This is a genomic window from Pedobacter sp. GR22-6 (assembly GCF_037402555.1).
In the GTDB taxonomy this organism is placed as follows: Bacteria; Bacteroidota; Bacteroidia; order Sphingobacteriales; family Sphingobacteriaceae; genus Pedobacter.
This window is the reverse complement of record NZ_JBBEUC010000001.1, coordinates 1,268,774-1,380,337: the sequence shown is the minus strand read 5'-3', so window position 1 is coordinate 1,380,337 and position 111,564 is coordinate 1,268,774. Positions and strand designations below refer to the sequence as shown.

Genomic DNA, 111,564 nt, shown 5'->3' with positions numbered 1-111,564 from the left:
TCACTCATCACAGTTTGCCGCGTACCGGCCAAATGGACCGTCGCGCCTTGCAATGGAATCCCCCGGGCATCCGTCACCTTACCTATAAGCATGTTATGGTTCTGCGCTACCGCGTTTTTTGATAAAAACAGGATAACGAGCAAAAGCAGTAGTTGTCTCATGTGTAAATATGTAGTTTTCTAAGGGTTTGAATTAACAATTCAAGACTCAGTGGCTTCGACATATAATCGTTCATACCGGCACGCATGCATTGCTGTCTATCCTCTGTCAGGGCATTAGCGGTCATTGCAAGGATGATAGGCTTGAGGCCATATATTTCACGAATTCTCCGTGCTGCCTGAAGGCCGTCCATATTGGGCATTTGGATATCCATTAAAATCAGGTCGTATATTTTATTTTCCATCATCTCCAACGCAATCAAGCCGTCTTCGGCCAGGTCAGCTTCATATCCCAGCTTTTGCAATACCTTTAGTATGAGTTTCTGATTCATCAGATTATCCTCTGCCACCAAAATCCTATACGGATATTCGACCGCAAAACTCAAGGCAAGTTCGGTCTTGGTATCAAGCTGCTGAGCGGCGAATTTACTGGACTGGATAGCCAGTTCCGACTCAGCAGGGTCCTGACACATGATCTCAAAAGAAAAGGTGCTGCCCCTTCCCTCCTCACTTTCAACCGCGATCGATCCGCCTAATAAGCCGACCAGCCGCTGTGATATGACCAGTCCCAGCCCTGATCCACCGTAGCGCCTTGCAATGGAAGAATCAATTTGATTAAACGGCCTGAAAAGTCCTGCGATTTTGTCGGCAGGCATGCCAATCCCGGTGTCCCTTACCTCAAAGTAGACTGACCAGCATTGATCATTATGTTTTGTACAACGCACCTCAACTGAAACTTCTCCCTTGCTTGTAAACTTAACCGCATTCCCTACCAGGTTAAGCAGCACTTGCTTCAGCCGATGGCTATCGGACCATATCCTGGGAGGAACGGCATTATCCATAATGAGATTAAGTTGAATACCGGAGTTGTTTTTCTTAGCATCCAATATTTCAAAGACTTTCTCTATACATTTACGCAGGTCAAAATAGTGGGGATCAAGTTCCATGTTCCCGGACTCGATCTTCGTAAAATCCAGGATATCGTTAATCACATTCAACAAGGAATCCCCGCTGTTTAAAATGGCTTCCGTATACTCACTCTGTTCCTCGGTCAACTCCGTTTGGTGGAGCAGCGATGCCATGCCCAGTACGCCGTTCATTGGTGTTCGGATTTCATGGCTCATGGTCGCCAAAAAAGTGCTTTTAGCCAGGTTTGCAAGATCTGCCTCCCTTCGGGCCTTCTGCTCTTCGGCTTTTTGCTGCTGAAGTGCGGCATTCAAACGTTCCAGATCCTCTGCTTTCGATGCCAGATCCTCCGACTGAGACTGCAGCTCCTCTGACTGAACTTGTAATTCTTCCGACTGCGTCTGCAGATCGTGGTTGAGGCGGAGCAGTTCTGAAGCTTTTTCACTCAGTTCAGTTGTCCTGCTTTGCACCATGGCCCGCAGATATGATCTCTGTCTCTTCATTAAACGGATACTGTAGGCATATGCGAGCCAAAGCAACCCGACAATTAATATCAGGATTAGGCCCTTAAACCAACAGGTCATCCAGTAAGGGGCAACGATTGTAATTTCCAGCATCGCTGGCGAGCTAGACCACAGCCCGTCGTTATTGGAACCGATTACCTTAAAGATATAATGGCCTGGGGGCAACCTGGTGTAAGTGGCCTCCCGCTGCTCGGTAGTGTATCGCCATTGTTCGTCGAAACCCTCCAATTTGTATGCGTACCTGTTCATATCAGGCATGGTGTAACTAAGTGCCGCGAATTTAATAGTGAAAACAGATTGCTGATAGGCCAGGGTCAGCTTTTTCGAGGTGGAGATGCTTTGCGTCAAAACCGATCCCGGAGACCCCGCCTGAACTTCTTTATTGAATAACTCCAGGCTGGTAAGCAGTATCTTCGGCCTGTTTCGATTAAACCTGACCTTCTCGGGTTGGATCAGGTTGAATCCATTGATCCCTCCGAAAGCAATCTCGCCTGACTTAAGCCGTAGTCCGGCGTTTACATTGAATTCTAAAGCCTTAAGGCCGTTGCGCAGGTTGAAGTTTTTAAATACACGTTTTACAGGATCCAGCCTTACGATGCCCTGATTGGTGCTCAACCAGACAAAACCACGCTGGTCTTTCACGATGCTGTTGATGGTATTGTTGATCAACCCGTTTTGTTCATGATATAGGGTCATCTTACGGGTTTGGCCATCAAAAAACGCGAGGCCAGCTTCCATTGTGCCGATCCACATATCTCCGTCCTCGCCAGCAAGCAAGGCGCTGATCACATTATTCTTTAGACTACTGTTATTGGTGTTCAGGTGTGAGAAAGACCTGGTTTTTGGGTTTAGGATCGATATTCCATTGTTATAGCCTCCTAACCAAATATTTCCCTCGCTGTCCTCCGCTAAGGCCTGTATCGCATTGTCTCCTATTGAGTTCCCATCTCCTGGCTTATGAAACAGCTTGCTAAACCTTCCGGTCATCGGGTCCAGTATGTTTAAACCATCTTCAGTGGCAATCCATAGTTGTTGCTTACTGTCTTCTAACAGCGCATATATGGCATCACTGGAAAGTCCTGATTGTCCCTGGCTTTTCCGATAGTGACTAAATCGACCACTGACCGGATCATAGCAATCCAATCCACTGTTAAAAGTTCCAATCCATACTTTTCCCGAACGCTTACTTACTGTTACCGCGGTAGTATAGTTACTTCCCAAACTAGCCCTCCGGTTTTTGGTATGCTCAAAAAGCCGGTAAGAATGATTTGCACGCTTGAATTTAGCCAAACCGGCATCTGTTGCCAGGTATAGGTTGCCGGAAGAGTCTTCTGCAATCCCACGTATGATGTGTTCAGCGGAGGGATTGGTTTTCAAGGAAGATTTGAACGATGGAAAATGCGACAGATTACTGTCATGCTTCATCACACCCTGGCTAGTTGTTCCAATCCATAAGATACCGGTTTTGTCGGCCAATAAGGAGTATATGCCATCGTTCGGCATTAGATTGTCTTCCGGTGAAGCATCCACAACCGGGATTAAATGCTCTTCAATGGCATCAAATGCCTGCAATGTCGTATTCGTGCCGAGCCAAAACCTATCGGCTGAGGCTTTAGCGATACTAAGCACCGGGTTATCTATAACTGCAGACAAAAGATCAGGAGCGACCTTAAAATGGCGAAAGCTTTGCTTCCTCTATCCAGTAATTTCAGTCCGGTGTTGGTACCCAGCCAGATCCGGGCCCTGCTATCTTCAGTAATCGCGTTGACGGCGTCATCGAAATCGACGCTGACAGATTTTTCCTGGTAAGATGTAAAGTGCCCACTCCCCCTGTTAAACAAAAATAAACCCTCTGCCGTACCGATCCAGAGGTTTCGATTCTTATCCTCATAAATCGCCGAGACAGAATTTGCGGTATATCCCCCTGCTTCTCCTGCGGGATAGTACCGTAAAAACTGACCAGTTTTGCTCGCGAATAAATTGAGCCCATTACCGGTGCCTATCCAAAGATTGTCTGCTCGGTCGCGGTAAACAACTTGCACCTTGTCGCTGCTAATTGAGGAAGGATTGGCAGGAAAATGCCGGAAGGTAGTGAAATTGTCTGCAGACCGGTTAAATCTACTCAGGCCATTTAGACGCGTGCCTACCCACAAATCGCCGGCCTTATCTTCCGCAAGCGAAGTGATAAAATTTGATGGCAGTGCACGTCGATCACCGATACGGTATTTATATACGCTTACTTTATATCCATCATATTTATTGAGTCCGTCCTGTGTGGCAAACCACATCAAGCCTTTATGATCCTTTATTACGCTGTAAATGGAATTTTGAGATAAACCCTCCGTGTTACCGAATGCGGTGAGGTGAAGTTGTTCCTGAGCCGAAATGCGGCTTTCAAAGACTAAAAAAAGGGCAAGACTTGCTACTAATGCTCTTCTGAAACATGTTACGATCATACAGTTGTTGCCTATGATAGTTACCCTAAATCCTATCGGGGTTAAACATACGTAAACGAGATGAATGTTTTCGTAGGAATTGCTATCTGAAATAAATCTAAATATTTACCTGGCGTATGTTCAGAAGGACCTGCTTAAGGACGTTTCAGATCAATAAATACGCAAACATGAGGCCGAAGTGATGCTAAGAAATAGCATACGCTATCACATAATTTGTCAAGTACAATTGAAAACCTCTCTTAGCTAATAGAGGTTTCGATAATACTGTCCACCTGATTTCGGAATCCGCTGTCAGCTGTTTCGCTGCAAAATATCCACTAAGCAATACATCGTCCAGGTCGCTTTTATCTACTTCCCCGGCAGCGCGACACCTAATACATGATCAGGCAGGTTTTCAATTTTATGGAGCGTAGCTATTGTTTTAATCAGACTACAAAATCATTTTTGAATGGTTTTCAGGATGGAAAGCTCTCCGCCACAGATGAAAAATTAATATCCATATTAGCGTGCCTAAGCTTATCTTCGCCGCATGAGTCTGCCGCTTCGCATCACTTTTGAACAAAAAGATTATACTTACACGGTTCTGACCAGGTCGATTACCAGGGATACCACGCTGATCCGTATCGAGATGGAGGGCGAGGAATATGAACTGACCAGGGGCAATGATGGTTACTGGCGCTCTGATGCGACCATTTCTGAGCGGGTAGATCTGCTGGCCGCAATTGCGCGCAACCTATCGCTCCGCTACCGCATTTACTGAGGCGGCTTGCTGTAGATTCAATCTATATCGTCAGGGCCTGCCTGGGATTCCAAGATCCGGTAGATCGACGATTTGATCCTCACTTGTCTGGGACGCAGGTTTACTTTCGTCGGTATGTTCTTTTGCTTCATCGTAACTGAACCCCGAACCGATGACGGTTTGCCCTTCATGCTGCGAGTTGCCGGTTTTGGTTTCCAGGACATAGGCATCCAGCTCGTGCAGTTTCCCGTCCTTTAGTTTCCATACGTCACAGTAGTTGTAATCTATTAGCTTGCCCTCTGCATTTGTGAGGCTGATCACTCCCATCGCCACCACGTGGTCGGTACCTGCAATCAGCTGCTTGACTTTAAACTTTGGCGGCTCCTGATAGGTCTTTAGCATATACTCCCTGACCTGCTCCTTGCCTTTCAGGACCTGTTCGCCGACAAAATTCCATAAAGTATCTTCTGTGCAGTAGCTTAAAAAGCCTTCATAGTCGCCTACTGTGATCGCGGCGTTGGCTGTTTCCAGGATTGATTTTGGATCGTCGTTCATGGGATGTTTTTAAGGGATTAATAACAAATGATTTGAAAACGAATTGTGCGGGAATTGTTTCAATTGAAACGATACATACGCCATTGGTATAATGTCAATATCAGCCAAATTTCTTTTCCATTTTGTACGGCCTTTGCCCTGCAAATACCTCAGGCAAAGAAAAATGGCTTCGGAACGCCAGTGCCCAGCCCCGCCCAACCCTACCTATTAGGACATGGTGCTTTCTTCCTCGTCGGCATTTTCATCCGCGCCGCCGAGCGCCTGTAGGTCATCAGCGGTGACATCGTTTTCCCCGGCATCAAGGTCTAATTCGTTTACCGGATCGAATCCCCCAGCTGTAGCTTGTACCTGCGCTGCGATACTGGTACCGGCTTGCTTGACATTACCCTGTTCTTCCGCTCCAGGCTCCGGACCAATACCCTTTTCAGGTTCCAGCGTAAATGAAGGTGTGCTGGCAGCACTGGCCTGATCCAACTCTTCTTTTTGGTGCGGTTCCTGGCTGCCTAGCAGCGAATTGTCCTTTTGATTTTCCTGAGTATTCATGATGATAGGTTTTGATGTGTTTATTTAACAGTTTATAAACCGAATCGTTCTTAAAATTTGAATTACGCCAATGGAATGTCCATGCCTTCCTTTGCCACCGGCAAATCTATAGCATCAAGGCGGTCCAGCATTTCTCCGCTGAGGTGGGTCAACAGGATTTGTTTCATGCTCAGCCGCGGCAGATTGGACCGCAGCTCCAGGTAATTCATGTGGCTTGGAGTTTTAGTATCATAGAAATTGCATTCGCAAATGAAAAGGTCAGCACCCTCGCTCAAAGAAATCAGCGCGTCCGTCCAGCAAGTATCTCCTGAATAGCTCAGCACCAGTTCGCCAACCTGTATCCGCAGTCCATGTGATAAGGCAGCTTCTGAATGTATGACAGGAAAAGCTTCCAGCCTCAACACTCCAAGATTTAATGGGACATTGGCCTGGTATTCCAGGAACTCAAGTGGCAGTTTTTCTGTTTTGTCAGATCCTGGATAAAGGAGCTGCAATAGCGCTTTAATTCTGGCCTCGCCTGTATCAGGGGTAACAATACGTAACTTTTTCTTCCGGTCCTTTACTGCCGCATCCATCAGCAGGAATGGGATGCCTCCATAATGGTCACCGTGAAGGTGGCTGATGACAATCAAATCGATATCTTCCGGATCAATCCCGTAGCGCTTTAAGCCATGCAAAGTTGTGGCGCCGCAATCGATCAGCACACCCTTTTCGCCAATTTTCAGGTAAAAGCAGGTGTGCAATTGTCCTCCACTGGCAAATGCATCGCCGCAACCTATGACTTGTAAACTGATTTTGCCCATAAACTTACAACGTTTACTGGAGGATATGGTTTCCGCAAGATGGCCGGGATTCCATTTTACTTAAAAATCGACGATCCTGAATCCGGGATCAAAACGGGGCTGGAGCTTGGACTGGAAAATTCTGATAGATCCCCAGCACCGCTTTGCCGAAGCCAGTTCAACCTACAGAGGAACAAACCTTCAGCAGCTATATGCAGCCGCCGTGCAATCGGATAAGCGCGAAGGCAAGGACCTTTAAAAACAAACGGGGCTGAATCTGGCGACCCAACCCCGTTTTAAATTAACGCTCTCGGGACAAAGATACCAATGGAAAAGTACCCGTCAAAATATTTGTTAAAGAATTATGCCTGCATAGTAAAATTGCCAATTTCGTTGTCACCAAAGATTTGGTCAAATATGGATTTCAAAGAAAATGCGCATCTTCAATAAAACGATCAATATGAAAAGACTATCCATCCTGCTGTTACTTTCAGCAATTACCCTGGCCTCCTGTTCTGAACAATTCGATAGCCGCAGAAAAATCTTTGTGACCGGATATGCGGAAGAGGAAGTCACCCCTGATATCATTTACTTCGGAATCGCCCTCAAAGAATATACCGGCAGCAACGGGAGAAAAGTGGCGATTAAAGATTTGGAGGAACAATTGTTCGAAGCGGTCAATATAGCGGGAATACCTAAAAAGGACCTTCGGATCAATGACGTTTCCAGCTACAGCAACCCTAGCCCAAAGCAGAAAAATCCAGATTTTATCATCCGTAAACAATACCGTATCCGGATGAACGAACTAGACAACATCAATACGATCCTTAGCGCCTTAGACCCAAAGTCAATCGAGTATACTCAGGTAGAAAGCTATGACTATTCCAGGTTGGCCGAGCGCAAAAAGGAAATTAAAATAAAAGCTTTGAAAGACGCCAAAGCTAAAGCTGGATACCTGGCTGAGGCAGGGGAAAGCACACTAGGTAAACTGCTGGAAGTGCGGGAGTCTTCGGCTGAAAACAGTCCGCAGGCCATGCTCATGATGGATGAGGTAGCTCTCCAGCAATCATCAGCCCAGGGTACAAACATTGGGTTTAAGAAGATCAAACTCAGTTATGTAGTCAGCGCAGTGTATGAGCTGAAATAACTAATCTTCAACAAAAAGTTAATACTTGGGCGGGTCAATTTCTTTTCTGGCGGGTTGTTTTGTCAGCTACAGTATAAGAGATCTAAGAATGAACTTATCCCACTAAGAAGTATTAGGCTCGAAACCCTATTCACCTTTGATTCAGATGAAATTTATTAAGAATATTTGGGATAGATCAGGCAGCCAATTTTTGAGGGATGGTCCTGCACCAGGCTGTCCTGATCCTGCTTTCGCAGCATCAGAATGATCATTAAATCCCCACCCGCGGCCATGGTGAAGAAAAGTCCGAAGGCCAGTAATAAAATGCTACCTGTAAATAGAGCGATCGCAGCAGGTATTATCCCCAGGATCAGACCCGGTGCGGCCGCACCGATCTGGTAATGGCTTACTTTCAGCGGCTCTTTGCAATGACAATAAGGCGTCATCGATTTCCATAGGATGCCAAACCGAATGGAACGAAACCCCGATGCTGCAAACCTTGACCAGGTGATCCCATGGATCAGCTCATGAACGATCACCCCGCCGATCATGACCCCAACAAGCAAGGCAATTCCGGCTGCGCCCGAGGGAAAGGCGGCTTTATAATTCGCTGAAGAAAGTCTGTCCGGCCATAAGGCGTAAAAGGCCAAACCGAAGATCAGGGCAAAAGGCAAAAAATAGGCTATTGACCTCAACTGCGCCTCTCCGGCACTGATGGTGAGTTCCTGCGCGTTATTGAATTTAGGATCGGGATTGTTCATACCCAAAAATAAGCATTCATCCGTGAAATGAAACCTCAACGCTAAATTCCTGGCTGAGGGATTTCCAGATCAGGTATAAAGACGGAGAAGGTTATGGCTGGATCTAATCCAGGTGCTTACCCGCTTATACCAGCTAAATGATTTTATTGAGAACCTATCCCGGGCAAAGGTGTTATCCCGGTATAAAACCGACCAGATATGGCTGCAACAAAAAAGAATTCCAAAAAATCTGCGAGAGCGATTTCCGCGGGAGCTGAGATTGCCGCAAAAAGTTCCAGTGTTTCTTTCCCGGTGATCAGGCTGGATGAACTCATGGCTTCATCGGTATTCCCGGCCGGAAAATAAGCTCAAACTGAAATAGAAATTTAATCATTTTACCAGATAGTTTATATATGATGAAAGAGAAAACAGATCAAAACCCACACACGAAATATCCCGTCCCCCCTTTCCCAAAACAAGAGCAAAGCCTTCCGGGTGAAGAAGCAAAAATGAAGCCCCAGGCTGACCATGGGGAAGATAGTTACCAGGGCACAGGTTTACTCGAGGGCAAAACTGCGGTTATTACCGGCGGAGATTCGGGAATTGGTAAAGCCGTAGCCATTGCCTATTCCCGCGAAGGGGCTGATGTGCTGATTTCTTATCTCGGGGATGAGGAAGACAAGGATGCCAGGGATACTGCCGCATGGGTGGAAAAAGCGGGGAGGAAAGCCATACTGGTCAAAGGCGACATCAGTGAGCTTGCCATTTGTAAGCAGATCATCGATCGCGCGGTTGCCGAATTCGGCAAGATCGACATCCTGGTGAACAATGCGGCTTTCCAAATGGCCAGAGAAAGTATGGATGAAATCTCTGCTGAAGAATGGCAGCATACGTTCAATACGAACATCCATCCCATGTTCTACTTATCGAAAGCAGCAGTACCTCACATGAAGCCGGGCAGCAGCATCATCAACACGACTTCCGTACAGGCCTTTGACCCTACCTCACATCTACTGCCCTATGCGGCAACAAAGAGTGCAATACTGAACTTCACGGCGAACCTTGCGCAGCATCTTTTGGAAGCTAAAAAAGGTATACGTGTCAATTCAGTAGCACCCGGTCCGATCTGGACGCCCCTGATTCCGGCAACCATGCCAGAGCCCGAAAACTTCGGAAAGGATGTACCCATGGGCAGGCCCGGGCAACCTGTGGAAGTTGCTGCAGCTTATGTATTCCTGGCTTCCGATGCCGCAAGTTACATTGCAGGAGCAACGATCCCGGTTACGGGCGGAAGGGTCACCATTTAAAAGGAGGTTTTAGGAAAGGATCCACTGGTTTAGTTGAATTAAAATGCTGACCGTATTGATGCTGACCGTCATCCTCGGCTCGGTTATGTATTTAATGATATGGAGGAGAACAGGTGCAAATTGAGCTTAAGCAGAAGCTTTCAAAATGCCATGCTTTTTCCTTCCTGCAAGCAGGCGAAGATTACGTTTCGCAAATTCCTTCTTGGATTTCAGTTCCTGGGAAAGCAGTTCTTTGGTGATGGATTGGTAAAGCGCTTTGGTGCCGCTGTCGGCCTCGGCAAATCCGGGTACCGAATTGATGACTATAGCGAGCGCATAATCCAGTACTTCGGGTAGTTTTTCTGTTAATAATTTAGTTTTCATGGGCAAAGCCTAAAAAACAATATCTGTGCCTGAATCTTAAGTGAAGAGTTTATTTACAATTACTTAACAGAGATACTGCGAAAAATTCAGCAGCAGCCAAAGCGTATCCTGGTTTCTGTGAAAACCTTAGCCCTCGCGTATTGTTATCAGATCATGGAATCATTTGAAATACAATTGCTGGAAGACCGCTTTTTGATCGAGCCTCAGGACAACGGCCTGTACCGGATCATGGACGGGGAAAATAAAATCGGGACCATCTTTGCTGAGGCGGATGGCGACCAGGTGAAATGGAACACCCAGGACGAGCTGGAGGACGGATTTGTCCAGCAGATCGGCGAACTGATCACAGAACACAATATGTAGCCCATGAAAACGCATTTTTACGAAATCGAACCTTACCGAATCACAGCCGCCGGAATGCCCTTAGAGGTGATCCCTATGGAAGACGGTAGCTACAGGGTATGCGACCGTAAAAAGATTTTAGCGGAGCTGTATCCGGAGATCACAGCCGCAGGAATCTGCTGGAACGGTTTTGGGCAGCTCCCGCTTTGGTTCGCCGAAGAAATAGGCGCTGAGATTTACGGACATGAAATTTAAAAACCGCGATGGAAAGCAAAACAGAGATACTGAATCTGGGCGATGATGGGATCATACCCAACAGCAAGTATCCCGTGGTGATCTATCACGGGGTGTTTGATGAAAACGGGAAGATTACTGCTGATTTTTTAGAAGAGCGGTTTGCACAAAACGGCTGGAGCAATGCCTTTCGCTGGCGGGTGTACGATTACCATCACTACCACACCAATACCCACGAAGTATTGGGCGTTTACAAAGGGACAGCCGAACTACAGCTTGGCGGTCCTCAGGGAGAAAAAATAAATGTAGAGCCCGGCGATGTCATCATCCTGCCAGCAGGGACTGGGCACATTTCACTTGGAGATAGCAAGGACTTTGCAGTAGTAGGGGCCTACCCCAATGGTCAAGAGCCCGATTTAATCCGCCTGGAGGATCCAAGGCCAGAGCATGTGCAACAAACCGTGGATAGCATCCCCGTTCCTGAAAGCGATCCGGTTTACGGAAAAGCAGCGGAATCGCTACTGGCTTCCTGGAAAGAAAGCGCGGAACGGTAATTAGTTTTTCAACTGTTCAGCCAAGCCCACCAGGATACCTTCAGATCCCCGGACGTAACACAGTTTTTAAACATTTTCATAATTGACGATCTCGCCTACCAATTCCGCACCATTTCTCGATTGCAGCCTGTCTACCAGTTCTTCCGGGTTTTCAACCGCGAACATCACCCGCAGATAACCAAGGGAATTTACCGGGGCAGAACGGTGAAAAAGAGATGGCGTTATCCAGTGACTCGACAACGATCCCTACGTTATACATCCTCAGTAGTTTATTATGTCCCCATATTTGCTTTGTTACCGATTCAAAGCTCGTTTATGTTGTGAGTGCATTGTATGAGTGAAATAACCTTGTCAGGCAAACGTGATCTACCTAAAGGTATGAGTAAACGTTTAATGTGTCTATGTGGGAGTTTCCTACTGCCCGCAAATGATAGTTGAACCCGGTTCGAGCGCAATACCCGCACGGTGCAAATGCACCTTTTCCCCGGGCTTATCCGTACTCAGCTCCAGCCAGGCCGTATACAGCTTACCCTCCTGCAACAACTGCAAAGGCAGGAAACGGTGCTCCTCACTCAAAAATGCTCCCTGCCAGGTAATTGCCTCAGCAGAGGAAACCTTCTCCATTATAATGACAGGATTGGCCGGAAACCATTCATAACCTGAAAAAGAACCAAAAAAAACCTGGTCACCCTTGCGCAAAGCGGGCGAACTCTCATCCGTCACATTCACCGCCACCCTGCTTACCCCCGTAGCATACACCTGGAAAGTTAGCTTCGTTTTGGTATTCAGATCAAAAGCAATCGGCAGTACCTTCATCAGCAGATCTGCCCGGCCATCTGCGTTTAGGTCCAGAATCAAATCCCTGTCCCGCTCCAAAAACTGCCCCGACAAATCCACATGTTTCGCTCCTACAACAGGCTCTTGCTCAGGCGCCGGGACTTTCTTCTTACAGGAAAGCACCAGCACAGCTAAAATACACAGGCAAAACGCAGCGCTAAACCTGGGCAAACTAAAAGGTAACATCATTTTCATCCTGCTTTAGATAACCATCAGCTCCCGAAGTTACAAAATACTACATAAACTATCGCCAGCCCACATTTGGCAAAACCAACCAAAGCAATTTTACTATTATTATTAGTACATAAATCTTATTAGGAAAGTATTTTAGCTAAATATATTAGTATTTAATTTGCATTTCCGGCATGAAATGCCCTAGCTTTGCAGTACACCTAATTTTGTCCAATATGAAAGAGTTAAAGCTGTTCAAGAGGGGAACCGCAGAAACCCTCATCCCGCTGTATGCGGAATCCATACACGCCGGATTCGAAAGCCCTGCCGCCGACTACGAAGAAGAAAAAATCGACCTGAACGCCTATGTATCCAAATATCCCGCCGCCACCTTTTTCGCAAGGGTAACCGGCGACTGCATGGTCGGATCCGGCATCTTCCCCGACGACCTGCTTGTCGTAGACCGATCCCTCACACCAAGTTCCGGCGACATCGTCGTCGGCATTATGGACAGCGAATTCATCCTCCGCTCCTATTTCACCAAGAACGGCAAAGAATACCTCATGCCCGACAACACCTATTTCAAACCCATCCAGCGCAACGAAAGCACCCAGTTTGAAATCTGGGGCGTCGTCCCCCATAGTGTACTCGACCAGCGCCGGAGAAACAGCGCCAGGCTGAACCGCTTCGAACAACTCATCAGAAGCTAAACCCAACGACCATGATCGCGCTAATCGACTCCAACAACTTCTACGTCAGTGCCGAACGGGTATTCCAGCCCGCCCTGCGCAACCGCGCCGGCTGCGTACTCAGCAACAACGACGGCTGCGCCATCTCGCGCAGCAACGAAGCCAAGGAACAGCTCGGCATCCGTATGGGAACACCCTTTTTTATGATGCGGGAGCAGCACGAAAGCGGAAAACTCTGGTGGCGCTCCTCCAACTACACCCTTTACCAGGACATGATGCGCAGGATTACCCAAATCGTCAGGGACAGTTTTCCCGATCAGGAAATCTACTCCATCGACGAATGCTTCTGCGACCTGACCGGCCACAAATACGCCGATCTGGAACAGGAAGCCATCGCCCTGCGCGCCCGGATCCTGCAATACACCGGCGTACCCGTCTGCATCGGCATCGGCAGTACCCGTACCCTGGCCAAGATTGCCAACAAACTCGCCAAGAAAAACAACAAGCAAACGGGTGTCTTCCTGATGGATACCCCCGAGAAAATAGAATCCGGATTGAAGGCTACCGAAGTCGATGACGTCTGGGGCATCGGCCCCCGCTACGGCATCAAGCTCATCAAAGCCGGAGTCTATACCGCCTACGAGTTTACACAACTGCCTGAAGGCTACGTGCTGAAGCTGATGACCATCCAGGGCAGGCGTACCTACCGCGAACTCAAAGGAGAACGCTGCATCCCCATGGAATACGTCCGGCCATTGAAAGAAGGCATCTCCACCGCACGCTCCTTCAACACCATGGTCACCGAACTCTCCCCTCTGGAAGAAGCCCTATCCAATTACGTGGCCAATGCAGCCAGTAAAATGAGGGAGCAGCGTTCGGTCTGCGCGAAGCTGATGGTCTACGCCCAGACCAGCCAGTTCGTCGCCGAAAGGGACAGGTACACTAAGGATATCGTGATCAGGCTGACCCAGCCGACCAGCAATACCGGCGTCCTGATCAAGGAAGCTCTGAAAGCCCTGCGCAGGATCTACATCAAAGGCTACCGTTACCAGAAAGTCGGCATCGAACTGCGCGACCTGCGCCCCGATGACCAGGTCCAGCAGGACGCCTTCTCTACCCTTAGCGATGACAAGGCCGGCAAACTGAAAAAGGCCATGGCCGCCGTCGACCAGATCAATAAAAACCAGGGACGGGGTACCGTGATCCACGCCACCATGGGCTTTGAGAAGAAATGGGCCATGCGACAGCAATTCCTCTCCCGCAAATTCACCACCCGCATAGAAGACATCATCATCGTAAAAGCCATGTAATATGAAACCCGTCAGCCCACTATTCAGGAGTCATTTCAATAAAGCCATGCAGGCCTGGCTCATGAGCAAACCCAAACTGCATCAGCACCTTCACGCGCAGGATGCCTTCATCGACATGAACCGCGATGAATTCATCAACGTGCGGATCAGTCAATTGTCCAAAGCCTATTTTGAAAAGCATGTCGCCCCAGACCCTGAGGCCTATCTGCAAAGTTTCATCGAGCAGATTAGACCCGCCTTACTCGCGCTGCTGGAAAGCCTGAACATGTCCAATTACATCTATGTCATCCTTTTTTCCGGCAAGGGACTTCGGGTCACCAGCTTCGTCCATGTCGGCACCAATTAAACAATCAGCATATGGGAACAACTACCGCATACCAACAGCAAAGCAGCCAGCAGGCTACATTCCGGAACTTATTACCCCTGATCGTAGAGGCCAAATTGCATAAAGTCTGGCTGTATCATAAATCCAGCGGCCAGTGGTACACGCCGGAAGAATTCGAACAGCAATTCGGCAACAAAGTACTTAGCCAGCAGGAAGCGACGACCTTAAAACAAAACCTGGTGCTGCGTGACCCACGGACCGGCAATATTGCCCTGCAAAAAGCCATCCGTCAGAAAACCGAGCAGTACCAAAGGGAAATCGCGGAGCTCACGGAAAAAGGGGAACGTTTTTTAAATAAAGTAATCGACTATTACCGCAATCCAAATGGGCATTAAGATCAAAAGAAAAGTACCGGTATTGGATGCCATTGTGAAAAGGGCTGTCTTGGCGCGCTTCCCGGAGGTCTGGGCATTTTCCGCCGATGGAAGGGATTTTTACCTGAGCATAAAAAAGGAACTCGACGCTGTGGCTTTTGCGCAAAACCTGGCCGCTTACCTGTTTTACCTGCTTGATGAATTCGGTGAGCCCGGGCAAAGCTATACTTTCCATTTGCTGCAAGCCGGGATCCCTGCCTACCGCCTGATCTATGAAGAAGGAAACAACCAGGCCCTCAATGCTGTTTAACAAAATATATAGCTCAACATGGAAGATAAACAAACCTCAGCCCAGCAGATGGAAGCGCTTGGCGGCCAGCTCAAATCCACATTCCCGCTTGAAAAAGTAGTGGTCAGCTCGCAGGCAAGCCATTTCGAACTTTACTTCAACGAGTCCGTAGTTGACAAAGCTGCCCAGGTCAAGGCCATTCACGACTTTATTCAACCCTATCTGGTTGAGCATGGTGATCCGACAGCAGCTTATCAATTTAACTTTTACCGTGATCGTGAACTCATCGACATCCTGCATTTCAACGACCCGGATGCCGCGCATCACATCAGCATGGAGCTATCCGGAAAAACCCAAAACCTCAGAATTCAGGATGTACTGGGCGCAACGGGAGACTACACGATCTTCAATGAGGATTTCCAGCAGATCGGCTGGCTTTCTGCGGTGGCTGAACCACCGGTAGAGCTGGATATCACCCTGCTTGATCCCGACAGCACAGATTTTTACAGCGACCAGGTCTACCCCAATTTTAACAACCCGGCCATCTGGCAAATTGAGCCGGAAGCACTCAAACCTTACTTAGACGAGATCCTGAGCAAAGTGCTGGAAGAGTTCAACAGCAAGGCAGAAACTTTCGAGGTTGATGTGGATGAACCGGACGACGTAGCCTTCTGGGCCGAACAGTTTGAGATCAGCGAGGAAGAGCTTAGAAAAGCCATACTTGCAGCTGGCAAATCAATTGACGATATTACCGCCTACTTACAACATTAGACCATGCCTGAATTACCTGACCTTGAAGTCTTCGCCGCCAACCTCGAAAAACAGTTCAAGAACAAAACGCTGGAAACCCTCCATATCGAATACGGCAAAAAGCTGAACGTTACCCAAAAGGAACTGAAAGAAAAGCTGGAAGGGCACCAGTTAAAGGAGGTCAGCCGCGAAGGCAAGACCCTGCAACTGCATTTTGGTGGCGGCAATGTCCTGGGACTGCATTTGATGCTGCATGGCCAGCTGAAGAAGCTGGATCCGGAAGCACCGGTCAAATACCGCATTCTCACTTTTCATTTCAAGGGAGGCGATGGTTTTGCCTTTACCGATTTTCAGAAACAGGCCACTCCTACCCTGAATCCCGAGCCCTCTAAAGTGCCTGATGCCTTTGGAAAGGATTTTACCCTGACCTATTTCAAAGAGTTGCTGGCTAAAAAAGGCATACAGATCAAGCAGCTCCTCATGGATCAGAAACTGATTCGGGGAATCGGCAATACCTACGCGGATGAAATCCTCTGGCATGCCCGCATCTCCCCTTTTTCGATCGCCAAGGCCATCCCTGAGCAAAAAGTAAAAGCACTCTATGAAGCCATCGATGAGGTATTGCGCAAGGAGATTATGAACCTCACTAAGGCGATACCGGATGACTTCGACGCTGAGGTCAGGGATTTTCTGAAGGTTCACGATTACAAGCTGGAGAAAAGTCCGACCGGCTATGAGATCAAAACCGACACCACCGGCGGGCGCAAAACTTATTATACGGAAGAACAGGAACTATTTAAATAACGATTATGTGCGCACGCTACACCTTGACCGCTGAAGAGAAAGAGTTCCTTAAGGAGAACCCTTACCAGATGACCGAACCTTATGAAACCGACGCCAATGTGGCCATCACGGATTTTGGTTATGTGGTCACTGCTGATGAGCCGACGCTGGTGCAGAAGATGCATTTCGGGATTGTGCCGCATACCGCAGAAAGCAAGACACTAAGTTTTGATACCTGGAATATCCGCAGCGAGGAGGTGATGGATAAAAAGACCTTTGCCCCCCTGTTGAAGTTCCGCAAAACCTGTTTGGTGATCATGGACAGTTTCTACGAATGGAAAAAGGAAGATGCGGAACGCCTGCCTTACCGATTTACCGTCCCGGGCCGGGCGACCTTTGCTTGCGCGGGACTTTGGAGCCGCTGGGTAGATCAGTTGACGGGAGAACAATACGATACTTTCGGGATCATGACCTGCCAGGCCAATGAGCTGGTGGCTGAGATTCACGACAAGAAACGGATGCCGGTGATCCTGCATAAATCGGACGAGTACATATGGCTGGATAAAAAGCGGTCGGTAGATGAGCTGCTGGCACTTTGTGTACCCTTTCCCAAGGAAAAGATGCACCGGTACAGGGTGAGTAAAAAGGTGAATAAGGTATCGACCAAAAAGAACCCCAATAAGGGAATTGATTTGACCCTGCCACTCAATACCGATGAAGAACCCAACAAGATCTTGCCGCCATCGAAGCCCGATCAGCTAGGTTTGTTTTAAAGAAAGATGAAACGTTTTGATGTCCCAAATGTTGAGGGAAGTATGGAAGCATTTGAGGTTAAAGCAGACGATGACGTTTACCGGATTTTACCATCCGCTGAGGACAACACCTATGAAGTATTTCAAGGTGCAGATTCTTTGGGTAGCATATGGCCGGATTGCATAGAACAGGGAATTTGCTGGTATTCGAGTGATCAGATCCCGGAGGATACCTTAGTGAAAATAGGGGAAGCGATTGAAGCGGCGCAAAGATAACTGCGTGTTGATTAACAGGTATCATCCGGTTTGTGCCTAAGCCATTGATTGGATCCCGCAGTTACAAGCACCTGACTGGAAAAGCCCGGTACCGAAAACTACAGGCCAATAAAAAATTCCCGACCATCAGCACAGCTACCTGAAAGGGCATGAGCAATCAGGTCAATCCTCTTTTATCTTATTCCTGTGGTTTTTACCCCAGTCAATCATTTCAGCAATCATGTTGTGCAAGGTATCACAATAGGTGGTAGTTGTATATTCAACGCTGGGGGGAGAAGCATCGTACACCTTGCGCAGCACCAGCTTATTTTGTTCCAGTTCTTTAAGCTCCTTTGATAATACTTTGGTAGTAATGCCACCAACGCTCCGCTGGATGTCACGAAAGCGGGTATTCCCCTGGTGCACAGCCACCAGTATAGGCAGCTTCCACTTCCCGTTGATTACATACAGCGTATCCTGCAAGTGTCGTATCTGCTGATCAATGATTGCTTTATCGTCTTGTATATCTGGCATCCTTTAGGTAACTGGTATATTTTATAAACCAGTAGCACCGTAAATTTACAAAAAAATTAATCGAACAGATATGAGCAATAAACCATTAATATTGGTAGCCGGTGCCACCGGTACACAAGGCGGTGCAGTTATAGCAGCATTATTAGCTAAACAAATTGCGGTAAGGGCAATCGTCAGAGATAAAAACAGCGAAGCGGCAAAGGCATTGGCCGCAAAAAATGTAGCGCTCGTTGAAGCTACATTCGACAATCTGGATAGTTTAACTAAGGCGGCTGAGGGCGCTACAGGGGTATTTTCTGTACAAATGGGAAGCCACCCGGGAAATAAGGGCGAGGAAACACGCCACGCAAATAATTTGATTACAGCAGCGAAAGCCGCAGGAGTACAGCAGATCGTGCATACTTCTGTTGCGCGTGCCGGAGACCATAAAAACTTTGCCGGTTGGGAAGAAGGCAGATGGGAACCGCTATACTGGGAAGAAAAAGCCGCAGCTATTGATGCTGTTAAGGCAGCAGGCTTTGCGAGCTGGACTATCATCAAACCGCCGTTCATCATGGTCAATTTACTACCGCCTATGACTGAAGTGATGTTCCCTACCATTGCGCAAGGTAAAATCATTACGCCTATAGCGCCGGAAACAAAAATAGATTGGATATCCCCGAATGATATTGGTCGTTTCGCAGCGGAAGCATTCGCGGAGCCGGATAAATTTAATCGAAAAGAATTTGCAATCACAGGGGATAAACTGACTATGGCAGAGGTTGCTGATGTGCTGTCCTCGGTAACAGGCAAACGATTTGAGGCGATCAGCCAAACTGAGCAAGATGCTATCGCCAGCGGCTTGTTTAAATATGGCATCGATTCCTATCTTTGGCAAAATGCTGAAGGATATCAGGTAGACCCGCAAGAAGCAGCGGATTTTGGAATCGAGCCAGAATCATTGACGGCTTATTTGGAGAGAAATAAATCGCTACTTCAAAAAGTATATCATGAGTTGAAATAAACGATGTTCAACACCCCTTCATACTTATGGAATGTTGCGCTAGTGGCGCGGCAATCCATATTGCGCTGTACTGTTAATTCTGTTCCCGTGCCCTTACCATGCGACCAGCAAACCAGAATTTGTGCGATCATCATCTATACATAGCCTTGCGACAAGAACGGAAAACTGCGGTTGGAAACATAGTGAAAATCACTTCAGAAAAGCCCCGTCATAAGGCTTAATTTGTTCATCGGAATAATCAATTTACTATCAGATTCGGATCAGGACCTCGCCAAAAAACAGAAATTAAACGCTGCTGGCAAAGGCCCGGCCGATGCAAGGACACTGGTCTGCTGTGAGCCGATTAACGTTAGTGCAGAAAAGCCATATTGGCAAATTCTGTTACCAGTACAATATCACCCTTGTACCGCAGGCTTCAAATAGCTGCCAATTTTGTTCAAAATCAGGTCAATATCAAACGGTTTAGAAATGTATTCGTTTGCCTTACACTGACCCTGGTTGTGGAGATGCCAGTCGGCTGACATCATCAGCACCGGAAGTGAAAACGCCGAATCAGCTTTAAGCTCCTCACAAAGTTCCATGCCATTTCCATCAGGCAACCGGACATCCATCAGCAGCAAATCGGGCGTTCCTAATCGAAGGGCGTATTTAAAAGCGGAAATAGACTCATAAACGCTGACCTGGTAGCCTTCATCAAACAGGATATGATTTAAAATAAACCCGATATCCCGATCATCTTCCAAAACGAAAATTTCCTTTACCATATCTTTACCCCTGCGCCTTTAAGAGAATACCCATCCCGCCTGAATTCAAAGCCTGCCCATCAGCTAACCAACACCCTGAGCCCGTAATAGTTTCAGGAATCAAACGAATAGGTAGTTAGCCCAGCTACCCCCACCCTAAACCCGGGAATCCAATGGCTCCAGCTTAAGGGAAATCCGGAATACCGAACCCTGTCCAAGGGTGCTCTCTACGGAAATCTTTCCTCCCGAATGGCTAACAATTTCATTCACCAGGTACAAGCCCACTCCCGATCCTTCCACCACATCGCTTAGGCGGTGGTATTTTTTAAAGATATCAGGCAGATCCGCCTGGGCGATACCCGAACCATTGTCTTTAATAGTGATGATCATGAAGTCATCCTCCCTTTCCGTTCGCACCAGGATCTCAGGCCTGCGCTGGGGAGATCTGTATTTAATGGCATTGTTAATCAGGTTATATATCATACTACGCAGCTTGCGCCGGACGAAAATGATTTCCGAGACCGCAATTTCAGATCTAATCACTGCCTTTGATTCTTCAATCTGGGGGGCCAGCGTAAGCCTTACATCTTCCATGATGTGATCAAAGTCCAGCAACTCTTCAACGGTTTGGTACTTATGTCCTGCAACGCGTGCACTGGTCAGATCACGGATGACCTGCTGCATGTTGAACAAACTGTTTTCCACCTTTTCCAGCAGTAAGGGAAACCTGGCCATGCCCTTTTCCGGTATTTTTTTGAGCATCTCTATGGTCAGTCCCAAACTGGTCAGTGGCGTTTTGATATCATGGGAAATGGTATCCAGCAACATTTCATGTTCTGCGATCATCTTCTCCTGCTCTTTTAAATCCTTGATCCTTCGGGTCACTTCTACAAAAGTGATGATCACCCCATTGGTCTTGTTTTCCTTTTGTACCAGGTAAGGCAGTATATTCATCTGGTACCAGCGCATGTCGGTCGTCTGAATTTCTTTCTCCAGGATCTCACCGGAATCTATGACGTGCTGGATGTTCTCAACGATGGCCGGAAAGCGGAAGTTTTCCCTGATGTCCGCAATTGGCCGGCCGACATCAGTAAGCGCCAGACTGAACTGCCGCATGGCAGGTGGGGTGAATTTTCTTAAGATGAGGTGGGCGTCCACAAAAAGTTGCGGAATGATGGTATTTCTGAAATAATTTTCAAGCTCATCATTGAGTTCAATCAACGAGCTGATCTGCGCATTTTTGCTTTCCATAAATGTTGTGGTAAATGCCCTGGAACAGGCCGTAGGTTAACAATGTAAGGAAAATCTTTCATTATAACCAGTTTGACATCTCCCTATCCACTTATAATTGCTTTATATGACATACACAAAATGCTGAAGACCCTGCACATCATTGTTTTCCCAAGGGAAAATATGCGAGAATCATTTGCCTGCAAAAGCTTTGCCCCCAGACAAGCTTTATTTTAAAACCCTCAATTCAGCGGTAATTCAAAACTGAATACCGAGCCGGCTCCATGCTCACTTTCCGCCCAGATTCTTCCCCCATGTCGCTGGATGATTTCGGCACTTAGGTACAAACCAATGCCAAAGCCGGAAATGTTGCTGTTCTCAGCGACCCGGTAATAACGCTCAAAGATCTTTTCCAGGTCCCCGGGCATAAGCCCTTGTCCGCTATCGGTAACGCTTACCCGCGCGCTGTCACCAAATAAGCCACATTGAACAGTTATCGGAGTGCCGCTGCCGGAGTATTTGATTGCATTGGTCAAAAAATTCGATAGTACACTCTCTATCTTGGTCCGGTCCGCAAACACTACAAGCGCCGCGCAGCCCTCATAGAAAATCTGGGAGCCGGTCTCCAGGTAAAGTACATCTGCAACCGTCTCCGCGATCAGTTCATTAAGATCGAAGTGGGATTTATCCAATACGATTTTACCTGACTCCAGCCTGGAAACGTTCAAAAACCCATTGATCATGCCCGACATTTTTTTGACCTGTTTTAAGGCATTGGCCGAGGTGCTGGCTGTGATTTGATCATCAACCTTTCTTGCCTTGCGCTCCATCAGCTGAAGGTAGCCGTTGAGCGAAGTCAAAGGAGTCTTCAGTTCATGGCTTACCATCCCGATAAAATCATTCTTACGGATTTCGTCCATTTTGTATTCAGTAATCTCATGGAACACCCCGGTAAAATAATCGTCTTTCCTGCCGGCTTGGTGCTGGATGGCCGCAATGGCACGAAGCCAGCGGACCTTACCGTCCTTTAAGCCGGTTACAGGAAACTCCATCTCAAAGCGCTCCCCGGTCTTTATCGATCGAGCGATGCGAAGATCCACCTCCTGGCGATATTCTTCAGGGATTTGCTTTAAAGCATCCCGGTAGCTCAGTTGCTCTTCAGGCATATATCCAAACAATGCTTTTAATTTGTCAGAAGCTACAAGTTCCCTGTCTTTAAGATTGATATAAAATGAGCCCAGGCCAGCCGCGTCTGTCGCCATACGCAAATTCTGCTCCGCCCGTTCGATTTTTTCCGTTGCCAGGTGAGCTGCTGTGATGTCCATTACCACCCCTGTAAAAGCTGAGAACGCTCCCGATGGATCTTTTTTCAAATCTCCAATCGCCCGCAGCCAGCGCAAAGTCCGATCGTGTAAGCCGATAACCGGGTAGCTCACATCATAGTGCCCCCCACCATATATCGCAGCTTCCAACTTATCAGACACATATTGCTGGTATTCCGGCAAGATCTGCCCTATCGCATCCTCGATGGTTATGCGATCCGTAGGATTAAATCCAAACAGGTGTTTCGTCCTATCGGAGGTAACAAATTCCCGGGTCCCGGAATGTATCCACCAGGTTCCAAAGTCAGCTGCCTCAATCGCCAGTCTCAGCGACGCCTCTGCCTCGGCAAACTGGTGTCTGGAGCGAACCAGCTCCGTGACATCTGTAGCAGTGATCAGGATATTCTCAACCGCTCCGTCATTCCCAAATATCGGCTGGTAGACAAAACTCAGGAACCATTCCCGGCCTTCCAGTACCGCATATTCTTCTTTGGCCACATAGGCTACCCCAGTGACGAACACCTCATCTAAGATTTCCAGGAAACCCTGCCCGATCAGCTCCGGCAAGGCCTCTACCAATGGTTTTCCAATTACACTTTCATTCTTTCCCCAAATTTCCAGAATCCGCTGGTTTGCCGTTTCCACCACCATTCCCCTACCCTTGAGCAGGCCGATTGCAACTGGTGCATTGGCAATCAGATCACGCAGTTTGTTTTCACTGCGCAGTAGCTTATCTAACGCTCCGCCAAGCAAACCTTTGGTTACTACAAGATCTTCATTACTGGCAGAGAGTTCTTCATTGGTAGCCGCCATCTCTTCATTGATCGCAGCCAGATCATCAGAAAGCTTTTGTTTTGCCAGTTCTTCATTTTTCCGCTCAGTCACATCACGCGCGATACCGGAAACAGATACCACCTTGCCGTTGACATCCAACACAGGGGAATACAAATAATCATAGATTCTTTTTCCCAGCACTGCATGATCAAAACTAACTTCGCCCCGAAACTGCTGGCCGGTGGCGGCCACCAAATCAATTTCCCTTTCATGCATCTCGGCGTGCCAGGGTTCGTAACCATTCTCCAGGAAAGTCTTCCCTATGGCCTGCTCCCAGCTTTTACCCCAGGTCCGAAGCAACGCGGGATTCGCATAGGAAATCCGGTAATCCAGTTCCAGCACATAAACCAGATCGGGCGTATTGGCAGTGACCGTTTCATAAACCTGTTGAAGCCTGATGGCTTCATCCCGGGCCGCCTGTAAAGCTTCCTCAGCAAACTTACGTGCGGAAATGTCAGTCGCGGCACCGAACCATTCCTTAATCTCTCCCTGTTCATCCAGTATAGGTACCGCCCTGGAAACCGTCCAGCCGATGGAACCGTCTGCCCTGTTCACCCGGTGTTCCAGCTCAAACATGGACTTGGCTTCAATCGCCCTGGCAATTGCAGCGTTGACCATTTCCATATCTGCTGCATAAACATTGACCTGCTTCCAACCGGTAATTGGTGCAGAAGTACTTTTAAGAAAACCGCGTCCGTCCAGCTCATACATCAGCTCCCAGTCTGCACTTAAGCGGTAAACCACATCTGATGTTGCGCTTACCAGGGCCTGAAAACGCTCGTTGTTGGCTATTTGTCCGGTCATGTATCGGGTGGAATGATTGGTAAAAACTTTGCTAAAAATAGACATCCACTCGATCAAATCAAAAGAATTTCGGACTTATCCGAAGGCCTTACAATGCTATTGGCCTTGTGCATCGGAGTCTCCTTCCTGCTGATCATCGGATCACTTAAGTTTATATCTTCCTCCATTTTGATATTTCATTGCTTTTTCTATTTTTGTATCAAGGGAGACTACTGCCGGTTCCCGTTATTACCTTTAATGACAGATTTTGTAAATTCGTTGGGGAACACTGCCCTTCTTGACATCCTGCTGCTCTCCAGTGATGCAACAGCCATCTATACCGGAGAAGACCTGAGGGTCGAAGCCATCAACCAGGGTATGCTCGCCATCTTTGGGAAAGACAAATCCGTGAGAGGCATGACTTTCCAGCAGGCATTTAAAGAACTACAGGGACAGCCCTTCACCCAAACGTTAATAGAAGCCCAGCGGAGCGGTCAAACTTACACTGCTAAAAATGTCCCGGCGGAGCTGAACCTGAATGGCCACAGGCAAATCTGCTACTTTGACTTTATTTACCGTCCGATCAAGGACCAAAATGACAAAGTCATCTGCATACTGCATACCGCAACCGAAGTATCTGAGCGTGTAAACGCCATACAGCTTGCCCGGGAAAAGGCGCTCGCTGAACAGCGCGCCTATGAGCAGCTGGAGGTAATCAATGAAGAATACCGCGCCACTACTGAAGAACTCAACGCCGCCAATGAAGAACTTCAGGCCCTCGGCGAGGAATACCAGGTGACCAACGAAGAGCTTAACGCAGCGAACGAGGAACTCAGTGCGGTCAATGAAGAACAGCACAGGCTCAACCAGAAGCTGCAAACCCTGGAAAACGAACGTTCCCAACTCATTAGCAGTTCGCCCGTCGGCATGACCATCCTGCAGGGCAATGAATTTATTATTGAAATGGCCAACGCCCCAATCTTAGCGCTATGGAGCCGCAGTCCGGAACAAACCCTCGGAAGAAAGTTCCTGGAAGTCTTCCCCGAACTCCTAGACCAGCCCTTCCCGGAGATGTTACGCGACGTGATGGCCACTGGGAATCCATTGGCCATCAAAGAAGCCGCCATAGACATTACCGGGATGGATGGCAGCTCAGAAAAGCATTACATTGACTTTGCTTACCAGCCACTTTTGGGAACAGACGGCTTGGTGACCAAGATCATGGTCACCATCAGCGACATTACTCAAATCGTTACGGTTAGACAAGAATTGGAACGCATCCAGCTACAGCTTAACCAAACCAATGAAGAGCTGGCCGCTGTGAACGAAGAGTACATCGCCACCAATGAAGAGCTCAGCCAGCTCAACGAAGAATATAATGCCGCTAATGAAGAACTGAACGCCGCAAACAAAATCCTTGTGGCTGCAGGAATAACTAGTGATAAAGAAAATATTGAGCTGACCTCGCTTAACCTGGAGCTTAAAAAACGCAATCTCGCGCTGGCTTATAGCGAAAAGCGGGCGCTGGAACTTTTCTTTGACGCGCCTGTAGCAATAGGCCTGCTCTCAGGGCCAGAGCTTTCGATCATATCGGCCAACCCCGAGCTGCTGCGCCTTTGGGGAAAAACAGGAGCAATCCTGGAAAAACCCCTGGAAGAAGCGCTTCCTGAACTCAAGGGACAACCTTTCTCCGAAATCTTACACCAGGTATATACTACCGGGAAGTCCGCTTACGGCACCGGCGAAAAGGTGACACTCAACCGGGACGGTAAACTGGAAGACTGCTATTTTAATTTCATCTACAAGCCCATCAAAGACAAAAAAGGTCGCAGCCACTCCATCATGATTGTTGCAGGCGAAGTGACCCAGCAGGTACATGCCATACATTCAGCACAGGACATTTCCGATCGGTTGTCAGTTGCCCTGGGCGCAGCCAGCCTGGGTTCCTACGACCTGGAACTGGCGACCGGAAAGATGGAATGCAGTGACCGCTGCAAATTGAACTTCGGCAGGAACATCGCTGAAGAATTTAACTTCCCTGACCTCATCCAGGCGATCCTTCCCCAATACAGAGATACGGTACAAAAGGCAGTTCAAGATGCGATAAAAACGGGCGGGATATATGAAGCAGAATACCAAATCCAGTTACCTGAGGGCGGGCAGCGCTGGATACATGCCTCTGGCAGTCCCCGCTATGATGCCCAGAACAATCCTTTAAGAATGATCGGGGTTACCCTGGACATTACCCAGCGGAAAGCCTACGAGCAAAAAAGGGAGGATTTTCTTTCTATCGCCGCCCATGAGCTCAAGACTCCCATTACGGTACTCAAAGCGAACCTTCAGTTGCTCGAACGGATCAAGTCTGAGCTCGAAAGTCCGAAGGCCAAGCGGCTGATTGAAGGCGCCAGTGCATCAATGGCCAAAGTGAATATCCTGGTTGAGGATTTGCTAAACATCAGCAAACATTCCGGCGGCAGGCTCGAACTGGAGAAAACCTGGTTTGACATTCCTCAAATTTTAGATACCTGCTGCAGCCACGTGCGCATTCAGGGTAATTATGAGCTGATCGTTACCGGGGAGAAGCGCTTAAAGGTATTTGCGGACGAGCACCGCATCGAACAAGTGCTGGTGAATCTGGTCAACAATGCCGTTAAATATGCTCCCGATTCAAAGCAGATTTACCTGATCTTGGAAAAAACAGCTGAACATGCGAAAATTTCAGTGAAAGATTTTGGTCCCGGGATATCCCCGGAGCAGGTTCCAAGATTATTCGACCGTTACTGGCAGGCTGAAAAATCATCCAATGGCTACAGCGGACTCGGGCTTGGACTAGCCATCTGCGCAGAGATCATTGAGCAGCATGGTGGGACGATCGGCGTAGACAGCACTTTGGGAGCCGGCGCAACCTTTTGGTTCACGCTTCCGTTGTAGAATAATTTGCAGCGTGCCGGACCGGCTAGACACAAAGCTTGGGGGCATGGGATCAGGCATGCCCGACTTCAGCAGGATTGAAACACATGGTTTGGCTTGAATAGAGGGAGCATTGGCGTCAATGTGCTGAAAGAAGAGATCATAAAGACTTGGGACGGTTCATAAGGGCTTGCTGCCCGGGCGGATAATGAATAACAATGGCTTAACTATGACCTGATTAAAAGAGTATTTTTGGCCTCTCCAAGAACCGCAGTACCCAGTCAGCATGCTTCCTTTTTTTGGTCAATACCAATTGACGCGCTATGGGAACGATCATCGGATACCAGCATAAAAAACATAAAACTTAACTGCCTGACTCCTGTTACATAAGAAAAATTAAGCATATGGGATTTATAAAAAATGCAATTGTAGGCATCGCGATTTACGAGGCCATCAAATACATGACAAAAAAGGATGCACTCGGCTATTCAAAATTCGATGAGCTCAAAGAAAAAGCCCCTGAATGGATAGAGAAAACCAAAGCGGCAGTTGAAGACATCAAACAGGGGCAGCTTCCGCAAGTTTAAAGCCTGAAGGCCGCAAGATTTGCGGTTTTTTATATTGAAAGGCTTGCACGGTGCACTTACGAGAAACAAAGCCAACGCAAATTGTTTAACTAACATCAGGACCGTAAGGTCAATTAAGTGATTCGATATGAAAGCAAAAGTCATCAGCCCCAAGCAGCACGCACTAATCGACTACGCCCTGGCGGGTGCTTTACTCATCCTGCCCAGCCTGCTGAAAATGAATAAGAAAGTCAAACTGACCTATGCCACAGAAGCAGCCCTGCTCCTTCCCTATATAGCGCTCAGCCGGCAACCGGTAGCGGTGAAAAAACTGATCCCCTTTACAACCCACGGAAAAATTGACCCTTTCAACATTGCGCAATTTGCCCTGCAAAGCCTGGCACCCGCTTTCCGCAAAAACCGCAAAGAGCTGATCTTCAACCTCGCCTTCACCGCCATTGCCGGAGCTACCGTATTGCTCACCAACTGGAAAGGGAAAACATACTAATTATCTCCCAAAAATGAAGATTGCGAGCTACAACATCAATGGGGTCAACGGACGCCTGAAAAACCTGCTGCGCTGGCTGAAAGAGGCGCAGCCGGATGTGGTCTGCTTGCAGGAGCTCAAATGCGAAACCAGCCGATTCCCGGAAGCTGCGATTAACCAGGCCGGATACCAGGCCATTTGGAAAGGAGAGAAAAGCTGGAATGGCGTAGCCATCCTGTCAAAAGAAGAGATTAAAGAGCTTCGTACCGATCTTCCCGGCGAAGACGCCAGCTTTAACCATAGCCGTTACATTGAAGGCTTTACTTTTGGAATGGTTATCGGCTGCATCTACCTGCCAAACGGCAATCCCTATCCCGGACCAAAATTTGAATACAAGCTCCGCTGGTTTGACCGGTTGATGGATCACGGCAAAACCTTGCTGAAAACCGGGCTCCCTGTTATGCTTATTGGCGACTACAATGTGATGCCCACAGAACTGGATACCTACAAGCCGGAAAAATATACCAATAACGCCCTGTTCCGGAAAGAGATCAGGGCAGCTTTCAAAGAACTCGTCAACCAGGGCTGGACGGATGCTGTCCGGGAATTGCATCCTGGTGAGCGGATCTATACATTTTGGGACTATTTGCGGAAAGCTTATGACAGGGATGCAGGCTTACGCCTGGACCATTTCCTGCTCAACCCGGAACTGGCAACAAAACTTCAAGAAGCTGAAGTGGATAAACATGTGCGGGGTTGGGAGAAATCCAGCGATCATGCCCCCGTATGGATTGAACTGGGGGATCAGCCAGAACCGAAAACAAAGCAAAAATCAAAAAAAGCAAAGGCAGACAAGCCTGAGAAACCCACCATAGCCAAAGCAAAAAAGCAGACGACTGCTAAAATTGGCGTCAAGGCTGCTGCCGAGGTTCAAAAATTGCTGACAGCAGCACCCCTATCAGAAATGCCCAGGGACGTCAAAGCCATGAAAGCAAGTACCGTGGATAAGCCATTTCATGATCCGGACTGGGTCTATGAAATCAAATGGGATGGTTACCGGGCACTGGCTTTTGTAGAAAACGGCCTGGTAGAACTGGTATCCCGAAACAATCTGGTGTATGATCATTTTACCCTGGTGAATGAAGAACTGGAAAGCTGGGACACAAATGTCGTATTGGACGGTGAGCTGGTTGCGCTTTCTGGAAATGGCAGACCCGACTTTGGCGCTTTGCAAAACTGGCGCAGCACCAAAGACCTGACCCTGGTATTTTACGTCTTTGATATCCTGTGGCTGGAAGGAAAACTGCTGACCGAACTGCCTTTAACAGCGCGCAGAAAAATCCTGGAAGCCACCATTCCAGCAAAAAATGCAACAATCAGAATCAGCGAACAATTCGTGGAAAATGGACTGGCATTTTACGAATCCGCTAAAAAACAAAAGTTGGAAGGCATCATCGCCAAAAGAAAAGAAAGTGTCTACACTGGCGACCACAGGTCCCGGGAATGGCTGAAAGTCAAAGCGAAACGCAGGCAGGAAGTGGTGATTGCAGGCTATACTAAAAACCAGGACAGCGGGAAATTTTTCAGCGCACTCGCGGTTGGCATTTACAATAGCAATGGCGTACTGAAATACATTGGCAAAGTTGGTACGGGCTTTAACGACCAGGACCAGAAAGCATTGCTCAAACAGTTTAAACCACTGGAAACTAAAAGCTGCCCATTTGACCTGATACCCGATGTGGATGAGCCGTCAAGGTTCCGACCACAACGATTGGGCGCAAAACCGACATGGCTCAAACCAAAGCTGGTCTGCGAGATTGAATTTGCCGAGATCACCCGCGACGGAAGGCTCCGGCAGGCCTCCTTCAAAGGAATGCGGGAAGATAAAAATCCTGCGGATGTCGTACTGGAATTAGCTGCAGAAACTGAAGAGGTCATTGGTCATCGGCCAGGGGAACACCCGGAAAAGAAAACGAAAACAACCAGCAACATAACTTCAGCAGCAAACCGAAAACAGATTAAAGGAGTCAGGCGCAGGATGCCGCTAAAGCCATTGATTACCGGAACCGCTGAAATTGCTGAGAAGAAAATCGACGGGCATCCCATCAAGTTCACCAACCTCAATAAATTGTACTGGCCGGAAGACGGGATCAGCAAACGCGATATGTTCAACTACTACGACAAGGTAGCGCCATACATGGTGCCTTATCTGCTGGACCGGCCGATGTCACTCAACCGTTTTCCGGGCGGGATTCACAGTCAAAGTTTTTATCAGAAAAACGTGGCTGAAACCGCGCCAGACTGGGTCAGAACCATGCCCCATACCAATGAGAAAGGCGAGGAAAAAGAATACCTGCTGGGAAATGACCGTGCAACTTTACTTTGGATGGCAACTTTAGGCTGCATTGAAATGAACCCCTGGTTCAGCCGCGTACAGTCTGCGGACAACCCGGATTACTGTGTCATTGATCTGGACCCTGACAAAAATACCTTTGAGCAGGTCATCGAAGCTGCGCAGGCCACTAAATCAGTGTTAGACGGGATGGGCGTCCCCTCTTTCCCAAAAACCTCGGGTTCGACTGGTATCCACATTTATGTTCCGCTCGGCGCCCAATACACCTATGAGCAGAGCCAGCTTTTTGCCCAGGTGGTGGTCAAACTCGTTCACCGACAGCTTCCAAAATACACCAGCCTGGAAAGGATGATCTCCAACCGGAAAGGGAAAATGTACCTGGACTTTCTGCAGAACCGGCCCGGGGCGACCATTGCCGGCGTGTATTCCCTGAGACCCAAACCCGGTGCAACAGTTTCCATGCCGCTGTTATGGGAGGAAGTGAAGCCTGGATTGACCATGAAAGATTTCACGATACACAACTCCCCTGAACGGCTGAAGGATACCGGCGATATTTTTTCTGGTGTGCTTGGACAAGGAATTGACATGATGGAGGCCATTTCAAAGGCCAGAGATGCATTCGCTTAAAGAAATTAATCAGCATTACCTGAACAAGGTTATCAATTCAACCGCAGGTATGGAGGCCTAACTTTGGATCAGCATGGTTGCCCTTTATAGGAATAGACCTGTTTAGCGACCTGCTATCATTTCAGGGAACCTGTCGCAACATCATAGCTTTACCGGACCTGAAAAACAAGTTGCAGATCCGGATGCTCTATGAGCATTACACCAGGATCTTTCGCTTTCTTCAGCCAATCTGGAATCTTCTCGGAGAAGAGCTGAATTTTGACTGGCCTATCATACAAACTTTTCGAATCTCTGCCTCGGGAAGGGCTGTCATGCTCCATTTTGAACGCTACCATGCTCATCTTGTCTTTTCTAGGATAACAAATCCTGTTGACTTAAGTTTTCGCCTTCCGTGCCTTAAACACAAATAATTCTTAATCCATTTAATTGTGCATCAACATCCCAAACAAGAGGAAGCCAAAATAGTAACACGCCAGATCGAGATCAAGCAATTTCAAAAGCTTTTTAATAGGAGCCGCCAGCAGCGGCTCTTTTTATGGGCAACATATGGAAACCAGATTTGAAATCTCCCTGAACATGAAAACTTGCAAGGGAATTGAAACCAATGGCTGTTTGGGTATTGGCCAGGATACCCGCTTTTTGAGGGGCCTGTTCGTTAGCCTGCAAGGCAGCAAGGGAGTATTGCCCGATTCGATCATGACCGTATTTATACAAATTGACAGGTGCTGGAATAAAGATCTGTAAAGCAGCTTAGTATGCGATTAATAGCGGAATGGTGCATTGATCCAGGAACATTGGATGGGCTTTAACTCAAACCATTCCGGATCTGACTCCTTTAAATACCTTGCGGTTAGGTCAATATTTCCTGCCTAGCTGAGGATAAAAAATGTCGGCGTCCGGCTATCTGGGGCATAATTGATGAAAATCGCCTAGCTGCCGGCAGGGACCTGTACCACAACGCGTCCCTTCCAAACAGAGTTCTTAAAAAGATGCTGCTGCACTGCAGCCCCGCTAATGATCAGCAGATTCAGCATCTGTAGCGGATGCAGCAGTGAATTGGTACGCCAATCCTCTCCAGCAAGCTTTGAAGTGTAAATGCGGGTTGAGAAAATGATCAGTATTAGTGAGACCAATTGATATAAATCTCCGGTGGCTATGATAAACAAGGGTCCAAGAGAAAGAGTAACAATAAACGGAAGAAAAAGACTGAGCCGGTTATCGAATGGCGCCATGAAATTTTTACTGAAGCCCATGATGGCCTCATTAAATGAGCGGTACATCCTGCAGCTGACCAGCCCGTTTGCCATCAGCCCCTCACCTCTCAGACCCGCTTCTTTCAGGGCTTTCATGATACCAAGGTCTTCGGCAACTTTACCACGAAGAGTATCATGCCAGCGGTAAAGATGGTATTCTTTAGCCGAAAACAACATGAACTGACCGCAGGCAGCGGAAAATACGGCAAACCGGTGCCCAAGGATAAGTTTCAAAGGCAATAGCGTGAGCAATAAGTAATGCATCAGCGGAACTGTACTTTGTTCAGCCAGGCTCAGCATCTGCTGGTTGCTAAATAGGGACAACAGCGATAGTTCCTGTTCTTTGAGTCGGTGCAATGCGCTGGAGAGCAAAAGCGGATGAAGATTTACATCTGCATCCACGAACAGCAAATAATCCCCCTTGGCAACTTCGGCTAGTTGCCAGCAGGCATAGTTCTTACCGGTCCAGCCCTTTTTAAGCGGCTTACCACGAATTACCTGTATAGCCTCATGCTTCGACCCGTAGCTACTGGCTATCGAAAAGGTCTCATCTTCGGAATGGTCATCTAATACGATCACCTCATACTTAACGCCCTTCAAGCCCAGCACGGAATTCAAAATGCGGTGCAGATTTTGCGCTTCATTCCTGGCGGGGATAAGAATCGACACCAGTTCATCGCTTGAACGACGGCTTGCTGTTAGCCGCGGATTGGAATAGTAATTATACGCTGCCACTGAAAGTCGGGCGAGCAGAAAAATGAATATCAGGGGGATGAGAATCTGCAAAAGTATTTTTCTATCTAAACCGTTGTAAACATTTTAAGTTTTGAAACCAGGTATTTTCTTTTTCTATCGTCAGTACTCTGGATCCATTACCCAGATCATAGACGAAAACTTTAAATGCCCAAAACTGTTTCAATCTAAAAAGCAAAACGTGAACAATTTTTTCAGAGGTATTATTGCTGCCTGGGGGGCAAAAAAACTGGGAGGGGGTTGTCTCTCTACTATTGTTATCTTTATCCTGATCTATACCCTGCTTGGCAAATGCAACAACAAGACACGTGCGGCCGAAGTGAATCAACGAAAACCGAATGTTGCGGTGTGCAGGTGACGAATCACCCTTGGACGCTTTAAGTAGCGGAGCTCCTGAAAAAATGGAACCCCGCTGATTATTAACAAACCTTATGCTGATGACATTCGGCAGGAAAATTTGTTTCGAAAATCAGAATTTTGGATCCGATTCAGCGCAATGCCGTCCCCTACTAAAACGCCCCATACCCGACGCCTTCATCGCATACAAACAGTAAACTAGCCTTCATAAGTCTAAAATTCATCACATTTCCTGATGATTTGGCCAAAAAAAAAAGAATAATGTCATGGCCGAAAGAGGAATACCCACCGTCTCAAGTTCACCTAGCGCAACTCCTTATCAGTCGTTTCAAGCCCAATTTAAATTAACACATTTTTACAGACGATATCAAAACCGCAGGTGCCTGTAGTTGGTCCACTGTTCTGCGTCGCCAGGGCTGGCTTTTTTTAAAAGAACCAATAATCGAGTACAGTTTCGAAATTTAAAAAGTCTCAATACATCTCGCCTGTTTGGAAACTCCCTTTTGACTAAGAATGGCCGGGATTGCCTGCGCACTTCCAGTTATTCGAGGTCTATCGCGACACGCGATTTCCTCCTATCCGCAACCTGTCAGAAGATACCTGTTCTTCCTGGACCACCAGCAACACAAAGTGATCTTTAATAAGAAGATAGCCCTGGTCGTAGCAAAAACGATAGGTGTCTCCCCTCTTTGTAGTATAAGAACTGGTGTGATAATGAAAGTTGAAACCCATTTCGTCCAATTTCACACGGGAGATTTTTGTCAAACCGTTTTCATTGAGTTTTTTCAGAATTTTGTAGTTCTCCAAAATTATCTTGCCAATCGTTTTAACAAATACAGGTAACTGAATACGGCTCTGCATTTTCAAAAAATTCCCATAGTCGGTTCTGCATGCATCTGTACAAAATTTTTTATCGGCTCTGCCATGAGAAAACGTTTCCCCGCAATTGTTGCAGGTCTTAACCGCCGTTGAGAGTGAGGTGTTCATTGGAATGAATATTAAGTCTACGGCTAAAGTATATAATTTGCACCCATGAGAAAAAACGTAAACAAGTTTTATCCGAGTATTGAAATCATTACTCGGATAAAAAGATCAGAAACAAGCTCAAATCGCAAGAACAAGTTGTCCGACGACATGCACTAATGCCGGATGGCTGGTAAACTCAGGTGTCAAGACATTAAATTCTTCTTCAATAGGAAGTATCAAATCTGTAGGATGTATCAAATCTATTAAGCTGCAACCTGAGTCTGCTGGCTTGCGATTACCTTTCTCCTGATCGGGGATTTCAGGCTTATTTAGACAGACAGTATGAAGCGCCTGCCAACAAGGATAACCTTACTTTCGACCAAATCAATTGTACCCCCTCTTCGTCAACTGAAGTTCCAATACAGTAAACTTAGAAAAATGCCTCTATAAAGATCTGCACAAATTTGCGCAAGTCAAAACTTGCACATATATTTGCAAGCAAATACTTGCGCATTATGACAACAACATCCAGAGACATCTTTCAGGCCATATCTGATCCCACACGCAGACAAATCCTAGGTATGCTGGCACAGGAATCCCTTAATGTCAATGCCATCGCCAAAGAGTTTGACATCACCCGGCAGGCCGTTTCGCTTCATGTACAGTTTCTGAACGATTGCGGGCTCATCGTGATCAGCAAGCATGGACGGGAAAGATATTGCGAGGCCAGGCTTGAAAAATTAAGTGAAGTATCAGACTGGATAGATCAGTACAGGAAATATTGGGATACCAAATTTGACTCATTAGAAGGTTATTTGGCTAAAATTCAAAAGAAGAAAAAGTAAAAGGATGGAAAATTACAACACATTCAAGCATGAAGACAATAAAATCGTCCATACCAGGTTACTTCACGCGCCCAGAGAACTGGTTTGGGAGGTTTGGACCAACCCTGAACATATTAAAGAATGGTGGGGACCAGATGGTTTTTCGCTAACGACCAAATCAATGACGGTGAAGCCAGGGGAAGTCTGGGATTTCATCATGCATGGAATGGGAAAAGACTGGGACAACAAAATCGAGTATGTTGAGGTGAGAAAACCATCCTTGTTGTCCTATAAACATACAGGCGCGAAAAGCGAAGATTACAATTTTACAGTTACCATTCAATTTGAAGCGCTTGAAGGCAATACGTTGCTGACCATGGAATCGGTATTCAAGTCAAAAGCCATCATTGAAGAATTAAATAAAAAGGTCAACGCAATCGAAGGCGGAAAGCAAACACTCAACCGACTTGAAAGCTATGTTAAAATATTAGGCGTTAAATAAAATACTAAATAGAACACGATGAGAAAACTAATTGCATTTATGCACATGTCCCTTGATGGTTTTGTGACAGGGCCTAACGGGGAAATGGACTGGATTAAAGTAGATGAGGAAATTTTTGATCACGTTGGGAAAAGAATCAGCAAGGGCGATATTGCATTGTACGGACGATCAACTTTTCAGATGATGGAAAATTACTGGCCAACAGCCGGAGAGAAACCGACTGCGAGTAAGCATGATATTGAACATTCAAAGTGGTATATGGGGGTTCATAAAGTTGTTTTATCAAAAACAATCAGTTCAGCAGGCCTCATCAACGCAGAAATCATCAGCGACAACCTAACTGAGAGAATAGAACAGATAAAAAAGCAGCCAGGTGAAGACATCCTGATATTCGGTAGCCCGACGGCAACTCATTCCCTCATGCAACTGAACCTGATTGACGGCTACTGGCTATTTGTGAATCCCATTATAATTGGCCAGGGCGTAGCCCTATTTACAGATATCAAAGATAAAATAAAACTGGATTTGTTGAGTACACGACAATTTACTTCCGGCGTAACAGAGCTGAATTATTATGTAAGTCACTAAAGGTTTTGCGAAACGCAAAACCAGTAACAACGCACAGGCCGCTCGTAAAAAAAAGATGGCCTGTGCTCCTGCCATTGAGCCTGGATAACGTTTTTCGGGAAAGCTCAAAATACTCAGTATCGATGAATACTGAGTCAACGGTCTTGCCAGATCGATTCATTGCTTGCAGAATAGCCTGTGTCTTCACCAGGACTTAGACAGTTATAGCAGCTTCGCTTTGAACTCATCACTCCCTTGCTTGATAATCAGTTCAAATTTCCCCGACTGATTTTTTTCAAAACGAAAGGTTAGCTGTTTGCTGGATAGCAGGAAAAATGCAGCCTGGTCGGTAAAATACATTCTTTCAAAAGTTTTTCCATCAGATGATAGTTCCAGGTTGCTTTGGTTAAGCCTGACCTGAAAATTCATGACCGCGGGCTGCTGCATTTTATAGTTTCCCTGATATTGTGTGAGCATGCTTACAGGTACTTCGCTGAGTTTTCGTATTTCAGGCTTATAGAAATCTTTCCAATGATAAGTATATGCCACGCTGTTGATGATTTCCGGTATGATATCGTATTCATCGCAGTTCATCATGACCACCACCCCTCTGCCTCCTTCAAATGAGCCGTAAAAATTGCTTTTAAACCCGACGTTTGAGCCGGCATGCTGAAAATAGGCAGCGGTACCTTTTTTTAGAATAAAAAACCCGGGAGCGTTCTGCGCCGAATCTAAAACCGGTGTGAGCAATTGCATCACCTCGGATTTCGAGAGAAAATCAGGTTTCTGACCTTTCAAACTGGCCTGTATCGCCAGTACAAATTTCGCCATGTCCGTGGGTGTCGTCCAGAGCGCATCGGGGGCCAGTTCCGGATAAACTTTATATTTCCCAGGCACCTCTTGCATTTGACCAGTATATGCGGTTGCCCAGTCTTTCCCTACTTTTTCCGGATGAAGGTCATACGTGCTGTTGAGCATAGACAAAGGTTTCAACACCTCGTTATTAAGGATGTACTGGTAGGTAATGCCAGTTCGGTCTTCCATAATTTTGCGGGACAGTACCGTACCTCCGCCGGAATAAGAAAACTTCTTTCCGGCCAGGGCAATTGGTTTGATGGAATCCGAATTGGCAGGCCTAAGGCCGTTTAATATCTGGTTTAGTGAAGGGAGGGTATCTCCCAGCGCATAACCCTCAAAACCACCGACGCTCATCCCTGCTGTGTGTCCCAAAAGCTGGCGTAAGGTGATCGTTTTGCCTTTTGAAAACTCGTTCTCAGGAATTGTCCATGTTTTAAGGTATTGCCGGATATCCTTGTCCAGATCTAATTTACCTGCTCTTACCAGCCGCATGGCGGCTGTAGCATTTACAGATTTACTCATGGAAGCAGCCTGATACCGTGTTGATGTTGTGGCTGCCCGATTGGAGGCTACATCCGCCATCCCGTAAGCTTTCGACCAGGCAATTTTTCCTTTGTCAATTACCGCTATAGAAATGCTGGGAACCCCGTACATTTTCATGCGTTCTTGCAGGGTAAAAAACTGATAAGTGCTGTCAGCAAACTGAATTGGGGTCATTAAGTGGGTTTCAACATCACGGACCGCACCATTCTTACTCGTGCCATTAACCTGGCCCAATGCGCAGAGGCATAGCAATGAACTGAAGCCTGACAATAGTAATTTCTTAGACATTTTAAATTGCTTGGAAAAATGTTTCCGAATAAAACAAACATACATTTAAAATCGTACGATAATATTATCTTTTAAAAATTTAATGATTTTTCAAATAACCTGTTATTCACTAATGGTCACATTATTAATGAGTCTAAATGCTTGACAAGTCCATCAACCCTGACCACCAGAGTGGGGATGCTCCTGTTCTAAAATTATCTTTTTGATCAGTGTAACCTGGCCAAGGTGGTAATAACTGTGCTCAATGACCCCCTCGATGTTTCGGAGATAACTTCCATACTTTTCCTCCACAAAACCTTTATCTAGGATCTCCGCGGGCAAAGATTGAACAGCTTGTACAAACGCTTCAGAGCTGGCAATAAACGTATCCACCATACCCCTCCATTCAGCTTCAGATGAGATCTCCGGAACATCAAAGCTGAACTGGTCGTGGATTTCCAGCCCTCCTCCCCTAAATACATTCAGAATGCCATCCAGATAATAATTGATATGAAAAGTTAGTGCAGCAATGGTATTCAAATTGCCAACCTTCCGCGTCGCCTGCTCGTAATTAAGGCTCAGTAGCTGCGCCCTGAAATTGGTATTGGCAATCCATGTACCATCCAATAATACTTCAGAAAGACGGGATGCCAAAGAAATCCTTTGTTTCATAAATTGTGCTTGTAATTAAACAAATGTACAAATCTGATCAAATCTCGGAAGCCAAAAGTTCAGTATGCCAGTGAGCTTTGACAAGTTGAATCAGCAAAATGGATTTGGGACAACAATCCGATGGATTGCTTCAAAAAAAAGATCCGTCCCGCTTCAGTGACGCGGTAGCGGCAGTACACTAAACTTACGAGGACAAAAATGACATCTTCTCAGAAGAGTTCAGGTATCATAAGCATAAGCTTATTAACCAATCAAATTGCTTGCTCTCGGATTCACTCCACCCTATTCCCGTACCGGAAGCTCTTCAAAATGCAGCAGCCCATCTTCACCAACGGCTCCCATATCCTCCGCTGCTATGGAATGTGATTCTTTATTCCATTCATGCAGGACGATCCGATCAACCCTTAATGTCAGCACAGCCACGGGCTGGTTCGTTTTATTCAAATAAGCCCTGGCACCTATCTCTCCGTAAACTTCTACTAAAATTCCCTTCCTCAGATACGAAGCAACTGAGTCTGAACGCCAGTATGCGCATTCAAAAAACCTTGTTTCCTTTTTACGTTCGCCATTCGTAACATAATACTTGTTCACTGCAACCGTGAAATTAACGACACTTTTACTCCCTGCTATACTCCTGACGGTAGCATCTGCGGTAATTCTTCCTGTAATATTCATATGTTAAAAATTAATTTGTGAGCGGATTAAATAGATCAAGACGAGCCGAATTTTAAATGGCCTTTAATTGTACCGGTATCGGGATAGGCAATGACATCCTTCTGCCGATTTCCAAAGCGGCCAGGATGTTTACTGCCTTCGCATCTCCAATTCCCGGGAACTTCTTCAAAACATCAGGCGAAAGGCGCCCAAGTTGACGAAGATCATTTTCTACTGAAACCAAAATCTTTTTGGCCAGATCAACTGCCGTAAGGCGCTTGGTACCTGAACCGATCAGTAACGCGACGAGTTCGGCATCGGATACCGACCCGGGGCCACCTTCGATCAGCCTTTCCCTTGGCCACTCTCCTAGCTCCCAGCTTTTGATGCCTCGATTGGATTTAAGACTAACATAGCTGGGTGTGGGGCGCTGTAAGGATTCTTTCTTCTCCCTTTCAGCTATACTGCTAAATAACATGGAAAAACTTTCAATCAAAAAAAGAAAGTCGCGTTCGAAGATTACAACAGAGTTACGGCTGAATTTATTATCACCTTGTCGCTCTGAGCGGGTAATCTTCAGGTATCTGGAGTTATTTTCCGACTGGGCGAAGTCAATGAAATAATTCAGGCGTCCGTCGCCGAAAGTTTCGCTTTCTAAAATCTTGCTTTTGTTTCTCATCGCTTGAGCTTTTGATGAGACAAATCTGTGATATGGAAAGTTGAAGTACGAGAAATACCCGCGTAATAAACGGTTTTACGCGGGTATTTATTTTAATAAATAATAATTCTAGAAGGTGGCTACTGACCTGCTATTGCTAATCTCTCTAGATATCAGTAATGCAACACTATTATAATTTTTGACCTGAGTTAGCATCCACCTTAAGCGTGTCACCGAGGGAGCCACTTTTCTACACTTTTTTTTCCGAACAATTGGATGATCCGCTACTCGAAATCACCGGGTTCCCTATTTTTGAGTTTCAAAGCAGATTTGGCCTTTTTTGCATCCGCTGATTTCTCAAAGCAAGTTGAACGGCTTCCATCTGGGTTCACCAGAACCTTACCGGCGATTACTGAATGAGTACCATCTGGATTGACGAGCACAGTACCTGAAATGACTGAATGGCTACCATCAGGGTTAACAATGACAGTACCGGTTAACACGGAATGGCTTCCATCTGGGTTTACCAGAACGTTACCGGCGATCATTGAATGAGTACCATTTGGATTGACGAGTACATTACCCGCAATTACCGAATGACTACCGTTAGGGTTCACAATGACATTACCTGAAATGACTGAGTGGCTGCCATTAGGGTTAACAATGACATTACCGGTTACCACGGAATGGCTGCCGTCTGGGTTTACCAGAACGTTTCCGGCGATCATTGAATGAGTACCATTTGGATTAACGAGCGCGTTACCTGCAATCACCGATGGCTACCGTTAGGATTTACAATGACATTACCTGAAATGGTTGAGTGGCTACCATCAGGGTTAACAATGACGTTACCGATTACAACGGAATGGCTACCGTCTGGGTTTACTACTACCTGCGTCTTTCCTACTTGGTGAGAAAAGCAAAGTACCAAAGCGGAACAGAAAATTAATTTGATCATAAGATTTATTATTTGTGTGTTTAATAAAAATAATGCAAAATCTTCTGGGATGCAAAGTGTGATGGTCACAAGTCTGAGACCATCACAACTTTCCGGTATTCGTTGAAGCAGGGTCTACAATTCCCTTATGTTTTGACTGCTTTCTTCAATAATTTGTTCCTTCAAAAACAGCTCATATATATCACTAAATTCTTGTAAATCTTGAAAGAAATGATCGGAACTTTGCACCATCTCGATCACGCGATGGGACAAGACAGATAAATTCTGACTTGTCCCATTTTTGCTTTATTCAAAATGGGACAAATCAGAACTAATTTGGCCCATTAGTAGAACACCATAACTCAACTTTCACTTTCTGAAATTTATGCGGTTGGATGTGTCCGTCAACGATCAGCAAAAAGTATGGCCGGTACTTCATATGCCATTGAACTAAACTGGATTTGCAGGATTGATAAATAATATTTATCATTACTTAAAACAAAGATAATGAACAAGATACCGACACTTTATGAATGGGCTGGAGGGATGCCTGGTTCTATTCCACCTCAGAAGGAAGTCACTATAAAATGATCCAGCACCACATTGGCAAACATTTAACAGAAGACCAGCGGAAACAATGGATCCATCTTTTGATCGAAACCGCAGACGAACTAGCCTTGCCGAATGACCCGGAATTCCGCTCCGCGTTCATGGCTTACATAGAATGGGGCACCCGTCTGGCACTGATCAATTCCAATCTGGATGAAATTGCTGTCGGCGAAAATGAACCAATGCCGAAATGGGGATGGGGTGTTCCCGGCGGCCCATATGTTGCCTCATAATTACAACGGAGAACAAATTGTCTTTACGCACCTTTTCTAAACTATATGTCGGCTAATTCTGTTTTATTGATATTAAATAACTGATATATGGAAAACTTGTTGGCCGTAGCACGGCTATTCTCTGGCGGAAAATTCGATGAAGTGAGTGACCGACTTGCTCATGAAGTCGAATTTCACATCTATGAAGACCAAAAACATTTGATCGGAAAAGCGCAGGTGCTGGAATTTTGCAAAGGGATAGCGGACTATTTCTCCACCATTGATACCGACTTTCGGGAAAGCGGAAGTTTGGTTGGAGAAGGCAAAGTAGTCATCTATGGTTACGGTGAATTTAAAAAAGATGGTCAACTGGTCAATGCAGTCCATTCCTGCGATGTTTATGAATTTAACGACGACGGTATGATCGCGAAAATTCATTCTTATTGCAATTCAGGGCAGCAGTAAAATACCTGCAATTGGTGCATCATTTAAACATTCGGACTTAATGAGTGTTTAATTCAGCCAATGCCAATCCTAACCCCTTCAAGTTTTAAGACGATTAGTAGTAGAAAATCATCGCATCCTCTAGAATTTAATCTTTTAGGGATAGTTGGTAGTCATTGCTGCTGATGAAGTATCACAACCGAATAAAGGGCGCTAACGTTTTAGACCTGGTTATCGCCTGCTTTTCTAATCAGGTTGATCGCCCTGGTCCATTTATCGTATACTTCAATAGGCTTCGGGTAAACCGGGATGTCGAATTCCCAGGGAACGAGTACTTCAATATCGTTTCTGTCCGCAAGTTCAGGTATCCACTTCCGGATAAATTACTGTGCTTTGTATTTATTGGACTGGTGGACGGGATTGGTGTACCAGATCTCAAATGTCTGCATATGCCAGTTCATCCAGTTGGAACTCACATCGTAGTCAATCAACTTGCTTTCAAAATACGCTGCTCCCCAGGTCCAGTCAATCTTTAAATCGTGTGTCAGATAACTGGCACAGTTTACCCTGCCCCGGTTACTCATGTATCCCATCTGATTCAGTTGCCGCATGTGGGCGTCTACAAAAGGAATTCCCGTCTGGCCTGAGCGCCATCTCTCAAACTTCGTAGCATCATTTTCCCAAGCTATTTCTTTGTGCTTATAGCCCTTGGTCTTAAATATTGCAGTTCCTAACCGCATCCCCTTGAATGTAAAGTAGTCTCTCCAAACCAATTCAAAAACCAGCCACCAGGTACTCTGGTTTTTCTTGATTTTTGATTCGTACGCTTTTACCCGCTCATAGATTTCCCTGGCGGAGATGCAACCCAAAGCCAGATAGGGCGAAAGTTTTGAACTGTAATCCAGACCGTCTGATTTGTTTCTGCTCCATCTGTATCCTGTCAGCAGTTCGGATTTGAACGTATAATATTGCAGCCTTTTCAAGGCCGCAGTTTCGCCACCCTCCACTAGTGGCTTTGCATCTTGATATTCCTTTTCCTGAAACCCATAAAGCTTATAAGAAGGAAACCTTTTTGTTTTTACACCCTTAATAGCATTCAATTTGGAAGGCGGGTCAATAGTTTGCCTTGGCTCGGCCTCACGTCCGGCAGGAATTCTATAGGCTTTGCTGGTTAGTGGGATTTTAGCAATCTTAAAGGGTATATCATCTTTATGGTAAAGCGTTTTTCCCCAGAAAAAATGGAACTCCAGGGCCGGAAGTCGATCCATCACCGCCTTAACCAAATCCAATTCGTAAGGCGCATATTCCTCCTCTCCATAAATATCAGTTATCTCATAGGCTTCAACCAACTCGGGTATAGTATCCATTGCTGAAGTTTCTCCGATAACTAAATGTCCGTCAAGAGATTCCAGGTTCTTCCTTAAATCAAGAACAGACTGATGCATAAACTTAAACCGGACAGCGTCTTTTTTTCGGAAGCCAAGTGCTGATTTTTCATAATCGCTTTGCTCAATACAATAACAGAAAACCAAATTGCTGCACTCCTGATGAGCCCTAATCAGGGCTTCATTATCGTGCAACCTTAGATCGTTCTTAAACCAAACCAGACCCCGTCTTTTCATTTTAAAATTTTATGTGAATCAAACTATGCAAATGGTCATGAGCCGCAGGGTTTGCATGATTAAAAAGAACTAAACGAGAATACCAGCCCTCTTATGAGCATGAATAAGAGTATCTATGCGAAAAGCAACTGAGATTGACATTAGGGTTTTAAATTAAGTTTCCTGCGTTTCGGAATCCTTATCTCGTTGGACAGCTTCAGCCTTGATCGCCGCTAGTTGCTGTTCTACCCATTCATTAACTCTTGTAGGAGGACATGCGGCATGTACTTGGTGAGATTTTTCGAAGTTCATAATTCGTATCATTTGTTGAAATACCAAACAAGTGTTCACAGAAATGGTTTGACAACGCTCCAGCCATAAATTCAATTCATTGATCTCCAAGAGCAAAATTTAAATCCTAAGATAAGTCTGTCCAGGAAAATCTGTATTTCATCAAACCCTTCTACATATCCGTAACCAAAAAATGCAAACATTTTCCCAAATAGAAAGTTATCACTAGCAACAATCAGAAAGACGATAAATACACTTACGTGCAAAAAATGTCAGCCATCATTAAATACCTCGTTTGCGCTTCGCTATTGTTTTCGCTGAACCTGAAAGCCCAAGGCAATCGGGATGAAGCACAATTCCGACTCCAAGTCAAAAAATTGCAGACACTAATAAAAGTCAGAGATTTTAAGGGAATAGGCCTGATGATGCACTTTCCTTTTTTCACCGCAAAAGCTGAACTTAAGAACGAAGAATATCCGACAGACCCGATCAGCGTTAAAGAATATCCGGCCTACCGACCAGAGGTTTTCAATTCAGATGTGATCCGACTATTGCCTGAACTTTCAGAAGCGCAGCTGAGCGAGATTGAAGGGAATACCGACCTTTATTTCGCGGAACTTAGAAAACTCACCGATCGTGGCAGTAAAATGTATGAACTTTATATTCAGTATCCGGAACCTGGAACTGGGGCTGAAAGCTATTTTTCATTTACCTTCGGTAAAATTAAGGGCCGCTACGAGTTGATAGCCTACTATGGCAAATGGCCGGTACGTTGATCAATACCCGGTTCATCAGCAAAACGAAAGTACCAGCCAATTGTTTGTATCCAAAACAATGTAAATGAGCAAGAAAAGCAGCACTCTACTGATCCTATTGAAAATGAGCTCCATCTTTTCGATCACAGCATTCAGCTGGTGGTTTTGGTATGCTGATTTAATAACGCAAGCAGGACAAAGGCTTAATATGGATAGCCCCCTGCCCCTGTCTCAATGCATTCTGATCTTATGGTGGGGATTGCTCCTGCTCGTTATTGCAGATCTGCTATTTCGAAAAAAAATATCAATTTATGCCCTACCTGCTGTTTACGCTTTTTCATTTTTTACCGGAAATGACGCGCTTTGGGCCAGCGAACTCGTATGGCAGAAACAGGAATTGATGACGATCCTACCGCCCCTTATATTTATATTATTATTTGCGGTAGTCATTTATCGCGCCGATCCTACAATGAAGTGGATGTACGGCAAAATGACATCAACAGGCGAGCCTCAGCCCGGGAAATGGAATGAGCTTAGTGGTGCCAATAAGACGTTTACTATTATAGGAATAACTGTCGCTTTCGTTTTTGCCATGTATGTGCCTTGTAAGGTAAATTTAACTATTGGATACCTTTCCGCTGCCGAACCCGTAATCAAGCATGCAAAGGTTATTGGTGCGGGTTCAACACGGGGAAAATATTATTACCACAGATACTGGCGCCTCATGATTGATGGTAAGGAAGAAAAATTCTGGGTTTATGCCGCGGCTAAAACGGAGCCTGTAGCGGCTCATACGTGTTCAACTAATCCAGACCCTGAGCCTGGCTCAGAACTGAAAATCCAGGGCCGCAATGGCATATATGGTTTCGCCTACGACAAGGTCCTCTGGATCAAAGGATCAAACGGCGCGATTATCTGTGATTGAGCTAAAACATCCTGCTTCCGTTGAACATAGATTCCAGTCAAATACTATCACCCTATCAACTTGTTAGCTCATTACTTTTTATTCGTTTGTAAAGTTCAATTATTATCCAATTAAGTTCACTTTGATTGCACCAATATTCCTTAATTTGACCATAAGTTTCATATTTCGAAATGTTAAATCCCTCTTCAATGTCATTGTAATAGATAACCTCAGTTCCAAAAATGGCGACAACCCAAAATCCACCTCCCTCGGCTCCATATTCTTTCTCCTCCCATTTTTGAGGTGCTATTTTTATTAAGTTCCAAAAGTTCAATAATTCATCCTCAAGTTCTAACTCTCCACGCGACACGTATTTTTCTAATTCGCTTAACGAAATTGGCGCCCACATATTAAAAGTCGTAAACAGTTACTACCATGTTTTTTCTATCAAAGTAGCGGATTGTTGCATCTCCCTTTATATAAGTTATATTCATTTCTTTATCTGTTGTGTATTATCATATTCTTCATTGAAAAACTCGCTTAAACTGACACTGAAACAATTCAAGATAGTAATTAATGTACCTATGGTTATATTGGCATTTCCTGCTTCATATTTACCATACTGCGAACGGTTTAGATTATTTTCATAAGAAAATTTATCTGGACTAGTATAGCCCTTGGATTTTCTTAGATTTTTAAGCCTTAAGCCTATTTTTCTGAGCTCTTGTTCACTTGTCAAAGGATTCCTATTTGCCATAAAATAAAGTAAAGCAAATACTCCATTTTTGAACACTCCATAAAAAGAGTATTTTTATTTGGAGTATTTTAATTATCTCCATATCTTAGGCCACGAATTAATTGAATATGTGAAAATAAACAAGCAGTAAAGTATTAATGGTCTTGCGGTTGCATTTCTGAAGCCGTAACGCAAGACAGCAGAATGCCCAGCCTATTTTCTAATATGCTATATTTGCGTATTCTTAAAATAGGTGCGGGACTGCTGTTCACTCGTGTTACGTAAGGCTTCAGAAACTTTTATGCAACCACGATATGCAGTTCCGCACCTATTTCTGCATCTCCAAGACTCATTTAAAATGCACTTAATAAAATGAGATCAATATATATGGAAATGCAACCTCTATCAGCACTCAATAAACAATCAAAGTCTTTTAATAGATTAATCAGATTGTTAACCTGGAAGTTTGAGCCACAACAGCTTTTCTGTTTCGCCAAAATTAGTGTCTATCAAGAAAGCAGTAGTAGTTTCACAGCTAAGAGAGAAAATGTAGATTGTCATTATTGCTTGTTAATGGTGACAACATCAGATGTACCAACAGCACATACTGTGCAAAAATTCATCAACGCACGCTTTAAAACTGGTGGGATCACAGTGCTCTGTCATAGTCAGAAGAGGGTTTCTAATGCGATCAAGGCTAAGGATAGGTTCTTTGTAACCATATATGGTCATGCGCAGTTACTATACAGCTGTAATGAATTGTTACAGTCTGAATACATCAGAAACTTCAGTACTTTAAATGCCTTAACAAAGGCTGAAAGGAAATTCTCACATTATATTGCGCTAGCCGATGCGTTCTTTGCCGGAGCAACACACTGTTTTAAAAACGGCGAGCATACTGTATGTGCAATGATGCTTCATCATACTGTGGAACAATGTATAATGTTGCTGGTAAGCCTAAATTTATCTTACAGAGTAGAATCATACTCCCTGTACGATTTACTAAGACTATGCAGTAGTTTTTCAGATCAGCCACAACAGTTGTTACTAGCCACAACAGAAGATAAACGGCTGTTTGAAATTCTGATCAAAGGCCGATCAGGTGTAAATTGCGGTATTCCTTCTCCAGTAGGAGAAAATGATGCAAAGCAATTATTGATCCGTGTATCCACCTTTATAAAGTTGACCAGACTGATGTGTAAAGACAAAATTGAGCGCCTAAAGTTGGAAACATTGTCCTATGGGCAACCTAATCAGCATGATATCAATTAATGAAACCAATTAGAACTGAGAAAGAATGCGAGGATGCTCTGGCTCATGTATATAAGTTGATGCCAAACTGATAGTTGTTGGAGGATTCTTCCGGTAACAAAAGGTCAACAGCTTTAAGGTGCAATTTTCCAAACATTCGAAGTTCAAGTCCTGTTACATTAAGCAACATGAACATAAATAGTGGAACAGAACTGAGCTTTATTAAAAGTAGCTACAAAAAGAAGGTGAAGAAAACCATATTTACCTTTTGGTTGCTCAATATTCCAATGAGTGTTGTGCTCTACGTCATTTATCGAATGGTAATTGCCGACACAGATTATGTTGAAGGTAATTTCCTTGAAAATGTTTTGCAAATTTTGGACATCACATTAAACTTAGCTTACTCATTTGCCTTTGTCCTCGCAATTTTATTCTGTTCGCTTACCATCTTCTTAAACACCATAGATAAGATCAGAAATAAATTTTATCTGTCATTACTTACATTCATCGGGATACCATCATTTTGTGTCGTTTTTTTATCAATCGCTATACTCACCGATATCCGGCTATATAGTTTCAGTTCGATAGGAAATCTCCTAAATTTTTCGATGATTTATCTAATCTTTACAATGTTGGAATTTTTAATGTTTAGAAGGAAAATTGATCGGTTAATGCTAAGATTGGAGGTTTCGGAGATAGTAGACACCGTATTCTGAAAATAGAGGTCAAATTATTTATTACTTAACTTAAGGTTCAGCAAGTTTGGTTAAACATGTCACTGTTCTGCAGCCACGTGATTGCTCTATTTGTTACCAATCCTCCTATATTATCTTTAGTAGCCTCTGGAACATAATCCTGATAAGTTTCGCCATAGTCTAAATCAGCCCATGCCCAGTAAAGTAGATAAAAATCGAAAATTGGCTTTTCATAATCAAAAGCTAGACCTGTCGAATACAAAGCCTTTAGATTGCTTTTAACATCTATGGATCCAGCCATTTTTTCAATGAAAGTTCGGCAGTACGCAACAATTGCATCGTGTTCTTCTGGCAACGTAATACCCAACTCAATGAAAGAAGAGAGAAGATATTTTTCTGCTTCAAAGAAGTTTGTCGGTTTGGTAATTCCCGCAAGTATGAGCAATGAAGGTGTGTCGTAGCCCAGCGAAATCATTTCGAGAGCCCAATCGACAGCCTGATCGCTATTGAAATCTTTAAGATGCTGGTACGCTAGCATCTTGCTTGTTAAATCACTTGTACGCATGATGGTCGAAGTCAGTTACACTGTCATATGGTTATTTCTTTAAATCTTTATATACAATCTTCACCCCATCTATTTCATTCGCTTTTTTAAATATCCTTAATTTTGAATTGAATGAGATTTCCAATTTTTTTTCACTTAACCAAGTTAAGTTTATCGCATTTGAATCCATTTTTACAGAGTTATGGTCAGAATCTACGATGAAAACATTTCCCAACTCCGCATCGGTTACTTCAAAATATGCATTTTCCAGAATTACATGCAGCGAATTATCAGTAGTTGCATTCCCACTATTCATAAACACCGTAGCTTTTTTTGCTTTTTTATGATTATAAGCTTCTTTCAACAGCGTGAGAGGACTGTCTTCGAAAATCGGAGTACAGGAATTAAAGCAAAATATGAGAACCAGCATCATAAAAAATTTGGTTGACTTATAATGAAATAACATATAATTTATGTTTATGCTAGCTCTAACAAAGTGTGGTTAATTGAAAGCAATTTATGATTTTAACACTGATTTTTCATCATTACTTTCTTAGTTGAACCAAAACCATTGGGGAGCCAGAAAATTCCAAGAATGGTATGGCTAAAATTGCTTTGGACTTCCATACGTAGGAAATATTCAAAATCTGGAGTCAGACTTCCAGTTGTATTGCAGCCATGGTTTTGTTGGTTTTGCATTGCTAATATATGGATTATAGCTTTTGTTTTGGTAAATTTGTTCAATGGCAATCGAGCGTAGAAAAATTGATTTATTCGGAAAGCAGTTCATTCAGAAATTAGTTTTTGACGAAGATTTCCAGTATGACTACCCTGTTTCGGAGCAGGCGTGTTTTCTGTATATGCTGGATGGCGGCATTCGCTTTCAGTTTGGAGAAGATTCATTAGATATTCCCGTTCATTATTCATTAATGCTTAATTGTCTGTCGGGTGGAAAGCGAATTCAAAATTCGGAAACTGATGCCAAAGCTGAGGTGGTGATCGTTACTTTTCATCGGGATATTCTTCAGAAAATTTATGAAAAAGAACTACCTGAATTACTTCAAAAACCAAAAAACATTGTTTCCAATCTTAGCAACGAGAGGATAAACAGCGATTTTCTCATTCACAAGTATATCGAAGGACTGTTGTTTTATTTCGAAAACCCAACCCTGGTGAATGAAGACATCCTGATATTGAAGCTAAAAGAAATCATTTTGCTACTGTCCCAAACCAAAGATGCGGGCAACATCCAGGTAATCCTTTCCCAATTGTATTCGCCAACAACTTATTCTTTCAAACAAATCATTGAAGCTAATATTTTTGAACCGGCAAGTATTGATGAACTGGCTAGAAAGGCCAATTTGAGTGTATCTTCATTTAAAAGGGAATTTACCAAAGTCTATAACGACTCCCCTGCCAATTACATCAGGACAAAACGACTGGAAAAAGCGGCAGATTTACTTCGCATTTCCGACAAGCGCATTTCCGACATCGCTTTTAGTTGCGGCTTTCATGACCTGGCCAATTTCACGAAAAGCTTTCACGATAAATACGAGACTTCTCCATCGAATTACCGTCTTGAGCACAAATAATTGCTAATTGAGCCAAATCACCAAATCTTTGAACTGATTTACAAAATGATTGCCCCATTGGTATTGCAATTTTGTATTGTCAATAATGACAAACAACTTTAAAATACAATCAAAATGAAACGTACAGCAAAAGCACACTGGGAAGGAACAATCAAAGAAGGTAAAGGAAACCTGACTACACAAAGCGAAACGCTAAATCAAACCAATTACAGTTTCAAAACCCGTTTTGCCGATGGGGAAAAAGGAACCAATCCTGAAGAACTTCTGGCAGCCGCACACGCAGGATGTTTTACCATGGCTGTCAGTTTAGCCTTGACCGAAAAAGGCATCAGTCCAAAAGCATTAGACACTACTGCCACTTTAACGATGCAAGGTTTTGACATCACTGGAATTCATCTCGCCATTAGTGGGACCGTTGAAGGAATATCCGCCGAAGAATTTAAGGAAATAACTCAGGGCGCTGAAAAAAACTGTCTGATTTCAAAGGCTTTGAAAATTGAAATCACTTCTGAAGCCTCACTTACAAACGCTTAACCTACTATTCATTTCGAAATAAAAAATTTATGGGACTATCCGCTTTAGGCATATTTCATACCGCTATCGGTGTCATTGCCATTATCTCCGTCGCTGTATCTTATGTTCGATTTGGCAAGATTGATTTAAGTAAATCTGTAGGGAAAATTTATTTTTATTTTACCCTGATCACTTCATTAACCGCCTTGGGATTATCAAAGCATGGCGGTTTTAATCCAGGGCACGCCTTATCGATTATCGTCATAATTTCGGTGGCAGCAGCCTACTTTCTTTTGCAAAACGCACTGGAAATACGCGTGCCCGTTGGGAAAACTTCTTTTTATCATTTAGTGTTTTTCTTTCGATGATTCCAACAACCAACGAAACCTTGACCAGAATTCCAGTGGGCCACCCCTTTGCATCCAGTCCGGCTGATCCTTTAGTTGCCAACTCTTTGCTCGTGATTTTGATAGTATTCGTTATCGGTTCTGTTTATCAATTTTTGCAACAACGGCAGTTGAATAATTAAGGGCTTAATCACTTCTTAATAAAAAAAAGTAGGCAGAAGGTCTGCTTTTTTTTATTGTGTTCTGATGTTATACCCTAAATTCTTGTAATCAGGCAATTCTATTTCTTTCCTGGGCTCCTTTTTTCTGCGGCTGAGTTTCCCAATTAACCATTTTACAGGTTTGCTCCCGACCGTTGTCACCAGCTTGTTTAATAAGAAAACACCAAATTTGCTGGTAGGATAAACTGCCCAGGGAATTCCGGGTGGCAACTGCTGGCATTTTTCCACGTAGGGCCGCATGATGCTTTCATAAGCGCTGAACGCCTGGCCGATATCTTCTGCTTTATACAGTTCACCGGCGAGAATGTATGCTCCGGCCATGGCCAGGTCTGTACCCTTTCCGGCAATAGGCGTCGCACACCAGGCAGCATCACCGGTGACCACTACCCTACCAACACTCCAGCTCGAAGCCTTTACCTGGCTCACCCTGTCGAAATACAGGTCCTTAGCTTGTTTTATCCCTTCTATGATTCTATCGGATTCCCAACCTGTACCTTCAATACGCTTGATCAAAACTTGTTTCTGCTGTTCAATTGAAAGCCCTCTGTACTCATTTTCTCTTGCAAGGAAAGTGACGGAGGCTCTTGCTTCTCCGTAATTATCAGGTCGGATAAGATAGACAATGCCAGTTGGTGCATTGCACCAGCGAGCCCATTTACTGTCAGTTGATCTCTTAGGAATAGTCAGGTACGCCGAATGTAAGCCCAGGTATTTAAAGTCTGGTTGACGGCCAAATGCTAGCTCAGCAGTTTTAGAGCTAATACCCTCTGCTGAAATGAGGATATCAAAGGTTTCTTGCTTTCCACTCCTGAATCCAATCTCAACTGAATTTTCTGTCTGTTTTATGCTGGTAACGTGATCACCAAACCGGTATTCGACCTTATCCTTAGATTGCTCATATAAAATCTTAACCAGGTCGCCACGTAAAATTTCCAGCTCCTGTGTAAGCCCTATGGATTCACCCGTTGGAAACTCCGCAACAACCTGGTTTTCCACGTTTACAAAGCGGGTGCCGATTTCGGTGGTATTTCTATCACGGATTTTCTCTTCAATTCCCATCATTCCGGCGATTTCCTTTGCCGGACCTTTAACATCTATATTTTGTCCACCCAATCTGAGTTCCGGTGCTTTCTCAATAACGGTCACTTCAAATCCATATTCGGCAAGCCAATAAGCAAGTGTGGGCCCTGCTATGCTGGCACCGGAAATCAGAATCTTTTTGTTTCTCATAGTTCGTCAACTGATGCCTTTGATCAGGCCTTCGCATTGGGTTAACAAACCAGGGCGTCTAAAGTTGGGAGATAAAAACCTAAATTTACAATTCACTAAATTCCTATATTGGCATGATGATAGATTTATCTCTTGTAAATGAGCAGGTTCACCTTGTTAGAAACTTTAAAGAACTTGTTTCCACGCCATTCCATGGGGAAATGAATGCGATTTGCTGGGAGCGTGAACTGAAGGGTGATTTTGCTGAGCTGGTGAATAAGGTGTCTCTGGATGGAAGTATGGCAACCCTGGAGCTTGAAGATCTCCTTGAGCTTCAATTGACTGAAGAAGGAAACCTCGCCCGAGACATCCTTATGCACGATCTGGAATTATTAAAGCTACATGGCGCATCGCCGGTTCTCAATGTGATTGAATACTATGAGAGAGATGATGCGTACCCATTCTTTCCAACCGATGTGTATTCTTTCCATGTAGATCGCTCTCCCATCCCCGCTGATACTTTCCTCTGCACCTATTATGGCGCGCCAAGTGAAATATTGCCAAATGCGCAAGCTCAACAGAAGGTGCTTGTTCCAGAAATACGTGAGAAACTAAGAGAACTGTATAATGGAGCAGACGATGGCTTTGAAACATTCCTTACTGAACATTTCTTTGATTTGCATTATCAAGCCAAACCTTATGCAAGACCGATCAGCTTAGGCACTGGTCATATATGGAGACTTGCGATAGATCATCCTGAAATGCAATCGCTGCCATGTGTTCATCGTGCACCATTGGAAGCGACTGGACAAAAAAGATTACTAATGATCTGTTAATCAATTGGGCTGATCTGATTAATTTGTATTCTGTCATGTCGTCCTCTTTATGATTTAAATTCGAATTAGTAGTGGATATAATCAAATATAATCAATTTCCGTAGGTGCTACTCCGAACTTTTTCTTAAAAGAGTTTGAGAAATGTGACAGGCTTTCAAAGCCTAAATCCAGGTAAATGGCTGAGGGTTTTTGATGCTTGGTTTCAATGAGGTACTTTGCTGCATTGAGTCGCTTCTCCTGTAACCAATGCCGGGGTGCGGAACCAAAGGTTTTTTGGAAGTCGCGTTTGAAGGCTGCAAGGCTACGACCGGTTAGCTGGGCAAATTTTTCAATTGGAACGTTGAAATGAAAGTTACTGAGCATGAACTTTTCCAGGTCGATCTTATGAGGCTCTGAAAAGTCGAATAAAAAGTTGCGGAGTGCAGGCATCGCAAATAAAAGTAATTTAACACCTTCCTTCACTTTCAAAATACCCATCTCATCCGTCATCGTTGCTCCTGAGCTTCGGGCATACGGCACTATGGATTGAAAATAGCCCTGCAGGAATTCATTGGATGGAATCAAGATGTTTGGCGGACCGACATATTTGCGGTCTGTCTCAAGTTTCTCTTCTAACACGATCTTGCGGAGCAGATCTTCCTGCAGGGATATCACGATTGTCTCATAGTTTCCTCCGGGCAGCGGTGTTTTGGTAAGCGTACCCAACTGGTTTTTGCGGATCAACAGCATTTCTCCTCCTCCCATGGTGAGGGTTTGTCCAAGTGTTTCCATTTGAAATTTCCCTGAAACCTGTAATACCAGGGTATGGTGGTTCCAGAAACATACTTTTTCTTTCCGCTCTGCAGAGAGGTAAGAATAGAAAATTACACCGGGAAGGATTTCTGCTGGACTGATCATTTAGCGCTGTAAGTATGTGCCTCCGTGTATAGCACCTATTGCGAAAGTAGTATTTAAAGTATTCATTTCTTCCGGCGTAAATACAATATTCAAGGCTTCAATATTTTCCGGCAAACGCGACCTGCGACTCATACTTACCAACGGCATGATATAATTGCCCTGCTCTTTTACCCAGGCAATGGCAATCTGTGTTGGCGTATACCCTTTATCGCTGGCCAATTGCTTCAATACCTCTACTTTTTCCAGATTATGAATCAGGTTTTCACCTTGAAAACGGGAAAAGTGGCTATGGTAATCGTTTGCTGCAAGCGGGGCTTTCATCTCACCTGTCAATAAGCCTTCGGCAGTATTGGCGAAAGCCACCACACTGATTCCCAATTCCTTTGCTGCAGGCAAAAGTTCATTTTCGATCTGACGATCGGCTAAGGAATAACCTATTTCCAATGCGCTTATGGGATGGATACTATTGGCTACGCGGAGTTGATCGGCTGTAATTTCCGATACACCAATGTTTCTGACTTTACCTTCTTTAATCAGATCAGCAACGGTTCCAATGATGTCTTCTACCGGAACGCTACCATCCATCCGGCTGGGTTGGTAGAGGTCAATGGTTTCAATCCCCAGACGGGTCAGTGAGTAATTTATAAAATTCTTGATCGCGACAGGTCGTAAATCGAGTCCGATCCACTGACCGTTATGAAAAATAGCGCCAAATTTTACGCTGATGAAGGCATCGTCCCGTCTATCTTTAATCGCTTTACCAATTAGCATTTCGTTGTGCCCGGCGCCATAAAAGTCTCCGGTGTTTAAAAAATTAATGCCATTGTCCAGCGCCTCATGGATTGTCGCAATGCTCTCTGTTTCGTCAGGCGTAGGTCCACCCCAAATGGAAGACATACGCATGCAGCCAAGGCCAAGCTTGGAAACCAATGGGCCATTTTGACCCAGTTGAATTTTTGTGATGTTGTTCATGATACAAAGTTCCGGTTTCAAAGCATCGAAGGGTTGCCCCTACAGCTCAGATATTTTGTCTGTACGGCTCATTAATTATTTCCAACCTAATGCAGGAGCTACATGCTCCAAAATTGCAGAGAGCACATGAATATTGTAATCGACCACAAAGGTATTCGGTATGGTCAGCAAAAGTGTATCTGCTTCATGTATCGCCTCATCCTGAGCCAGTTCTTTGATGAGCTGGTCGGGTTCTGCAGCATAGCTCTTGCCAAATACTGCACGCTGGTCAGCTTCTATGTAGCCAAAGCTATCGGCGCTTCTTCCCTGCTGACCGAAATAATACCTGTCCTGGTCATTTATTAGTGCAAAAATCGAACGGCTCACTGAAACCCTCGCTTCGCGCTCGTGTCCTGCCTTTTTCCAGGCTTCTTTATAGAGCCTGATCTGTTCGGCCTGCTGAATATGGAAAGGTTTACCATTTTCGTCAAATTTCAGCGTAGAACTTTGTAAATGCATACCTTTCTCGGCCGCCCAAATTGCAGTTGCATTAGAAGCAGCACCCCACCAGATGCGTTCCCGTAGTCCTTCAGAATGAGGCTCCAGGCGCAACAGGCCCGGTGGATTCGGGAACATTAGATTGGGATTCGGTTGTGCAAACCCGTCACCTTTTAGTTTGTCCAAAAATTCAAGGGCTTTCTGGCGGCCCATATCTGCATCGTTTTCTCCCTCGGAAGGCTGATAGCCGAAATATCGCCAGCCTTCAATCACCTGCTCGGGTGAACCCCGGCTTAGCCCCAATTGTAATCGGCCACCGGATATCAGATCGGCTGCACCGGCGTCTTCCACCATATACAAGGGGTTTTCATAACGCATATCAATAACACCAGTCCCGATCTCTATCTTGCTGGTTTTCGCCCCAATTGCCGAAAGCAGGGGAAATGGCGATGCCAGTTGACGTGCAAAATGATGTACCCGGAAATAAGCACCGTCCAAACCTATTTCTTCCGCAGCCACAGCCAGATCAATGGATTGAAGTAAGGTGTCGCCTGCGTTGCGTGTCTGGTACGAGGGATGGTCAGACCAATGCCCAAATGATAAAAATCCTATCTTCTTCATATTTGATGATTTAATTCAAATGTAAGAATATGGCTGCAGCGTAAAGGTCACTGCTTTGTATAAAATTGAAAGCTAATAAAATAAGCAGCCCAAAATATAAAGCGGTTTTTTGCAGATTTGTCAGTAGCTTCATGAAATAGTCATGTGTTCATTTATTTATGCTTAGACCATCAGATCAGGAATATAAGATTAGCAAAAAAATTAAACTAGCTGAGGCATGTATTGATGACACATTCAAGCCCCTGGCCGATTGGATCGATGCTAAGTTTCATGTTAAGGTATTAAATATAGTTACCGACACAATCAATGGTGGCACGCTTAGACTCCAATTAATTTTTGAGCATCAAAAAGATGCTGATAAATTTTTATTAAAGGATAAATTCAGCCAATCCTCCCGTAAAGGAAAAACAATTGCAAAAAAATATCATGAACTTTTTAAGAATGCATCCGTAGATTCAATTCTGGTGCTAATTTATGCTTTTGAACCCTTGGCGAGAGTGGAAGCTGTAACCAGTATGCCTGCAAAAATACGAGATTCATTCAAAGACAGGTACAAAGATATGCTCTGGGAGATCGCTGTTTTTGGTGAGTACGTAACGTTTTTCTTTTTCAGCAATGAGCAGTTGAAAAATGCGCAACAGCATGGTACAACTTCATTAATCAAGCAAGAATTCTACGCTCTGCTAAAGCCATATGATAGGTTCAACTATTTAAAACTGGAAAATTTCAATGCTATTTTTGACAGCAAGGAAAATTTTGACCAGAATTACGATAGCAATTGGAGATGGTACTATTCCTGATGAATACCCTTATCCGACAGAGGCTATAGACTGGACTACGCCGATATGCTGGTAAAGGTATTCAAAGGATTGAAAATCTAGCTTGAATAGGGATTTTCTGACGAAGGCTGAGCTTCCAGCAATTGAATCAATGCTTGCGCAGTGGGTCCTGCAGACAGTGGATTCTGACCGGTAATGAGCAGACCATTAGTTTCTACATGGGAAAGGAAAGGTACCAGCGCTGTTTTCACTTCTGCGCCCAACTCCTCGAGACGGCTTTGCAGCTGATAAGGGACATTGCCGCTTCGTCCAACCATGGCTTCCTCGGTATTGCTAAAGGCGGAAATGGTTTTGCCTTTTAAGAATCCAGGTCTTTGCCTCTCCGCACTAATTAGTGCAGCAGGGCCATGACAAACCGCAGCGACCGGTTTACCGGCATCCAGGAAATCCAGGATCAGAATGCCACTATTGTTGTCTACAGCAAGGTCCCAAATTGGACCATGTCCACCCGGATAAAATACCGCATCGAAATCTGTATGTCTGATCTGGTCTAGCACAGTAGTCTGACTGAAGGCCATTTTAACCTGCTCATCATCCTGAAACCTGCGGTTGGAGCCCGTAATATTTTCTGTCAACTCACTCATCGGGTCAACTGGCGGCCTTCCTCCTTTCGGACTTGCCAGACTCACCTGGTAACCCGCATCTATAAATTCGTAATAAGGATCGGTGAATTCGCCCAACCATACTCCTGTCTTACTATCAGTATTTTCCATCTCGCTATGCGAGGTCAATATCATTAAGATCTTTTTCATGTTGTGTTATGTAAGTAGCACTATAACCCCTGGAATGCGAGAAAGTTTCCGCTATCAGGGCCTGAAGAGAAATTACATAGAAACAGTACAGTAAGGGATTTATTAGTCCGAATCATACAGTTTTAATAATCTCCAATTAGGTTAAACCCTTGTTGACAAGCAGTCTGAGGACTGATCCTTTCCGGGCACGGTTAATGGAAGGTGATAGGAAAAACATATGACCTCAATAAACAATGTACAGCCTTTAAGTCCTGAAGCTTTATTTGACATTCTTAAAACGGAATTTCCTGCATACGTAAATGAATTGCTAGGCAGCAATCTGACAGTGGAGTTTGCACATGTATCAGATATAATCAATATTAGCTTTCCAGAAATCATTGAAGGTAATGCGTTCACACTAACTGTGGGTGACGACAATATTGAAGTGACAGACCACACCACAGAAGGCACCTATAACACTGAACTTCTGAAACAACACCTGACTGAGTTCACAACTTTAAAAGCAAACTAACAGCAGCTTTTTTCTTATTTGTCCTTAGAAGATGAGGATTGGTTTCTAAAACTTTCCCCGTCTTCTAAGAACTATTCGCCAAACTCGACCCATTTCTTCTGAAAATATACCCTAGCTGTTCGCTTCTTTCCTCTTCCAATGATCGTCTCTATAAAAGATTCGCATTGCCCGGTATAATTTAAAGTCGATCTGAATCAGAGAAGTAAATTGGATATCGCATTACGAATGTCACCATGGGAGAATGACTAAAAAGGCATCTTTTTTGTAGCACTTAGCATTTTTAACCTTATCCCTATTGTATGAAGCAGCTTCAGATCTTTTTGTTACAAACCTTAGTTGTATTTACTACTGCATTATCTAGCTCCTGTCAACCTTCCAATGCCTTCCCTGGTGTATATGCTGGAGTAAAATTGAGTCTGAATCCACTTGGTGGTGGAATGAACCGGACCGATGATGTCATACTCTTTAGAAAGGATAAAACTTTTACAGATCAACTGGAAAAAAAAGACTGGAAAACTGCGGTAAGAGGAACATATGAGATTAAAGGGTCCAATCTTTATTTGCGCTATAGTAATGGAGATAAAGAGGAATATGCCATAACAAAATCTGGAAATCTGGACGCGGGTACACATGTGCTATTCAAAATGGAACTAGACAATTCTGTTCCCAAGGGATCTTATGAATTCAAATTCATCAGCGGCAGCGGTGGGATCGCTACGGGCACTACCTACGTGGGATCAAGTTCGAAAAGAGAACTCAATTTCGATGGAGCCGGTAATTTTAGTACGGATCGACAGTCCACTACAGTGATTGCCGGCGACAATATTGGTGGTGGGACCAATTCCAAAAGTGATGGAAAGGGTAAGTATTTGCTGAAAGATGGAACCTTAACGCTGAAGTATGATAATGGAATGACCACTACACATAGCTTCTTCGCCAGTGCGGCGAAAGGTAAGCATAAAGCAATGGCTGTAATCGATGGCAGCTTCTACTTTATGGGTGATGAAAATAACAACAAAAAGCTACCAGAGACCAAGTCAAATCCCGAAGCCAATGCCAAACTCCCTACAGCTGATCAAATCCTTGGAGCACTTAGAAAAAAATACGGCGGCGCTGCTTTAGATGCAATAAAAACGTACACTGTTCGGGCTGAATTTAATGGAATTAAGCTGATCTCCTATAATGATCTGCCCGGAAATAGATTCAGAAATGAAATGTATCTGCAAGGGAAACTCGTTGCCGTAGAACAGATCGGTCCCAAGGGTGGTTGGCTTTGGAACAATGGGAAAAAGACCCCGAGTACTCCTGAGCGATTAAGGGAAGTAAAATACAACGATTACACCGGCGTGCTGGGGCTACAACAAAAATACAATACGGCGTTTGGTAAGGGCAAAGTAGAAGCGACCAAAAATGGCTATGCTGTCGGCTTTGAAGTGGATGGGAATACATTTGTTTATTTACTGGACAAGGATTACACGATTATCGGGGACAGCTATCAGATCGGCAAGAGCAAACAAATGAACAGCTACAGTAATAACAAAACCATCAATGGAGTGACGATGCCTTTTACCACTATTTCCAGCAGTGGAGAAAAAAAGGTAAAGATCAATTATCAGCATATTGACATCAATAAGCCGTTAGCAACTGCCTGGCAGGAACCTTGAGTGCTTACTTCTGCTTCTATAAACCCATTTCACTTTATATTCAGGCAAGCATGATAAACACCTGCAATCATCCCAGCCTTTGACTTTTAGGCAGGTAGCCAAAATCAACTAAATCATTGAACTCCCTGATGACTTTAGTGTTCCCATTATCTAACAATACAATTCTGTCCGAAATGTCCAATACATTTTTGTAATCGTGGTCAGTTATAATGACCCCGATACCTTTGGCATGAATCCGGATGATATCCTTTAAAATTTCAATATGAAGTGGAGAAATACCATTGAACGGTTCGTCTAACAATAAGTATTTTACATCCGAGTGAATCAGTAGCAGAATTTCCAAAATTCTTTTTTCACCGCCAGACAATTGCTGTACTTTCTTATCTAAAAATGGCTTAACAAACTGATGTGCTGTTAAAACAGTTGATTTTTCCCTGGAGCAGAAACACGCAATAATACTTTTTATACGGATATGATTAGGCAAATAGTTGTCCTGTGAGAGGTAATGGAGCAATAGTCTGTTTTCATAAAGCGAATTGATCTTCTTACCATCAATGGATACAAATTTATTGTCTGCACTTAGGGTACCGAAGATGATTTTCAATAAAGTGGATTTACCAGATCCGTTTCGTCCCAGGAGACCAACAACCTCACCGGGTTCGCAAGAAATAAACACATCATTGAGAATCTGTCTGCTACCGATTTGTTTTCTTACGCTATCTACATGCAATCCACTCATATTAGAATTAATGCTAATCCGAAAATCAAACCAATTATTATTGTACTTAGCCATAAGATGAGCCTGCTAAGTCCGAGATTATGATAAAAATAATATTCCTGAGGACTCCTGAGTTCATAACTGAAGTAATGGAATACCGGGAGTAAAAAGATAAGAGATATTCCGATACCTGTCTTCCAGTCTACACCAGCCGGTCTAAAGTACGCAATGAGTATAGAAAGTGCCAATGAGGGGACGATGAGTTTGGTATAAAAAAAGTAAATGCCCCGCAGAATACGCATATCGTCTTTATCATTCATTTGAATTACAAGTTATCAATTATTTTATTCATTAACGGTAAACCTCAATCAATATCACTTTATGGCCTGGCAATTGCTTAAGATTGAAAAAGTAATTATCTCTCCTATCAATGAAAAAAAGAAACCTATTCGGATTCATCATCTGTGTATCCGCGCTCTTCGCTTGCAGCTCCTCCCCTTCACTGGAAGAAAAACTAGAAAAACTGGACCAGGAACGAGAAGCATTTTTAAAGAAAATTGAAAGTATCAAAGACGACAGTCTGCGGAATGACGCCAAAAAATTTGGTTCTATGTTATTCTTCCTGAAAAGAATAGACCTCGAAAACCAGGAAAAACCAAAAGACACTGTATATGAAGAGAATCCATTTCAAATTATGGATCAATATCCGACTGTAGCAGGTTTGACGACAGCATATATGAATAGCATCCTTGTGGAAAATAATGCAGATTATTCCAGTAAAAGGGTATTGAACATCCATTATCCTTTTGCTTTACCTTTTCAACAGGACATGAATTGGCGGACAGTGACCTTCGCCAACAACGCACAACATACGATCAGCGATGCTTATAATGAAACCTTGAATGCCATACAGGTAGTCAAGACCAACTGGAACAATAATCCTGGATTGGAGATCACCTATCCAGAAAACACTGATCCGGTCACCTCAGAACCTATAGGCATCAATGGGACCATAGATGTTGTAGTCCCTAAGAACGTACTTCAGTTTAAGTTTTCGAAAGATGAAACCGGGGATACTCAGGAAAAATCTGGCGTAAAGGTTAAACTCGTCAACGTGAAGGGCCACATGGTCAACGTAAAAGTAATCAATTCCAATCCGGTTGACCCGGCTGTAGATCCTGATAAAATCGAACTGATCAAAGTGATGGCCCGTGATGAAACAGGAGGTTTTCTGGACCAAAGCGGCTCATCTACAGGATCAGATGAGCTCCTCGAGCGCTACAATAAGGTTCTTGAACAGATGGTAGCAGAACCTAAAGACATTAAAAAACTGCAAAAGCAACTGGAAGACGACGATGCAGCATATGAGAACAAATATAAGAACACGATATTTTACAAGACCTATTATCGTGGTGCAGTAAATGAAATCATTGTTTATGTACTAGATTATTCGAAAGCTACCAAAGTTAGCAAACAACTCAACCTGAAGACCTATTCGTTCAAAAATGATGTGGAGAACAGGACTATTGAGGACATCCCAGTTCCTACTACTGTATATAACCTCGCACTTGCCAAACAATTGTCGGAGAAGGCGGAAATCAATGCTGCGGATCTACAAAAACTAATGGTCATCGACCAGCAGGCGTATGAAAAATCAACTGGAACGGTGAGCTATGAATCCAATGCCCAGTTAACTTTTCGCTATCCCCAGGTATTGAGCACTATGTTCTTATCGGACTTTGAACGCTACGGTAAATTGAAGGAAATTAAATTCATGACCAGCAAAGGCGGATCTGAAATTAAGTATCCAAAGGATTCTGTAGATTTTGATGACGAATATGTTGAGCGTGCAGGAAAGCCATGGGCAGAATACACCGTGAACCGAATCGAATATAACCCCACAAAATTTTCTTCCAGCCCTAAATATGTGACCGGAACCGTAGAAGTAAATCTTTGTAATGTGAAAAAGTCCAGCTTTCCAGCCTCCCAACTGCCATCAGGCATTCGCATCAAGGGAAATATGCTCATCATTGATGAATCTGTGGCCGACAACCGCAGCCTGTTTTATGTGAAAGACCGCAATGGAAAGTATTTGAAAGAACTATGCGCCATCAGCTATAAAACTGTGGAGGGAGCTGGATATAAACGTGAAAACGTGCATTACTACTACGGAGCGCCGACAACGGTGGAACGCTATGATAAAGGAGAGCTGAAAACAAAGGATTACAAATTTGCAACAGAACTGGTCGAAGCAAAGAAACCTAAGAAGTAGCTAAGCACATCACTTTCTTCGGCTCCACATCGGATTCTCTTTTAAAATTTTTTGGTTTATCTGGCAGTCGGCTGAGTGCGCCCCTGCCAGATAACCTATACTCATAAGAAATTCGTTGACAATTTCCCCTCCTGTAAATTTGAAGGTCTTCTTGAATAGTTTTACCCATTCTTGTTTGCTTTTAGGGTGATTGTATTCCAGCCATTTTTCAAAAGAACCAAATTCTTCCTGTAAGCTTAGTATGGTTTTGGCATTTTCTATAGCGGCATTTATCTTCAATTTATTCCGTATGATTCCTGCATCGTTCAATAATCGTTCACGGTCGGCTTCCGTATAGGCTGCAATCTTGTCGATCTCAAAATTGCTATATGCCATTCTAAAGGCCTGCTCTTTTTTCAGGATGGTTTCCCAACTTAGTCCTGCCTGGTTGATCTCTAAGATAAGTCTGCCAAACAATTCATTGTCATCGTGTATTGGAAACCCATAATGATTGTCGTGGTAATTTTTATGCAACAGCTTTCTTTCTTCCGGTTGCATGGTATTTATCGCGCTGCAGTAACTCATTTGGAATAATGATGATTGATTATACTCCAAACTTACGGAATAAAAAAATTGGACTTGCTTATTGGATTTAAAATACACAGCGAAGAAAAAAGGCAGTACCTGGTGGTTAGAAAAAAAGAAAGGGTTGTCGCATCCACGTACACCCCTTTTCTAACCAAATATAAACCTGTATGAACGGGTTTTTTACCTTAATTGCGATAGTCGTTAGCATCGACTGTCGCAATTATCACTATAATAACGACGTTAGATATTGATTTATTACCTAGTGTTAAAAATACACTAACAAAAATTTCTAATAGTACTATTGGTACTGTTCCTGAAGGCCTTTAGCGATCTGTTTGATAAATAAATAATTGATGGTCCCTCCAATGGCAGCACCGGCAATTGGTACCAATCGCTGTGCAGTTTTGGAACCCAATTTCAATAGCATCTTCTCAGCCACTTCTTCCATGATGTTTTTTGAAATGGCCAGCTTTGTATCTGCTTTCAATGAAGAGGCCACAATTTTGAAAAATTCTTCAAATGGAAACCTATAGTTTCCGGTATTGTGATAGGCAATGGCCATCGTTACCCTAAATTGCTGGGTGATGAGGTTTAGCACATCTAAAGGTACACCGATCATCATAGTGGTGATGCCGCCAATTCCGGTGACTACTCCTGATCCGGCAGCCATCAAGGCACATTGGTTTACAAAGCGCTGAATGCCCATTTGGTCCACCCCCTTCTTAATGCTGAACTGATCGATCTGGTTGAAGATCTTTTCAAACCCTCCCTCAGCGAATTCACTAAAACCCTTTTTTAAATCTTGTTTAATTTTACGGCCATTCAATGCTGGAATTCTCATATCAATTAATTTGTGTCTAATATGCTAGTGCTACTATCATGCCATAGATCAAAATAATTTTAGTTGGATATAATAATCTGAATTTAATAGCGTCTATGTATATGAGAGCGTTAATTTAGATAAGCGGGAGTGGTCGGATTGATCATTCCCGCTTTTTTTAGATGCTTTTTAGGTTATGTAAAGAATTGCTGATCACCAGCCGTAATGTAAACCTTTTCATTGGCTGTTCCTCTTTTATCAGTTGGATGCAAATTGGTATTAATGCATATCCCACAGGATCCTCAGCAGGTCTATGACATTGAGTCCGGCGCCTATGATAATCTTCTAACCGAAAACAATAAGCTGGGCTAAGTCGTTATCTGCGTGGTACACTTATGTTACGAAGATAATTTAATTGCATGGATCAAGATACAACAACTCAGAACAGACCAAAACTTTATATGGTGTTACTAGGCTCAAAGGCTCCCAAAAGAAATGTAGAACAACATGATTATTTTTTCGGGATTGCGCATTCATTGAAAGGGCTGGTTCCCCAACTTAAAGCGTTTTGGCCAGAAGCGGGAAACAGTTTGCACATTGATGGCTGGCGGGAAATTAGTGAGGTTGATGGTTATGAAATATCTGTAATTCCTAAAAATGAGCACCCACCTGTATCGACCAATCAGCTCTTTTTTATCAATCTCGGGGGATATCAATCTGGAAAACTGGAAGAACAGCATTATACGATCCTATGTGTAAAACCGGACAAGGTCCAAGCCATTCAGGATGCCAAAAGAACTATATTCTTTAAATCAAATTCTATTAAAGGTGCAAACTCCCATATCGATGAAAAGTACGGAATCGATGTTGATGATATTTACCGGATGGAAGATATTCTAAGTGCAGACCTGAAAGCGCAGTATCAGGTTGTCATTTCAGAAAACAGTGGAAAAAACCTCCAAGATGAAATCCATCTGGGCTACTTTAAACTGGACAAGTTATAACAAACCATCCTGAATGACACAGGGAGATGAGCGAATCTATCTGCAAAACCATTTTGACGTTCGCTGGTTATCAATTTGTTTAAATACCTCAAAATGAAATCGAAAAAAGGAAGTTTATTTGAAAGAATCGCAAACCGCATCACCTGTTGGACTGGAAGCGGACCTGCATTTGGAATTGCAGCACTTATTGTAATCGCCTGGGCATTATGCGGTCCTTTATTTCATTATTCGGAAACCTGGCAGCTCGTCATCAATACCGGAACGACGATCATCACCTTCCTGATGGTTTTTCTCATTCAGAAATCACAGAATAAAGAAAGTAAAGCCATGCAGTTGAAACTAAATGAGCTGATCGCCGCGTCAAGACATACCAGTAACCGGCTAGTCGATATTGAAGATCTAACTGAAGAAGAGCTTGATACACTTCACAAATTTTATGCAAAGCTATCTGATGTGGCCGAAGAAGACGAAGACATCCATCGCTCTCATTCTATAGATGAAGCTTTAAAACAGGAAGCAGAAAAGGTAAAAAGAGATCACCTGTAGATCTATTCAATGTCATCAACAAGCTAAGCTTCAGCGTATGATAAATGATCCGTTCCAAAACTATTACACGGGCACCAGTGGACTATTACTTCCAGTTCCAAACAAAGAATATTATCCCGTAGCGTTTAAAGACAAAAGCAGATTGCACTACTACGGTTCCTTATTCAATAGCATTGAAATCAATAGCTCATTTTACAAAATGCCTATGGCTTCTACGGTAGCAAAATGGGCTGCCGATGTACCAGATCATTTTAAATTCACTTTCAAACTGTTAAGGGATGTTACACATGCCAAAGGTCTGATCTTCGACGCGAGTTTAGTTACAGAATTCCTCCGTAGAATTTCAGAGGTAGGTCAGAAAAAAGGAACCTTACTGGTTCAGTTTCCGGGCAGCATTACAACAGCCTACAAAAGGCAAGTTGAACAACTGCTGTGGACAATAAAAACGGAAATGACCAACTCCCCCTGGGAAGTTGCGGTCGAATTCCGGCAACAGCACTGGTACAATGACGACACCTACGAATTGTTGGATAAATATGAGGCAGGACTGGTATTACACGACAAACTCAGTGAAGGAGGAATGTTCATTGAAAGCAGCAAAAACTTTATTTACCTCAGATTTCATGGCCCCGGAGGCAACTATAAAGGAAGCTATAGTGAAGATTTGCTGCACGAATATGCATCTTATATCCGTGAATGGCTAATTCAGGGCAAAGAGGTGTACAGCTATTTTAATAATACCATGGGCAGCGCCATCGATAACCTAAGAACACTGAGAATGATGATTCTTGAAGAAAGATAACATGAAAAAATTCTTGCTATTCTTCTTCAAGGTGGATGTCTATTTCTTCCCCTATCCGGTCTGCCAACTGCTCCGTTAAATCTATCTCTATCCTATCATTTGCAATCTCAGTCTGATACGGTGGCAGATCGCCAGCTATGAGTTCATCGTCCGCAACCAAATCCCATTCCTGATCGTATTTTCTGATTGCACCTAATATTCCTCCATAATAAATGACTTTATAAATTCCATCTTCCGAAGGAAGTATGGTCAGCGTAACTTCTTTGCTGCCATAGCCGAGCTTAATATTGAATGCGTCCATATCGTTTATATTAGGAATGTTGAGAACGTATAGCAAACTATAAACACGGGATATCGGAAATGGTTTTGAAGTTAGTTGCCGAATGACGCAATTAAAAACTGAATAATTTGGTGATTAGTTATAAATGAATGAATATTCACTTATATTTGCACTAAAATCGGGAATCAAATGCGCGTAAGAGATGTGAACAAAGTTGAGCTGGTAAAGCAAAAGGCCATAGAGTTGCTGGTTAAGGTTGGTTTTGAGGGATTTACCATGAATAAACTGGCAAAGTCATGCAAGATATCTGTAGCAACGTTGTATATCTACTACCAGGACAAAGACGATCTGGTACTCAAGATTGGCATGGAAGAAGTGCAACGTATGAGCGACATTATGCTGGAAGATTTTGACCCTGACTCCTCTTTTGTTGATGGACTTAGACAACAGTGGAAGAACCGGGCGAAATGTTTATTGGAAAACCCGCTGTCCGCACAAATGATGGAACAACTTCGTACCTCGACTTATCAGCAGAAAATCCTGGAAACTTTTGGAAAAAATTTTAAAGAACCACTTGGAAGATTTCTGCATAATTCGATAGAAAGAGGTGAGATTAATCCCATGCCTTTTGAAACCTACTGGAGTGTGGCTTTTGCCCCACTTTACAATTTAATCCGTTTTCACAACGAGGGTCAAAGTATGGGAGGGAAACCTTTCGTTCTGAACGATGAAGTGCTTTGGAAAACTTTTGATCTCGTTGCTAATGCATTTAGAAAATAAACCACAAACCATGAAAAATATCCTCTTATTCAAAACAAATATTCGAACCCAGGAAGATAAGTACGCACTATCCATACTGATGGAATCTAATGAAATCACACAATGGACCGTTGACCAACAGGATGTTGATTGCGTATTGCGCATCGTATCTGCTACTTTGGAGCTGCAAACCGTGATTCAATTGCTTAGTGATAATGGCTATCAATGCGAAGAACTCACTTAAAAAATTCAACAAAGAATACCAATGGAACAAACTACAAAAAATACGGTTGAGCCGTTTAGTTTCTATCAAAAAATACTTATTGCCTTACTTGCCCTACTTCAATTTACGATTGTACTTGACTTTATGGTACTGGCCCCCTTAGGGGATTTTTTAATGAAATCACTAGGTATGACTCCAAAGGGTTTTGGACTCGTCGTATCCTCTTACGCCTTTAGTGCAGGTGCTTCAGGTATTCTGGCAGCCGGTTTTGCCGATAAATTTGACCGTAAAAAATTACTTCTGTTTTTTTATATCGGTTTCATAGTCGGGACTTTAGCATGTGCATTGGCCAATACTTATGAAATGCTCCTTGTCGCCAGAATAGTAACCGGACTATTCGGTGGCGTCATCGGTGCAATATCTATGGCTATAGTTACGGATCTTTTCGCGGTCCATCAGCGAGGACGTGTCATGGGAATGGTTCAAATGGCTTTTGCTGCCAGCCAGGTCCTTGGAATTCCTGTGGGGCTTTATTTTGCCAATATCTGGGGCTGGCATTCAGCATTTTTAATGATCGTTGGCCTCGCCATCCTGATTGCCCTGACCATCATAATTAAAGTAAAACCTATAGATGCCCACCTCGCTGCACAATCAGACAAAAGTCCATTTCTGCACCTTTGGCATGCCTTATCTAACCGTTCTTATCAGACCGGCTTTATCGCTACTGCATTTATGAGTGTCGGTGGTTTTATGCTGATGCCCTTTGGAAGTGCTTATCTCATCAATAATATAGAAATCACCCAGCATCAGCTACCACTTGTATTTATGTTTACCGGACTGGCATCAATTGTTATCATGCCAATGGTAGGTAAGCTAAGCGACAAAGTGGACAAGTTTAAGGTATTTGCAGGAGGCTCACTACTTGCCATTGTAATGATCCTGATTTATACAAACTTAACGCCAATACCTGTATGGCAGGTCGTGTTGATCAACATGGTGCTTTTTATGGGCATTATGAGTAGAATGATACCTGCCACTACACTGACAATGAGTGTACCTGACATGAAGGACAGAGGCGCTTTTATGAGCATCAATGCATCTCTACAACAGATGGCCGGAGGGATAGCTGCACTATGCGCGGGTCTGATCGTCACGCAGAAAACTAAAAGCAGTCCGCTGGAACATTACGATACGCTTGGCATCGTAGTGTCTGTCCTTATTCTCATCTGCATATTTTTTGTTTACCGGGTCAGTGTATTGGTTAAAAATAAGGAATGATTTTCTACCTTTGCTGCACCAAAGAAAAAACCTTTTATGAGAGCTCAGATCAACGCAATCACAATTGCGGCGCAAGACCCACTGAAACTTAAAAATTTTTATGCCAATACTTTCGGCTGGGAAATCCAATCCGAAAGTACAGATATCATCATGTTCAGATTGAAAAACGGATTAATCTTGAGCATCTATAAATCAGATGTTCATGCCGCATACCTGAACAGCGAACCCATCAATGGAGAAGTTCTGCCTAAAACGTATTTGACCATCAATATGGCTTCGCTGAAAGAAACTGACGAGCTGTTTATGGAATTAGAAAACAAGAAAGCAAACATCATCAAAAAACCTGCGAAAGTGTATTGGGGAGGTTATGCGGGGATTGTTGCAGACCCTGAGCACAACTATTGGGAAGTTTGTTTCAATCCATTCCTTTAGTTCTAAATAAAAATATTTATGTAATTACCTGCATATCAGGAACAAATCTGTAAGAATGTTCAAAAAGCAGTTTTTGTTTAAAACTTTCTTCAAACATTTTGACAATACCGCTGCTTTTAGAATTGTAAAAATTTCAAATCGTATGCAAAAAACAGATACTAAAATCAGCGCTGATCTGCAAAAATTCATCGACAAATTCGAGCCGAATAAGTTCAAGATGTTATCCAGGGGGATTGAAATAAGAGGTAATAATGACCTTTACCGAAGCATTACCTTTGCAAAGGAATTGATAGAGAAAATGAAATTGAAATTAGCAGTACACCATTCAGCGGAGATGGCCATGTACGGTGGCTTTGAAGTTGTCTACCTATAACTTATGCAAATTTTTCATGCCCTAATCTCTTAAATTAGGGCATGAAAAATTTCATTTTATACTTTCAATTTACCTTCGATAGAATCGTCCAGAGTGGTGCCTATTGCCGCTCCCACCAACATCTTGATTCCTGCCACTACGTTTCCGTGTTTATTGTCCCAATAATACCCTGTATGCGGCACCACCTTTAGTAAAGAAATCCTTGGATCATCTTCTCCTTCAGTAAACCAGGTTTTCAAAAGTGGGCTCCAAAGTTCCTTTACTTTAGCTTTATCATCCTCAATAGTAGCTTGGGCAGTCAGGTAGAGAAAATCGGAGTGTTTCGATCCCTGGAAGTAAAGCTTTACATTAGCGTCCAATGCCACCTCCTGGTTGGTGCTACTGTCATTGGCACTCATAATCCACAGATTACCTGCTTCATCTACCTGCTGAATGGTCATAGGCCTAACTCCTTTCGATGGTCCTGTAGCTGCAGATGTACAAAAGAAACAAGTGTCATTTTGAGCGATCATTTCTCTGATCTTTTTCAAGGCTTCTTCGTTTGTTAAGTTTTCCTTATTGTCTTCCGGTTGGTTTTGATTAATGCTGTTCATAATGATAGAGTTATTGATTGATGTGCCTTTATTAACCGAATATATCGCGCTTAGTTTTGATCAATTCAAATTAGTTTAGCGATAAAACCACTATATTCGCCCACTATGGGTTACGCAAAAGAAAGAGGAAAGCTGGAAAAGCTATCAGAAAAAATTGTAGGCTTAGCTATTTATAGCGAAAAAAGCCTGGCGATCCTACTGGATAGCCACGATCAGTATTCACATACGATCCGGATTCTGAAAAACAAAAATCCGGAAGCATTTGGCGAACTGTATACAGTAGATCTGCCGACGTTAAAAGAGGGCAAAAAGCTGTTAAAAGAGAGCGAAACAGAAGAGGCAAGACAAGCAGCTTTTCTGGAATATAAAACTGTGATCAAAACAGTACTGGACAAGGCTATCGAAGTCACAAAGTTGGTCTAATCAATTTTAGAAAGTGCTTGACCTACGCATGAGCCATCCTGTGATACTCATCCTTGGCTTGCGCGTAGGCAATACTTCATGTGCCAACTCATCACTTTGAAAGAACACACTCCTACCGTTTTGGGGACTGATATTTTGGATACGCTGATCAGTGTGATGTATGCAGAGCTCTCCCCCATCTGAATCTTGCCAGCCTTCATTCAAATACATAACCATTGAATATTTTCTACTGGAATCGTTCCTAAACTGGTCAAGATGTTTTTTATAGAAACTTCCTGTTTCATACAGCGTGTAGTGGAATTCATAATCAGTGATACCGGTGTAACAGGTATCATTCAAATGGCCGATGAAGGTGTCGATAAGTGTGAAAAATTCATTTTCAAAAGGATCATTGTAGCTTTTATCAAGCCAATAAATTTTATCGCTCCTATAAGATTGATCCTGAACTACAGACGATCTGTTGCCTGTCCCTGCACTTAACAAAAGATCACTATTATATTTGTCTATCAAATTATTTCGCAAATTTCCAGCTAACGCAGAAGTTAGGAAGTCATTGGTAATACCGACCCTGTTTTCGCTGAAACTGTCGATTAATTCATTAAAATTATTTTCCAATAGGTCAGCTTATCGCATTACGTGGCAATCACCATTACCGGTGAAGGTAGTTTAATTTTAGCTTCTCTCAGGTTTTATTTAAAATGAGATGAATTTGCTCAAACATTCATCTTTTTATAGTTTTACGTCAAATCAAATTTACAACCATGAGTCAAACAGAAAATACCATAAAACACAATAGCTATTTCGAAGGAAATGTCCAAAGTCTTGGATTATCCACAGAAAAAGGCCCCGCAACTGTTGGTGTAATGAAAAAAGGAACCTATACATTTTCAGCCTCGAGTCCAGAAACCATGCTGGTTATTTCAGGTACGCTAAAAGTCAGAAATGCGGATGGTTCTTATAATACCTATAAGGCGCAGGAACAATTTGAAGTAGCTTCAGGAAGCAGCTTTGATGTCCTTTGTGAGGAGGATGCAGCGTACATCTGTTATTACTGTTAAAAACCCGCTAAAAACTGATAGCCAGCTAAATTTCCGCTTGAGGCGACAGATGCTACATAATGATCCGCAGGACAAAAGCTATGCAAATTGCTTACCGGATTGACATTCAGTTGACTTAGGTCAACTGAATGAATGCCTTCAAGGCTCATTAACCGAGCGAATCCATCATTAACGCCAAGCCCCGTCGCTTTAAAATAGGCCTCTTTACGCGTCCACAATTCAAAAAATCTATCGATTGGATTTTCACGATGAATAGAATTAATCTCTAATTCATTAAAATTTCCGTCCAGCACTTCTCTAAATTTAAAATCAGAATTTATATATTCAATATCTACGCCGACCGGCTCAATGCTCAGGGCCATTAAAATGTATTCCTCAGCGTGTGAGATGTTATAATGAAGCCAATCCGAAGTACCTTGAAGTTTTGGCTTGTTATGGGGACCTGTTTCAAAAATCAAGTGAGAAGGCGGCATTTTAAGGTATCTTGAGAGAATGATCCTTTGTACAGCACGACTAGTAATCATGCGTAACCGATCTTTTTGATAATGGTATCTTCCTGCTCTCAGAAGTTCCTCAGGATTCAAAAGGCTGCGGAAATAAGCATGAGACTCCAAATAATCAGAAATGCGAATCAGGTACAGGTGGATCTCATCTTGAGGAAGTTCAGACAATAAGTCTGACTGCCAGATAGGGTCGGGAATTTGAGCGATATTAATCATGAAGGGTTGTTCTGGTTTCAAAACTTTCCCGCTTTTAAAACAAAAAAGGTACGCTCTACAGATTCTCCCGAATTACTGGTCACCTTCTCCTGTAGCTCATCCACAGACTGAATCTCAAAGCCAGCAGCTTTCAACAATTCTTCAACCTCACCCAAGCGGTACAAAGTAAAAATATAAGATGTGAAGGGTAATTTCTCCATAAAGTCACGCGTAGCAAACCCAAGGGTCAATAGACCTCCCCTCTTTAAAATTCGAAATATTTCAGCAGCGTAAGATTTAGGATCGCTCCAGAAATAAATGGTGTTGACAGAGAAAACCTTGTCGAAGTTGCCGTCAGGAAAGCTGATGATTTCACCATCACTAAGTTGAAAAGATGCGTGACCAGAATCTACCAATTTGGGGTTGTTCCTTAATGCTTCGGCTACCATTAACTCAGAAGTATCTACACCGATATAGCTGATTCCTGAAGCTCTGTGGATTACATCAACAACATGACACCCGGATCCAGGACCTATTTCCAAGACATCATCGTTATTTTTCAATCCCAGGGCATCTATCGTGCAGCTGATCATATTGCTATTGGTCTGCGACATCATCTCAGCGGTCTTAACCCCCAACTCTCCACTTGGGCAACTCAATTGAGCCGCGAGTTCCCTCATTTGGGCTTCTTTATTATTTTCAGTCATGGTACAAATCTAAAGGCCATTTGCCAGTTAAATTTACAGGTTATCTATTAAAGTTTTCAGCATTCTGAGACAGATTAAAATAAAAAAGCCATCACATGGATGGCCTTTCCTCAAAACACTAAAACTAGAAAAAAACTATTTGGATTGCTGCTTCAACTGTTGTACCTCTTTCCTCAACAAATCGATCTCGGCTTGTTGCTCTTTAATAGCCGCAACCAGCACGGGAATCAGCTCCTCTGTATGCACTTCATTGTATTTGGCAATTTTTGTCGCATTTTTTCCTGAAGGATACATTTTTGATGCTTCGTAAACCAACGTTGGAAACTCAGCTTTTACATTACTTGCAAGAAAGCCGAACTGCTGTCCTTTTGGAAGCTGAAGATGTTTATATTTATCTACATCATACCGGAAAGACACGGGTTCCAGACTGCTCAATTGGGCTCTTGGGCTGCCAATCTTTGCTACATTAATTTTCAATTCTTGTTCTTCGATCTGCTGTGCATGCACAGAGAACGTGATCGCGCTCAATAAAAGCCCCATAACGGAACCTTTGATTATAAAAGGATATCTCATAAAAAATATATTGGTTATTAAAAAAAACGGAATATTCAGCCTCAACTGAATTAAGGCAGATTTAAATCTGCTATTTAAGAGAAAGACTGATCCGGAGGTGGATTTGATACGGAAAGATAAACCGTAGTAGTCTCAGGAGCTGGAAAGAAAAAACGGATTTGGCTGCCTGAAAGGGTTGTAAGCGTTCTAAAGTGAATCTCAACAGCTTCTTCATCGGCAAATTCAACCTGCTTAGGTTCCTTATTTTCTTCCGGCACTTCTTTTTGATCATCCTCCGCCTGACAGGCTGCGATAACATCTTGACCGGCAATTAGGAACAAAGGGCTATGCTTTATCATTAAAAATGATAATAAAATAATTAAGCATGCCATTCTCTTGATCATATTGCCGTTTAATTCGTATACCTCCAAAAATATAAAACCTGATCAAAAAATCAAATTCTATTCTTCTTTGTGACGTTCACGTTGCGCATATCCAGATGGTGTTATCCCAAACTGTTTGGTAAAGGAACGTCCAAATTGCGCCTGAGAAGCAAAACCAGTAAGATCAGCGATATGCTGAATTTTATAGTCCGTGGTCAATAACAATTCGGCCGCCTTCTTCAGCCTGGTGATATTGATCAGCTCATTTGGAGATAGGTTAGATACTGACTTTACCTTACGGTAAAAGGTAGCCCTGCTCATGTTCATTGTATCGGCCAACTGCTCAACATCAAGGTTCTTATCAGCCAGATTTTCAACAATATAAGCATTTAATTTCTCCAGAAGAATTTCGTCTGGTTTTGAATGTGCAATACTCTTCAGGTGTACTAATGGTGAACTTGCAAAATAATCCCTCAGCTTATTCCTGTTATTCAATAAGCTCTGAATCTGTGCTAGTAAATGCTCTGGTGAAAAGGGCTTTTCCATATAAGCATCGGCTCCCGTTTCCAAGCCTTCAACCCTCGACTGAGATGTGTTTTTCGCCGTCAGCAAAATGACCGGTATGTGACTGATCGTCACATCAGTTTTGATCATGCGGCAGAGTTCAAATCCATCCATCAGTGGCATCATCACATCGCTCAAGACCAATTGTACCGTCTGTTCCTTCAAAAGCATCAGCGCCTGTTGTCCGTTTGAGGCGGTGATACAGTAATAGTAATTTCCCAGCTCTTTTGCCAGATAATCTACTATATCTTTATTGTCGTCTACAAGCAGCAATGTTGGCTTTTCTTCTTTCGACGCGTTTGCAGGTTCTTCCGATATGAATTCCTGATCTATATTTTCAATGAAAGGCGGTTCAGTTTGCTGCTCAACATCCCCTGTCTGGTTTAGGGGTAATCGCAATACAAATACATTTAACTGATCGTCTGAATCTACCTTCAGACTTCCACCATGAAGCATGGCCAGGGAACGAGCGAGCGCAAGGCCGATTCCGGTACCCACTTCAGAAGAGGTAGCTTCCAGCCTGACGAAAGATTCGAATATCCTTTCCTTCATCTCATCAGGAATCAGGTAGCCATCGTTGCTTACTACAACTTCATAAGCCTCTCCTGCAACAACCAAACTGACCGAAATCTCATTTTTTGCGTACTTGATGGCATTGCTTAACAGATTGCTCAGAATTTTTGTTAGCGCTTCAGGATCAGAAACCGCAAAAAACTCATCTTCCTGGATTTGCAAATGATATTTCAGTTGCTTCTCTTCCATGGCCGTTTTAAAACGCTCAAAGTTTTCTTTCACCAATGCGGAAATATTCGTTCTGATATAGTAAATTGGATACTCCCTTGATTCGATCTTTCTAAAGTCAAGCAGTTGATTAGTTAGATGTAATAGGCGATCGGCATTCCTTTCCATGGTATGGAGGTAGTTCAGCAATTCTGGTTCAGACTGGTATTTTTTCAATATCGTTTCTATAGGCCCTTTAATGAGGGTCAATGGCGTTCTGATCTCATGTGTGATCTGTGTAAAAAACTCGATTTTCGCTTCATAAAGTTCTCGTTCCTTCTGGTTTTGCAATTGCTCCAGCTTCCTCTTGTTCCGTTGTTTTATCTTACGATAAAAATAAAGGACAAGCACATAGAATCCTGCAGTGAAAACTAAAATGTAAACAATATAAGCCCAAATACTTAGCCAAAAGGGCGGGGAAATCCGAATGACGAGTTTCTTTGGTATTTCATTCCAGACTCCGCTACTGTTGGCTGCCTTTACCAGAAAGGTGTAGGTGCCGGGCGACAGTTTTGTGTAAAAAACCCGTCTATTTTCTTTTAGATAGGTAAAATCCTGATCTATACCTTCCAGTTTATAAGCATATTCCGCTGTCTCATAGTCGGTATAAACTAAAGCGGCAAAATCAATACTAAAAGTAGATTGGTCGTAAGCCAGTTTTAGTTCCTCTGTAAATGTAATGGATTGATTTAGAGGTGAACCATCAGCATTGATTTTCAGATCTTGATTAAACACCTGAAATCCAGTGATCTGAACGGCAGGTACAACGGTATTCTTTTTGAATTCCGCAGGATTAAAAGCGATCAAGCCGTTGACACTACCAAAGTACAGCTCCCCTGATTCGTCCCTAAATGAGGAGTTATAGTTAAACTGATCATTTAAAAGTCCATTGGCCTTCGTGTAAGTTCTCACTTGGCCGGTATTTGGATTGAAGCAAGAGAGACCTTTGGCTGTGCTGATCCAAAAGTTATGCTGTCTGTCTTCCTCGATACGGTAAAAAATATCACTGGGAAAACCATCCTTAACGCCATAACGCTTAAATATCCCCTTTTTTACATCCAGTCTATTAAGACCATATTCCGTTGCCACCCAATGTGTCTGATCTTCAGAGATAAAGATATGGTTAATGAAATCGTTACTTAAGCTACTCGACACAGTGGTGTCATGTTTATATACTCCCTTTTTCCCTGTAGCCGGATTATAGAAGAACAAACCTTGCCTGATCCCTCCCACCCAAATGGTTCCACTTTCATCCTCAGAAATATTGACAACGAAGAGATTGGAGGGTATGTTCTTTTCCAATGAAAAATCATCACTGGAGGGGTTGTATCGATAAAGTCCAGACGCAGTACCTACCAGAATCTGGCCCGAGCGCGTGCGGTATAAGCACTCAATAAAATTACTGCCAAGGGCTCCGGCTTGCGAGCCTCCGTTGTAATGCCGGATGACTTTACCCGTAGGAATATCCAATACATCCAGTCCCTGTTCAAAGGTGCCAACCCAGAGTTCATTTTTCATGGCCATTAACGCATGGATATTCGTGTGTGAAATATGCGCACTGGAGCCATCGGGTGCATAGGTTACGACCTGCGTTTGTCCTGCAGGCAGCTTGTTCAAACCTGCGTCCTCAGTGCCGATCCACAAATTGCCGTACTGATCTTTACAAATCTCCCGGACTGCATCACCACTTAATGATTTCGACTTTCCACTACCCTGAGAAAAAAACTTGTCAAATGAGGTAAATGGATTAGGATAATAATCTACGCCTCCGAAATATGTACCGACCCACATTCCTCCCTCCCGGTCTTTTGCCAAAGCATAAACTGCATTATCTGAAATGGCATATGGATCGCTAAAACTCTTCTTCAGGTTCGTATATTTCCCAGTGCCCAGGTTATAAATGAATATTCCTGATTCTGTTGCAATCCAATATTCATCTTCTTTGTAATGAAGGAAGTTTTTCACAAAAATGCTCGTTTGATCCAGATTGCGACTGAGTATATCTTTGTAACTTAAATTATTTATATCAAACAATTTAACCCCCTGATGTGAAGTTCCTATTAATATAGAATTGGATTGTGTGGCGTAGATCCGGTCTATCCAGTAAGAACTTACTTTTGGAGACTTGGCAAATACATCGAAACCAACAAAAGTGTTGTTTGATTGATCATAACGCATCAGCTTACCCGACCTTGATGAAGCCCATAATCCTCCTTTTTTATCGAAACACAGAGAGGTTGCGTCAAAGTCCTGTCTATCACTTAAAGCATGAATCTTTTTTTTGTCCTGATCATATCTGTAGATCACAAAATTCGCTATAAATACTACACTACCTTTCCCATCACTCTGCACATTCCATACCGACCTGTTCGCAGTTCCCCCAACTGGATCAAATACTTCTGTGGTATCTCTATACTGAAACAGGCCACTTGAAGTTCCAATCCATAACCTCCCCCGTGTATCTTCTGCAATAGACCTAATCACGTTATTGCCAATCGACTTCCTATCAGCCGCGTCATTCCTGAAAATCTTAAAATTGTAACCATCAAACCTATTCAATCCATTCTTCGTACCAAACCACAGAAAGCCCTTAGTGTCCTGCAAAATGCAGAACACGGAACTGTACGACAAACCCTGTTCTACCTGATAATGCCTGAAATGATAAGGTTGTGCTTTTACAAACAGCGTGAAAGCAAACTGGAAGATGAATACAATTGCTAAGCGCTTCAATTTATGTCCCGGTATTTATAATGGTATTTCAAATTTGAGACAAATTGCATAAAATTTGAGACTTTTTTCAAGAGCTAAAGCCTTTTATTTGAATAATCGTTAAGGGGCAGGCAATTAAACTGTCGTACGAAATGTTTAACCACAATAAACCAAGTATTCAATTTTATGAAACTAAAGACTTATTTAGTCGGACTATTACTTTCACAATCCGTGATAGTCTCTGCTCAAACCTGGAAACCAGTACCTGGCAAAATTGCGTCGCCCTGGGCTGAAAAGGTAGATCCTGCGAAAACCCTTCCTGAGTATCCCCGTCCTCAAATGGCGAGAAGCAACAATTGGAAAAACCTCAATGGATTATGGAGTTATGCATTAACTGCTAAGGACGCCACTGCGCCAAAAACCTATAAAGGTAAAATCCTTGTACCTTTTGCGATTGAATCTTCCCTATCTGGAGTAGGAAAAACGGTAGGTAAAGACAGCCTGCTCTGGTACCAAACTACATTTAGTGTTCCTTCTAATGTAAAAAACAACATCATTCTGCATTTTGGCGCTGTAGACTGGAGATCAGAAATTTATTTGAATGGCAAAAAAGTAGGCACCCATGAAGGTGGATTTGATCCTTTCCATTTTGACATTACAGCCTATGTGAAAAAGGGTGGGAAGCAGGAACTTACGGTAAGTGTATGGGATCCAACAGATCAAGGCCCTCAACCTAGAGGGAAACAACAGATCAAACCAGAAGGTATCTGGTATACACCTGTAACGGGTATCTGGCAAACTGTATGGATAGAGGGGGTACCTAAAACCCACATCGTAGCAACGAAGCAAACTCCCAATATCGATACAAAAACCTTAAATGTTTCAGCAAATGTAGAAGGAAGCCAGGCTGGCGACAAAGTAAGATATACTGCTTTCGATGGTAAAACCAAAGTTGCCGAACAAGAAGTAGAAGCAGGTACGGCAACAGAACTTGCAATTGCCAATCCGAAATTATGGTCGACAAACACTCCCTTCCTGTACGACCTGAAAGTAGCAATCCTTCGTAATGGCAAAGTTATCGACGAGGTGAATAGCTATTTTGCGATGCGGAAATCGTCATTAGGCCCTGATAAAGAAGGTACACAACGCATGTTGCTCAATAATGAGTTTGTATTTCAATACGGCCCTTTGGATCAGGGATGGTGGCCAGATGGTCTATATACAGCCCCAACCTATGAAGCAATGGTTTTTGACATCATCAAAACCAAGGAAATGGGTTTTAATATGATCAGGAAACACATCAAAGTAGAACCTGCAACCTGGTACTATGAATGTGATAAACGCGGTATACTCGTATGGCAGGACATGCCGAGCGGCGATCTGGGCAATCAATGGGAACCAAACCTGGGAACCATGGGAGGTACAGACAAAAACCGTACTCCTGAGTCTGAAGCCATGTATAAAAAAGAATGGAATAAGATCATGGACGACCTTCATAACTTCCCGAGCATCGTGGTATGGACACCGTTCAACGAGGCATGGGGTCAGTTCAAAACTAAAGAGATTGCAGAATGGACAAAGCAAAAAGATCCTTCACGTCTTGTAAACAGTGCGAGTGGTGGTAATCACGTGGTCACTGGCGACATTGTCGATTTGCACCACTATCCGGATCCGAGAATGCCAAGACCCGACCTATTTGGTCCTACCCATGCTGTAGTTTTGGGTGAGTACGGCGGGCTGGGACTACCAGTAGCGGGACACAATTGGTTGGAAAAAAACAACTGGGGTTACCAGAGTTTCAAAACTGCCGATGAGTTGTTCGAAAAATATGCTTCATTCCTGGTCACCATCGAAGGACAGATCAAAAAGGGCCTTTCAGCAGCAGTATATACGCAGACGACAGATGTAGAGAACGAGACTAATGGCCTAATGACCTACGATAGAAAAGTGATTAAAGTCCCAGCTGAAAAACTGAAGCAGATCACAGATAAGCTATATAACAAATCGCTGGTCGAAATGAAATAATCAAATTTCACTGCGATTTGATCTCAAAATATAAAGGACTGGTATCGATTAAAATACCAGTCTTTTTTTTGATAAAAAACAGTAATTTTCCGATGCATATATTTCATACATTTGGCGCATCATTTCAATAGCCATGGGCCATCATAAAAACATTCAAAAATTAAGTGCAGCAGGTTTATTAATCAGTCTTGGAATTATCTATGGTGACATCGGAACTTCACCACTATATGTCTTTAAGGCCATCATTGGCGAGAGACTTATTACGGCTGACCTTATCCTTGGTGGACTTTCCTGTATTTTTTGGACACTGACCCTACAGACGACCATCAAATACGTCGTCATTACCCTTCAGGCCGACAATAAGGGTGAAGGTGGTATCTTCTCGCTGTATTCTCTGGTTAAGCGCAAGGCCAAATGGCTGATTATACCAGCTATGATTGGTGGGGCTGCCCTACTGGCAGATGGAATTATGACACCTGCGGTAACCGTATCGGCAGCAATAGAAGGGCTAAGTCTGATTTACAGCGATTTACCAACGGTACCTATTGTCATTACTATCATCACCTTATTGTTTATTTTGCAGCAATTCGGCACTTCCCTGGTTGGCAAAGCCTTTGGCCCCATCATGTGGCTCTGGTTTACCATGATTGCGGTTTTGGGCTTTGCTTATATTTTAGAATTGCCTGAAATACTAAAAGCAATTAATCCGTACTATGCATATCACATTCTGAGCACCAATCCGGAAGCTTTCCTGATCATCGGTGCTGTATTCCTCTGTACTACCGGAGCAGAAGCCTTATACTCAGACCTTGGACATTGTGGTCGTGCCAACATTAGAATCAGTTGGATTTATGTTAAGATCTGTCTGATACTGAATTATATGGGACAGGGAGTATGGCTCTGGAAATTGCAGGGTACTAAGCTCGGTGATGTAAATCCTTTTTATCACCTCATGCCAGATTGGTTCCTGATCTACGGAATTGCAATTGCCACTGTAGCTGCCACCATCGCCAGTCAGGCCCTAATCTCTGGCTCATTTACTTTAATCGCGGAAGCCGTAAGGCTCAATTTATGGCCGAAGGTGAAAATCAATTATCCAAGCGAGCAAAAAGGGCAGCTCTATGTGCCTTCTATGAACTGGATCTTATGGGCGGGTTGTATAGTGGTTGTACTTATCTTTGAGAAATCAGTGAATATGGAGGCAGCATACGGTCTTTCAATCACTGTAGCAATGCTCATGACCACCATATTGGTATCGGTCTTCCTCATGCGGAAAAAAGTGCCCATGTATTTCATCATTATTTTTCTCAGCATCTATGGCGTGATTGAGCTGACTTTCCTGGCTGGCAACGCTGCAAAAATCTTACATGGTGGCTGGTTTACACTGATTCTTGGAATGACCTTGTTTTCTGTCATGTGGGCCTGGTCTAATGGGCGTCGCATTCGAAACAGGTATATGAAGTTTGTAGATATTGAAGAATTCTATCCAGTGATCAGGAACATTAGTGCAGACGAATCGATTGCAAAATATTCATCTAATCTGGTTTACTTAACCAGCGCAAATTTCAATACGGAGATTGAATCATCAGTAATTTATTCTATTATACAAAAGCATCCTAAAAGAGCGGACGTGTATTGGCTGCTACACGTAGATGTGACTGACGAACCTTACACCATGGAATACGAAGTAGATCACATGATCCCTGGAAAGTTGATTCGCATTGATTTCAGACTCGGGTTCCGTGTAGAACAACGCGTAAACGTGCTCTTCAGAAAAGTAGTAGAGGAAATGGTTGCTGCTGGTGAACTAGACATCACCAGCAAATATGAATCGCTGAAAGCGTTAAAAATACCTGGCGATTTTCGATTTGTGGTCCTGGAGAAAATTCTATCCAACTCCAATAGCCTGAAATTCATTGAACGCATTACCATGGCTTATCATAAAATCCTGAAGCATTTAAGTATTTCTGAACGACGTGGATTTGGCTTAGACTCGAGTTTTGTAACAATAGAGCAAGTTCCTTTAATCGTAGATATCCCAGATCCGATCCACTTGAAAAGGATCAAATAATTTTTTTCATTTTTATTTAGCGTAATAAAAAGAAAATTCTATCTTTGCACCCTCTTCAAACAAGAAGACGATTCCGTAGCTCAGCTGGTAGAGCATTACACTTTTAATGTAGTGGTCCTGGGTTCGAATCCCAGCGGGATCACAAGAAAAAGCCTCAGAAATATCTGAGGCTTTTTTATTTAAGTACAATACATTAAGTTTTTTAGTTGATCATAAATAGAAAACAGCGCGGTTATTCTAATATCAATTCAGCTAAGGCTGCCTTCGTAAAACCTTTCAGTTCGTCTGTACGTCCAGCCCTAATTTTTTCTACCCAATACGGATCGGCCAATAAAGGACGACCAACTGCTACCAGATCAAAATCACCACGATCCATTCTACGCATCAACTCATCTAGAGAACTAGGCTCGGAACCCTCTCCTGCGAATGCTGCCAGAAATTCTCCACTCAGACCTACCGAACCAACAGTGATGGTCGCTTTACCAGTTATTTTTTTAGCCCAACCCGCAAAGTTGAGGTCGGAGCCTTCAAACTCCGGTTCCCAGAACCTGCGTTGCGAACAATGAAAGATATCTACACCCGCATCAGACAATGGATTGAGCCATGCTTCTAGTTCGGCAGGGGTTTTGGCCATTTGGCTGTTGTAAGCAGAAGGTTTCCACTGCGATAAACGAATGATCAGAGCGAAATCCTCGCCCAGCTGCCTCCGCACCTCCTTAATCACCTCAATAGCAAATCGACTGCGTTCGGCAAGTGTTCTGCCTCCGTATCCATCTGTGCGTTGATTGGTTCCTTCCCAAAAGAACTGATCAATTAAATAACCATGCGCACCATGCAACTCCACACTATCAAAGCCCAAACGTTTTGCATCAGCCGCTGCTTTTCCATAGGCCAAAATCGTATCTTCGATATCCTTCTCAGTCATGGTACTACCATTATTAAAATCAGGCCGGTTCAATCCGGATGGTCCTTCAAAGGGCTTTGAGGGCACCCAACCTGAATGATGGTTATCCATGACTCCCATATGCCAGATTTGGGGCGCCATACTTCCGCCTGCATTATGTACACCATCAATTACCTTCTTCCAACCAGATAAAGAACGCTCTCCATAAAAATGAGGAATATTTGGATCGTTGGAAGAAGGTTCCCTGTCGATAACTGTACCTTCGGACAGGATCAATCCTACGCCTCCCTCAGCCCTCTTCTGATAATAAGCGGCTACAGCATCGGTAGGAACACCTTCTGGTGAAAAAGAACGGGTCATAGGTGCCATTACAATCCTGTTTTTTATGTTTAATGATTTCAGGCTAAAAGGCCTGAACAAGCTGTCTGTATTCATAATCTTATTGTTGTTTCTTAAATCTCTGACTGGACCATTTTGCTCAATAGCTCAAAAGTCTCTTCATTTCTCTGATAATACGTCCATTGACCCACCCGGGTCGACTTTAGTAATCCTGCACGTTGCAATACCGATAAATATTCAGAAACCGTAGATTGCGTCAGTCCGGCTTTCACTTGAATCTGCCCCACACATACCCCATTATCATAACCTGCATGCTCCTTTTGTTCGGGAAAGTTAGCTTCAGGTTCTTTGAGCCAATTCAGGATTTGCAACCTGGTCTTGTTAGACAGTGCTTTGAAAATTTCAACTTGATCCATACAGCAAAGATATATCGGAAATTCCCGATATACCAATAAATACAACATTGATGACATAAAATTGATATAATGAGTTCAAATGCTAAACTTTTTTTGGCTTGAATTATGTGTAATGCCTACAAAAGTATATTCAACCCATATTTAGTCAATTATGAAAAAACAATTTACATTCTGCTCAATACTGATGATGTCAGTTTTCAGCATTGCAGCTTGCAACACTGAATCAAAAAAAGAGGTTGAAAGAGAAGATAGTACTTCTTTGAATAAACCGGGGATAGTAGTCTCCGCAGGAACCGAAAACTCTGATACTGGCAAAGTCGCCTTTGACATCGCTAAAATACCTGTTACCAGTAAAGAAATCGGTAGTTTCCCTTACCTCAGTGCGCCAGTCGAATACAAATTCAACGATATCTCCAGAAGTGATTTAAAAACGGTACATTTTGCTGTCGATGGTAAGTTGATTCCCCTGGAGGGAAAGACCTACAGTTCGAACATTTATAAAATTCAGGAAAGCGAAAGTCCGTTTAACATGCAGGTCGTACAACGTGCATACCATAATGCAATCACGGATTTTGGGGGAGTACAGGTTTCGACAATGCTGCTTCCCGGTCAAATTGAAAAGATTGGTAAAAAAATATTAGAAGATGAAGGTGACCATGCCTATACCATCATTGGGGCTAATGATTATACCCTCAAACATGTCAATACCTATGTGATCAGAACCACCAAAACGGAAGTTTGGATAGAATTGAGTTTTTATCAAAACGGAGGTTATATCTATATCTTAGAAAAGTAGAAATTTTATCTTTGTAGACATTTCTGCGAAAGTAGGTAAGAAAAACAAATGACATGAAAAGGATCACTGTATTTTGCGGTTCCAGTTTTGGGACTGAAGATATCTTTAGAGAACAAGCCTATTTATTGGGCAAAACTTTAGCGAAGAAGAAAATAGGATTGATATATGGTGGAGCAAGAGTGGGTCTAATGGGCGCACTGGCTGACGGAGCAATGCAAAATCAAGGTGAAGTTATCGGTGTACTGCCCAATTTTCTTAAAGGAAAGGAAATCGCACACGAACACCTGACGGAACTGATCCTGGTGGAGACTATGCATGAGCGAAAAACCAAAATGAACGATCTGTCCGATGGTGTGATTGCTTTGCCTGGCGGCTTTGGTACTTTAGAGGAACTGTTTGAGATGCTAACCTGGGCACAACTGGGTTTGCACAAAAAACCCATTGCGATTTTAAATATCAATGGATTTTATGATGAATTGTTCAAACTCACCCAAACGATGGTCGAAAAGGGTTTGTTGAAAGATATCAATCAACAAATGTTACTAGTCAGCGACGATATTTTTGATCTATTGGATAAAATGTACAATTATCAGCCTCCAACAGTTGGAAAATGGATTACAAAAGAAGAGGTTTAAGACAAGCTTAACATAAAAAAGGCTTTCTGGAATTCCCAGAAAGCCTTTTTTATCAATTGATCAGCGATCAATTAGTTGATGATCTTAGCCGCATCACGCAACGCTTTGATCTTATCATGTGCCGATTTGATTTCTTCGGCCTGAGCGCTGACGGTTGACAGTGCTTCACCACTTAACTCACCTTGCTCTAAAGCCAATTTATAAGCCGCTTTGATGGCATCCTCTCCACGCTCAGCTTCTGAAAGAATACTTTCACGGTCACTGCCGCCAAACAATGCTTTTACATCAATCCAGGCACGGTGTAGTGTACCTGCTACGCTGTTTCCGGTTTCTATTTCCTCCCCATAACTAGCTACTATAGCAGTCAGTTCCTGGCTAAATTTACGGCTCTGTGCACTGTATTCCTGAAAAAGTACTTTAAGGTCGACATTCTCATCTTTGATATCTGCAATTGCTTTCTCAAACCCCGCAATGCGGTCATTATTGATTTCTGTAAGATCGTTTAAAACGGATAGTGATTTTTCTATTGTGCTCATAGTAGTTGTTTTTGAGTAAGTACAACAAAGGCTTAGCGATAGGGTTTTAAAAAAAACATTTAAACTTCTTTTTCCAGCTCCAGGCGCTCCCTCGCTGCTTTTATTTCCGCTAAACCTGCTGCGATTCCTGCTCTTTGTCTTTTAAGAAGATTGAGGTGATCCGCATGGTTGGCATAATCTGCAATGCATAAATCGAATTTTTCTATAGCAGCCTTTTCTCCTGTCTCAATTGTTTCCAATACAGCAATATATTCGTGACTACTCAAAGCCTGCTTGATATCTATCCATGTACGGTGTAAGGCACCTAAGATACCTCCGCCTTCATTTTCTGAATTACCGCCGTGTGCTTCAATATGTGTTTTTAATTCCTCTGCATATTCTTCACGCTGCTCATTGTACTTCATAAAAAGGGCACTAAGTTCGTCACTCTGTGTAGTCTGCGCGGCGTAGAGATAGCCTTCTTTTCCGTCATTTAAAATATTGACCAATCCTTGAAGGTCGCTGATTAACGCTGTGTTTGCTTCCATATTTGTAATGTTTACATTTGATAACGTCCTGCCGTTAGAAAGGTTTGAATGAATTTTATTGTACTTTTGTTCAGTCAATGAGCACAAAGCACCTAACCGATTATACTTTATTCTGCCCTTTCCAAAAGCAGCAGACCTTTGACGTTTTAAATGTGTCGAGTTTAGAAGCAATAACTGACCCTCATCCGCTCTGCCTGCTTGCGGCCGAAGAACTGCAGTTACATTTAAAAGATCAGCAGAGTTGGAATCACAATTTCGGCCTGACCGCAGGTTCAGAAGGCGCTATTATCGGAAAAATGTTTGGAATACTAGTTGTAAAAACTAATGAAGGGGAATTAGGCTATCTGTCAGCATTTTCAGGTAAGCTAGCAGGTAGCAACCATCATCCGCGGTTTGTCCCCCCGGTATTCGATACACTTAAAACCGGTGATTTCTTGAATCTTGGAATGCTTGAATTGAGTCAAATGTCGAAAAATATTGCAGTATTGCAGCTGAATGAAGAAAATTGCCGGCATGAAATTGCAGTGCTAAAGGCCAAAAGAAAAGCCAGATCTAATACCTTACAACAGCAAATATTTGAGCAATACCATTTCCTGAATTCAAAAGGTGAAAGCAAAAGTTTGAATGAGCTGTTTGAAAAAGCAGGATATCGACAACCGCCGGCGGGTGCTGGCGAATGCGCTGGTCCCAAACTCCTACAATATGCTTTTCAAAAAAAAATGAAAGCCCTGGCAATGGCAGAATTCTGGTGGGGACAATCTCCTAAATCCACAGGCTGGAAACACGGGGAGTTTTATGCCCCATGCCGGGAAAAATGCGTACCGATACTGGCACACATGCTCAGTTGAAATTTAAAGCTACCAGCCGAAGCTCAATTTCGTCATAAAGTAGTTTCCTTTGAAACTCGTACTTAAATCATCTCCGAGGTCATAATTCGTTACGTGATATTGAACTTTTAATCTGAGAAATGCATTTTTTGTCACAAAAACACGTATACTGATTCCTGGGCTGACATATAAACTACCTTGATCCACATCATCTTTACCCTCCCTGGGATTAAAATAAGTAGTTTGCCCATAACCCAGACCAGACAATGCTTCTAATGACAGTCGATTAACTGCATATAACTGACGACTGTATTCGAGCCCAATTTGCGCCCCACTATACCATTTACTGCTTACTACACCATTTCTATATTTCAAATTTAATGTCTCTGTTTCGGCAGTATTCCCATAGATGTCAAATGTAAAAGCGTAAGCATTCTTTTCATTGATGTATTCGAAAAACATCCCTCCCATAAAAGGACTGCCCAGAACCTTATTATCTGAGTCTCCAGCCCAGGTGCCAGCATTAAAACCGAAATACACCCCATTTCTATCGAATGTAGATTTTTCCTGCGCGCAGACAGATAGTACAGAAAAGAGTAAGGGACACAGTATGGAAAGCGTTTTAATTATCATCTACTCTACCCCGCTCACATTCATCGCAATACTATATACTGCATCTTTTGCGGTAATGAATAGTTTGCCTTTGTCCCTTCCCCAAAAACAAACATTACTCGCACCTTTAGGCACTTTGATCAGCCCCAAAAGCTGTCCCTTAGGATTATAAATATGTACACCGTCATTTCCGGTCAGGTAAATATTACCTGAAGCATCAATCGTCATCCCATCAGAACCCCGCTTGATCAGCAGTTCCTTGTCCTTTAACGTCCCCCCCTTGCCAATCGTGTACTTGTAAGTCTTGCCTGCTGCGATGTCAGAGATAAATAGGTGCCTGCCATCTGCACTACCGACTATGCCATTGGGTTGTTTAAGACTGTCGGCTACCAAAATGGCTTTTTTACTTCCTTTTGGCAAGTAATACGTATCTTGCGAGGTAAGATCAGGTTTAGTACGCGTCCAGTAAGGCCGTTGGTAATAGGGATCCGTGAGGTAGATACCCCCTTTGGCATCAATCCATAGGTCGTTCGGGCCGTTAAATTGTTTGCCGTTCAGGTTATCTAAAAGAATATTTACTTTCCCTGATCTATTTACCGACCATATCTGTCCATTCTCATCGGCACAGAGGATCAGGTTGCCTTTTTTATCAAAATAAGTACCATTGGCGCGACCAGTTTTTTCCATAAAAACAGTCATTTTACCATCAGTACTGTATTTCCATACTTTGTCATTGGGTTGATCTGTAAAAAATACATTTCCATCACGGTCAGGTGAACACCCTTCTGTAAAGCTAAAACCGGCACCGACCCTTTTGAGGCTATCCTGAACAAATAAATTGGCATTTTCCTGTGCACTTAAACTTAAACCGACAAATAGCAGTGAGCCAGTCATAAAACCGAAAAGCGGAATTCGCATATTGATATTCTTCTAATTAATGAAGACCCAATATAGTTATTTATTTTCAGCTACCTTATCTGGCATTCCAGGAAGTTTAATCCCTGAATTCTTCAAATTGTCCAGCAACTTCTCCTGAAATGCCAGTTTAGCATCTGCAAAGCCATGTGAAGGAAGCCAGATATTGATCAGCACCTTATAGCCGCTTTCCTCCAGCATAGAAATCCCTATCCTTTTTTCGGGAGTTTTAAGGATGTCTTTAGATTCCTCGATGGTCTGTTCTATCACTTTTTTCAGCAGCTGAAGGTCGACACCATAATTGAATTTCATTTCTATATCCAGTCTCCTGCTACCTATGGCACTGATGTTTATAATCACTTCATTTGATAGCTTACTGTTGGGAATGATAACCTTGCGGTTATCAAATGTGGTAACTGTAGTGAAAAAAATCTGTATCGCAGTAACCGTTCCCTCCTGTCCTTGTGCAATAATGTTATCCGATACTTTAAAGGGTTTTAACAATAAGATCAGTACACCGCTGGCAAAGTTCTGCATGGTACCCGACAGCGCCAAACCAGCTGCAACCCCTATAGCTCCAATTAAGGCTGCAAAAATGGTAAGTCCAATCCCAAGTATCTGCATAACGAAGACAATAAGCAACACCCTCAAAACAATGACAGATACACTTAGGAAGAACGGTTTCAGGGAGCTATTTACTTTTTTGTTATGCAATCTCCCTTCCATCCATTTTGAAAAAATCTTTATGAGCCAGAGTCCGACGACCAGCACGAGTATACCCAAGAGCACTGATGGGCCTTTCTCTATTAGCCAGTCATAAAACTTATCGTAAAAATTATCCGCTTTTTCTGCTACTTTAACCTGTTTCATAGCTATTCCAATGATTTCAGTATTTTATTTATTACCTATAAAAATCAACAATAGTTAGCTGGTTAAGGTTTTCAATCTGACGGATAATTTTTAACTTAGGCTATTATCTACTTCTGAAATCACAAAATATGTCTAGTGTTAAACCTGCCCCAAATACTTACCTGCACTACCTGGAAGATGGCGGTGAAATGGGTGAACTGACGCGCTACTATGATTGGTCAAAAAGCGTATTGGGAAGTCCAGAGAATTGGCCGCAAAGCTTGTTAACTACAGTAGGTATCGTTCTGAAGTCGAAATTTCCGATGTTCCTCTGGTGGGGAGGAGAGCTTATCCAGTTTTATAATGACGCTTACAGGCCAAGCCTGGGAAATGGCGGCAAACACCCTGAAGCACTTGGACAACCTGCTGCGGATTGCTGGCCGGAAATATGGCCGGTGATCAAACCGCTGATCGACCAGGTGATGTCGGGCGGAGAATCTGTATGGAGCAAAGATCAATTGATCCCCATTTATAGAAATGGGCAAATGGAAGATGTATACTGGACCTTTGGCTACAGCAGGGTGAACAATGAAGATGGTAAAGCTGGTGGCGTCCTGGTGATTTGTAATGAAACCACAAATGAAGTAAAGACCTACCAGGAAATTGTTCAAACGAAAAACGAACTGGAATTTGCAATAGAAGCTGCGGAATTGGGGACTTGGGACCTTAATCCTGCAACCAATAAATTCATTGGTAATGATACGTTGAAAACATGGTTCGGATTGCCAACTGATGCTGAAATTGAATTGCACAGTGCTATTGAAGTAATATTGGACGCAGACAGACAGCGTGTAACCAATGCCATAGAAAAAGCTATGGATTACCAAACCGGCGGATCATACGACATTTCTTATACCATCATTAACCCATTAAACCCTGCGCCAAGGATGGTAAGAGCCAAAGGAAAGGCACTTTTCAATGACAATAAACAGGCGATTCGATTCAGTGGGATTTTACAGGACATTACCCAGGAAAAAATGGCTGCTCAAAAAGTCGAAGAAAGCAACATCAGATTGGAAAGGGCATATGAACAAACCAGCCTGTCAAAACAAGCGGCCCAACTAGGAACTTTCGATATGGATCTGGAAAAGGGCACTTTGGAATGGGATGAGCGCTGCAGGCTACTCTTTGGAATCAGCCACAAAGATACCGTTTCTTATGAGCGCGACTTTGTCAATGGCCTTCATCCGGAGGACCGAAAAAGGATATTAGAAGAAATCGAAAAAGTGTTTATCAAATCAGTCAGTAATGGCAATTACGATGTCGAATACAGAACAGTTGGTGCCGAAGATCAGGTTTTGCGTTGGGTAAAGGCCAGAGGAAAAGCATATTTCAACAATAATGATAAACCCACACGCTTTATTGGATCGGTGCTGGATATTACTGAACAGAAACTAAATGAGCTCCGCAAAAATGACTTCATTGCCATGGTCAGTCATGAACTTAAAACCCCGCTTACTTCTCTCAAGGCTTATGTACAACTACTCATTCCCCGACTCCGTAAAAATGGTGATGATTTTACAGTTGAGATTCTAGGGAAATCAGACCTGCAGATTAAAAAGATGACGGAAATGATCAACGGCTTTCTGAACATCTCCCGTTTAGATGCTGGTAAGATCCATCTGGATAAAACAGACTTCCTGCTTAACGACCTCATTAAGGAATGCCTGGAGAATTTCGCGTTGACAGTCAGCACCCACCACCTCTATTTTTTACCCTATGAAGAATTAAGGGTAAATGCAGATTATGAAAAGGTCGGCCAGGTGATCAATAATCTGCTGAGCAATGCAGTGAAATATTCGCCAAGGGGAAAGTTAATAGAAATCAGTTGCCGTCAGGAAGGCAAAATGGCTATAGTCAGTGTAAAAGATGAAGGTATGGGAATAAAACCGCAGGATATCGGAAAACTTTTCGAACGCTTTTATCGCGTTGAAAGCAAGCATACGCTGGCGATATCCGGTTTCGGCATCGGTCTTTACCTCTGCTCAGAAATCATACAGATCCATGAGGGTAAAATATGGATCGAAAGCGAAAAAGGAAAAGGTTCTACTTTTTATTTTAGTCTTCCTTTGGCCAACTAGTCTCCTGGTTCTTCCTTTTTTACAGCCACAGCTTTTTTAATCCGGTGGAGATGCACTGCTGCATCTATAGAGTGGGAAGTGTGAATATCGGTATCCGACTCTGCGATATCCGCCAATTTCTGATAATACTTGTGCAATACATCCAGTTCCGCCTCCGTAAGGTCTTCAATGTCGACCATCCTGTTACTCGCATGTTTACTTGCTGCGATCAGTTCATTCAATTTCAATTGTATCGCTTTCGAATCTTTATTTTGCGATTTTTGAATCAGGAAGACCATTAAAAAAGTGATAATCGTTGTTCCTGTATTGATGACCAATTGCCAGGTATCCGAATAATTAAATAAGGGTCCCGTAACGATCCAAATGATTACAATTAAAAATGCGACACCGAAAGCAACAGGACTTCCTGTCCAGTTGGTGATGTCAGTAGATATCTTCTCAAAAAAATTGTGTGACTTACCTTTCATATCCTATATATTTCGAGCTTTAATATAACATTATTAGTGATCATTTGATAGCTTGCTAACAAAATGCCGCTAAAGCTGTTTATCTCTAAAACAAATCGCTATGGATAGTCCCTTTTACTGGATTTTTATATTGGCCATTCCTGTAGCCTGCATTGCCTGGACAGTAACGAAAGAAGAAGTATTCAGGGAGGCACGGGAATTTTGCGTATCAAGATCTAAAGGCTGTAAGACTTTGGCTCAAAGAAAATTTTTTTATTTATTTACGTGTGAATATTGCTTCAGTCATTATGTAACTATCCTGATGTTGATTATTACCAAATATACTTTGTTATATCCCGACTGGCGCGGCTATCTGATTGCAGGCTTTTCACTGGTATGGATTGCCAATGTATATATGAGTTTATACAATCTGATCCGCATAGATTTGAAAAAAGGGAAAATCATAGCAGAAAAAGAGCAACAGGAGCTAGACGCTAAGGGGTAATTAATTGTGGCTGCTGTTTTCCATGATTTCTAATTTTACCCTTGCAACAAACCGTTCATTCAAAAGTTTGCTTTAGCCATAGATATGTCAAATACTGAAAAGCCTGCTTGCTTATCAGTTTTTAGTACTTACTTTTGACCATACCAAACATAAAGTCAGAAATTATGAAAACCATCTTAGCTCTCTTTGCATTTACCCTTACACTTAGCGCGTGTAATTCTAGTGAAAAAATTCAGTTAAGGGCGCCACAAACGGAAACAGCAGAAACAAAAACTACTGCATCCTCAGATACGGTAAAACTAGACAGCACAGCTAGTAATTCTTTGAAGAATTAACCCATTAGCTCTTTCATCAACTGTTCGAAAGCTGTTTTTAATTCAGCAAGTTCCTCCTCTACTTTAGCCAATCTAGACTCCAATTCAGTTGCAGGTTTACTGTAGTGCTCATCTGTCACTTCATCCTGTGTAAGATCTGGTATTCCGCTTAACAAGTGGGTATACCGTGTTTCTTTTTGTCCTGCGCGTTTTGGTAATTGCAGTACATAAGGCATTTCAGGATCTGAAAGCCGTTCTAAAACGCTTTGTACCTCTTCAAGTGATTCAAATTCATACAACCTGCCGGAATTGGTATTCAATTCTCCCGGAGTCTGGGATCCCCTAAGCATCAACAGACACAAAATAGCCACTTCCTGTGGTGTCACCGGAAAAACGATTGCGAAATTGTGTTTGTATTTAATAGCTCTGCTGGAACCACCCGTTGCTGTTGAGATCAATCCTTTTCTCTTGAGAATATCCAGCGTTAGTGTAACGGTTTGCTCGTCATATTGTACCACTGGCTTACGCGAAGTTTTCTGATTGCAGGCAGCTGTGATAGAATTAATTGTCATCGGATAATATTCCGGTGTAGTCTTTGATTTTTCCATCAAAACACCTAATACACGGAGTTCTTCCGCATTTAGTACAGGTAAAGTCTTTGCTTGATCCATGCTGTTTTAGGAATTGGAAAGGATTTGGTTGATCTGATTCAGTTCTGTTTCAGTAAAATGGATATTGTCCAGGCATTTAAGTGAGTCAGCCAGTTGTTCTGGTTTACTCGCACCAACCAATACCGACGTGATCCGCTCATCCCTCAATATCCATGACAAGGCCATATGCGCCAGTTTCTGCCCCCTTGCAGCAGCCATTTCATTTAGTGCCTGCAATTGCAATACCCTTTCGGAGGTAATCTGTTCTTTTTTTAGGAAACCATGTGATTTCGCCGCCCTGGAATCATCCGGAATACCCTTCAGGTATTTATCAGTAAGCATACCCTGCGCCAATGGAGAAAATGGAATACAGCCTACCCCCTCGTTTCCCAGCAGATCCAATAGCCCATCTTCTACCCAGCGTTCATACATGGAATATTTAGGCTGATGAATTAAGCAAGGTGTCCCCAACTCTTTTAAGATGCTGATTGCTTTTGCAGCTTCTTCTGGCCTATAGTTAGAAATCCCTACATATAATGCTTTACCCTGACGAACGATCAGGTCGAGTGCCGCCATAGTTTCTTCTAAAGGCGTTTCCGGATCTGGTCGATGGTGATAAAAAATATCTACGTATTCTAGCTCCATCCTTTTCAGACTTTGATCCAGACTTGATATGAGGTACTTTTTGGAACCCCAGTCCCCATAGGGACCATCCCACATGGTGTAACCTGCTTTGCTGGAAATGATCATTTCATCGCGATAGCCACTGAAGTCGCGTTTCAGGAGTTTACCAAAATTCTCCTCCGCCGATCCTGGAGGCGGACCATAGTTATTTGCAAGGTCAAAATGTGTAATCCCACTGTCGAAGGCCAGCTTAAGAATGTTTGCCGAGTTTTCAAGCTGGTCTACATGACCGAAATTATGCCATAGCCCAAGGGAAACAGCAGGAAGTTTAATTCCACTGTTACCGCAACGGCGGTACTGCATTTGAGTATATCTGGAAGGATTGGGCGTATAAGACATATAGAGGGGGAAATATACGGCGGCGCTAATTCCGCCGCCGATACTTTAGAATACTATTTACTTGCGTTTTTTTTCTCTGTTACTTCGGTGCGGATTTCTTGCGCCAGGTTTTTTAGGTCTTGCATCGCCTTACGCACCCTTGTTCCTGCTGCACTGTTACCTGCATTGTAGAACTTTTCGATATCAGCCTCAACAGCAGCCAATAATTCTTTAACTTTTGAAAATTTTTCCATCTTGTTTAATCTTAATTTTACGGAAAAGCACCTGCTATTCCATTTTGTTTGAGTTATGGCTCAAATATATATTTTTTTGGAAATAATTGCGCAGAAAGTAGCACAGGGCATAAGAAAGAAAAAATTCTAGAAATAAAAGAAATTTTTCCTATATTTGATTTAAGAAATAAAAGCATCATGGCCAGCACACCTAAATCCTATAAAACAAATACAAAGGTTTCGGTAGTTTCCGAGAACGCATTGATTGCACCCTACCAATCTTTATACGGTAACCCCATCAGCGTATTGACCAATTCTAAAAATGGTCTGTCTGCCAAAGCTGCTTTAGATTTTCTTCACTTATCCGGATTCAGCAAGGAAGAATTTCAGGATACCTTTAAAACGAATGTAAAAACGATTCAGAACTATGTATCCAGTTCTTCAAAACTGGATGCTGCTTTAAGCGAGAAGCTGTTAAAATCTTTCTCTCTGTTCGACAAGGGCATATCTTTATTTGGCTCGGCCAAATTGTTTCATCAATGGCTCAATATGCCTGCGTATGGCTTAGGTAATCAAATTCCTTTCGACCTGATGGATACCATCACAGGGATTACGCTGATCGAAGAAGAATTAGTCAGAATTGAATACGGCGATCTGGCCTAATTATGCAGGTATTCCGCATTGCATTGGCAAGATACGCCAGCACACTAATCGCTTCTGGAAGAGCAGCGAGATGGAATCCCAATGACGTGGAAATGATTTATACAGCTGGTTCACGATCGTTAGCCTGTCTCGAAAATGTAGTACACCGGAATCAGGTTGGGCTCAACCAGGCCTTTCAGGTAATGACCATAGCCATACCTGATGACATCAGGATCATAAGCGTTGATCTGAAAAAATTGCCGGTCGACTGGATCAATTATGAAAATATTCCACTGACCCAACAACTGGGAGAAAACTGGATTCAGGAATCGAAATCAGCAGTCCTTAAAGTACCTTCATCGATTATCATGGCAGAATACAATTATTTGATCAATCCACTCCATCCAGATTTCAAATCCATAAAGCTCTTAAAATCAGAAAGCTTCGTATTTGACAGGAGAATTAAAAGCTGATTTGTTTTGAAATATTGAAAAAGCTCACGAGATTAGCAGTAATGAGAACCCATAGAGATACACATCCAATCGGATTTACTTCCCAAATCACTAGTAAGGACTTTATCAATTAAGCCCCGGATCACTCATTCATTTCGATTCAGGGGCCTTTGATCTCCTGATCATTCTTCAATTAATCTATTATTTCATTTACTAAAAGCAGGCTGCAATCGTTATTGCCCGTCTTGTTTTTTCAAACTATTTAATTTCTATTATTATGGAAACAAAACCATTATCATTATCAAAAAACGATTTTCAACTTTTAAAAGATCATTTAGAGAAATCCAATATGAGCCCGTACAACAAAGAAAAACTGGCCGCAGAACTCAGGGAGGCCTCTATTTTTTCTGAAGAAGAGTTACCCGACGATGTAGTCTGCTTAAAATCACATACCCGCATCTCTAATGTTAAAACCGGACAGGAATTTACTTTTACGCTGGTCATGCCAGAAGAAGCGAATATCAAAGTGGGTAAAGTCTCTGTATTTGCGCCCATCGGAATCGCACTGTTTGGTTACAGGACCGGCGACCGGATTCAATGGGAAATGCCGGATGGAATCCAGGAATTCGAAATCCTTTCCGTCAGCAGACCGTAGGCCTAGCCCCTACCGGCCATTTTAATCATACGCTGGGCCAGATCTTTGCCGAGGTAGCCGTCAATCAGACCATGTACAACATACAATATAGGTGTCATTAATATAGCGACGATGAATTTATAGGTATAGTTGACAAGACCTATAGCGGCTACCATCTGCCAACTCCAATGGTATTGGGGATTGAGATAAAAGGCAATAAAAATAACGACAAAACTATCGATACATTGAGAAACCAACGTAGATCCTGTAGCGCGAAGCCACAAAGCCTTGTCGCCGGTAATTTTCTTTATCTTGTGAAAAATAAGCACATCTGCAATTTGTCCGACCAGGAAAGCAACAATAGAACCTACAATGATCCACATTCCCTGACCAAAGATTCCGGCAAAGGCATTATTCATATTGATGGTTTCACCATTGACTTCCTGTTTAACCCAGAAATCAGATGGACTCAGGTGCATGGCTGCTCCTACAATAACAAAAGCGTAAGCGATGAGGACAGCCGTAAGAATGGAAAGAAAACGCACTTGTCTAACCCCAAAATATTCATTGATGATGTCTGTCATGATGAAAATGAGCGGCCAGGTCAATACCCCGGCAGACATGTTAAAGGACAGGTTGGGTACACCAAGAAGATTAATGTCAAATTGCTTAATCCCGAGCGTACCTTCTACTGTAAAAATCTTCACCCCAATAAATTCAGAAAGAATGGCATTGGCGACGAAAAAACTGCCTAAAATGAGCATCAGCCTGCTCTCTTTTGTCTTAAAACTCATAGCAGGTTGAAATTATTAAATAATTCCGATATAAGAGGATAAATATTATTTCTATTTTCGCTTAACATGATATCTATACAATCCAAATTACCAGGAGTGGGCACCACCATTTTTTCGGTGATGTCTAAGCTGGCTGAAGAATACAAAGCCATTAATCTTTCTCAGGGATTTCCTGATTACGCTTGTGATGAAAAATTGATCAATAAGGTTACAGAAGCCATGAAATCTGGCTTTAACCAGTACGCACCTATGCCTGGATTAACCGAATTACGGGAATTGATTGCCGAAAAAGCTGAAAAGTTATACGCTGCAACCTACAACCCCGATACAGAAGTGACCATCACTGCCGGAGGTACACAGGCTATTTTTACTGCCCTCACCTCCTGCATCAGTCAGGGAGATGAGGTTATTATTTTCGAACCGGCTTATGACTGCTATGCCCCGGCAATTAAACTGCTGGGCGGACTGGTGAAACCTTATGAATTAAGTCCTCCGGATTATGAGATCGACTGGGAGATGGTCAAGAAATTATTTACAGCAAATACCAAAATGATCATCCTGAACAGTCCTCAAAATCCAACAGGATGCATCCTCTCTGAAAAAGACATCAAGGCCTTGATCAAACTGACCAAAAATACAGATATATTAATCCTGAGTGACGAGGTTTATGAACACATCGTGTTTGACGACAAGAAACACCATAGCGTGGCACTATATCCTGAATTGCGGGAAAGGAGCTTCATTGTTGCCTCCTTTGGAAAATTATTACACACAACGGGCTGGAAGCTGGGCTATTGTCTTGCACCTGAAAACCTAATGAAAGAGTTCCGGAAAATTCATCAGTTTAATGTATTCAGTGTAAACACCCCAATGCAGGTGGGTATCACCAATTACTTAAAAGACCCTGATACCTATCTAGGGCTTTCGGAGTTTTTCAAACAAAAGCGGGATTTATTCCGCGGCCTGCTGACAGAAACCAGGTTTAAACTCTTACCTTGTCATGGATCTTACTTTCAATGTGTGGGTTATGAGCATTTAAGCTCAGAAAAAGATACGGATATGGCCATTCGGCTCATTAAAGAATACGGTGTAGCCAGTATCCCTGTTTCTGCGTTTTATACCCGTAATACGGATCATCAAATCTTAAGGTTTTGTTTCGCTAAAAAGCAAGAAACTCTGGAAAAAGCCGTTGAAAGACTAATGAAATTATAAGTTGTATCTTTAAATCATGACCATGGAGCATCCCACTTACCTCAATATCCCAAACCTGAAAATCACCATCTTCCAGGCTTATTTATTTTGGGAAAATACAGATAAGAACCTGCAGAATCTTACCCTCAGATTGTCAATGGGAATAAAAGAGAAAACAGACCTGATCATTCTTCCTGAAATGTTCAATACCGGCTTCAGTATGAATGCGGAAACTCTGGCGGAAGAAATGGATGGAAAAACTATGAATTGGATGAAAGGAATGGCCGATCAATACGAATGTGTGGTAACTGGCTCCCTGATCATCCGGGAAAATGAAGCTTACTACAACAGGTTGATCTGGATGTTGCCTGACGGTACGTTCAGTTACTACGACAAACGACATCTTTTTGGTCTGGGTGGAGAAGACAAAACCTACACTCCGGGAAAAGACAAGGTAATTGTCGAGTTAAAAGGCTGGAAAATCCGTTTGGCCATTTGTTACGATCTCCGTTTTCCAGTATGGCTCCGTAATCAAAATGAAGAATATGACATTTTATTACTCATCGCAAGCTGGCCGGATAAGCGCTCCGCACATTGGAATGCGCTAATACCAGCCAGGGCAATTGAAAACCAAAGTTACGTCATTGCAGCAAACCGTGTGGGTCATGATGGCAATGAAATTTACCATAGCGGTCATTCCCAATGCATTGATCCCCAAGGCAAGACTGTTTATTATAAACCTGAAGATGAGGACCTCTATACCTTTAGCATCAATTACGAAGAACTGGTGAAAACAAGAAGAATTTTCCCGTTCCTAAAAGATGCAGACCGCTTTGAAATCATTTAATATCCATATATCCATGCTTAACCGTAGGAAATTCCTAAAAGCAACTGCCGCGTCAGCATCTCTGCTCGCTATTGGCACAGAAAATGTGCTGGGCGAAATCAATATTACCGCTCCAAATCCAGTGAAACCTATTGTAATTTCCACCTGGGATTTTGGAATTGCTGCAAACCAGGCAGCCTGGAAAGTTCTTGCCAGTGGAGGACGTGCACTTGATGCAGTTGAGCAGGGCGTCCACGTACCTGAGGCAGACCCCAAGAATCAGTCAGTAGGTTATGGTGGGCTCCCCGATCGCGATGGTCACGTAACTCTGGATGCCTGTATCATGGATGAACTTGGCAATTGCGGATCTGTAGCCGGATTGGAGCACATCAAGCATCCCATTTCTGTAGCACGACTGGTAATGGAAAAAACACCTCATGTGATGCTTGTTGGCGAAGGTGCATTGCAGTTTGCACTGGAAAATGGCTTTAAAAAGGAAAACCTTTTGACTAAGGAAAGTGAAAAAGCATGGAAAGAATGGCTGAAAACGGCCAAATATGCACCAGTGATGAATATAGAAAACAAACTGTATCAAAAGGCTGCACCAACAAAATTGCCGGGCAATCAATATAATCACGATACCATTGGTATGTTGGCTATTGACAGCAAAGGCAACATCTCCGGAGCCTGTACAACCAGTGGCATGGCTTATAAATTACATGGCCGTGTTGGCGATAGTCCGATCATCGGAGCGGGTCTATATGTAGACAATGAAGTAGGTGGTGCGACCTCTACCGGTGTAGGTGAAGAAGTGATCAGAAATGTGGGAAGTTTTTTGGTTGTAGAATTAATGAGACAAGGCTATGCGCCTGAAGCAGCTTGCAAAGAAGCTGTGATGCGGATCATTAAGAAAAAGCCAGAAATCGCAAAAACGATCCAGGTAGGCTTCCTTGCCCTGAATAAAAAAGGTGAATATGGTGCTTATGCCATTCAGCAAGGCTTCAGTTACGCCGTCTGTACAGCGGAGAAAAGTGACCTGTTAGTTCCTGGAAAAAGCTATTACAGTTAATGCTTATGGTGAATATGGAAGTTTGCGCAAACTCTGTCAGTTCTGCACTGGCAGCTGAAGCAGGTGGTGCTATAAGGGTAGAACTGTGCGACAATTTACCGGAAGGTGGTACAACACCCAGCTACGCGCAAATCAAGCTCGCAAAAAAATTGTTGAAAATTAAAGTATATCCAATCATCCGCCCAAGAGGTGGGGACTTCCTCTATTCTGATGTCGAATTCGAACTGATGAAAGAAGATATCATGATATGCCGTTCATTGAACTGTGATGGCATCGTAATCGGAATTTTAAAAAGTGATGGCAGCATCGATGTAAAAAGATGCCGTGAACTGGTTGAACTCGCGGGACCAATGGGCGTAACCTTCCACCGTGCCTTCGACATGTGTAGCAGCCTTGAACGAGGTCTGGAAGATATCATAGGCATTGGTTGTGAACGCGTCCTGACTTCAGGTGCAGAAGCTTCTGCCGTACAAGGTGCCTCAGTGATCCGCACGCTCATAAATCAAGCAGCTGGACGCATTACTATAATGCCGGGAGCTGGCATTTCAATAAAAAATATTGAATCACTGATTTATGCCACTGGCGCTAAAGAATTCCATGCATCCGCCAGAAGCAGCGTCGACAGTGGAATGCAATTTAGAAACCAAAGCTTAGCTATGGGTGCTGAAAGTGATGAATTTAGCTACAGCCTGACCAATACAGAGACAGTCAAAAAATTAATTGAGCTCTCCAACCAGGTTCAATAAAATACCCATAAAATAATTGACTCAAAAAATCTTATATTTGCGCCACTGATGAAGCATATACGTAATTTCTGCATAATTGCACATATTGACCACGGGAAAAGCACACTTGCTGACCGTTTACTAGAATACACCAAAACCATTAGTCAGCGCGAGGCTCAGGCCCAATTGCTGGACAACATGGATCTGGAGCGTGAACGTGGCATTACCATAAAAAGTCATGCCATACAAATGAATTACAAAGTTGGAGAAATTGAATACAATTTCAACCTGATCGATACTCCCGGACACGTGGATTTTTCTTATGAGGTTTCGCGCTCTATCGCAGCCTGCGAGGGTGCCTTGCTGATTGTTGATGCTTCACAGGGAATACAAGCTCAAACCATATCCAACCTTTATCTTGCATTGGAGCATGATCTCGAAATCATTCCGATCTTAAATAAGATGGACCTGCCCGGTGCGATGCCAGAGGAAGTTAAAGATCAGATCATAGACCTGATCGGCTGTGAACGTGAAGACATCATCCCTGCATCCGGAAAAACCGGAATGGGCATCCCTGACATCATACAAGCCATCGTAGACCGTGTACCGGCGCCTGTTGGTGATCCTGAAGCGCCTTTACAAGCTTTAATTTTTGACTCCGTATTTAATCCTTTCCGTGGAATTATCGCTTATTATAAAGTCGTAAACGGTGAAATCAAAAAAGGTGACAAAGTAAAATTCATCAATACTGGAAAACAGTACTTGGCAGACGAAGTGGGTATCCTTAAATTGGATATGTCACCCCGAACTGTAGTCAAAACCGGTGATGTGGGGTATATCATTTCCGGGATCAAAGAAGCCCGTGAGGTTAAAGTTGGGGATACCATTACAACTGTAGACAGACCTTCATTGGATTCTATTCAGGGTTTTGAAGAGGTAAAGCCTATGGTTTTCGCAGGTATCTACCCGGTAGATACAGATGAGTTTGAAGAATTGCGCGAGGCCATGCACAAACTGCAATTGAATGATGCATCCATCGTTTTTGAACCTGAAAGTTCCGCCGCGTTAGGCTTTGGTTTCCGCTGCGGGTTCCTGGGCATGTTGCACATGGAAATTATCCAGGAGCGTTTGGAACGTGAATTCGACATGACAGTAATTACTACTGTGCCCAACGTATCCTATATTGCTAAAACCACCAGGGGTGTGGAAGTAATCGTAAATAACCCATCAGATCTGCCTGATCCAAGTAAACTGGATTCTGTAGAAGAGCCGTTCATCAAGGCAAATATCATTACCAAAGCAGAATTTGTTGGCCCGGTAATGTCACTTTGTATCCAGAAAAGAGGAACTATCGTCAATCAGTCTTATTTGACTTCTGATCGTGTAGAACTTGTATTTGAGATGCCTATGGGTGAAATTGTTTTCGATTTCTATGATAAGCTCAAAACAATATCCAAAGGTTATGCTTCATTTGATTACCATCAGGTTGGCTACCGTAAATCAGATCTCGTGAGGTTAGATATGCTCCTGAATGAAGAACCTGTCGATGCCTTGTCTTCACTGATCCACCGCAGCAATGCTTACGATTTCGGTAAAAAGATCTGCGAGAAATTGAGGGAATTAATTCCCCGTCAGCAATTTGAGATCAAGATTCAGGCATCCATCGGCGCAAAAGTAATTGCACGCGAAACCTTGAGTGCCTTAAGAAAGGATGTAACAGCCAAGTGTTACGGCGGTGACATTTCGCGTAAGCGTAAATTGTTGGAAAAACAAAAACAAGGTAAGAAACGTATGCGTCAGGTAGGTAATGTGGAAATTCCGCAAACGGCTTTCATGGCAGTATTAAAACTAGACTAAACCAAAAATATATTCATTACATGCAGTTACTAGACGGCAAATACGTATCGGAAAAAATAAAACAGGACATCGCTGTTGAGGCAGCAGATTTTTTGGCCACGAGTGGTCGTAAACCACATTTAGTTGCAATTTTAGTAGGCAATGATGGTGGCAGTGAAACCTATGTTGCCAGTAAAATGAAAAACTGTGAGAAAGTTGGGTTTCAATCTTCTTTGGTTCGCTATGATGTAACCGTAACTGAGGAAGAATTGCTTCAAAAGGTTAAGGAAATCAATCAGGATGCGGGCGTAGACGGGCTAATTGTTCAATTGCCACTTCCGAAGCACATTGACCCGGAGAAAGTGACAGAAGCCATTGACCACCGCAAAGATGTAGACGGTTTTCATCCGGTAAACCTGGGTAGAATGATGCGCAATTTACCTTGCTTTATCCCTGCAACTCCTTATGGCATTATGCTGATGTTGGAAGCTTACAATATTGACACCCTTGGCAAACACTGCGTAGTGGTAGGTAGAAGTAATATTGTAGGTAGCCCTATGAGCATTCTAATGGCACGCAACGCTAATCCCGGAAACTGTACAGTGAGCCTGACGCATAGTCGTACTGCTAATTTGAAAGAAATCACTTTACAGGGCGATATCGTCATTGCCGCTATCGGCAAAAAGAACTTCATTACTGCAGATATGGTGAAACCTGGTGCCATTATTATCGACGTGGGCATGAACAGAGAAACTTCTGCAGTAACCAAATCCGGTTACAAGCTTTATGGCGATGTTGACTTTGAAAATGTAGCTCCAAAGGCATCCTGGATTACCCCGGTACCAGGTGGTGTAGGCCTCATGACCATCATCGGCTTGTTAAAAAATACACTGGCTTCTGCTAAAAAAGAAATTTATTCATAACTTTTTTGTTCAGGAAATAGAACTTAAATCTATTTCCTGAACAGTTTTTTGATCCAGCTCTCCCTGAATCCCACGTAAATTCCATCTTCCCTGGTTTCTATAGGATAGATATCGATATAATCTCCCTGCCCTGCCGCTCCCCTGCCATTTTCCAAATTATATTCCCAACGATGGATCGGACAAACTAAATGACCATTTCTGCACCATCCACCGCTCAATATACCTCCAGCATGCGGACAACTATTTTGCACCACAAACAAGCGCTCCCGATGTCTCAACAAACAAAGCTTCTTTCCATTAATCTGAATTTGCTTTACAAAATCCTGCTCGGGAATATCCGTTTCTATTTTATGCCAATTCATGATCTAAAATTTAGAAATGAGCTGTCTTTTTCACGAACAAGTCATATGCCTGAGTCAAGATACATATAATCCCAATTACGCAAATATTTTATTTACCTTTGCAGCCTTAAATATGGCACATCAAATTCCAGAAGACGGCACCTTACTTCCTTTGATGGAAGAATTCTATACAATACAGGGCGAAGGTTTTAATACCGGCAAAGCTGCATATTTCATCCGCCTTGGCGGATGTGATGTAGGATGTCACTGGTGCGATGTTAAGGAAAGTTGGGATGCGGAATTACATCCCCTGACCCATGCTGACGATATTGTTGCCAAAGCAGATACTTTTCCTGGAAAAGCAGTTGTCATTACCGGAGGTGAGCCCTTAATTTACAACCTCGATTACCTGACCAGCAAATTACAGGAGCGAAATATCCTTACTTTCATTGAAACCTCTGGTGCCTATCCCCTTTCTGGAAAATGGGACTGGATCTGCTTGTCTCCCAAAAAGTTCAAAGCACCACGGCCAGACATCACGCCTTTTGCAAACGAACTAAAAGTCATTGTGTTCAATAAAAGCGATTTTGAATGGGCAGAAAAATATGCTGAAACCGTTTCAGAAAGCTGTAAACTTTACTTACAGCCTGAATGGTCAAAATCAAAGGAAATTACCCCCTTGATCATCGATTATGTGATGGCCAATCCAAAATGGGAAATTTCCTTACAAACGCATAAATACCTCAACATTCCTTAGTTCAGTCCGTACATTTGCATTTTATCAGCTAATTGCAGTATATTTAGTTGGTTCCTAACAGAGGCAACATGAGAAAACTATTGCTTTTATTTTTGCTACATATGAGTTTTCAGCAAATTAATGCTCAGACTAGTGATGTAAAAAAAGCGCAACTCAGCTTCAATAAAGCACAGATTTTCTTAAAAAACAACGAATATGACCAGGCAGTGCTGGCGTTGAAAGAGGCAACCTCAGCTGATCCCAATTTTGGCTATGCCTTGTTGCAATTGGGCGATATCAGTAGGAAACTTAAAGCTTATGATGATGCTAAAACAGCGTACAGCCACATCTTAAAATTGCAAAAGGAGATCGATCCCAGAACCTACTATGGATTGGCTGAATCGGAAATCATGACAGGTGATTATCAAAATGCGCTCAAGCACATTCAATCGTTCATTAAGCAATATAAAGGTAACGATGAAGAATTTTTGACAAGAGCGAAAAAATATTACCAGGATTGCTTATTTGCCGTCGAAGCCATCAAATCTCCCCTGCCATTTGAACCTGTCAATCTCGGAAAAGAGATCAATTCAGTTTATCGTGATTACTTTCCATCGCTTACGGCTGATGGGGAGCAATTGATCTTCAGCAGGAATATCAATGGTAACGAAGACTTTTACATTTCCAAAAAGTCAGGTAACCTATGGGGCAACCCTACTCCACTCAGTGAACAGATCAATACCAAGCAATACAATGAAGGGGCGCAATCGCTTTCTCCCGATGGAATGTATTTATTTTTCACTGGTTGTAACCGTCCTGATGGACTCGGACGATGCGACATTTACGTGAGCCATAAAGAAGGTAAAAACTGGGCTGCCCCCTTCAATCTAGGAGCACCGATAAATACCGAATACTGGGAATCCCAACCCTCAATAAGCCCAGATGGCAGCACGCTGTATTTCGTAAGCAATAGGCCAGGTGGCAAGGGAGGTTATGATATATGGAAGAGTAAATTAAAGGATGATGGATACTGGGGAACTCCGGAAAATCTCGGACCCGATATAAATACCGCCTACGACGAACATACCCCCTTTATCCATCCGGACGGCACAACATTATATTTCTCCTCAGATGGCTGGCCTGGCTTGGGCAGCAAGGATATTTTTCTAAGCCGTATGGATGAAAAGGGAAAATGGACAAAACCTGAAAACCTGGGTTATCCAATTAATACGTTTAACGAAGAAACCGGTTTAATTGTAAGTCCTGATGGAACGGAAGGCTTATTTTCCTCCAATCTGAAAGGTGGTTTTGGCGATATGGACATCTATCAATTTAAGATGCCAGAAGACAAAAAGCCAAAATCAATCACCTATGTAAAAGGTCTGGTTAGAGACAAAGAAACTAAAGCATTTTTAGAAGCCAATGTTCAGGTAATAGATCTAAAAAGCAAGCAAGTTATGTACAGCGACTATACGGCGAAGGAAACGGGCGACTTCCTTGCGGTTATGCCTCTAGGTGGAAATTATGCCTTTCATGTAAATGCAGATGGGTATTTATTCTATTCTGAAAACTATGAACTTGGAAATATCTATACCAATAAACCTTTCCTATTGGAAATCGACTTGAAAAGGCTGAAGGTAGGCACCAATCTGATCTTGAAAAACATTTTCTTCAACACCAATGAACATAAGCTTCTTCCAGCCTCCTACGTAGAACTTGAAACATTAATAGACTTATTGAGAAGTAATCCTAAAATACATGTTGAAATTCAAGGACATACCGACAACATCGGTGATGACATGAGTAATAGGAAACTTTCATTGGATCGTTCAAAAGCAGTGTATGATTACCTGGTTAGCAGCAAAATCCCGGCAGAACGCCTATCCTACAAAGGCTATGGAGAAAGCAAACCCATTGCTCCCAATGATACGGAGAATAACAGGAAACTCAATAGGCGAACATCTTTCGTGATTACGAAAATCCAATAAGAAAAGCGGTCTACAAGACCGCTTTTCTTATTTTAATGAGTTTAACGAGCAACTCCTCCAAGAGATCTAGGTGCAGCATGTTCGCGCCATCAGATTTGGCATTGGCCGGATCAGGATGTGTTTCAATAAACAGACCGTCGGCACCAACAGCAATGGCTGCTTTAGCGATAGTTCCGATTAGCTCAGGCTTACCGCCGGTTACTCCAGTGCTTTGGTTAGGTTGCTGCAATGAATGCGTACAGTCCATAACTACAGGCACACCAAAATCCTGCATTTCAGGCAATCCACGGTAATCTACTATGAGGTCCTGGTAACCAAAGGTGTTGCCCCGGTCTGTCAGGATCACCTTGTCATTCCCTGCTTCTACAATCTTCTCTACTGCGAATTTCATCGATCCAGCAGACAGGAACTGCCCTTTTTTCACATTGACAACCTTACCTGTCGCAGCAGCCGCGACGAGCAGATCCGTTTGTCTGCACAAAAAGGCTGGAATCTGCAAAACATCTACGTAAGCAGCTGCCATTGCCGCCTCTTCGTGTGCATGGATATCGGTTACGGTTGGCACACCAAATGTCTTCCCCACCTTCTCCAGGATACGCAAAGCCTTTTCGTCTCCAATTCCACTGAAGGAGCTTCCTTTAGAACGGTTCGCCTTGCGGTACGAGCCCTTGAAAATATAAGGGATCTCCAGCCGGTCAGTTATAGTCACGATTTTTTCGGCAATGCGCATGGCGATATCTTCGCCTTCAATAGCGCAAGGTCCTGCCATTAAAAAGAAATTATTGGAATCTGTATGCTTTAATTTATCTAATTGAAAATTGATCATTGTGTTGCTAAATAGTTAATTACCTAATTCCGACATGAATTTAATGCGCATCAGCTGAATTTCTTCACGCGAATAGTCGCTTTCGCCCAACTCCTTCAAAGCCTCATCGATGGAGTCATTTTCTGCCGATTGGAAATAATCGAACACCTCATCCTGGCGGTCTTCATCAATGAGTTCATCAACGAAATAACTAAGATTGAGTTTTGTGCCTGAATTCACGATGGCCTCAACTTCTTTCAAGATGTCATCATAAGTAATGCCTTTTGATCTGGCAATATCTTCAAGGCCAATTTTCCGGTCAATGTTTTGTATAATAGAAACCTTCAATTGCGATTTATTTGCCTGGGTCTTGATGATCAGATCAATAGGACGTTCAACATCATTATCCTCGACATACTTCTTAATGAGTTCAAGGAAGGGAGCACCAAACTTTAACGCCTTACCATTTCCTACACCTGAAATCTGCTTAAGCTCTTCCATGGAGATCGGGTAATGTGTGCACATCTCCTCCAGTGAAGGATCCTGAAAAACCACAAAAGGCGGTACATTTTTCTGCTTGGCAATTTTTTTCCTCAGGTCTTTCAGCAATTGCAAAAGCTGGGTATCAAGTGTGCCGGAACCATGCTTTACATCATCTTCATCGTCATCTGCTGCGCTTTCAATCGGTTCATTCAATACAAACTTGAGATTGTATGGGTTATCTATAAACTCATTGCCTGCATTGGTCAGCCCCAGTAAACCATAATTGTCAATATCTTTCGAAAGGAAATTATTCAGTACGGCCTGTCGGATCAAAGACTTCCAGTGATTTTCTCCTTCTACGGCACCTAAGCCAAATTCCGGCAGCTTACTATGCTCATAAGCGATAGTTTGAGCAGTTTCATTCCCCATAATAACGCTAAGAATATGGGTATCGTCAAATTTTTCACCAATCTTTTTGATCAATTTCAATAAGACCATCAGCGACTCTTCTGCTTCAAACTGCTTCTTAGGTTTTTTACAATTATCGCACATGCAATTGCAACCTGTCTCATTGAAGTTCTCTCCAAAATAATGAAGGATCTGCTTACGGCGACAGACAGCAGATTCAGCATAATCAATAACTTCTTTCAAAATCTGGGTACCGATTTCCCGCTCAGAAACGGGTTTATCTTTCATGAATTTCGCAAGCTTATCTACATCTTTTTGCGCGTAGAATGCAATGCAGATACCTTCTCCTCCATCTCTTCCGGCACGTCCGGTTTCCTGGTAATATCCCTCCATACTCTTCGGTATGTCATGGTGGATCACGAACCGAACATCTGGCTTATCGATTCCCATTCCAAAGGCAATGGTTGCTACAATAACTTCGACATCCTCCATTAGGAATTTGTCTTGGGTATCTGCACGTACTTTCGGCTCCAATCCAGCATGATAAGGCATTGCCTTAATGCCATTTAGATTAAGCGTTTCGGCTACCTCTTCTACTTTTTTACGGCTCAGACAATAGATAATTCCCGACTTGCCCGTGTTGTATTTGATGTAGCGGATAATCTCCTTGATCACATCCCGCTTCGGGCGGATTTCATAGAACAGGTTTGGTCTGTTGAAGGACGACTTGAACAGCGTGGCATCCGACATCTGCAGGTTTTTAATGATATCCTGCTGTACTTTCGGTGTAGCTGTCGCGGTTAGTGCAATGATAGGAATACTATCACCCAGCCCTTGGATCACTTGCCTGATCTTCCGGTATTCAGGCCTGAAATCATGGCCCCATTCAGAAATACAATGAGCTTCATCTACGGCAACAAACGATATCTTGATCAACTTTAAAAAATCAATATTATCGGGTTTGGATAACGACTCTGGCGCTACATACAGCAACTTGGTCTGACCATTGAGCAGGTCAGTTTTTACCTGAGTGATCTCAGATTTGTTTAATGAAGAATTCAGGAAATGCGCAATGCTGTCATTTCCGCCAAAAGCCCTCAACTGATCCACCTGATTTTTCATCAGCGCAATCAAAGGAGAGATAACAATTGCAGTCCCCTCTTCCATTAAAGCCGGTAACTGGTAACAAATGGATTTCCCCCCACCCGTAGGCATGATCACAAACGTATTTCTTTTCTCAAGAATATTGGTGATGATGGACTCCTGGTCACCTTTAAAATTATCAAAACCAAAAAAGGTTTGTAAGTTGTCAAACAACGACTTTTTCACATCCATTTCGTGTATAAAATATTCAGTGCTATTTTTACTTCAAAATAACATAATTTTGCATTAATTCAAAGCATCAATATACTAATTAATTCTGTTTGAAAAGTAAAAAATCTATTATAGAGAACGCAGTTAACACGTTACAATTGGAGGCACAGGCAATTCTAAATCTAATTCCTCAGGTAAACGATGATTTCGTTGCAGTGATCGAACTGATTTTAGCAAGTAAAGGCCGCGTTATCGTTACCGGAATTGGCAAAAGTGCCATCATTGCGCAAAAGATCGTGGCTACATTTAACTCAACAGGTACCCCTTCGATATTCATGCATGCTGCAGATGCCGTTCATGGCGATCTTGGCATGATTCAAGCCGATGACATTGTCATCTGTCTCTCTAAAAGTGGAAATACACCTGAAATAAAGGTGCTTGCACCACTGCTCAAGGCATCAGGTAATAGTGTGATCGGCATGGTAGGTCAGCTTGATTCTGAACTGGCACTACAATCCGATTTCATTCTCAACACAGCAGTAGAAAAAGAGGC

At 43.2% G+C, this 111,564-nt stretch carries 127 protein-coding genes and 1 tRNA gene (2 of these 128 only partly in view); 69 read left to right on the top strand and 59 right to left on the bottom strand.

The features are described 5' to 3' along the window. The 3 genes in view from WAE59_RS06455 to WAE59_RS06445 are tightly spaced (each overlapping or abutting the next) and all read right to left on the bottom strand, a layout consistent with a single transcriptional unit that may run on beyond the window. A protein-coding gene (locus WAE59_RS06455; RefSeq protein WP_337855119.1) for a TonB-dependent receptor crosses the window boundary here: on the bottom strand, positions 1–161 show its 5' portion. It extends 2,233 nt beyond the left edge of the window; the window shows 161 of its 2,394 coding nt (coding positions 1–161); it begins with the start codon at positions 159–161; the stop codon falls past the left edge of the window. Next, a complete protein-coding gene (locus WAE59_RS06450) occupies positions 158–3,241 on the bottom strand; it encodes a hybrid sensor histidine kinase/response regulator (RefSeq protein WP_337855118.1) in 3,084 nt (1,027 codons plus the stop codon). Before WAE59_RS06450 ends, WAE59_RS06455 begins: the two co-directional genes overlap by 4 nt. Then, complete coding sequence (locus WAE59_RS06445) at positions 3,226–4,044, bottom strand: ligand-binding sensor domain-containing protein (protein WP_337855117.1); 819 nt, start codon at positions 4,042–4,044, stop codon at positions 3,226–3,228. Before WAE59_RS06445 ends, WAE59_RS06450 begins: the two co-directional genes overlap by 16 nt. Before the next feature lie 529 nt (positions 4,045–4,573). On the opposite strand from WAE59_RS06445, the gene WAE59_RS06440 reads away from it, so the two are divergent. Further along, positions 4,574–4,804 carry a hypothetical protein gene (locus tag WAE59_RS06440; protein ID WP_337855116.1) on the top strand — a complete coding sequence of 77 codons (231 nt, stop codon included), beginning with the start codon at positions 4,574–4,576 and terminating at the stop codon, positions 4,802–4,804. Positions 4,805–4,834: 30 nt separating this feature from the next. Here the strand turns inward: WAE59_RS06440 and WAE59_RS06435 are convergent, their stop codons facing one another. The 3 genes from WAE59_RS06435 to WAE59_RS06425 form a co-directional block, all read right to left on the bottom strand. Further along, complete coding sequence (locus WAE59_RS06435; protein ID WP_337855115.1) at positions 4,835–5,338, bottom strand: nuclear transport factor 2 family protein; 504 nt, start codon at positions 5,336–5,338, stop codon at positions 4,835–4,837. 207 nt (positions 5,339–5,545) lie between these two features. Next, complete coding sequence (locus WAE59_RS06430) at positions 5,546–5,881, bottom strand: hypothetical protein (protein ID WP_337855114.1); 336 nt, start codon at positions 5,879–5,881, stop codon at positions 5,546–5,548. Positions 5,882–5,943: 62 nt separating this feature from the next. Continuing rightward, complete coding sequence (locus WAE59_RS06425) at positions 5,944–6,684, bottom strand: MBL fold metallo-hydrolase (protein ID WP_337855113.1); 741 nt, start codon at positions 6,682–6,684, stop codon at positions 5,944–5,946. 439 nt (positions 6,685–7,123) lie between these two features. Here WAE59_RS06425 and WAE59_RS06420 point away from each other — a divergent pair, with 439 nt between their 5' ends. After that, complete coding sequence (locus WAE59_RS06420; protein ID WP_337855112.1) at positions 7,124–7,810, top strand: SIMPL domain-containing protein; 687 nt, start codon at positions 7,124–7,126, stop codon at positions 7,808–7,810. 155 nt (positions 7,811–7,965) lie between these two features. Here the strand turns inward: WAE59_RS06420 and WAE59_RS06415 are convergent, their stop codons facing one another. Then, positions 7,966–8,550, bottom strand: coding sequence for a DUF3267 domain-containing protein (locus WAE59_RS06415; RefSeq protein ID WP_337855111.1), 585 nt, complete (start codon positions 8,548–8,550; stop codon positions 7,966–7,968). A 198-nt stretch (positions 8,551–8,748) separates the two neighbouring features. Between WAE59_RS06415 and WAE59_RS06410 the strand changes: the two genes are divergently transcribed. Both WAE59_RS06410 and WAE59_RS06405 read left to right on the top strand, forming a co-directional pair. Next, positions 8,749–8,895 (top strand): hypothetical protein, encoded by a 147-nt coding sequence (locus WAE59_RS06410; protein ID WP_337855110.1) that lies wholly within the window; start codon positions 8,749–8,751, stop codon positions 8,893–8,895. Between the two features lie 47 nt (positions 8,896–8,942). Continuing rightward, positions 8,943–9,836, top strand: a complete 894-nt coding sequence (locus tag WAE59_RS06405; protein ID WP_337855109.1) for an SDR family oxidoreductase — start codon at positions 8,943–8,945, stop codon at positions 9,834–9,836. A 126-nt stretch (positions 9,837–9,962) separates the two neighbouring features. Here WAE59_RS06405 and WAE59_RS06400 read toward each other — a convergent pair whose 3' ends face one another. Continuing rightward, on the bottom strand, positions 9,963–10,199 hold the full coding sequence (locus WAE59_RS06400) for a hypothetical protein (protein ID WP_337855108.1): 237 nt from the start codon (positions 10,197–10,199) through the stop codon (positions 9,963–9,965). A gap of 153 nt (positions 10,200–10,352) precedes the next feature. Between WAE59_RS06400 and WAE59_RS06395 the strand changes: the two genes are divergently transcribed. From WAE59_RS06395 to WAE59_RS06385, 3 genes are read left to right on the top strand one after another with little or no spacing between them, the layout of a single operon-like run. Then, positions 10,353–10,562, top strand: a complete 210-nt coding sequence (locus tag WAE59_RS06395) for a hypothetical protein (RefSeq protein ID WP_337855107.1) — start codon at positions 10,353–10,355, stop codon at positions 10,560–10,562. A gap of 3 nt (positions 10,563–10,565) precedes the next feature. Then, positions 10,566–10,796, top strand: a complete 231-nt coding sequence (locus WAE59_RS06390) for a hypothetical protein (protein WP_337855106.1) — start codon at positions 10,566–10,568, stop codon at positions 10,794–10,796. A gap of 8 nt (positions 10,797–10,804) precedes the next feature. Continuing rightward, positions 10,805–11,329 carry a cupin domain-containing protein gene (locus tag WAE59_RS06385; protein WP_337855105.1) on the top strand — a complete coding sequence of 175 codons (525 nt, stop codon included), beginning with the start codon at positions 10,805–10,807 and terminating at the stop codon, positions 11,327–11,329. Positions 11,330–11,743: 414 nt separating this feature from the next. Here WAE59_RS06385 and WAE59_RS06380 read toward each other — a convergent pair whose 3' ends face one another. Further along, on the bottom strand, positions 11,744–12,361 hold the full coding sequence (locus tag WAE59_RS06380; protein WP_337855104.1) for a hypothetical protein: 618 nt from the start codon (positions 12,359–12,361) through the stop codon (positions 11,744–11,746). Between the two features lie 212 nt (positions 12,362–12,573). On the opposite strand from WAE59_RS06380, the gene WAE59_RS06375 reads away from it, so the two are divergent. The 9 genes from WAE59_RS06375 to WAE59_RS06335 are packed head-to-tail and all read left to right on the top strand — an operon-like array spanning position 12,574 to position 17,885. Continuing rightward, a complete protein-coding gene (locus WAE59_RS06375; RefSeq protein ID WP_337855103.1) occupies positions 12,574–13,047 on the top strand; it encodes a LexA family protein in 474 nt (157 codons plus the stop codon). A gap of 11 nt (positions 13,048–13,058) precedes the next feature. After that, the gene (locus WAE59_RS06370; protein ID WP_337855102.1) at positions 13,059–14,336 is read left to right on the top strand and encodes a Y-family DNA polymerase; all 1,278 of its coding nucleotides are present in this window, start codon (positions 13,059–13,061) and stop codon (positions 14,334–14,336) included. 1 nt (position 14,337) lies between these two features. Beyond that, positions 14,338–14,682: a hypothetical protein gene (locus WAE59_RS06365; protein WP_337855101.1), complete on the top strand. Its 345-nt coding sequence runs from the start codon at positions 14,338–14,340 to the stop codon at positions 14,680–14,682. Positions 14,683–14,693: 11 nt separating this feature from the next. Beyond that, positions 14,694–15,056: a hypothetical protein gene (locus WAE59_RS06360; protein WP_337855100.1), complete on the top strand. Its 363-nt coding sequence runs from the start codon at positions 14,694–14,696 to the stop codon at positions 15,054–15,056. Continuing rightward, positions 15,046–15,345, top strand: a complete 300-nt coding sequence (locus tag WAE59_RS06355) for a hypothetical protein (RefSeq protein WP_337855099.1) — start codon at positions 15,046–15,048, stop codon at positions 15,343–15,345. Before WAE59_RS06360 ends, WAE59_RS06355 begins: the two co-directional genes overlap by 11 nt. An 18-nt stretch (positions 15,346–15,363) precedes the next feature. Next, on the top strand, positions 15,364–16,095 hold the full coding sequence (locus tag WAE59_RS06350; protein ID WP_337855098.1) for a DUF3606 domain-containing protein: 732 nt from the start codon (positions 15,364–15,366) through the stop codon (positions 16,093–16,095). A gap of 3 nt (positions 16,096–16,098) precedes the next feature. Next, entirely contained in the window at positions 16,099–16,878 is a 780-nt protein-coding gene (locus WAE59_RS06345) for an Fpg/Nei family DNA glycosylase (RefSeq protein WP_337855097.1), read from the top strand. A gap of 5 nt (positions 16,879–16,883) precedes the next feature. Next, positions 16,884–17,630 carry an SOS response-associated peptidase gene (locus WAE59_RS06340; RefSeq protein ID WP_337855096.1) on the top strand — a complete coding sequence of 249 codons (747 nt, stop codon included), beginning with the start codon at positions 16,884–16,886 and terminating at the stop codon, positions 17,628–17,630. Positions 17,631–17,636: 6 nt separating this feature from the next. Further along, a complete protein-coding gene (locus WAE59_RS06335; protein WP_337855095.1) occupies positions 17,637–17,885 on the top strand; it encodes a hypothetical protein in 249 nt (82 codons plus the stop codon). Between the two features lie 162 nt (positions 17,886–18,047). On the opposite strand, the gene WAE59_RS06330 is transcribed toward WAE59_RS06335, so the two are convergent. Beyond that, positions 18,048–18,398 carry a winged helix-turn-helix transcriptional regulator gene (locus WAE59_RS06330; RefSeq protein ID WP_337855094.1) on the bottom strand — a complete coding sequence of 117 codons (351 nt, stop codon included), beginning with the start codon at positions 18,396–18,398 and terminating at the stop codon, positions 18,048–18,050. A 70-nt stretch (positions 18,399–18,468) separates the two neighbouring features. Between WAE59_RS06330 and WAE59_RS06325 the strand changes: the two genes are divergently transcribed. Further along, positions 18,469–19,401 carry an NmrA/HSCARG family protein gene (locus tag WAE59_RS06325; RefSeq protein ID WP_337855093.1) on the top strand — a complete coding sequence of 311 codons (933 nt, stop codon included), beginning with the start codon at positions 18,469–18,471 and terminating at the stop codon, positions 19,399–19,401. 395 nt (positions 19,402–19,796) lie between these two features. Here the strand turns inward: WAE59_RS06325 and WAE59_RS06320 are convergent, their stop codons facing one another. From WAE59_RS06320 to WAE59_RS06310, 3 genes are all read right to left on the bottom strand, one after another. Further along, positions 19,797–20,165 (bottom strand): response regulator transcription factor, encoded by a 369-nt coding sequence (locus WAE59_RS06320; protein WP_337855092.1) that lies wholly within the window; start codon positions 20,163–20,165, stop codon positions 19,797–19,799. A 135-nt stretch (positions 20,166–20,300) separates the two neighbouring features. After that, positions 20,301–21,395 carry a sensor histidine kinase gene (locus tag WAE59_RS06315; RefSeq protein WP_337855091.1) on the bottom strand — a complete coding sequence of 365 codons (1,095 nt, stop codon included), beginning with the start codon at positions 21,393–21,395 and terminating at the stop codon, positions 20,301–20,303. A 221-nt stretch (positions 21,396–21,616) separates the two neighbouring features. Then, complete coding sequence (locus WAE59_RS06310) at positions 21,617–24,334, bottom strand: PAS domain-containing sensor histidine kinase (RefSeq protein WP_337855090.1); 2,718 nt, start codon at positions 24,332–24,334, stop codon at positions 21,617–21,619. A gap of 237 nt (positions 24,335–24,571) precedes the next feature. Here WAE59_RS06310 and WAE59_RS06305 point away from each other — a divergent pair, with 237 nt between their 5' ends. The 4 genes from WAE59_RS06305 (at position 24,572) to ligD (ending at position 31,256) form a co-directional block, all read left to right on the top strand. After that, complete coding sequence (locus WAE59_RS06305; RefSeq protein ID WP_337855089.1) at positions 24,572–27,244, top strand: PAS domain-containing protein; 2,673 nt, start codon at positions 24,572–24,574, stop codon at positions 27,242–27,244. A gap of 383 nt (positions 27,245–27,627) precedes the next feature. Further along, positions 27,628–27,810, top strand: coding sequence for a YtxH domain-containing protein (locus WAE59_RS06300; protein WP_337855088.1), 183 nt, complete (start codon positions 27,628–27,630; stop codon positions 27,808–27,810). 127 nt (positions 27,811–27,937) lie between these two features. Beyond that, the gene (locus tag WAE59_RS06295; protein ID WP_337855087.1) at positions 27,938–28,297 is read left to right on the top strand and encodes a hypothetical protein; all 360 of its coding nucleotides are present in this window, start codon (positions 27,938–27,940) and stop codon (positions 28,295–28,297) included. Positions 28,298–28,310: 13 nt separating this feature from the next. After that, positions 28,311–31,256, top strand: coding sequence for a DNA ligase D (gene ligD, locus WAE59_RS06290; RefSeq protein ID WP_337855086.1), 2,946 nt, complete (start codon positions 28,311–28,313; stop codon positions 31,254–31,256). 149 nt (positions 31,257–31,405) lie between these two features. Here ligD and WAE59_RS06285 read toward each other — a convergent pair whose 3' ends face one another. Beyond that, the gene (locus tag WAE59_RS06285; protein WP_337855085.1) at positions 31,406–31,597 is read right to left on the bottom strand and encodes a hypothetical protein; all 192 of its coding nucleotides are present in this window, start codon (positions 31,595–31,597) and stop codon (positions 31,406–31,408) included. 205 nt (positions 31,598–31,802) lie between these two features. Here WAE59_RS06285 and WAE59_RS06280 point away from each other — a divergent pair, with 205 nt between their 5' ends. Beyond that, entirely contained in the window at positions 31,803–32,000 is a 198-nt protein-coding gene (locus tag WAE59_RS06280) for a hypothetical protein (RefSeq protein WP_337855084.1), read from the top strand. 185 nt (positions 32,001–32,185) lie between these two features. Here WAE59_RS06280 and WAE59_RS06275 read toward each other — a convergent pair whose 3' ends face one another. Next, positions 32,186–33,295 carry a glycosyltransferase gene (locus WAE59_RS06275; RefSeq protein ID WP_337855083.1) on the bottom strand — a complete coding sequence of 370 codons (1,110 nt, stop codon included), beginning with the start codon at positions 33,293–33,295 and terminating at the stop codon, positions 32,186–32,188. A 40-nt stretch (positions 33,296–33,335) separates the two neighbouring features. On the opposite strand from WAE59_RS06275, the gene WAE59_RS06270 reads away from it, so the two are divergent. After that, complete coding sequence (locus tag WAE59_RS06270) at positions 33,336–33,620, top strand: hypothetical protein (RefSeq protein ID WP_337855082.1); 285 nt, start codon at positions 33,336–33,338, stop codon at positions 33,618–33,620. A gap of 551 nt (positions 33,621–34,171) precedes the next feature. On the opposite strand, the gene WAE59_RS06265 is transcribed toward WAE59_RS06270, so the two are convergent. Continuing rightward, positions 34,172–34,606: a hypothetical protein gene (locus tag WAE59_RS06265; protein ID WP_337855081.1), complete on the bottom strand. Its 435-nt coding sequence runs from the start codon at positions 34,604–34,606 to the stop codon at positions 34,172–34,174. Positions 34,607–35,100: 494 nt separating this feature from the next. Between WAE59_RS06265 and WAE59_RS06260 the strand changes: the two genes are divergently transcribed. The 3 genes from WAE59_RS06260 to WAE59_RS06250 are packed head-to-tail and all read left to right on the top strand — an operon-like array spanning position 35,101 to position 36,499. Then, positions 35,101–35,430 (top strand): ArsR/SmtB family transcription factor, encoded by a 330-nt coding sequence (locus WAE59_RS06260; RefSeq protein WP_337855080.1) that lies wholly within the window; start codon positions 35,101–35,103, stop codon positions 35,428–35,430. Positions 35,431–35,434: 4 nt separating this feature from the next. Next, entirely contained in the window at positions 35,435–35,911 is a 477-nt protein-coding gene (locus WAE59_RS06255; RefSeq protein ID WP_337855079.1) for an SRPBCC domain-containing protein, read from the top strand. Between the two features lie 18 nt (positions 35,912–35,929). Then, positions 35,930–36,499: a dihydrofolate reductase family protein gene (locus WAE59_RS06250; RefSeq protein WP_337855078.1), complete on the top strand. Its 570-nt coding sequence runs from the start codon at positions 35,930–35,932 to the stop codon at positions 36,497–36,499. A 201-nt stretch (positions 36,500–36,700) separates the two neighbouring features. On the opposite strand, the gene WAE59_RS06245 is transcribed toward WAE59_RS06250, so the two are convergent. The 5 genes from WAE59_RS06245 to WAE59_RS06225 form a co-directional block, all read right to left on the bottom strand. Further along, positions 36,701–38,167, bottom strand: a complete 1,467-nt coding sequence (locus WAE59_RS06245) for a serine hydrolase domain-containing protein (RefSeq protein WP_337855077.1) — start codon at positions 38,165–38,167, stop codon at positions 36,701–36,703. Between the two features lie 153 nt (positions 38,168–38,320). Continuing rightward, on the bottom strand, positions 38,321–38,818 hold the full coding sequence (locus WAE59_RS06240) for a DUF1572 domain-containing protein (protein ID WP_337855076.1): 498 nt from the start codon (positions 38,816–38,818) through the stop codon (positions 38,321–38,323). A gap of 282 nt (positions 38,819–39,100) precedes the next feature. Continuing rightward, positions 39,101–39,493, bottom strand: coding sequence for a single-stranded DNA-binding protein (locus WAE59_RS06235; RefSeq protein ID WP_337855075.1), 393 nt, complete (start codon positions 39,491–39,493; stop codon positions 39,101–39,103). 52 nt (positions 39,494–39,545) lie between these two features. Beyond that, on the bottom strand, positions 39,546–40,151 hold the full coding sequence (locus WAE59_RS06230) for a UPF0758 domain-containing protein (protein ID WP_337855074.1): 606 nt from the start codon (positions 40,149–40,151) through the stop codon (positions 39,546–39,548). 263 nt (positions 40,152–40,414) lie between these two features. Beyond that, a complete protein-coding gene (locus WAE59_RS06225; protein WP_337855073.1) occupies positions 40,415–40,903 on the bottom strand; it encodes a hypothetical protein in 489 nt (162 codons plus the stop codon). Positions 40,904–41,600: 697 nt separating this feature from the next. Here WAE59_RS06225 and WAE59_RS06220 point away from each other — a divergent pair. Both WAE59_RS06220 and WAE59_RS06215 read left to right on the top strand, forming a co-directional pair. Then, positions 41,601–41,909 (top strand): hypothetical protein, encoded by a 309-nt coding sequence (locus WAE59_RS06220; RefSeq protein ID WP_337855072.1) that lies wholly within the window; start codon positions 41,601–41,603, stop codon positions 41,907–41,909. Positions 41,910–41,996: 87 nt separating this feature from the next. Continuing rightward, positions 41,997–42,353, top strand: a complete 357-nt coding sequence (locus tag WAE59_RS06215) for a nuclear transport factor 2 family protein (protein WP_337855071.1) — start codon at positions 41,997–41,999, stop codon at positions 42,351–42,353. A gap of 362 nt (positions 42,354–42,715) precedes the next feature. Here the strand turns inward: WAE59_RS06215 and WAE59_RS06210 are convergent, their stop codons facing one another. Then, a complete protein-coding gene (locus tag WAE59_RS06210) occupies positions 42,716–43,954 on the bottom strand; it encodes a DASH family cryptochrome (RefSeq protein WP_337855070.1) in 1,239 nt (412 codons plus the stop codon). A gap of 539 nt (positions 43,955–44,493) precedes the next feature. On the opposite strand from WAE59_RS06210, the gene WAE59_RS06205 reads away from it, so the two are divergent. Together WAE59_RS06205 and WAE59_RS06200 are read left to right on the top strand one after the other, a co-directional pair. Further along, positions 44,494–45,000 carry a hypothetical protein gene (locus WAE59_RS06205; protein WP_337855069.1) on the top strand — a complete coding sequence of 169 codons (507 nt, stop codon included), beginning with the start codon at positions 44,494–44,496 and terminating at the stop codon, positions 44,998–45,000. Between the two features lie 64 nt (positions 45,001–45,064). Further along, the gene (locus tag WAE59_RS06200; RefSeq protein ID WP_337855068.1) at positions 45,065–45,904 is read left to right on the top strand and encodes a hypothetical protein; all 840 of its coding nucleotides are present in this window, start codon (positions 45,065–45,067) and stop codon (positions 45,902–45,904) included. 55 nt (positions 45,905–45,959) lie between these two features. Here the strand turns inward: WAE59_RS06200 and WAE59_RS06195 are convergent, their stop codons facing one another. Both WAE59_RS06195 and WAE59_RS06190 read right to left on the bottom strand, forming a co-directional pair. Beyond that, positions 45,960–46,253 carry a hypothetical protein gene (locus tag WAE59_RS06195; protein ID WP_337855067.1) on the bottom strand — a complete coding sequence of 98 codons (294 nt, stop codon included), beginning with the start codon at positions 46,251–46,253 and terminating at the stop codon, positions 45,960–45,962. A 120-nt stretch (positions 46,254–46,373) separates the two neighbouring features. Beyond that, positions 46,374–46,640 carry a helix-turn-helix domain-containing protein gene (locus WAE59_RS06190; protein WP_337855066.1) on the bottom strand — a complete coding sequence of 89 codons (267 nt, stop codon included), beginning with the start codon at positions 46,638–46,640 and terminating at the stop codon, positions 46,374–46,376. 366 nt (positions 46,641–47,006) lie between these two features. Between WAE59_RS06190 and WAE59_RS06185 the strand changes: the two genes are divergently transcribed. Beyond that, a complete protein-coding gene (locus WAE59_RS06185) occupies positions 47,007–47,891 on the top strand; it encodes a hypothetical protein (protein WP_337855065.1) in 885 nt (294 codons plus the stop codon). 732 nt (positions 47,892–48,623) lie between these two features. Here the strand turns inward: WAE59_RS06185 and WAE59_RS06180 are convergent. The 3 genes from WAE59_RS06180 to WAE59_RS25835 form a co-directional block, all read right to left on the bottom strand. Continuing rightward, positions 48,624–49,130, bottom strand: coding sequence for a hypothetical protein (locus WAE59_RS06180; protein ID WP_337855064.1), 507 nt, complete (start codon positions 49,128–49,130; stop codon positions 48,624–48,626). A 31-nt stretch (positions 49,131–49,161) separates the two neighbouring features. Further along, positions 49,162–49,542 (bottom strand): hypothetical protein, encoded by a 381-nt coding sequence (locus WAE59_RS06175; RefSeq protein ID WP_337855063.1) that lies wholly within the window; start codon positions 49,540–49,542, stop codon positions 49,162–49,164. Positions 49,543–49,634: 92 nt separating this feature from the next. Further along, the gene (locus WAE59_RS25835; RefSeq protein ID WP_443147249.1) at positions 49,635–49,808 is read right to left on the bottom strand and encodes a DUF4184 family protein; all 174 of its coding nucleotides are present in this window, start codon (positions 49,806–49,808) and stop codon (positions 49,635–49,637) included. 44 nt (positions 49,809–49,852) lie between these two features. Here WAE59_RS25835 and WAE59_RS06170 point away from each other — a divergent pair, with 44 nt between their 5' ends. The 3 genes from WAE59_RS06170 to WAE59_RS06160 all read left to right on the top strand — a co-directional run bounded on the left by WAE59_RS06170 (position 49,853) and on the right by WAE59_RS06160 (position 51,582). Next, a complete protein-coding gene (locus WAE59_RS06170) occupies positions 49,853–50,701 on the top strand; it encodes a helix-turn-helix domain-containing protein (RefSeq protein WP_337855062.1) in 849 nt (282 codons plus the stop codon). Positions 50,702–50,815: 114 nt separating this feature from the next. Further along, positions 50,816–51,235: an OsmC family peroxiredoxin gene (locus WAE59_RS06165; protein ID WP_337855061.1), complete on the top strand. Its 420-nt coding sequence runs from the start codon at positions 50,816–50,818 to the stop codon at positions 51,233–51,235. 29 nt (positions 51,236–51,264) lie between these two features. Next, entirely contained in the window at positions 51,265–51,582 is a 318-nt protein-coding gene (locus tag WAE59_RS06160) for a hypothetical protein (RefSeq protein ID WP_337855060.1), read from the top strand. 212 nt (positions 51,583–51,794) lie between these two features. On the opposite strand, the gene WAE59_RS06155 is transcribed toward WAE59_RS06160, so the two are convergent. Further along, positions 51,795–53,012 carry an FAD-dependent monooxygenase gene (locus WAE59_RS06155; protein WP_337855059.1) on the bottom strand — a complete coding sequence of 406 codons (1,218 nt, stop codon included), beginning with the start codon at positions 53,010–53,012 and terminating at the stop codon, positions 51,795–51,797. 113 nt (positions 53,013–53,125) lie between these two features. On the opposite strand from WAE59_RS06155, the gene WAE59_RS06150 reads away from it, so the two are divergent. After that, entirely contained in the window at positions 53,126–53,827 is a 702-nt protein-coding gene (locus tag WAE59_RS06150; protein WP_337855058.1) for a DUF1826 domain-containing protein, read from the top strand. Positions 53,828–53,908: 81 nt separating this feature from the next. Here WAE59_RS06150 and WAE59_RS06145 read toward each other — a convergent pair whose 3' ends face one another. The 3 genes from WAE59_RS06145 to WAE59_RS06135 form a co-directional block, all read right to left on the bottom strand. After that, a complete protein-coding gene (locus WAE59_RS06145) occupies positions 53,909–54,724 on the bottom strand; it encodes a helix-turn-helix domain-containing protein (RefSeq protein ID WP_337855057.1) in 816 nt (271 codons plus the stop codon). Next, positions 54,725–55,696 carry an aldo/keto reductase gene (locus tag WAE59_RS06140; protein WP_337855056.1) on the bottom strand — a complete coding sequence of 324 codons (972 nt, stop codon included), beginning with the start codon at positions 55,694–55,696 and terminating at the stop codon, positions 54,725–54,727. A gap of 75 nt (positions 55,697–55,771) precedes the next feature. Continuing rightward, positions 55,772–56,794, bottom strand: a complete 1,023-nt coding sequence (locus WAE59_RS06135) for an LLM class flavin-dependent oxidoreductase (RefSeq protein WP_337855055.1) — start codon at positions 56,792–56,794, stop codon at positions 55,772–55,774. A 158-nt stretch (positions 56,795–56,952) separates the two neighbouring features. Here WAE59_RS06135 and WAE59_RS06130 point away from each other — a divergent pair, with 158 nt between their 5' ends. Beyond that, on the top strand, positions 56,953–57,594 hold the full coding sequence (locus WAE59_RS06130; RefSeq protein ID WP_337855054.1) for a hypothetical protein: 642 nt from the start codon (positions 56,953–56,955) through the stop codon (positions 57,592–57,594). A gap of 77 nt (positions 57,595–57,671) precedes the next feature. Here the strand turns inward: WAE59_RS06130 and WAE59_RS06125 are convergent, their stop codons facing one another. Then, positions 57,672–58,385, bottom strand: coding sequence for a type 1 glutamine amidotransferase domain-containing protein (locus WAE59_RS06125; RefSeq protein WP_337855053.1), 714 nt, complete (start codon positions 58,383–58,385; stop codon positions 57,672–57,674). Between the two features lie 217 nt (positions 58,386–58,602). Here WAE59_RS06125 and WAE59_RS06120 point away from each other — a divergent pair, with 217 nt between their 5' ends. Continuing rightward, complete coding sequence (locus WAE59_RS06120) at positions 58,603–58,896, top strand: hypothetical protein (RefSeq protein WP_337855052.1); 294 nt, start codon at positions 58,603–58,605, stop codon at positions 58,894–58,896. A gap of 299 nt (positions 58,897–59,195) precedes the next feature. Continuing rightward, positions 59,196–60,560: a hypothetical protein gene (locus WAE59_RS06115; protein ID WP_337855051.1), complete on the top strand. Its 1,365-nt coding sequence runs from the start codon at positions 59,196–59,198 to the stop codon at positions 60,558–60,560. A gap of 67 nt (positions 60,561–60,627) precedes the next feature. On the opposite strand, the gene WAE59_RS06110 is transcribed toward WAE59_RS06115, so the two are convergent. After that, positions 60,628–61,299 carry an ATP-binding cassette domain-containing protein gene (locus WAE59_RS06110; RefSeq protein WP_337855050.1) on the bottom strand — a complete coding sequence of 224 codons (672 nt, stop codon included), beginning with the start codon at positions 61,297–61,299 and terminating at the stop codon, positions 60,628–60,630. After that, positions 61,296–61,598, bottom strand: coding sequence for a hypothetical protein (locus WAE59_RS06105; RefSeq protein WP_337855049.1), 303 nt, complete (start codon positions 61,596–61,598; stop codon positions 61,296–61,298). The genes WAE59_RS06110 and WAE59_RS06105 overlap by 4 nt, the downstream gene beginning before the upstream one ends. A gap of 110 nt (positions 61,599–61,708) precedes the next feature. On the opposite strand from WAE59_RS06105, the gene WAE59_RS06100 reads away from it, so the two are divergent. Next, entirely contained in the window at positions 61,709–63,550 is a 1,842-nt protein-coding gene (locus tag WAE59_RS06100; protein ID WP_337855048.1) for a hypothetical protein, read from the top strand. A 9-nt stretch (positions 63,551–63,559) separates the two neighbouring features. Here the strand turns inward: WAE59_RS06100 and WAE59_RS06095 are convergent, their stop codons facing one another. Next, positions 63,560–64,114 carry a DNA-3-methyladenine glycosylase I gene (locus WAE59_RS06095; RefSeq protein WP_337855047.1) on the bottom strand — a complete coding sequence of 185 codons (555 nt, stop codon included), beginning with the start codon at positions 64,112–64,114 and terminating at the stop codon, positions 63,560–63,562. 301 nt (positions 64,115–64,415) lie between these two features. Then, a complete protein-coding gene (locus WAE59_RS06090) occupies positions 64,416–64,958 on the bottom strand; it encodes a hypothetical protein (protein WP_337855046.1) in 543 nt (180 codons plus the stop codon). Between the two features lie 398 nt (positions 64,959–65,356). On the opposite strand from WAE59_RS06090, the gene WAE59_RS06085 reads away from it, so the two are divergent. From WAE59_RS06085 to WAE59_RS06075, 3 genes are all read left to right on the top strand, one after another. Beyond that, positions 65,357–65,941 (top strand): DUF1543 domain-containing protein, encoded by a 585-nt coding sequence (locus tag WAE59_RS06085; RefSeq protein ID WP_337855045.1) that lies wholly within the window; start codon positions 65,357–65,359, stop codon positions 65,939–65,941. Between the two features lie 93 nt (positions 65,942–66,034). After that, complete coding sequence (locus WAE59_RS06080) at positions 66,035–66,487, top strand: low affinity iron permease family protein (protein ID WP_337855044.1); 453 nt, start codon at positions 66,035–66,037, stop codon at positions 66,485–66,487. Between the two features lie 37 nt (positions 66,488–66,524). Further along, complete coding sequence (locus WAE59_RS06075) at positions 66,525–67,289, top strand: DUF72 domain-containing protein (RefSeq protein ID WP_337855043.1); 765 nt, start codon at positions 66,525–66,527, stop codon at positions 67,287–67,289. A gap of 16 nt (positions 67,290–67,305) precedes the next feature. Here the strand turns inward: WAE59_RS06075 and WAE59_RS06070 are convergent, their stop codons facing one another. Next, positions 67,306–67,590 (bottom strand): hypothetical protein, encoded by a 285-nt coding sequence (locus tag WAE59_RS06070; RefSeq protein ID WP_337855042.1) that lies wholly within the window; start codon positions 67,588–67,590, stop codon positions 67,306–67,308. 168 nt (positions 67,591–67,758) lie between these two features. Here WAE59_RS06070 and WAE59_RS06065 point away from each other — a divergent pair, with 168 nt between their 5' ends. The 5 genes from WAE59_RS06065 (at position 67,759) to WAE59_RS06045 (ending at position 70,634) form a co-directional block, all read left to right on the top strand. Further along, positions 67,759–68,349, top strand: coding sequence for a TetR/AcrR family transcriptional regulator (locus tag WAE59_RS06065; protein ID WP_337855041.1), 591 nt, complete (start codon positions 67,759–67,761; stop codon positions 68,347–68,349). A 10-nt stretch (positions 68,350–68,359) separates the two neighbouring features. Further along, positions 68,360–68,572 (top strand): hypothetical protein, encoded by a 213-nt coding sequence (locus WAE59_RS06060; protein ID WP_337855040.1) that lies wholly within the window; start codon positions 68,360–68,362, stop codon positions 68,570–68,572. Between the two features lie 21 nt (positions 68,573–68,593). Further along, complete coding sequence (locus WAE59_RS06055) at positions 68,594–69,829, top strand: MFS transporter (protein WP_337855039.1); 1,236 nt, start codon at positions 68,594–68,596, stop codon at positions 69,827–69,829. A gap of 36 nt (positions 69,830–69,865) precedes the next feature. Beyond that, positions 69,866–70,261, top strand: coding sequence for a VOC family protein (locus WAE59_RS06050; protein WP_337855038.1), 396 nt, complete (start codon positions 69,866–69,868; stop codon positions 70,259–70,261). A 142-nt stretch (positions 70,262–70,403) separates the two neighbouring features. Beyond that, complete coding sequence (locus tag WAE59_RS06045) at positions 70,404–70,634, top strand: hypothetical protein (RefSeq protein ID WP_337855037.1); 231 nt, start codon at positions 70,404–70,406, stop codon at positions 70,632–70,634. Between the two features lie 56 nt (positions 70,635–70,690). Here the strand turns inward: WAE59_RS06045 and WAE59_RS06040 are convergent, their stop codons facing one another. Then, positions 70,691–71,227, bottom strand: coding sequence for a pyridoxamine 5'-phosphate oxidase family protein (locus WAE59_RS06040; protein ID WP_337855036.1), 537 nt, complete (start codon positions 71,225–71,227; stop codon positions 70,691–70,693). Positions 71,228–71,332: 105 nt separating this feature from the next. Here WAE59_RS06040 and WAE59_RS06035 point away from each other — a divergent pair, with 105 nt between their 5' ends. Further along, positions 71,333–71,650 (top strand): hypothetical protein, encoded by a 318-nt coding sequence (locus WAE59_RS06035; protein ID WP_337855035.1) that lies wholly within the window; start codon positions 71,333–71,335, stop codon positions 71,648–71,650. 6 nt (positions 71,651–71,656) lie between these two features. Here WAE59_RS06035 and WAE59_RS06030 read toward each other — a convergent pair whose 3' ends face one another. After that, positions 71,657–72,265, bottom strand: coding sequence for a 2OG-Fe(II) oxygenase (locus WAE59_RS06030; protein WP_337855034.1), 609 nt, complete (start codon positions 72,263–72,265; stop codon positions 71,657–71,659). A gap of 146 nt (positions 72,266–72,411) precedes the next feature. Here WAE59_RS06030 and ppnP point away from each other — a divergent pair, with 146 nt between their 5' ends. After that, complete coding sequence (ppnP, locus tag WAE59_RS06025) at positions 72,412–72,708, top strand: pyrimidine/purine nucleoside phosphorylase (protein WP_337855033.1); 297 nt, start codon at positions 72,412–72,414, stop codon at positions 72,706–72,708. On the opposite strand, the gene WAE59_RS06020 is transcribed toward ppnP, so the two are convergent. The 5 genes from WAE59_RS06020 to WAE59_RS06000 all read right to left on the bottom strand — a co-directional run bounded on the left by WAE59_RS06020 (position 72,705) and on the right by WAE59_RS06000 (position 79,122). Next, complete coding sequence (locus tag WAE59_RS06020; protein ID WP_337855032.1) at positions 72,705–73,448, bottom strand: 4'-phosphopantetheinyl transferase family protein; 744 nt, start codon at positions 73,446–73,448, stop codon at positions 72,705–72,707. The two genes, ppnP and WAE59_RS06020, sit on opposite strands and share 4 nt — an antisense overlap. Then, positions 73,445–74,113: a class I SAM-dependent methyltransferase gene (locus tag WAE59_RS06015; RefSeq protein WP_337855031.1), complete on the bottom strand. Its 669-nt coding sequence runs from the start codon at positions 74,111–74,113 to the stop codon at positions 73,445–73,447. Before WAE59_RS06015 ends, WAE59_RS06020 begins: the two co-directional genes overlap by 4 nt. 135 nt (positions 74,114–74,248) lie before the next feature. After that, entirely contained in the window at positions 74,249–74,686 is a 438-nt protein-coding gene (locus tag WAE59_RS06010) for a tail fiber domain-containing protein (protein WP_337855030.1), read from the bottom strand. A 74-nt stretch (positions 74,687–74,760) separates the two neighbouring features. After that, the gene (locus WAE59_RS06005) at positions 74,761–75,069 is read right to left on the bottom strand and encodes a hypothetical protein (protein ID WP_337855029.1); all 309 of its coding nucleotides are present in this window, start codon (positions 75,067–75,069) and stop codon (positions 74,761–74,763) included. A 57-nt stretch (positions 75,070–75,126) separates the two neighbouring features. Next, entirely contained in the window at positions 75,127–79,122 is a 3,996-nt protein-coding gene (locus tag WAE59_RS06000) for a hybrid sensor histidine kinase/response regulator (RefSeq protein ID WP_337855028.1), read from the bottom strand. A 165-nt stretch (positions 79,123–79,287) separates the two neighbouring features. Here WAE59_RS06000 and WAE59_RS05995 point away from each other — a divergent pair, with 165 nt between their 5' ends. The 3 genes from WAE59_RS05995 (at position 79,288) to WAE59_RS05985 (ending at position 83,339) form a co-directional block, all read left to right on the top strand. Continuing rightward, complete coding sequence (locus WAE59_RS05995; RefSeq protein ID WP_337855027.1) at positions 79,288–81,126, top strand: glycoside hydrolase family 2 protein; 1,839 nt, start codon at positions 79,288–79,290, stop codon at positions 81,124–81,126. Between the two features lie 133 nt (positions 81,127–81,259). Then, positions 81,260–83,197, top strand: a complete 1,938-nt coding sequence (locus tag WAE59_RS05990; protein WP_337855026.1) for a KUP/HAK/KT family potassium transporter — start codon at positions 81,260–81,262, stop codon at positions 83,195–83,197. Positions 83,198–83,266: 69 nt separating this feature from the next. After that, positions 83,267–83,339, top strand: a tRNA-Lys gene (locus tag WAE59_RS05985). Between the two features lie 90 nt (positions 83,340–83,429). On the opposite strand, the gene WAE59_RS05980 is transcribed toward WAE59_RS05985, so the two are convergent. Further along, a complete protein-coding gene (locus WAE59_RS05980; RefSeq protein ID WP_337855025.1) occupies positions 83,430–84,536 on the bottom strand; it encodes an NADH:flavin oxidoreductase in 1,107 nt (368 codons plus the stop codon). A 17-nt stretch (positions 84,537–84,553) separates the two neighbouring features. After that, on the bottom strand, positions 84,554–84,856 hold the full coding sequence (locus WAE59_RS05975; protein WP_337855024.1) for an ArsR/SmtB family transcription factor: 303 nt from the start codon (positions 84,854–84,856) through the stop codon (positions 84,554–84,556). A 151-nt stretch (positions 84,857–85,007) separates the two neighbouring features. On the opposite strand from WAE59_RS05975, the gene WAE59_RS05970 reads away from it, so the two are divergent. Together WAE59_RS05970 and WAE59_RS05965 are read left to right on the top strand one after the other, a co-directional pair. Continuing rightward, positions 85,008–85,652, top strand: coding sequence for a hypothetical protein (locus tag WAE59_RS05970; protein ID WP_337855023.1), 645 nt, complete (start codon positions 85,008–85,010; stop codon positions 85,650–85,652). Positions 85,653–85,705: 53 nt separating this feature from the next. Continuing rightward, positions 85,706–86,287, top strand: a complete 582-nt coding sequence (locus tag WAE59_RS05965; protein WP_337855022.1) for a TIGR00730 family Rossman fold protein — start codon at positions 85,706–85,708, stop codon at positions 86,285–86,287. Between the two features lie 71 nt (positions 86,288–86,358). On the opposite strand, the gene WAE59_RS05960 is transcribed toward WAE59_RS05965, so the two are convergent. Together WAE59_RS05960 and WAE59_RS05955 are read right to left on the bottom strand one after the other, a co-directional pair. Continuing rightward, on the bottom strand, positions 86,359–86,823 hold the full coding sequence (locus WAE59_RS05960; protein WP_337855021.1) for a ferritin-like domain-containing protein: 465 nt from the start codon (positions 86,821–86,823) through the stop codon (positions 86,359–86,361). 59 nt (positions 86,824–86,882) lie between these two features. Further along, entirely contained in the window at positions 86,883–87,350 is a 468-nt protein-coding gene (locus tag WAE59_RS05955; protein ID WP_337855020.1) for a PA2169 family four-helix-bundle protein, read from the bottom strand. Between the two features lie 77 nt (positions 87,351–87,427). Here WAE59_RS05955 and WAE59_RS05950 point away from each other — a divergent pair, with 77 nt between their 5' ends. After that, positions 87,428–88,198 carry a hypothetical protein gene (locus WAE59_RS05950; RefSeq protein ID WP_337855019.1) on the top strand — a complete coding sequence of 257 codons (771 nt, stop codon included), beginning with the start codon at positions 87,428–87,430 and terminating at the stop codon, positions 88,196–88,198. 9 nt (positions 88,199–88,207) lie between these two features. Here WAE59_RS05950 and WAE59_RS05945 read toward each other — a convergent pair whose 3' ends face one another. From WAE59_RS05945 to WAE59_RS05935, 3 genes are read right to left on the bottom strand one after another with little or no spacing between them, the layout of a single operon-like run. Then, positions 88,208–88,810: a hypothetical protein gene (locus tag WAE59_RS05945; RefSeq protein ID WP_337855018.1), complete on the bottom strand. Its 603-nt coding sequence runs from the start codon at positions 88,808–88,810 to the stop codon at positions 88,208–88,210. After that, complete coding sequence (locus tag WAE59_RS05940) at positions 88,811–89,707, bottom strand: SMP-30/gluconolactonase/LRE family protein (RefSeq protein WP_337855017.1); 897 nt, start codon at positions 89,705–89,707, stop codon at positions 88,811–88,813. A 36-nt stretch (positions 89,708–89,743) separates the two neighbouring features. After that, positions 89,744–90,574, bottom strand: coding sequence for a mechanosensitive ion channel family protein (locus tag WAE59_RS05935; RefSeq protein WP_337855016.1), 831 nt, complete (start codon positions 90,572–90,574; stop codon positions 89,744–89,746). 128 nt (positions 90,575–90,702) lie between these two features. On the opposite strand from WAE59_RS05935, the gene WAE59_RS05930 reads away from it, so the two are divergent. Beyond that, complete coding sequence (locus tag WAE59_RS05930; RefSeq protein ID WP_337855015.1) at positions 90,703–92,694, top strand: ATP-binding protein; 1,992 nt, start codon at positions 90,703–90,705, stop codon at positions 92,692–92,694. Here the strand turns inward: WAE59_RS05930 and WAE59_RS05925 are convergent. Then, positions 92,691–93,161, bottom strand: coding sequence for a low affinity iron permease family protein (locus WAE59_RS05925; RefSeq protein ID WP_337855014.1), 471 nt, complete (start codon positions 93,159–93,161; stop codon positions 92,691–92,693). The genes WAE59_RS05930 and WAE59_RS05925 overlap by 4 nt on opposite strands. A gap of 100 nt (positions 93,162–93,261) precedes the next feature. On the opposite strand from WAE59_RS05925, the gene WAE59_RS05920 reads away from it, so the two are divergent. Next, complete coding sequence (locus tag WAE59_RS05920; RefSeq protein ID WP_337855013.1) at positions 93,262–93,645, top strand: hypothetical protein; 384 nt, start codon at positions 93,262–93,264, stop codon at positions 93,643–93,645. 331 nt (positions 93,646–93,976) lie between these two features. On the opposite strand, the gene WAE59_RS05915 is transcribed toward WAE59_RS05920, so the two are convergent. Genes WAE59_RS05915 through WAE59_RS05905 form a run of 3 tightly spaced genes read right to left on the bottom strand, consistent with a single transcriptional unit; the run spans position 93,977 to position 95,865 of the window. Continuing rightward, positions 93,977–94,630 carry a YceH family protein gene (locus WAE59_RS05915; protein WP_337855012.1) on the bottom strand — a complete coding sequence of 218 codons (654 nt, stop codon included), beginning with the start codon at positions 94,628–94,630 and terminating at the stop codon, positions 93,977–93,979. A gap of 6 nt (positions 94,631–94,636) precedes the next feature. Beyond that, positions 94,637–95,632, bottom strand: a complete 996-nt coding sequence (gene mgrA / locus WAE59_RS05910) for an L-glyceraldehyde 3-phosphate reductase (RefSeq protein WP_337855011.1) — start codon at positions 95,630–95,632, stop codon at positions 94,637–94,639. 53 nt (positions 95,633–95,685) lie between these two features. Further along, a complete protein-coding gene (locus tag WAE59_RS05905; protein ID WP_337855010.1) occupies positions 95,686–95,865 on the bottom strand; it encodes a histone H1 in 180 nt (59 codons plus the stop codon). Positions 95,866–96,042: 177 nt separating this feature from the next. Here WAE59_RS05905 and parS point away from each other — a divergent pair, with 177 nt between their 5' ends. From parS to WAE59_RS05890, 3 genes are all read left to right on the top strand, one after another. Beyond that, the gene (gene parS / locus WAE59_RS05900; protein WP_337855009.1) at positions 96,043–96,507 is read left to right on the top strand and encodes a type II RES/Xre toxin-antitoxin system antitoxin; all 465 of its coding nucleotides are present in this window, start codon (positions 96,043–96,045) and stop codon (positions 96,505–96,507) included. 2 nt (positions 96,508–96,509) lie between these two features. Next, entirely contained in the window at positions 96,510–96,959 is a 450-nt protein-coding gene (locus tag WAE59_RS05895; protein WP_337855008.1) for an RES family NAD+ phosphorylase, read from the top strand. A 256-nt stretch (positions 96,960–97,215) separates the two neighbouring features. Further along, the gene (locus WAE59_RS05890) at positions 97,216–97,593 is read left to right on the top strand and encodes a GreA/GreB family elongation factor (RefSeq protein ID WP_337855007.1); all 378 of its coding nucleotides are present in this window, start codon (positions 97,216–97,218) and stop codon (positions 97,591–97,593) included. Positions 97,594–97,595: 2 nt separating this feature from the next. On the opposite strand, the gene WAE59_RS05885 is transcribed toward WAE59_RS05890, so the two are convergent. Further along, positions 97,596–98,366 (bottom strand): queuosine precursor transporter, encoded by a 771-nt coding sequence (locus tag WAE59_RS05885; RefSeq protein ID WP_337855006.1) that lies wholly within the window; start codon positions 98,364–98,366, stop codon positions 97,596–97,598. 66 nt (positions 98,367–98,432) lie between these two features. Here WAE59_RS05885 and WAE59_RS05880 point away from each other — a divergent pair, with 66 nt between their 5' ends. From WAE59_RS05880 to WAE59_RS05855, 6 genes are read left to right on the top strand one after another with little or no spacing between them, the layout of a single operon-like run. Continuing rightward, positions 98,433–99,578, top strand: coding sequence for a methionine aminotransferase (locus WAE59_RS05880; RefSeq protein WP_337855005.1), 1,146 nt, complete (start codon positions 98,433–98,435; stop codon positions 99,576–99,578). A gap of 22 nt (positions 99,579–99,600) precedes the next feature. Continuing rightward, on the top strand, positions 99,601–100,404 hold the full coding sequence (locus WAE59_RS05875) for a nitrilase family protein (protein ID WP_337855004.1): 804 nt from the start codon (positions 99,601–99,603) through the stop codon (positions 100,402–100,404). A 13-nt stretch (positions 100,405–100,417) separates the two neighbouring features. Beyond that, positions 100,418–101,452, top strand: a complete 1,035-nt coding sequence (locus tag WAE59_RS05870) for a N(4)-(beta-N-acetylglucosaminyl)-L-asparaginase (RefSeq protein ID WP_337855003.1) — start codon at positions 100,418–100,420, stop codon at positions 101,450–101,452. 14 nt (positions 101,453–101,466) lie between these two features. Beyond that, positions 101,467–102,198 carry a copper homeostasis protein CutC gene (locus WAE59_RS05865; protein WP_337855002.1) on the top strand — a complete coding sequence of 244 codons (732 nt, stop codon included), beginning with the start codon at positions 101,467–101,469 and terminating at the stop codon, positions 102,196–102,198. Between the two features lie 48 nt (positions 102,199–102,246). Next, positions 102,247–104,034: a translation elongation factor 4 gene (gene lepA / locus WAE59_RS05860; RefSeq protein ID WP_337855001.1), complete on the top strand. Its 1,788-nt coding sequence runs from the start codon at positions 102,247–102,249 to the stop codon at positions 104,032–104,034. 20 nt (positions 104,035–104,054) lie between these two features. Continuing rightward, complete coding sequence (locus WAE59_RS05855; RefSeq protein ID WP_337855000.1) at positions 104,055–104,936, top strand: bifunctional 5,10-methylenetetrahydrofolate dehydrogenase/5,10-methenyltetrahydrofolate cyclohydrolase; 882 nt, start codon at positions 104,055–104,057, stop codon at positions 104,934–104,936. A 29-nt stretch (positions 104,937–104,965) separates the two neighbouring features. Here the strand turns inward: WAE59_RS05855 and WAE59_RS05850 are convergent, their stop codons facing one another. Continuing rightward, positions 104,966–105,298, bottom strand: a complete 333-nt coding sequence (locus tag WAE59_RS05850; protein ID WP_337854999.1) for a Rieske (2Fe-2S) protein — start codon at positions 105,296–105,298, stop codon at positions 104,966–104,968. A 112-nt stretch (positions 105,299–105,410) separates the two neighbouring features. On the opposite strand from WAE59_RS05850, the gene WAE59_RS05845 reads away from it, so the two are divergent. Both WAE59_RS05845 and WAE59_RS05840 read left to right on the top strand, forming a co-directional pair. After that, positions 105,411–106,034 carry a 7-carboxy-7-deazaguanine synthase QueE gene (locus WAE59_RS05845; protein ID WP_337854998.1) on the top strand — a complete coding sequence of 208 codons (624 nt, stop codon included), beginning with the start codon at positions 105,411–105,413 and terminating at the stop codon, positions 106,032–106,034. A gap of 68 nt (positions 106,035–106,102) precedes the next feature. Then, positions 106,103–108,001 (top strand): OmpA family protein, encoded by a 1,899-nt coding sequence (locus WAE59_RS05840; protein WP_337854997.1) that lies wholly within the window; start codon positions 106,103–106,105, stop codon positions 107,999–108,001. A gap of 10 nt (positions 108,002–108,011) precedes the next feature. Here the strand turns inward: WAE59_RS05840 and kdsA are convergent, their stop codons facing one another. Next, a complete protein-coding gene (gene kdsA / locus WAE59_RS05835; protein ID WP_337854996.1) occupies positions 108,012–108,827 on the bottom strand; it encodes a 3-deoxy-8-phosphooctulonate synthase in 816 nt (271 codons plus the stop codon). Positions 108,828–108,842: 15 nt separating this feature from the next. Next, the gene (gene recQ, locus WAE59_RS05830) at positions 108,843–111,032 is read right to left on the bottom strand and encodes a DNA helicase RecQ (protein ID WP_337854995.1); all 2,190 of its coding nucleotides are present in this window, start codon (positions 111,030–111,032) and stop codon (positions 108,843–108,845) included. 89 nt (positions 111,033–111,121) lie between these two features. Between recQ and WAE59_RS05825 the strand changes: the two genes are divergently transcribed. Further along, positions 111,122–111,564, top strand: partial view of a KpsF/GutQ family sugar-phosphate isomerase gene (locus tag WAE59_RS05825; RefSeq protein WP_337854994.1) — the start only. The gene runs 523 nt beyond the window's last position; 443 of the gene's 966 nt are visible here — the first part of the coding sequence; its start codon is at positions 111,122–111,124; the stop codon falls past the right edge of the window.

Bases quoted from the DNA above. Each gene is read 5' to 3' on its own strand.
- WAE59_RS06125 (WP_337855053.1), bottom strand. From the start codon at position 58,385: ATGAAAAAGATCTTAATGATATTGACCTCGCATAGCGAGATGGAAAAT.
- WAE59_RS06220 (WP_337855072.1), top strand. From the start codon at position 41,601: ATGGGCTGGAGGGATGCCTGGTTCTATTCCACCTCAGAAGGAAGTCAC.
- WAE59_RS06060 (WP_337855040.1), top strand. From the start codon at position 68,360: ATGAAAAATATCCTCTTATTCAAAACAAATATTCGAACCCAGGAAGAT.
- kdsA (WP_337854996.1), bottom strand. From the start codon at position 108,827: ATGATCAATTTTCAATTAGATAAATTAAAGCATACAGATTCCAATAAT.
- WAE59_RS05955 (WP_337855020.1), bottom strand. From the start codon at position 87,350: ATGGAAGCAAACACAGCGTTAATCAGCGACCTTCAAGGATTGGTCAAT.
- WAE59_RS05990 (WP_337855026.1), top strand. From the start codon at position 81,260: ATGGGCCATCATAAAAACATTCAAAAATTAAGTGCAGCAGGTTTATTA.
- WAE59_RS06215 (WP_337855071.1), top strand. From the start codon at position 41,997: ATGGAAAACTTGTTGGCCGTAGCACGGCTATTCTCTGGCGGAAAATTC.
- WAE59_RS05925 (WP_337855014.1), bottom strand. From the start codon at position 93,161: ATGAAAGGTAAGTCACACAATTTTTTTGAGAAGATATCTACTGACATC.
- WAE59_RS06260 (WP_337855080.1), top strand. From the start codon at position 35,101: ATGACAACAACATCCAGAGACATCTTTCAGGCCATATCTGATCCCACA.
- WAE59_RS06425 (WP_337855113.1), bottom strand. From the start codon at position 6,684: ATGGGCAAAATCAGTTTACAAGTCATAGGTTGCGGCGATGCATTTGCC.
- WAE59_RS06285 (WP_337855085.1), bottom strand. From the start codon at position 31,597: ATGAGCATGGTAGCGTTCAAAATGGAGCATGACAGCCCTTCCCGAGGC.
- WAE59_RS05915 (WP_337855012.1), bottom strand. From the start codon at position 94,630: ATGGATCAAGCAAAGACTTTACCTGTACTAAATGCGGAAGAACTCCGT.
- WAE59_RS06280 (WP_337855084.1), top strand. From the start codon at position 31,803: ATGGAAACCAGATTTGAAATCTCCCTGAACATGAAAACTTGCAAGGGA.
- WAE59_RS06255 (WP_337855079.1), top strand. From the start codon at position 35,435: ATGGAAAATTACAACACATTCAAGCATGAAGACAATAAAATCGTCCAT.
- WAE59_RS06370 (WP_337855102.1), top strand. From the start codon at position 13,059: ATGATCGCGCTAATCGACTCCAACAACTTCTACGTCAGTGCCGAACGG.
- WAE59_RS06145 (WP_337855057.1), bottom strand. From the start codon at position 54,724: ATGATCAGTCCAGCAGAAATCCTTCCCGGTGTAATTTTCTATTCTTAC.
- WAE59_RS05980 (WP_337855025.1), bottom strand. From the start codon at position 84,536: ATGAATACAGACAGCTTGTTCAGGCCTTTTAGCCTGAAATCATTAAAC.
- WAE59_RS06390 (WP_337855106.1), top strand. From the start codon at position 10,566: ATGAAAACGCATTTTTACGAAATCGAACCTTACCGAATCACAGCCGCC.
- WAE59_RS06130 (WP_337855054.1), top strand. From the start codon at position 56,953: ATGCTTAGACCATCAGATCAGGAATATAAGATTAGCAAAAAAATTAAA.
- WAE59_RS06050 (WP_337855038.1), top strand. From the start codon at position 69,866: ATGAGAGCTCAGATCAACGCAATCACAATTGCGGCGCAAGACCCACTG.
- WAE59_RS06135 (WP_337855055.1), bottom strand. From the start codon at position 56,794: ATGAAGAAGATAGGATTTTTATCATTTGGGCATTGGTCTGACCATCCC.
- WAE59_RS06445 (WP_337855117.1), bottom strand. From the start codon at position 4,044: ATGATCGTAACATGTTTCAGAAGAGCATTAGTAGCAAGTCTTGCCCTT.
- WAE59_RS06310 (WP_337855090.1), bottom strand. From the start codon at position 24,334: ATGACCGGACAAATAGCCAACAACGAGCGTTTTCAGGCCCTGGTAAGC.
- WAE59_RS06265 (WP_337855081.1), bottom strand. From the start codon at position 34,606: ATGAACACCTCACTCTCAACGGCGGTTAAGACCTGCAACAATTGCGGG.
- WAE59_RS05885 (WP_337855006.1), bottom strand. From the start codon at position 98,366: ATGAGTTTTAAGACAAAAGAGAGCAGGCTGATGCTCATTTTAGGCAGT.
- WAE59_RS05950 (WP_337855019.1), top strand. From the start codon at position 87,428: ATGAGCACAAAGCACCTAACCGATTATACTTTATTCTGCCCTTTCCAA.
- WAE59_RS06365 (WP_337855101.1), top strand. From the start codon at position 14,338: ATGAAACCCGTCAGCCCACTATTCAGGAGTCATTTCAATAAAGCCATG.
- WAE59_RS05875 (WP_337855004.1), top strand. From the start codon at position 99,601: ATGGAGCATCCCACTTACCTCAATATCCCAAACCTGAAAATCACCATC.
- WAE59_RS06240 (WP_337855076.1), bottom strand. From the start codon at position 38,818: ATGAAACAAAGGATTTCTTTGGCATCCCGTCTTTCTGAAGTATTATTG.
- WAE59_RS05850 (WP_337854999.1), bottom strand. From the start codon at position 105,298: ATGAATTGGCATAAAATAGAAACGGATATTCCCGAGCAGGATTTTGTA.
- WAE59_RS06065 (WP_337855041.1), top strand. From the start codon at position 67,759: ATGCGCGTAAGAGATGTGAACAAAGTTGAGCTGGTAAAGCAAAAGGCC.
- WAE59_RS05845 (WP_337854998.1), top strand. From the start codon at position 105,411: ATGGCACATCAAATTCCAGAAGACGGCACCTTACTTCCTTTGATGGAA.
- WAE59_RS06010 (WP_337855030.1), bottom strand. From the start codon at position 74,686: ATGAGATATCCTTTTATAATCAAAGGTTCCGTTATGGGGCTTTTATTG.
- mgrA (WP_337855011.1), bottom strand. From the start codon at position 95,632: ATGTCTTATACGCCCAATCCTTCCAGATATACTCAAATGCAGTACCGC.
- WAE59_RS06395 (WP_337855107.1), top strand. From the start codon at position 10,353: ATGGAATCATTTGAAATACAATTGCTGGAAGACCGCTTTTTGATCGAG.
- WAE59_RS06210 (WP_337855070.1), bottom strand. From the start codon at position 43,954: ATGAAAAGACGGGGTCTGGTTTGGTTTAAGAACGATCTAAGGTTGCAC.
- WAE59_RS06190 (WP_337855066.1), bottom strand. From the start codon at position 46,640: ATGGCAAATAGGAATCCTTTGACAAGTGAACAAGAGCTCAGAAAAATA.
- WAE59_RS06380 (WP_337855104.1), bottom strand. From the start codon at position 12,361: ATGAAAATGATGTTACCTTTTAGTTTGCCCAGGTTTAGCGCTGCGTTT.
- lepA (WP_337855001.1), top strand. From the start codon at position 102,247: ATGAAGCATATACGTAATTTCTGCATAATTGCACATATTGACCACGGG.
- WAE59_RS05870 (WP_337855003.1), top strand. From the start codon at position 100,418: ATGCTTAACCGTAGGAAATTCCTAAAAGCAACTGCCGCGTCAGCATCT.
- WAE59_RS05840 (WP_337854997.1), top strand. From the start codon at position 106,103: ATGAGAAAACTATTGCTTTTATTTTTGCTACATATGAGTTTTCAGCAA.
- WAE59_RS06330 (WP_337855094.1), bottom strand. From the start codon at position 18,398: ATGCCAGATATACAAGACGATAAAGCAATCATTGATCAGCAGATACGA.
- WAE59_RS05905 (WP_337855010.1), bottom strand. From the start codon at position 95,865: ATGGAAAAATTTTCAAAAGTTAAAGAATTATTGGCTGCTGTTGAGGCT.
- WAE59_RS06150 (WP_337855058.1), top strand. From the start codon at position 53,126: ATGATGATAGATTTATCTCTTGTAAATGAGCAGGTTCACCTTGTTAGA.
- WAE59_RS06070 (WP_337855042.1), bottom strand. From the start codon at position 67,590: ATGGACGCATTCAATATTAAGCTCGGCTATGGCAGCAAAGAAGTTACG.
- parS (WP_337855009.1), top strand. From the start codon at position 96,043: ATGGCCAGCACACCTAAATCCTATAAAACAAATACAAAGGTTTCGGTA.
- recQ (WP_337854995.1), bottom strand. From the start codon at position 111,032: ATGGATGTGAAAAAGTCGTTGTTTGACAACTTACAAACCTTTTTTGGT.
- WAE59_RS06355 (WP_337855099.1), top strand. From the start codon at position 15,046: ATGGGCATTAAGATCAAAAGAAAAGTACCGGTATTGGATGCCATTGTG.
- WAE59_RS06170 (WP_337855062.1), top strand. From the start codon at position 49,853: ATGGCAATCGAGCGTAGAAAAATTGATTTATTCGGAAAGCAGTTCATT.
- WAE59_RS06165 (WP_337855061.1), top strand. From the start codon at position 50,816: ATGAAACGTACAGCAAAAGCACACTGGGAAGGAACAATCAAAGAAGGT.
- WAE59_RS06430 (WP_337855114.1), bottom strand. From the start codon at position 5,881: ATGAATACTCAGGAAAATCAAAAGGACAATTCGCTGCTAGGCAGCCAG.
- WAE59_RS06200 (WP_337855068.1), top strand. From the start codon at position 45,065: ATGAGCAAGAAAAGCAGCACTCTACTGATCCTATTGAAAATGAGCTCC.
- WAE59_RS06235 (WP_337855075.1), bottom strand. From the start codon at position 39,493: ATGAATATTACAGGAAGAATTACCGCAGATGCTACCGTCAGGAGTATA.
- WAE59_RS05895 (WP_337855008.1), top strand. From the start codon at position 96,510: ATGCAGGTATTCCGCATTGCATTGGCAAGATACGCCAGCACACTAATC.
- WAE59_RS06405 (WP_337855109.1), top strand. From the start codon at position 8,943: ATGATGAAAGAGAAAACAGATCAAAACCCACACACGAAATATCCCGTC.
- ppnP (WP_337855033.1), top strand. From the start codon at position 72,412: ATGAGTCAAACAGAAAATACCATAAAACACAATAGCTATTTCGAAGGA.
- WAE59_RS06410 (WP_337855110.1), top strand. From the start codon at position 8,749: ATGGCTGCAACAAAAAAGAATTCCAAAAAATCTGCGAGAGCGATTTCC.
- WAE59_RS06245 (WP_337855077.1), bottom strand. From the start codon at position 38,167: ATGTCTAAGAAATTACTATTGTCAGGCTTCAGTTCATTGCTATGCCTC.
- WAE59_RS06105 (WP_337855049.1), bottom strand. From the start codon at position 61,598: ATGAATGATAAAGACGATATGCGTATTCTGCGGGGCATTTACTTTTTT.
- WAE59_RS05930 (WP_337855015.1), top strand. From the start codon at position 90,703: ATGTCTAGTGTTAAACCTGCCCCAAATACTTACCTGCACTACCTGGAA.
- WAE59_RS05945 (WP_337855018.1), bottom strand. From the start codon at position 88,810: ATGATAATTAAAACGCTTTCCATACTGTGTCCCTTACTCTTTTCTGTA.
- WAE59_RS06155 (WP_337855059.1), bottom strand. From the start codon at position 53,012: ATGAGAAACAAAAAGATTCTGATTTCCGGTGCCAGCATAGCAGGGCCC.
- WAE59_RS05965 (WP_337855022.1), top strand. From the start codon at position 85,706: ATGAAAAGGATCACTGTATTTTGCGGTTCCAGTTTTGGGACTGAAGAT.
- WAE59_RS06180 (WP_337855064.1), bottom strand. From the start codon at position 49,130: ATGCGTACAAGTGATTTAACAAGCAAGATGCTAGCGTACCAGCATCTT.
- WAE59_RS06340 (WP_337855096.1), top strand. From the start codon at position 16,884: ATGTGCGCACGCTACACCTTGACCGCTGAAGAGAAAGAGTTCCTTAAG.
- WAE59_RS06375 (WP_337855103.1), top strand. From the start codon at position 12,574: ATGAAAGAGTTAAAGCTGTTCAAGAGGGGAACCGCAGAAACCCTCATC.
- WAE59_RS06085 (WP_337855045.1), top strand. From the start codon at position 65,357: ATGGATCAAGATACAACAACTCAGAACAGACCAAAACTTTATATGGTG.
- WAE59_RS06185 (WP_337855065.1), top strand. From the start codon at position 47,007: ATGGAAATGCAACCTCTATCAGCACTCAATAAACAATCAAAGTCTTTT.
- WAE59_RS06175 (WP_337855063.1), bottom strand. From the start codon at position 49,542: ATGATGCTGGTTCTCATATTTTGCTTTAATTCCTGTACTCCGATTTTC.
- WAE59_RS06075 (WP_337855043.1), top strand. From the start codon at position 66,525: ATGATAAATGATCCGTTCCAAAACTATTACACGGGCACCAGTGGACTA.
- WAE59_RS06100 (WP_337855048.1), top strand. From the start codon at position 61,709: ATGAAAAAAAGAAACCTATTCGGATTCATCATCTGTGTATCCGCGCTC.
- WAE59_RS06055 (WP_337855039.1), top strand. From the start codon at position 68,594: ATGGAACAAACTACAAAAAATACGGTTGAGCCGTTTAGTTTCTATCAA.
- WAE59_RS06090 (WP_337855046.1), bottom strand. From the start codon at position 64,958: ATGAGAATTCCAGCATTGAATGGCCGTAAAATTAAACAAGATTTAAAA.
- ligD (WP_337855086.1), top strand. From the start codon at position 28,311: ATGAAGATTGCGAGCTACAACATCAATGGGGTCAACGGACGCCTGAAA.
- WAE59_RS06315 (WP_337855091.1), bottom strand. From the start codon at position 21,395: ATGGAAAGCAAAAATGCGCAGATCAGCTCGTTGATTGAACTCAATGAT.
- WAE59_RS05920 (WP_337855013.1), top strand. From the start codon at position 93,262: ATGGATAGTCCCTTTTACTGGATTTTTATATTGGCCATTCCTGTAGCC.
- WAE59_RS06300 (WP_337855088.1), top strand. From the start codon at position 27,628: ATGGGATTTATAAAAAATGCAATTGTAGGCATCGCGATTTACGAGGCC.
- WAE59_RS05995 (WP_337855027.1), top strand. From the start codon at position 79,288: ATGAAACTAAAGACTTATTTAGTCGGACTATTACTTTCACAATCCGTG.
- WAE59_RS06005 (WP_337855029.1), bottom strand. From the start codon at position 75,069: ATGATCAAGAGAATGGCATGCTTAATTATTTTATTATCATTTTTAATG.
- WAE59_RS06120 (WP_337855052.1), top strand. From the start codon at position 58,603: ATGACCTCAATAAACAATGTACAGCCTTTAAGTCCTGAAGCTTTATTT.
- WAE59_RS06295 (WP_337855087.1), top strand. From the start codon at position 27,938: ATGAAAGCAAAAGTCATCAGCCCCAAGCAGCACGCACTAATCGACTAC.
- WAE59_RS06415 (WP_337855111.1), bottom strand. From the start codon at position 8,550: ATGAACAATCCCGATCCTAAATTCAATAACGCGCAGGAACTCACCATC.
- WAE59_RS06115 (WP_337855051.1), top strand. From the start codon at position 59,196: ATGAAGCAGCTTCAGATCTTTTTGTTACAAACCTTAGTTGTATTTACT.
- WAE59_RS05880 (WP_337855005.1), top strand. From the start codon at position 98,433: ATGATATCTATACAATCCAAATTACCAGGAGTGGGCACCACCATTTTT.
- WAE59_RS05865 (WP_337855002.1), top strand. From the start codon at position 101,467: ATGGAAGTTTGCGCAAACTCTGTCAGTTCTGCACTGGCAGCTGAAGCA.
- WAE59_RS06040 (WP_337855036.1), bottom strand. From the start codon at position 71,227: ATGAACAGCATTAATCAAAACCAACCGGAAGACAATAAGGAAAACTTA.
- WAE59_RS06250 (WP_337855078.1), top strand. From the start codon at position 35,930: ATGAGAAAACTAATTGCATTTATGCACATGTCCCTTGATGGTTTTGTG.
- WAE59_RS06350 (WP_337855098.1), top strand. From the start codon at position 15,364: ATGGAAGATAAACAAACCTCAGCCCAGCAGATGGAAGCGCTTGGCGGC.
- WAE59_RS06435 (WP_337855115.1), bottom strand. From the start codon at position 5,338: ATGAACGACGATCCAAAATCAATCCTGGAAACAGCCAACGCCGCGATC.
- WAE59_RS05940 (WP_337855017.1), bottom strand. From the start codon at position 89,707: ATGCGAATTCCGCTTTTCGGTTTTATGACTGGCTCACTGCTATTTGTC.
- WAE59_RS06320 (WP_337855092.1), bottom strand. From the start codon at position 20,165: ATGGTAAAGGAAATTTTCGTTTTGGAAGATGATCGGGATATCGGGTTT.
- WAE59_RS06035 (WP_337855035.1), top strand. From the start codon at position 71,333: ATGGGTTACGCAAAAGAAAGAGGAAAGCTGGAAAAGCTATCAGAAAAA.
- WAE59_RS06080 (WP_337855044.1), top strand. From the start codon at position 66,035: ATGAAATCGAAAAAAGGAAGTTTATTTGAAAGAATCGCAAACCGCATC.
- WAE59_RS06205 (WP_337855069.1), top strand. From the start codon at position 44,494: ATGTCAGCCATCATTAAATACCTCGTTTGCGCTTCGCTATTGTTTTCG.
- WAE59_RS05935 (WP_337855016.1), bottom strand. From the start codon at position 90,574: ATGAAACAGGTTAAAGTAGCAGAAAAAGCGGATAATTTTTACGATAAG.
- WAE59_RS06140 (WP_337855056.1), bottom strand. From the start codon at position 55,696: ATGAACAACATCACAAAAATTCAACTGGGTCAAAATGGCCCATTGGTT.
- WAE59_RS06325 (WP_337855093.1), top strand. From the start codon at position 18,469: ATGAGCAATAAACCATTAATATTGGTAGCCGGTGCCACCGGTACACAA.
- WAE59_RS06095 (WP_337855047.1), bottom strand. From the start codon at position 64,114: ATGAGTTACTGCAGCGCGATAAATACCATGCAACCGGAAGAAAGAAAG.
- WAE59_RS06345 (WP_337855097.1), top strand. From the start codon at position 16,099: ATGCCTGAATTACCTGACCTTGAAGTCTTCGCCGCCAACCTCGAAAAA.
- WAE59_RS06015 (WP_337855031.1), bottom strand. From the start codon at position 74,113: ATGACTGAAAATAATAAAGAAGCCCAAATGAGGGAACTCGCGGCTCAA.
- WAE59_RS06305 (WP_337855089.1), top strand. From the start codon at position 24,572: ATGACAGATTTTGTAAATTCGTTGGGGAACACTGCCCTTCTTGACATC.
- WAE59_RS06110 (WP_337855050.1), bottom strand. From the start codon at position 61,299: ATGAGTGGATTGCATGTAGATAGCGTAAGAAAACAAATCGGTAGCAGA.
- WAE59_RS06360 (WP_337855100.1), top strand. From the start codon at position 14,694: ATGGGAACAACTACCGCATACCAACAGCAAAGCAGCCAGCAGGCTACA.
- WAE59_RS06230 (WP_337855074.1), bottom strand. From the start codon at position 40,151: ATGAGAAACAAAAGCAAGATTTTAGAAAGCGAAACTTTCGGCGACGGA.
- WAE59_RS06440 (WP_337855116.1), top strand. From the start codon at position 4,574: ATGAGTCTGCCGCTTCGCATCACTTTTGAACAAAAAGATTATACTTAC.
- WAE59_RS06385 (WP_337855105.1), top strand. From the start codon at position 10,805: ATGGAAAGCAAAACAGAGATACTGAATCTGGGCGATGATGGGATCATA.
- WAE59_RS05890 (WP_337855007.1), top strand. From the start codon at position 97,216: ATGGAAACAAAACCATTATCATTATCAAAAAACGATTTTCAACTTTTA.
- WAE59_RS06160 (WP_337855060.1), top strand. From the start codon at position 51,265: ATGGGACTATCCGCTTTAGGCATATTTCATACCGCTATCGGTGTCATT.
- WAE59_RS05855 (WP_337855000.1), top strand. From the start codon at position 104,055: ATGCAGTTACTAGACGGCAAATACGTATCGGAAAAAATAAAACAGGAC.
- WAE59_RS06420 (WP_337855112.1), top strand. From the start codon at position 7,124: ATGAAAAGACTATCCATCCTGCTGTTACTTTCAGCAATTACCCTGGCC.
- WAE59_RS05970 (WP_337855023.1), top strand. From the start codon at position 85,008: ATGAAAAAACAATTTACATTCTGCTCAATACTGATGATGTCAGTTTTC.
- WAE59_RS05960 (WP_337855021.1), bottom strand. From the start codon at position 86,823: ATGAGCACAATAGAAAAATCACTATCCGTTTTAAACGATCTTACAGAA.
- WAE59_RS25835 (WP_443147249.1), bottom strand. From the start codon at position 49,808: ATGCAAAACCAACAAAACCATGGCTGCAATACAACTGGAAGTCTGACT.
- WAE59_RS05975 (WP_337855024.1), bottom strand. From the start codon at position 84,856: ATGGATCAAGTTGAAATTTTCAAAGCACTGTCTAACAAGACCAGGTTG.
- WAE59_RS06400 (WP_337855108.1), bottom strand. From the start codon at position 10,199: ATGAAAACTAAATTATTAACAGAAAAACTACCCGAAGTACTGGATTAT.
- WAE59_RS06045 (WP_337855037.1), top strand. From the start codon at position 70,404: ATGCAAAAAACAGATACTAAAATCAGCGCTGATCTGCAAAAATTCATC.
- WAE59_RS06335 (WP_337855095.1), top strand. From the start codon at position 17,637: ATGAAACGTTTTGATGTCCCAAATGTTGAGGGAAGTATGGAAGCATTT.